This window comes from Herbaspirillum sp. YR522 (assembly GCF_000282575.1).
Classification (GTDB): domain Bacteria; phylum Pseudomonadota; class Gammaproteobacteria; order Burkholderiales; family Burkholderiaceae_D; genus Herbaspirillum.
This window is the reverse complement of the sequence record NZ_AKJA01000060.1, coordinates 1-85,481: the sequence shown is the minus strand read 5'-3', so window position 1 is coordinate 85,481 and position 85,481 is coordinate 1. Positions and strand designations below refer to the sequence as shown.

General features: G+C 65.3%; 81 protein-coding genes, 1 tRNA gene and 1 riboswitch. Of the genes, 18 read left to right on the top strand and 64 right to left on the bottom strand.

The window, feature by feature from the left end:
• From cobU to PMI40_RS10115, 22 genes are all read right to left on the bottom strand, one after another.
• The coding region (cobU, locus tag PMI40_RS10215) for a bifunctional adenosylcobinamide kinase/adenosylcobinamide-phosphate guanylyltransferase (protein ID WP_008114835.1) at window positions 1-564 on the bottom strand (564 nt) is incomplete at its 3' end.
• Window positions 561-1,220, bottom strand: coding sequence for a 5,6-dimethylbenzimidazole synthase (gene bluB, locus PMI40_RS10210; RefSeq protein WP_008114833.1), 660 nt, complete (start codon window positions 1,218-1,220; stop codon window positions 561-563). The genes cobU and bluB, both read right to left, overlap by 4 nt.
• Window positions 1,217-2,551, bottom strand: a complete 1,335-nt coding sequence (locus PMI40_RS10205) for a cobyrinate a,c-diamide synthase (RefSeq protein ID WP_008114831.1) — start codon at window positions 2,549-2,551, stop codon at window positions 1,217-1,219. The genes bluB and PMI40_RS10205 overlap by 4 nt, the downstream gene beginning before the upstream one ends.
• Window positions 2,551-3,153, bottom strand: coding sequence for a cob(I)yrinic acid a,c-diamide adenosyltransferase (gene cobO, locus PMI40_RS10200; RefSeq protein ID WP_008114829.1), 603 nt, complete (start codon window positions 3,151-3,153; stop codon window positions 2,551-2,553). The genes PMI40_RS10205 and cobO overlap by 1 nt, the downstream gene beginning before the upstream one ends.
• Window positions 3,150-4,280: a GTP-binding protein gene (locus PMI40_RS10195; RefSeq protein ID WP_008114827.1), complete on the bottom strand. Its 1,131-nt coding sequence runs from the start codon at window positions 4,278-4,280 to the stop codon at window positions 3,150-3,152. Before PMI40_RS10195 ends, cobO begins: the two co-directional genes overlap by 4 nt.
• Before the next feature lie 3 nt (window positions 4,281-4,283).
• Window positions 4,284-5,843, bottom strand: a complete 1,560-nt coding sequence (gene cobJ, locus PMI40_RS10190) for a precorrin-3B C(17)-methyltransferase (RefSeq protein WP_008114825.1) — start codon at window positions 5,841-5,843, stop codon at window positions 4,284-4,286.
• 76 nt (window positions 5,844-5,919) lie between these two features.
• Window positions 5,920-6,738 carry a cobalamin biosynthesis protein gene (locus PMI40_RS10185; protein ID WP_008114822.1) on the bottom strand — a complete coding sequence of 273 codons (819 nt, stop codon included), beginning with the start codon at window positions 6,736-6,738 and terminating at the stop codon, window positions 5,920-5,922.
• Window positions 6,735-7,532, bottom strand: a complete 798-nt coding sequence (gene cobM / locus PMI40_RS10180; RefSeq protein ID WP_008114820.1) for a precorrin-4 C(11)-methyltransferase — start codon at window positions 7,530-7,532, stop codon at window positions 6,735-6,737. Before cobM ends, PMI40_RS10185 begins: the two co-directional genes overlap by 4 nt.
• Complete coding sequence (gene cobI, locus PMI40_RS10175) at window positions 7,529-8,275, bottom strand: precorrin-2 C(20)-methyltransferase (protein ID WP_008114818.1); 747 nt, start codon at window positions 8,273-8,275, stop codon at window positions 7,529-7,531. Before cobI ends, cobM begins: the two co-directional genes overlap by 4 nt.
• On the bottom strand, window positions 8,272-9,474 hold the full coding sequence (gene cbiD / locus PMI40_RS10170; RefSeq protein WP_008114816.1) for a cobalt-precorrin-5B (C(1))-methyltransferase CbiD: 1,203 nt from the start codon (window positions 9,472-9,474) through the stop codon (window positions 8,272-8,274). Before cbiD ends, cobI begins: the two co-directional genes overlap by 4 nt.
• Entirely contained in the window at window positions 9,474-11,027 is a 1,554-nt protein-coding gene (locus tag PMI40_RS10165; protein ID WP_008114814.1) for a precorrin-8X methylmutase, read from the bottom strand. The genes cbiD and PMI40_RS10165 overlap by 1 nt, the downstream gene beginning before the upstream one ends.
• Entirely contained in the window at window positions 11,024-11,740 is a 717-nt protein-coding gene (locus tag PMI40_RS10160) for a cobalt-precorrin-7 (C(5))-methyltransferase (protein WP_008114813.1), read from the bottom strand. The genes PMI40_RS10165 and PMI40_RS10160 overlap by 4 nt, the downstream gene beginning before the upstream one ends.
• Before the next feature lie 19 nt (window positions 11,741-11,759).
• Window positions 11,760-13,721, bottom strand: a complete 1,962-nt coding sequence (locus tag PMI40_RS10155) for a putative cobaltochelatase (protein WP_008114810.1) — start codon at window positions 13,719-13,721, stop codon at window positions 11,760-11,762.
• The gene (locus PMI40_RS10150) at window positions 13,718-17,851 is read right to left on the bottom strand and encodes a cobaltochelatase subunit CobN (protein ID WP_008114807.1); all 4,134 of its coding nucleotides are present in this window, start codon (window positions 17,849-17,851) and stop codon (window positions 13,718-13,720) included. Before PMI40_RS10150 ends, PMI40_RS10155 begins: the two co-directional genes overlap by 4 nt.
• Window positions 17,844-18,185 (bottom strand): ferredoxin, encoded by a 342-nt coding sequence (locus PMI40_RS10145; RefSeq protein ID WP_040501875.1) that lies wholly within the window; start codon window positions 18,183-18,185, stop codon window positions 17,844-17,846. Before PMI40_RS10145 ends, PMI40_RS10150 begins: the two co-directional genes overlap by 8 nt.
• A gap of 80 nt (window positions 18,186-18,265) precedes the next feature.
• Entirely contained in the window at window positions 18,266-19,009 is a 744-nt protein-coding gene (locus tag PMI40_RS10140; RefSeq protein ID WP_008114804.1) for a CbtA family protein, read from the bottom strand.
• A gap of 13 nt (window positions 19,010-19,022) precedes the next feature.
• Window positions 19,023-19,226: a CbtB domain-containing protein gene (locus PMI40_RS10135; RefSeq protein WP_008114803.1), complete on the bottom strand. Its 204-nt coding sequence runs from the start codon at window positions 19,224-19,226 to the stop codon at window positions 19,023-19,025.
• 157 nt (window positions 19,227-19,383) lie between these two features.
• Window positions 19,384-19,607, bottom strand: a riboswitch (cobalamin riboswitch).
• 40 nt (window positions 19,608-19,647) lie between these two features.
• Window positions 19,648-19,947, bottom strand: a complete 300-nt coding sequence (locus PMI40_RS10130; RefSeq protein WP_008114802.1) for a hypothetical protein — start codon at window positions 19,945-19,947, stop codon at window positions 19,648-19,650.
• A 36-nt stretch (window positions 19,948-19,983) separates the two neighbouring features.
• Complete coding sequence (locus tag PMI40_RS24180) at window positions 19,984-20,127, bottom strand: hypothetical protein (protein ID WP_162130380.1); 144 nt, start codon at window positions 20,125-20,127, stop codon at window positions 19,984-19,986.
• Between the two features lie 140 nt (window positions 20,128-20,267).
• Entirely contained in the window at window positions 20,268-20,612 is a 345-nt protein-coding gene (locus PMI40_RS24265; RefSeq protein ID WP_008114799.1) for a hypothetical protein, read from the bottom strand.
• Between the two features lie 156 nt (window positions 20,613-20,768).
• Complete coding sequence (gene pgm / locus PMI40_RS10120; protein WP_008114798.1) at window positions 20,769-22,418, bottom strand: phosphoglucomutase (alpha-D-glucose-1,6-bisphosphate-dependent); 1,650 nt, start codon at window positions 22,416-22,418, stop codon at window positions 20,769-20,771.
• A 214-nt stretch (window positions 22,419-22,632) separates the two neighbouring features.
• A complete protein-coding gene (locus PMI40_RS10115) occupies window positions 22,633-22,887 on the bottom strand; it encodes a GlsB/YeaQ/YmgE family stress response membrane protein (protein WP_008114797.1) in 255 nt (84 codons plus the stop codon).
• Window positions 22,888-23,228: 341 nt separating this feature from the next.
• On the opposite strand from PMI40_RS10115, the gene PMI40_RS10110 reads away from it, so the two are divergent.
• The 3 genes from PMI40_RS10110 to PMI40_RS10100 all read left to right on the top strand — a co-directional run bounded on the left by PMI40_RS10110 (window position 23,229) and on the right by PMI40_RS10100 (window position 25,462).
• Window positions 23,229-23,612: a hypothetical protein gene (locus tag PMI40_RS10110; protein ID WP_008114795.1), complete on the top strand. Its 384-nt coding sequence runs from the start codon at window positions 23,229-23,231 to the stop codon at window positions 23,610-23,612.
• Between the two features lie 66 nt (window positions 23,613-23,678).
• Window positions 23,679-24,710 (top strand): UTP--glucose-1-phosphate uridylyltransferase GalU, encoded by a 1,032-nt coding sequence (gene galU, locus PMI40_RS10105; RefSeq protein WP_008114792.1) that lies wholly within the window; start codon window positions 23,679-23,681, stop codon window positions 24,708-24,710.
• A gap of 266 nt (window positions 24,711-24,976) precedes the next feature.
• Entirely contained in the window at window positions 24,977-25,462 is a 486-nt protein-coding gene (locus PMI40_RS10100) for a hypothetical protein (protein WP_008114791.1), read from the top strand.
• Between the two features lie 79 nt (window positions 25,463-25,541).
• On the opposite strand, the gene PMI40_RS10095 is transcribed toward PMI40_RS10100, so the two are convergent.
• The gene (locus PMI40_RS10095; protein WP_008114789.1) at window positions 25,542-26,696 is read right to left on the bottom strand and encodes a branched-chain amino acid ABC transporter substrate-binding protein; all 1,155 of its coding nucleotides are present in this window, start codon (window positions 26,694-26,696) and stop codon (window positions 25,542-25,544) included.
• 189 nt (window positions 26,697-26,885) lie between these two features.
• Here PMI40_RS10095 and PMI40_RS10090 point away from each other — a divergent pair, with 189 nt between their 5' ends.
• Both PMI40_RS10090 and PMI40_RS10085 read left to right on the top strand, forming a co-directional pair.
• Window positions 26,886-27,335 (top strand): CopD family protein, encoded by a 450-nt coding sequence (locus PMI40_RS10090; RefSeq protein WP_008114787.1) that lies wholly within the window; start codon window positions 26,886-26,888, stop codon window positions 27,333-27,335.
• Window positions 27,336-27,439: 104 nt separating this feature from the next.
• Window positions 27,440-28,228 carry a 2-keto-4-pentenoate hydratase gene (locus PMI40_RS10085; RefSeq protein WP_008114785.1) on the top strand — a complete coding sequence of 263 codons (789 nt, stop codon included), beginning with the start codon at window positions 27,440-27,442 and terminating at the stop codon, window positions 28,226-28,228.
• Between the two features lie 69 nt (window positions 28,229-28,297).
• Here PMI40_RS10085 and PMI40_RS10080 read toward each other — a convergent pair whose 3' ends face one another.
• The 15 genes from PMI40_RS10080 to dctP all read right to left on the bottom strand — a co-directional run bounded on the left by PMI40_RS10080 (window position 28,298) and on the right by dctP (window position 41,006).
• Entirely contained in the window at window positions 28,298-28,777 is a 480-nt protein-coding gene (locus tag PMI40_RS10080; protein ID WP_008114783.1) for an acyl-CoA thioesterase, read from the bottom strand.
• A 118-nt stretch (window positions 28,778-28,895) separates the two neighbouring features.
• Entirely contained in the window at window positions 28,896-29,828 is a 933-nt protein-coding gene (locus PMI40_RS10075; RefSeq protein WP_008114781.1) for a 2-hydroxyacid dehydrogenase, read from the bottom strand.
• A 70-nt stretch (window positions 29,829-29,898) separates the two neighbouring features.
• On the bottom strand, window positions 29,899-30,897 hold the full coding sequence (locus PMI40_RS22935) for a fimbrial protein (protein ID WP_008114779.1): 999 nt from the start codon (window positions 30,895-30,897) through the stop codon (window positions 29,899-29,901).
• 205 nt (window positions 30,898-31,102) lie between these two features.
• Window positions 31,103-31,354: a hypothetical protein gene (locus PMI40_RS10065; RefSeq protein ID WP_008114777.1), complete on the bottom strand. Its 252-nt coding sequence runs from the start codon at window positions 31,352-31,354 to the stop codon at window positions 31,103-31,105.
• A 77-nt stretch (window positions 31,355-31,431) separates the two neighbouring features.
• Window positions 31,432-31,680 carry a DUF6139 family protein gene (locus PMI40_RS10060; protein ID WP_008114775.1) on the bottom strand — a complete coding sequence of 83 codons (249 nt, stop codon included), beginning with the start codon at window positions 31,678-31,680 and terminating at the stop codon, window positions 31,432-31,434.
• Window positions 31,681-31,871: 191 nt separating this feature from the next.
• Complete coding sequence (locus PMI40_RS10055; protein WP_008114773.1) at window positions 31,872-32,810, bottom strand: acyltransferase domain-containing protein; 939 nt, start codon at window positions 32,808-32,810, stop codon at window positions 31,872-31,874.
• The gene (mdcB, locus tag PMI40_RS10050; RefSeq protein ID WP_008114772.1) at window positions 32,807-33,724 is read right to left on the bottom strand and encodes a triphosphoribosyl-dephospho-CoA synthase MdcB; all 918 of its coding nucleotides are present in this window, start codon (window positions 33,722-33,724) and stop codon (window positions 32,807-32,809) included. The genes PMI40_RS10055 and mdcB overlap by 4 nt, the downstream gene beginning before the upstream one ends.
• A complete protein-coding gene (gene mdcG, locus PMI40_RS10045) occupies window positions 33,712-34,410 on the bottom strand; it encodes a malonate decarboxylase holo-[acyl-carrier-protein] synthase (RefSeq protein ID WP_008114771.1) in 699 nt (232 codons plus the stop codon). The genes mdcB and mdcG overlap by 13 nt, the downstream gene beginning before the upstream one ends.
• Window positions 34,407-35,159, bottom strand: coding sequence for a biotin-independent malonate decarboxylase subunit gamma (gene mdcE / locus PMI40_RS10040; RefSeq protein ID WP_008114770.1), 753 nt, complete (start codon window positions 35,157-35,159; stop codon window positions 34,407-34,409). The genes mdcG and mdcE overlap by 4 nt, the downstream gene beginning before the upstream one ends.
• Complete coding sequence (locus tag PMI40_RS10035; protein ID WP_008114769.1) at window positions 35,156-36,058, bottom strand: biotin-independent malonate decarboxylase subunit beta; 903 nt, start codon at window positions 36,056-36,058, stop codon at window positions 35,156-35,158. The genes mdcE and PMI40_RS10035 overlap by 4 nt, the downstream gene beginning before the upstream one ends.
• Complete coding sequence (gene mdcC, locus PMI40_RS10030; RefSeq protein WP_008114768.1) at window positions 36,055-36,369, bottom strand: malonate decarboxylase acyl carrier protein; 315 nt, start codon at window positions 36,367-36,369, stop codon at window positions 36,055-36,057. The genes PMI40_RS10035 and mdcC overlap by 4 nt, the downstream gene beginning before the upstream one ends.
• A 20-nt stretch (window positions 36,370-36,389) precedes the next feature.
• The gene (gene mdcA / locus PMI40_RS10025; RefSeq protein ID WP_008114767.1) at window positions 36,390-38,057 is read right to left on the bottom strand and encodes a malonate decarboxylase subunit alpha; all 1,668 of its coding nucleotides are present in this window, start codon (window positions 38,055-38,057) and stop codon (window positions 36,390-36,392) included.
• A gap of 2 nt (window positions 38,058-38,059) precedes the next feature.
• Entirely contained in the window at window positions 38,060-39,409 is a 1,350-nt protein-coding gene (locus PMI40_RS10020; RefSeq protein ID WP_008114766.1) for a TRAP transporter large permease, read from the bottom strand.
• Window positions 39,406-39,981: a TRAP transporter small permease gene (locus PMI40_RS10015; protein WP_008114765.1), complete on the bottom strand. Its 576-nt coding sequence runs from the start codon at window positions 39,979-39,981 to the stop codon at window positions 39,406-39,408. Before PMI40_RS10015 ends, PMI40_RS10020 begins: the two co-directional genes overlap by 4 nt.
• Complete coding sequence (gene dctP, locus PMI40_RS10010) at window positions 39,978-41,006, bottom strand: TRAP transporter substrate-binding protein DctP (protein WP_008114764.1); 1,029 nt, start codon at window positions 41,004-41,006, stop codon at window positions 39,978-39,980. Before dctP ends, PMI40_RS10015 begins: the two co-directional genes overlap by 4 nt.
• 150 nt (window positions 41,007-41,156) lie before the next feature.
• On the opposite strand from dctP, the gene PMI40_RS10005 reads away from it, so the two are divergent.
• The gene (locus PMI40_RS10005) at window positions 41,157-41,825 is read left to right on the top strand and encodes a GntR family transcriptional regulator (RefSeq protein ID WP_008114762.1); all 669 of its coding nucleotides are present in this window, start codon (window positions 41,157-41,159) and stop codon (window positions 41,823-41,825) included.
• A gap of 124 nt (window positions 41,826-41,949) precedes the next feature.
• On the top strand, window positions 41,950-42,660 hold the full coding sequence (locus PMI40_RS10000) for a DUF1120 domain-containing protein (protein WP_008114760.1): 711 nt from the start codon (window positions 41,950-41,952) through the stop codon (window positions 42,658-42,660).
• Between the two features lie 17 nt (window positions 42,661-42,677).
• Here PMI40_RS10000 and PMI40_RS09995 read toward each other — a convergent pair whose 3' ends face one another.
• The 5 genes from PMI40_RS09995 to PMI40_RS09975 all read right to left on the bottom strand — a co-directional run bounded on the left by PMI40_RS09995 (window position 42,678) and on the right by PMI40_RS09975 (window position 46,084).
• Complete coding sequence (locus tag PMI40_RS09995) at window positions 42,678-43,577, bottom strand: pseudouridine synthase (protein ID WP_008114758.1); 900 nt, start codon at window positions 43,575-43,577, stop codon at window positions 42,678-42,680.
• Window positions 43,574-44,905, bottom strand: a complete 1,332-nt coding sequence (locus PMI40_RS09990) for a type II toxin-antitoxin system HipA family toxin (RefSeq protein ID WP_008114756.1) — start codon at window positions 44,903-44,905, stop codon at window positions 43,574-43,576. The genes PMI40_RS09995 and PMI40_RS09990 overlap by 4 nt, the downstream gene beginning before the upstream one ends.
• Complete coding sequence (locus tag PMI40_RS09985; RefSeq protein WP_008114755.1) at window positions 44,902-45,201, bottom strand: helix-turn-helix transcriptional regulator; 300 nt, start codon at window positions 45,199-45,201, stop codon at window positions 44,902-44,904. The genes PMI40_RS09990 and PMI40_RS09985 overlap by 4 nt, the downstream gene beginning before the upstream one ends.
• 192 nt (window positions 45,202-45,393) lie before the next feature.
• Window positions 45,394-45,585 carry a YjfB family protein gene (locus PMI40_RS09980; protein ID WP_008114754.1) on the bottom strand — a complete coding sequence of 64 codons (192 nt, stop codon included), beginning with the start codon at window positions 45,583-45,585 and terminating at the stop codon, window positions 45,394-45,396.
• Between the two features lie 310 nt (window positions 45,586-45,895).
• Window positions 45,896-46,084 (bottom strand): hypothetical protein, encoded by a 189-nt coding sequence (locus PMI40_RS09975; protein ID WP_008114753.1) that lies wholly within the window; start codon window positions 46,082-46,084, stop codon window positions 45,896-45,898.
• Window positions 46,085-46,281: 197 nt separating this feature from the next.
• On the opposite strand from PMI40_RS09975, the gene PMI40_RS09970 reads away from it, so the two are divergent.
• The gene (locus PMI40_RS09970; RefSeq protein WP_008114752.1) at window positions 46,282-48,306 is read left to right on the top strand and encodes a site-specific recombinase; all 2,025 of its coding nucleotides are present in this window, start codon (window positions 46,282-46,284) and stop codon (window positions 48,304-48,306) included.
• Window positions 48,307-48,314: 8 nt separating this feature from the next.
• Here the strand turns inward: PMI40_RS09970 and PMI40_RS09965 are convergent, their stop codons facing one another.
• From PMI40_RS09965 to PMI40_RS09945, 5 genes are all read right to left on the bottom strand, one after another.
• On the bottom strand, window positions 48,315-48,791 hold the full coding sequence (locus PMI40_RS09965; protein ID WP_008114751.1) for a group 1 truncated hemoglobin: 477 nt from the start codon (window positions 48,789-48,791) through the stop codon (window positions 48,315-48,317).
• A 10-nt stretch (window positions 48,792-48,801) separates the two neighbouring features.
• The gene (locus PMI40_RS09960; protein ID WP_008114750.1) at window positions 48,802-49,848 is read right to left on the bottom strand and encodes a DUF3034 family protein; all 1,047 of its coding nucleotides are present in this window, start codon (window positions 49,846-49,848) and stop codon (window positions 48,802-48,804) included.
• A 59-nt stretch (window positions 49,849-49,907) separates the two neighbouring features.
• Window positions 49,908-52,304 (bottom strand): bifunctional diguanylate cyclase/phosphodiesterase, encoded by a 2,397-nt coding sequence (locus tag PMI40_RS09955; protein WP_008114749.1) that lies wholly within the window; start codon window positions 52,302-52,304, stop codon window positions 49,908-49,910.
• Window positions 52,305-52,339: 35 nt separating this feature from the next.
• On the bottom strand, window positions 52,340-52,921 hold the full coding sequence (locus PMI40_RS09950) for a methylamine utilization protein (RefSeq protein WP_008114748.1): 582 nt from the start codon (window positions 52,919-52,921) through the stop codon (window positions 52,340-52,342).
• Between the two features lie 188 nt (window positions 52,922-53,109).
• Entirely contained in the window at window positions 53,110-53,727 is a 618-nt protein-coding gene (locus PMI40_RS09945; protein WP_008114747.1) for a TetR/AcrR family transcriptional regulator, read from the bottom strand.
• A 310-nt stretch (window positions 53,728-54,037) separates the two neighbouring features.
• Between PMI40_RS09945 and PMI40_RS09940 the strand changes: the two genes are divergently transcribed.
• The 3 genes from PMI40_RS09940 to PMI40_RS09930 all read left to right on the top strand — a co-directional run bounded on the left by PMI40_RS09940 (window position 54,038) and on the right by PMI40_RS09930 (window position 58,430).
• On the top strand, window positions 54,038-55,540 hold the full coding sequence (locus PMI40_RS09940) for an efflux transporter outer membrane subunit (RefSeq protein WP_008114746.1): 1,503 nt from the start codon (window positions 54,038-54,040) through the stop codon (window positions 55,538-55,540).
• A gap of 85 nt (window positions 55,541-55,625) precedes the next feature.
• Window positions 55,626-56,840: an HlyD family efflux transporter periplasmic adaptor subunit gene (locus PMI40_RS09935; RefSeq protein ID WP_008114745.1), complete on the top strand. Its 1,215-nt coding sequence runs from the start codon at window positions 55,626-55,628 to the stop codon at window positions 56,838-56,840.
• Window positions 56,841-56,864: 24 nt separating this feature from the next.
• A complete protein-coding gene (locus PMI40_RS09930) occupies window positions 56,865-58,430 on the top strand; it encodes a DHA2 family efflux MFS transporter permease subunit (protein ID WP_008114743.1) in 1,566 nt (521 codons plus the stop codon).
• Between the two features lie 69 nt (window positions 58,431-58,499).
• On the opposite strand, the gene fghA is transcribed toward PMI40_RS09930, so the two are convergent.
• Window positions 58,500-59,348 carry an S-formylglutathione hydrolase gene (fghA, locus tag PMI40_RS09925; protein WP_008114741.1) on the bottom strand — a complete coding sequence of 283 codons (849 nt, stop codon included), beginning with the start codon at window positions 59,346-59,348 and terminating at the stop codon, window positions 58,500-58,502.
• Between the two features lie 580 nt (window positions 59,349-59,928).
• On the opposite strand from fghA, the gene PMI40_RS09920 reads away from it, so the two are divergent.
• On the top strand, window positions 59,929-63,141 hold the full coding sequence (locus PMI40_RS09920; RefSeq protein ID WP_008114738.1) for an EAL domain-containing protein: 3,213 nt from the start codon (window positions 59,929-59,931) through the stop codon (window positions 63,139-63,141).
• A 17-nt stretch (window positions 63,142-63,158) separates the two neighbouring features.
• Here PMI40_RS09920 and PMI40_RS09915 read toward each other — a convergent pair whose 3' ends face one another.
• Window positions 63,159-64,403, bottom strand: coding sequence for an MFS transporter (locus tag PMI40_RS09915; RefSeq protein ID WP_008114736.1), 1,245 nt, complete (start codon window positions 64,401-64,403; stop codon window positions 63,159-63,161).
• Window positions 64,404-64,618: 215 nt separating this feature from the next.
• Between PMI40_RS09915 and PMI40_RS09910 the strand changes: the two genes are divergently transcribed.
• Window positions 64,619-65,668 carry an NADP(H)-dependent aldo-keto reductase gene (locus PMI40_RS09910; protein WP_008114735.1) on the top strand — a complete coding sequence of 350 codons (1,050 nt, stop codon included), beginning with the start codon at window positions 64,619-64,621 and terminating at the stop codon, window positions 65,666-65,668.
• Window positions 65,669-65,699: 31 nt separating this feature from the next.
• Here the strand turns inward: PMI40_RS09910 and PMI40_RS09905 are convergent, their stop codons facing one another.
• From PMI40_RS09905 to PMI40_RS09870, 8 genes are all read right to left on the bottom strand, one after another.
• Window positions 65,700-66,704, bottom strand: coding sequence for a bile acid:sodium symporter family protein (locus tag PMI40_RS09905; RefSeq protein WP_008114732.1), 1,005 nt, complete (start codon window positions 66,702-66,704; stop codon window positions 65,700-65,702).
• Between the two features lie 34 nt (window positions 66,705-66,738).
• Window positions 66,739-67,080, bottom strand: a complete 342-nt coding sequence (locus tag PMI40_RS09900; RefSeq protein ID WP_008114730.1) for a zinc ribbon domain-containing protein YjdM — start codon at window positions 67,078-67,080, stop codon at window positions 66,739-66,741.
• Between the two features lie 149 nt (window positions 67,081-67,229).
• A complete protein-coding gene (locus tag PMI40_RS09895) occupies window positions 67,230-68,618 on the bottom strand; it encodes a 4Fe-4S binding protein (protein ID WP_008114728.1) in 1,389 nt (462 codons plus the stop codon).
• Between the two features lie 7 nt (window positions 68,619-68,625).
• A complete protein-coding gene (locus tag PMI40_RS09890) occupies window positions 68,626-69,498 on the bottom strand; it encodes an FTR1 family protein (protein WP_008114726.1) in 873 nt (290 codons plus the stop codon).
• Window positions 69,499-69,661: 163 nt separating this feature from the next.
• Entirely contained in the window at window positions 69,662-70,009 is a 348-nt protein-coding gene (locus tag PMI40_RS09885; protein WP_008114724.1) for a cupredoxin domain-containing protein, read from the bottom strand.
• A gap of 142 nt (window positions 70,010-70,151) precedes the next feature.
• Window positions 70,152-70,697 carry an iron transporter gene (locus PMI40_RS09880; protein WP_008114723.1) on the bottom strand — a complete coding sequence of 182 codons (546 nt, stop codon included), beginning with the start codon at window positions 70,695-70,697 and terminating at the stop codon, window positions 70,152-70,154.
• Between the two features lie 242 nt (window positions 70,698-70,939).
• Window positions 70,940-72,619, bottom strand: coding sequence for a methyl-accepting chemotaxis protein (locus PMI40_RS09875; RefSeq protein ID WP_008114721.1), 1,680 nt, complete (start codon window positions 72,617-72,619; stop codon window positions 70,940-70,942).
• 133 nt (window positions 72,620-72,752) lie between these two features.
• Window positions 72,753-73,868 (bottom strand): patatin-like phospholipase family protein, encoded by a 1,116-nt coding sequence (locus tag PMI40_RS09870; protein WP_040501873.1) that lies wholly within the window; start codon window positions 73,866-73,868, stop codon window positions 72,753-72,755.
• Window positions 73,869-74,313: 445 nt separating this feature from the next.
• On the opposite strand from PMI40_RS09870, the gene PMI40_RS09865 reads away from it, so the two are divergent.
• Together PMI40_RS09865 and PMI40_RS09860 are read left to right on the top strand one after the other, a co-directional pair.
• Entirely contained in the window at window positions 74,314-74,721 is a 408-nt protein-coding gene (locus PMI40_RS09865) for a response regulator (RefSeq protein ID WP_238540927.1), read from the top strand.
• 214 nt (window positions 74,722-74,935) lie between these two features.
• Window positions 74,936-76,690 carry a methyl-accepting chemotaxis protein gene (locus tag PMI40_RS09860; RefSeq protein ID WP_008114713.1) on the top strand — a complete coding sequence of 585 codons (1,755 nt, stop codon included), beginning with the start codon at window positions 74,936-74,938 and terminating at the stop codon, window positions 76,688-76,690.
• 236 nt (window positions 76,691-76,926) lie between these two features.
• Here PMI40_RS09860 and PMI40_RS09855 read toward each other — a convergent pair.
• Window positions 76,927-77,003 (bottom strand) — tRNA-Arg (locus PMI40_RS09855).
• An 84-nt stretch (window positions 77,004-77,087) separates the two neighbouring features.
• Here PMI40_RS09855 and PMI40_RS09850 point away from each other — a divergent pair.
• From PMI40_RS09850 to PMI40_RS09840, 3 genes are all read left to right on the top strand, one after another.
• A complete protein-coding gene (locus PMI40_RS09850) occupies window positions 77,088-77,753 on the top strand; it encodes a sensor histidine kinase (protein ID WP_008114708.1) in 666 nt (221 codons plus the stop codon).
• A 53-nt stretch (window positions 77,754-77,806) separates the two neighbouring features.
• Entirely contained in the window at window positions 77,807-78,460 is a 654-nt protein-coding gene (locus tag PMI40_RS09845; protein ID WP_008114706.1) for a response regulator transcription factor, read from the top strand.
• 175 nt (window positions 78,461-78,635) lie between these two features.
• Complete coding sequence (locus PMI40_RS09840) at window positions 78,636-80,234, top strand: GGDEF domain-containing protein (protein WP_008114704.1); 1,599 nt, start codon at window positions 78,636-78,638, stop codon at window positions 80,232-80,234.
• A gap of 38 nt (window positions 80,235-80,272) precedes the next feature.
• On the opposite strand, the gene pnuC is transcribed toward PMI40_RS09840, so the two are convergent.
• From pnuC to PMI40_RS09815, 5 genes are all read right to left on the bottom strand, one after another.
• On the bottom strand, window positions 80,273-80,893 hold the full coding sequence (pnuC, locus tag PMI40_RS09835; RefSeq protein WP_008114702.1) for a nicotinamide riboside transporter PnuC: 621 nt from the start codon (window positions 80,891-80,893) through the stop codon (window positions 80,273-80,275).
• A 45-nt stretch (window positions 80,894-80,938) separates the two neighbouring features.
• The gene (gene ftsB / locus PMI40_RS09830; RefSeq protein ID WP_008114700.1) at window positions 80,939-81,325 is read right to left on the bottom strand and encodes a cell division protein FtsB; all 387 of its coding nucleotides are present in this window, start codon (window positions 81,323-81,325) and stop codon (window positions 80,939-80,941) included.
• Window positions 81,326-81,372: 47 nt separating this feature from the next.
• Entirely contained in the window at window positions 81,373-82,656 is a 1,284-nt protein-coding gene (gene eno / locus PMI40_RS09825; RefSeq protein ID WP_008114698.1) for a phosphopyruvate hydratase, read from the bottom strand.
• A gap of 115 nt (window positions 82,657-82,771) precedes the next feature.
• A complete protein-coding gene (gene kdsA / locus PMI40_RS09820; protein ID WP_008114696.1) occupies window positions 82,772-83,626 on the bottom strand; it encodes a 3-deoxy-8-phosphooctulonate synthase in 855 nt (284 codons plus the stop codon).
• A complete protein-coding gene (locus PMI40_RS09815) occupies window positions 83,623-85,278 on the bottom strand; it encodes a CTP synthase (protein ID WP_008114694.1) in 1,656 nt (551 codons plus the stop codon). The genes kdsA and PMI40_RS09815 overlap by 4 nt, the downstream gene beginning before the upstream one ends.
• Between the last annotated feature and the right edge of the window lie 203 nt (window positions 85,279-85,481).

Genomic DNA, 85,481 nt, shown 5'->3' with positions numbered 1-85,481 from the left:
CGGCAGGCCCGCCGCCACCCACTGTACCTGCTCGCAGATGGCGGCCACCGACTGGTTCAGCCGCCCTGCCTCGTCGACGAACCAGCGCGACACCGCGCCTTGCGGCACGATCCCCATGCCGACCTCGTTGGACACCAGGATCACCCGGCCCGGCGCCGCCTGCAGTGCGCGCAGCAAGTCCACCCGCTGCAGCGTGAACGCGGCGGGCGCAACGATCGGCCCCATCTCGGGAAACGCGATGCCATCGGCAAACAGCAGATTCGACAACCACACCGTAAGGCAATCGACCAGCACCACATTGTCGGCGCGGCCGTGCTCGCGCAACGCCCGGCCCAACGCCAGCGGCTCCTGCACGGTGCGCCATCGTCCGCCCAGCGCCTGGCGGCGGGCACGATGCTGTTCGATGCGCTGGCTCATCTCGGGATCGGTGCGTTCGGCGGCGGTCGCCAGGTAGACGATTTCGCGCTCGCCGGCCGCCGCCAGCGCCAGCCGTTCGGCGTGCGCGCTCTTGCCCGAACGGGCGCCGCCGAACACCAGCGTACGGGGCAAGGATGCTGCGTTCATGTCGTCTCTTTCGGCCATCGGTTATCGAACACCAGTTCCTGCAAGTCGCGCCGCCGCGCCCAGTGCTGCCGTTGCAGCATCGGCTCCGGATAGAACTCGGGCACATGGCCCAGGCAGACCACGGCCACCGGCTGCGCGCCCGCCGGCATGCCCAGCAGATCGGCCAGCGCCAGCGGATCGAACAGCGACACCCAGCCCATCCCCAGCCCTTCGGCGCGCGCTGCCAGCCACATGTTCTGCAAGGCGCAGGCCAGCGAGGCCAGGTCCATCGCCGGCAAGGTGCGGCGGCCGAACACATGGTCCTGGCGCCCGTCCATCAGCGCCGCCACGATCAGTTCGCCGCACTCCAGCACCGCTTCGACCTTGAGCTTCATGAATTCATCTTCGCGCTCGCCCAGCGCCTGCGCCGTCAGCAGGCGTTCCTGCTCGACCAGGCCGTGGATGGCGCGCCGCAGCTGGCCATCGCTGATGCGAATGAAGCGCCACGGCTGCATGAAGCCCACGCTGGGCCCGGCATGGGCCGCTTCGAGCAGGCGCGCCAGCAAGGCCGGCTCGACCGGCTGGTCATTGAAATGACGCATGTCGCGCCGTTCGCGAATGGCGCGGTAGACGGCATCGATCTCGCTTTGCGGGTAGCGATGCGTGGGCGCGCTCATGCCGCCGCCCCGCCCAGCAAGGCGGCCACGGTACGCGGCGCGGAACGGAAGTAACCGTGCAGGTAGCTGGCGGTGACCTGGCCGCGGCGGTACACCACCTCGCCTTCGGACGAGTCGAACAGCCGTTCGCCGCGCGCCAGGAACTGCGCCCCGACCACCGCCCGCGAATAATGGAAGGTATGGCATCGCATGTGCTCACCCACTGCCCCCGGCAGGTTCAGCGACAGCGTCTGGTAACCCAGTCCCTGCAGCCGTGGTTGCACCGTGGCCTGCCCGGGCAGGATGCCGCACATCGCGCCGGCGGCGCCGTCCTGGCCGATCACGGTATCGAGCAGGTAGAGCATGCCGCCACACTCCGCATACAGCGCGCGACCGGCCTGGGCATGCGCGCGCAGGCCGGCCTTGGTGACGCTGCCGGCCTGCAGCGTGGCCAGGTGCAGTTCGGGATAGCCGCCCGGCAGCCAGACCGCATCGCAGGCCGGCAGCGGATCGTCGGCCAACGGCGAAAAGAACGCCAGGCTCGCTCCCATGCCCTCGAGCACGGCCAGGTTGGCACCGTAGATGAACGAGAACGCCGCATCGCGCGCCACCGCGATGGTGCGTCCCTGCAGCAGGGGCGGCAACGCCTTGTCCGGCGGTGGCGTACCGAAGTCGACCGGCGCCGGCAGGTTGGCCAGCGAGGTGCTGGCCATGCGATCGGCCAGCGCATCCAGGCGGGCGTCGAGATCGGCGATCTCGGGCGCGGCCACCAGGCCCAGGTGGCGCTCGGGCAGCGAAAACTGCATGTCGCGCTGCAAGCCCGTCAACAGCGGCACCGCCGGCCGGGCGTTCTGCAAGCCCTGGCGCAGCATCTGGGCATGGCGCGGACTGGCCACGCCGTTGGCCAGCACGCCGGCAAAGCGCAGCTCGGGGCGATAGCTCACCAGGCCCTGCGCCAGCGCACCGGCGGTCTGCGCCATGCCGCGCGCATTGATCACGGCGATCACCGGAATGCCCAGCAGGTGGGCCAGGTCGGCGCTGCTGGGTTCGCCGTCGTACAGGCCCATGACACCCTCGACCAGGATCATGTCGGCCTCGGCGGCGGCCAGCGCGACCTGGCGCCGGCAGTGGTCTTCACCGCCCAGCCACAGGTCGAGGTTATGTACCGGATGGCCACTGGCCTGTTCCAGCACCATCGGGTCGAGAAAATCGGGGCCGGTCTTGAATACCCGGATCTTCTTGCCGTCGCGCCGGTACAGCCGCGCCAGCGCGGCGGTGATGGTGGTCTTGCCGTGACCCGAACCCGGCGCCGAGATAAACAGCGCCGGACAGCGATAGGGGCTCTGCTGCATCAGAATTCCACGCCTTTCTGGGCCTTGACGCCTTGTTCCTTGTAGGGGTGCTTGATGGGTCGCATCTCGCTGACCAGGTCGGCCAGCTCGACCAGCGCGTCCGGCGCATGACGCCCGGTCACCACGATGTGCAGCATCTCGCGCCGCTGGGCAAAGGTAGCCAGCACCTGGTCCAGATCGAGATACTGGTACTTCAGCACGATGTTGAGTTCGTCCAGGATCACCATGTCGTAGCTGGGGTCGGCGATCATCCGTTGGGCCTCGGCCCAGCCGCGCTGGGCGGTGCGGGTGTCGGCCTCGCGGTCCTGGGTGTCCCAGGTGTAGCCGGCGCCGACGACGTGGAAGTCGCAATTGGCGTGGCTGCCCAGGAAGTCGCGTTCGGCGCTGTACAACGCGCCCTTGATGAACTGCACCACGCCCAGCTTCATGCCATGCCCCAGGATGCGCATGCCCATGCCGAAGGCGGCGCTGGACTTGCCCTTGCCGTTGCCGGTATTGACCACCAGCAGGCCTTTCTCGCGCTGGGCGGCGGCCTTCTTCTTTTCGAAACCCTCTTTGTGACGTTGGGTCATGCGCTTGTGCGATTCGGGATCGGTTTTCATTTCCAGTCGGTTCCTGTGAATTCGGTCAACAGCTGCGCCACCTTCGCGCGGCTGGGATGGTAGCCGATGATGACCAGCTCGGAGCGCGCCTGCGCGGCCCGCCCGGGCTGGCTCTCGAGCAGCGCTACCCGCGCCCGCACGCCCTGCACCAGCACCGTCCTGGTGCCGCCGGCATGGACGAAACCCTTGGCGCGCAGGATCGGCTCGGCCAGGGCGGCGGCGGTCAGCGCCTGCTGCAGCCGCTGCGGGTCCTGGGGCGCCTCGCAGCGCAGCGTAAACGACAGCCACCCCGGGTCCTGTTCGTGAAAGTGACGGTGCGTGGACAAGCCATGGCTGTGCGCCGCCAGGCCCGAGTGGGCGTGGCCGTTGAGCCGGCCCTGGTCGGCCAGCACGGCGCTGCGTTCGCCCGGCATGCCCAGCGCCGTGTAGTGATGATGCACGGCCGAGCCCGCCTGGTGCAGCCGCAGTCCGAGCGCCAGCCGGATATCGAGCCGTGCGCCATAGGCCAATTCGAGAAAACGCACGTTCGGCGCCAGCGCCCGCACCTGCTGTTCGGCCTGCAGCAACTGCGGCTCGTCCATCGCATCGATCTTGTTGAGCACCACCACGTCGGCGCATTCGAGCTGCTGGCGAAACAGCAGCGCGCTGGCATCGAGGGCGGCGCCGTGGCCTGCCGGCTGGTCCAGCAGCAATGGCGTATCGACCACCGCCAGCGTGGCATCGAGCACGAAGTGCGGCGCCAGTTGCGGCGACTGCAGCACTTCCATCACGGCGCTGGGCAGCGCCAGTCCCGAGGTCTCGATCAAGACATGGTCGATCTGCGCCCGGCGCGCCGCCAGTGCCAGCATGGCCGGCACGAAATGATCATCGTCGCCGTAGGCGATGAGGCCATGGGCGAAGTCCTGCACCTGTACCGCGCTGCTGCCGTCGGGGCGCTCGCTGCGCAACAGGTCGCCATCGATGGCGACTTCACCGAATTCATTGATCAGCAGCGCCAGGCGCCGCGCCTGGCGACGTCGCACCAGGTCGCGCAGCAAGGTGGTCTTGCCGGCGCCGAGAAAGCCGGTGACCACGGTCACCGGTATCGGTGGCAGCGCGCTCGGCAGGCCCTGGTCGGAGGATCGCATCGGTCAGGCTCCCGGCCAGGCGGCCAGTTGCCGGTGGACCGACTCGAAGTCGCCCGCCACGGCCGGATAGTCCAGTGCCGGGCGGCGCACCGTGAGCACCGGAATACCCAGCGCCTGCGCCGCGTCGAGCTTGGCGCGATAGCCGCCGGCCTGGCCCGAGTCCTTGGTCACCACGCAATCGATCTGCCAATCGCGCCATAGCGCTTCGTTGAAGCTGCGCGAAAACGGCCCCTGCATGGCGCACAGGTTGGCGCGCGGCAAGCCCAGTTCGAGCGCGCGGGCGACGAATTGCGGATCGGCCGTGACCCGCGCGAACCACTGGTGCCGATCGGCGCCGTCGGCTTGCAAGAAGCTGGCCAGGTCCTTGGACCCGGTGGCCAGGAAGATGCGCCGTCCCATCTGCATGGCGCGCCGGGCCGCCTGCGCCATGTCGGCGCAGGCCAGCGGGTCGTCGGCTGCCAGCAGGCTGGGGCGCTCGTAGCGCAGGTAGGCGATGCCCAGCTCGTGGGCCAGGTCCATCAACTGCTGCGACATCTGCGTGGCAAACGGATGGGTGGCGTCGACCAGCACCCGTGCCTGGCTTTGCCGCAGCGCCTGGCGTCGTGCTTCCACCCCTTGGCGGCCGGCCCAGACGAAGGCGCCGGGGCAGTCCTGCCGGGCCAGTTCGCCGCCATAGCCGGTGGCCGCCGACACCACCACGCGCTGGCCGCTGGCGGCCAGTTGCGCGGCCAGCGCATTGCCGTCGCTGGTGCCGGCGAAGACCCACACCGCCTGCGCCGGCAAGGCGGGAGCCTCGAGCTCGAGCGGCTGGGCGCTGCCGTCCTGGGTCCAGTCGTTGTAGCCACGGGGGGTGAAGATCCAGTCGCGCTTGCGCTGGGTAAATCGATTGCCGATGACGATGCTGGTGAGCATGTCGAACTGCAGCGTCGGCAGTTGGTCGAGGCGATAGATCGCCACCTGCTGGCCAGGTCGGTAGGCATTGCGGACCACACCGCACAGCGTATGCGGGGCCTTGTGCTGGAGCATCAGTTGCAGGATGCGATAGACGCCTTCCTGGCGCCCGGCGCTCTGCACGTTGTACAGCACGCAGGCCAGGTCGGCCTGGGCGATATGGCTGGCGCGCTGTTCGATCCATTCCCACGGGCACAGCAGGTTCGACAGCGACAGCGTGGCGAAGTCGTGCGACAGGGGCGAGCCCAGCAGCGAGGCGCAGGCGTTGGCCGAGGTCACGCCAGGGATCACGTTGACCTCATAGGTATCGTCCTCGCGCATGTCGTCGAAGGCCAGCGCGGCCATGGCATAGATGCCGATGTCGCCGCTCGACACCAGCGACACGCGACGTCCGGCGCGTGCCTGCTCGATGGCCAGCAGCGCCCTTTCACGCTCCTGCGTCAGCGGCGGGCTGTGGATCTGCTTGCCCTCGATGTGGGGCGCGATCCAGCGCAGGTAAAGCTCGTAGGCCACGATGACCTCGCTGTCGCGCAAGGCCTCGATGGCGCGCGGCACGATCATCTGTTCGAAGCCCGGTCCCACCGAGACCAGGTTGAGTACACCTTTGTTCACTACTGTTCCTTTTACTGTTATCTGCTGGCTGGTCCCGGATGACCCGGGATTGCCCGCTACGCGTGCGATCGTGCCGTCATTCGGGTTGTGTGGGGCGCGTGGGTTGCCACCCGGCTGCATCCTCGACCACCGCCACGGTCACGCCGTCAAGCGCCGTCTTGCCCAGCGCCAGCCGCCCGCGCGGGCAGGCGATCAGGGCCGCCGGTTCGCATACCCCTTCCACGCCCACGTTCTGCATGACCCAGTCCGAACCCTTGCCGACCCAGGCGCGCTGTGCGATCTGCGCCGTCGAGATCACCCGCAGCGGCAGGTCGTGGGTAGCGCAGAAGGCCAGCAGGCCCGGCTCTTCGGCCTTGATATCGATGGTGGCCACTTCACGCACCTGCTGCAACGTGGCCTCGGGACATTGCGCCAGGGCCTGCGTCACCGCCGCCGTGATGCGCTCGGCCGACACGCCCTTGCGGCAGCCTATGCCCAGTACCAGTGGCTTGACGGCTTCGGTGGCGGTGGTCACCACCGGTAGCGCGCCGGTCAGTTGTGCCACCCGATAGGCCAACCGGTTGGCGCCACCCTCGTGGCCGGCCAGCAGCGAAATCGCAAAGCGCCCTGCTTCGTCCAGCACCACCACCGCCGGGTCGCTATGCTTGTCCTGGGGCAAGCCATCCAGGAAGCGCACCGCGATACCGGCCGCGCCCACCATGATCCATTGCCGGTGTCGCCGGTAGGCCAGCGCAAACTGCTGGCGCTGCGACAAGGCCACCGCACCGCCCACCACATGCAACCACGGCCGGTAGAGCATCCCGCCCAAGCCGGCCTGCAGATGCAGCGCCAGCGCCTCGGCCTCGCGCCGCACCGGCCACAGGCCCAGCTCATCGGACACCGGCGGCGGGGTCATGGCGCCACATCCTCGACCGGGGCCTGGGCGTTGCGCTTCCCGGGCACCCGGAACAGGTGCGTGAACTGCTTCGAATACAGGCTCGACTCGGCGATCTGTTGCCGGTCCAGCGCCGCGCCCACCAGCATCATGGTGGTCAGGTTCCACTCGCCGCGCCGGTTCTCGTCGAGCACCGTAGCCAGCGTGCCCTGGTAGATGCGCTGCTCCGGCCAGCTGGCCCGGTACACCAGCGTCACCGGCGTGGCCGGCGGATAATGCAGCAGCAGGTCGCGCACGATCTTGGCCAGGTGCGGCCCCGACAGGAAGATGCACATGGTGGCGCGGTGCGCCGCCAGCCGGGCAATCGATTCGGACTCGGGCACGGCCGAGGCGCGTCCCGACACGCGCGTGAGAATCACGCTTTGCGACACCTCCGGCTTGGTCAGCTCGGCCGCCACCGCCGCTGCCGCCGCCGTGAAGGACGACACGCCCGGCACCACTTCATAGGTGATGCCAAGCGCGTCGAGCCGGCGCATCTGCTCGGCAGTGGCGCCGTAGATGGCCGGGTCGCCCGAATGCAGGCGCACCACGTCGATGTCCATGTCGCGGGCGCGCTCGTAGCAGGCCTGCTGTTGTTCCAGGTCCAGCGCGGCGGTATCGATCAGCTCGGCGCCAGGCTGGCAGTGTTCGAGCATGGCCGTAGGCACCAGCGAACCGGCATACAGCACCATGCGCACCTGGCCCAGCAGGCGCGCCCCGCGCAATGTGATCAGGTCGGCCGCGCCCGGGCCGGCACCGATGAAATAGACTTTCATGACTGTCCTTTCGGTTCGTGTCGCTTCTGTTGTGGCGTCTTGCGAATCAGCAACACTGCCAGGTAACCGCTGGCGGCGCTGGCATCGAGGGCGCTGACATCGTCTGCCAGCACCTGGTCGGACAAGCCGATGCGGCGCGCAAAGGCGCAATGCCGGGCAATGCCCATCTGGTTCAGCAGCGCCAGCACCCACGGCAGCCGCGCGCCCACCTTCATCAGCACCACGATATCGTGGCTGTCGATCTCGGCGCGCAGGCTGTCGGCGTCATCCGGGCAAGGCAGGATCAGGGTGCGCTCCTTGCCCACGCCCAGTGGCCAGTGCAATGCCGCCGCCGCCGCCGCGTAGCTGGTGATGCCGGGGTAGGTGACGCAATCGGATTGCGGCAGTACATCGCGCACCGCCGCCAGTACATAGCCATAGGTAGAATAGGTCAGCGCGTCGCCGATGGTCAAATAGGCCACCTGCAGCCCGGCGCGCAATTGGGCCGCCAGCTCCTGGCCCAGTTGGGCGTAGTGCTGCTGCAGCACGTCGCGGTCGGGGTCCATGTTGAACTCGATCTCGCGCAGCCGGCTGCGATCGAACTCGATACCGTCGAGGCACTGCAACGCAACCGACATGTCGGCACCGCGCGCACGCGGCAGGTAGATCACGTCGGCCGCGCGCAGCGCCTGCAACGCGGCCAGCGGCAGGTAGCCGGTGGGGCCGGGGCCCACGCCGATGCCGATCAGGCGTCCGCCGCTCATGCCAGCACTCCCAGGGCGCCACCGTCGAGGTCGAACAGGCGCACCTCGACGCGATCCACATTGGGCATGCGGGCCGCCGCCAGGCGCGCGATGCGGCCCTCGATCTCGACCCACAACGCCTTCGACAGCGCGCTGTCGCGCTGCCGTACCAGTTCAATTATCGCTTCCACCGTATTGGCATCCTTCATCTGTTGCAACAGCGCCGGCGCAAACAGCGGGCGCGGCGCGTTCATCGTCTGCGCCACGCGGGTCACGCCCTGCATGGCCATGTCGCTCTTGCTCGAATGGGTGTCCCACACCCCGTCCAATACCTTGGCCAGCTTGCCCGGATGGCCGGCCAGCCACAGCACCGGCAAGCGCCGCCGCTGCTCGCTCAACGCCTGCTGGGTAAAATCCAGCGCATCGCCCAGGAAGTTGGCGATCTGCACCGAGCGCCGGTCCGGCAGTCCCAGCTGCGCCACGAAGGCGCGCCCGATCTTGCCCGGCAGGTAGGCAATGGCATCGTCGGCCGCGCTGCAGTCGGCCAGCGCGACCCGGATATAGACCTCGATGGAGGCAATCCACGACGCCATCGACATCGGCTCGACAATGCCCGAGGTGCCCAGGATCGAAATGCCGTCGACGATCCCCAGGCGCGGGTTGAAGGTCTTGGGCGCAATGCGTCGACCTTCGCGGCAGCCGATGGTCAGGTCGAACCCCTGCGCCATCCACGCGGTGCGTGCCGCCGCCGACGGACACAGCTCGGCCAGCACCTCGGCCACCGCGGTACGCATCATCTGGCGCGGCACCGGATTGATGGCCGGTTCGCCCACCGCCACCCGCAGCCCGGGCATGGTGGCCGTGCCCACGCCGTCGCCAGCGAAGAAACGGATCTCGCCGCTGGCATTGCGCCGCACCTGGGCCACGATGGTCGCGCCATGGGTGTTGTCGGGGTCGTCGCCGCCATCCTTCAATACCTCGGCCTGGGCCGCCTGCGCATCGACACTGCCCACCTGCTGCACCGGCACCGAGATGAAGTGGGCGCCATCGGGCAGGCTGACCTCGGTACGTTCGACCCGGATCGCCGCCAGCAGCCAGTACAGCGCCGCGCGCACCGCCGCGGTGGCGCAGCTGCCGGTACTACGTCCGCGCCGCAGGCCGTTGGGGGCCAGCAGCGCCAGGTCGTACTCGGCCCGCTGCCGCTCCACGGGAGGTGGCATCAGGCGCTTTCCCGTTCTTGCGCCACCAGCCAGGCGATGGCGTCGATCAACAGCGCATTGATCACGCTGGCGGCCCAGGGCGAGCCGCCGCGGGTACCGCTGTTGGTGATGCGCGGCACCTGCAGGCACCGCCGCAGCTCATCCTTGCTTTCACGCGTGCCCACGAAACCGACCGGCAGGCCGACCACCAGTTGCGGGCGCCAGCCGTGCTCGCGAATGAGCCGCGTGGCCTCGACGATGGCAGTGGGCGCGTCGCCGATGGCCAGCACCACGTCGTTGCCGAATTTCTGCCAGGCGCGCCGGATACCGGCCGCCGAGCGCGTGATGCCCTGGGTACTCGACATCAGGTGCGATTCAGGGTCGTGCACGCCACACCAGGTCTCGATGCCGAGTTGCTCCAGCAGCGCCCGCTTGAGGCCGGTCTGCACCATGGTCACGTCGGTGACCACGCGCTTGCAGCGCAGCAGCGCGCGCATGCCGGTCTCGGCCGCGCCGGGCGAAAAGAAGATCTCGTCGGCCACCGCGAAGTCGCCGCTGGTATGCACCAGCCGTTGCAGCACCGTCAGGTGCGCTGGCGCAAAGCCGCTCCAGTCGCGTCCCTGGTCGATGATCTGCATGCTTTCGGCTTCGATCGGATGTGGCACATAGGGCGCCGTGGCGGTGGCGGCGGCAGGTCCGGCCAGCAGGTTGCGCACCGGCAGGTGATGGGCCCGCTGCGGCTCGCCCACCTGCTGCTCGAAACCGACGATTTGCACCCGGTACTTGCACAGCGTGCAGTTCATTGCGGCGCGCCCTTCGATGGCTTGCCGGGCCCGCTCGAGCAGCACATCGGCCAGGTGGGCATGCACCCCCAGGTAGCCGGCCTTGAGCACTTCCAGTTGCGGTTCGCGCTGGGCCAGTTCGTCGGCCGCGGCGAAGATGCGCTTGACCAGCACGCCATCGAACAGGAAGAACGGCAACACCACCAGCCGGGTATGGCCCATGCGGGCCGCCGCGGCCAGGCCGTCGCGCACCAGCGGCGTGGCGGTGCCCGAGAAACACAGTTGCAGGGCGCCGAAACCCATGCCCTCCTGCAGCATGCGCGCGGCCTTGGCGACCTCGCCGTTGGCGTCGGGGTCGGTGGTGCCCCGCCCGACCATGACCAGGCAGCTCTGGCGCCGCTCGGCGATGTCGCCCGCCGCCGCCTCGGCCTCGACCACGCGTTGCTGCGCCAGTTGCAGCAACAGCGGATGCAGGTCCATCGGCGCGCCGAAATGGAAGTCGACGTGCGGGTACTGCCGCGCCAGTGCCAGCAGCTCGGCCGGCATGTCGTTCTTGGCGTGGCGCGCCGCCAGCAACACCGCAGGCACCACGCTGACCTCGCGCGCACCGTCGGCCACGCAGGCCGCGGCAGCCTCGGCGATGGTCGGCGCGGCAAACTCCAGGTAGCCGTGGCGTACCGTGCTGCCGCCGGCGCGCTCGCGCACCAGTTGCACCAGCGCCTCGAATTCGCGCAGCGCATCCGGGTCGCGGCTGCCGTGGCCGGCAATCACGATGGCGGCGGTCGCGCTCATGGCTGGTTCCCCGGTGTCGGTGGTGGTTCGATCTGGCTGGCCATGGGGCGCTGGGTGCGGATGAGCATGATGCTCATGTCACTGACCTCCAGGTCGACGCAGGCGGCCAGGTTGCCATGCCATTCGGCGTCGCCGCGGGTCAGGTTTTCCCACACTTCGGTCGGATGGGTCGGGTCCACGCCCTGCTGCAGCAGGTAGCTGGCGATGTGGCGCGGCATGAACGAGCGTGCCGCGTCCCACGGGCATGGAATGACGATGGCGTTGCGCCCGTCCTTGAGCACGTTGACCAGGTGTCGCTTGAACGGCTCGAGGTCGCCGCGCCGGTGGAAGGTGATGAAGGTGGTCTCATCGAAGCAGACCCGGGCCTTGGATGCCAGGATCTGCGCCGACGAGATGCCGGGCAGCGTCTCGACCCGATGGCCGCAGGCGCGCTCGACCCGCTCCAGGTACTGGAAACCGCTGAAATGGATGTCTCCCATGAACACCACCACGCAGCGCTTGCCGGCGTGGTGCAGGGCCGCCACCCGGTCGAGCTGGGCCACCTGGTCGCGATAGCCCATCAATACCACTTCGGCCGTGGGCGGGATCGATTCGCGCACCACGTCGACCACCGCATTGAAGCCGGCCACGACGTCGGCATTGCGGATCAGCTCGGCGCCGCGCAGGGTGAGATACGAATGGTCGCCGGGGCCGGCGCCGATGCAGATGATCATTTCTTCAATCCTCGATAAGTCACGCGCCCAGTTGCGCGCGTACCGTCAACGCCAGGGCGTCGCCGGTGAATTGTTCCAGGGTCAGGCAGGGTGCGCCCAGCGCATCGGCCAGTTGCCAGGCCCGGCCCAGGCGCAGGTAACCGGTCTCGGTGTCCAGCACCAGTGCCGGCGTGCCGCGCCGGGCCAGGTGGGCCGCCGCATCGAGCGTCTGGCGCCAGGGTTCTTGCGGATCACCCGGCAATCCGACGTTGGCCCGCCCGTCGGACAGGATCACCAGCAGCGGCGGCGCGTCCTGGGTGGCGCGCTCGAGCAGCTGCGCGGCCAGTTGCAGGGCATGCGGTAGCGGCGTGCGCCCGCCCGTGGGCAGTTCGCGCAGGCCCTGCTCGGCCAGGTCGACGCTGCGGGTAGGCTCCAGCAATACCTCGGCGCGCTCGCCGCGAAACGCGATCACCGCCAATTGGTCGCGCCGTTGGTAGGCGTCGGTCAGCAGCGAGAGCACCGCACCCTTGACTGCTTCCATGCGGCGCTGCGCGGCCATCGAACCGGAGGCGTCGACCACGAACACGATCAGGTTGGCGCCCTTGCCGCGGCGCTCCTGGCGATGCAGGTCGGCAGGAGTCAGGCGCAGGCGGCCATCGTCCCCCTGCCCGGCCAGGGCGCCACGCACGGCGGCGCTGCGCAGGGTCGCACCTACCGCCAGTTGATCGGGATGGGTATCGGGCACGGCGCGCAGCGCGCTACCCCGGCGCGCCTGCGGCAGCGTACTGCGCCGCCCGGCCGGCGCCTGGCCTGGCGCCTGCGGCGTGTCGACGCTGATGTGGGGTGGCGCTGCGGCGGCGGCCACGGCAAAGGTGCGGGTTTCACCGGCGCCCGGCGCATCCGGGCCCCCTTCATCCGTGCCCTGCCCGTCGCCGGCGGAGGGTTCCGGCGGCTGGCCATCGCTACCCTGCGGCTGCGTCTGTTGCTGCCCGGACCTGGCCTGCTCGACCAGGTCATCGAGCCGCTCATGGTCCATGCCGGCCTGGTCGAATGGCTTGCGCCGCCGCCGATGCGGCAACACCAGCCGGGCGGCACAGCCGATATCGTCGGGCGTGACCCGGCCCCGCCCTTGCAGCGCGGCGATGGCACGCGCGGTCTTGTGCATCACGATGTCGGCGCGCAGGCTGGCGACTTCGAATTCGCAGCACAGGTGGCTGATCAGTTCCAGCATGGCGTCGTCCAGCACGACCTGCGCCAGCAACCGCTGCGCCGCGGCGACCTGGTCGCGCAATGCATGCTGCTGCGCCTGCCACTGCGAGCCGAAGGCGGCCATATCTGCCTCGTAGCCGATGCGCCGGCGCACCACCTCGGCCCGTACCTGCTTGTCCTGGGGCGCCGCCACCTCGACCATCAGGCCGAACCGGTCCAGCAACTGCGGACGCAGGTCGCCCTCTTCCAGGTTCATGGTGCCGATCAGCGTGATGCGCGCCGGATGCGTCACCGACAAGCCTTCGCGCTGGACCGAGTTGACCCCCATGGCGGCCACGTCGAGCAGCACATCGACCAGGTGGTCGGCCAGCAGGTTGACCTCGTCGATATACAGCACGCCGCGATGGGCCGACGCCAGCAGCCCCGGCTGGAACGCGCGTTGCGCATCCTGCAATGCCTTGTGCAGGTCCAGCGTGCCCAGCACCCGGTCTTCGGTGGCGCCCAGCGGCAGCGTGACGAACGGGATCTCGGCCTCGATCACCTGGTCCTGCCCGGCATTGCAGACCTCGCAGGCGGCCGCCGGCTGTCCCGGCGCGCAATTGAAGGCGCAGCCGGCGATGCGGGCAATGGGTGGCACCACCTGTGTCAGGCCGCGCGCGGCGGTGCTCTTGGCGGTGCCCTTGTCGCCGCGTATGAGCACGCCGCCGATGCCGGGGTCGACCGCGCACAGCAACAGCGCCGTCTTCAATTGCGCCTGGCCGACGATGGCGGCAAAGGGATAACCGTGGTTCATGAAAGGTCCTTGGCGTGTTCGCTGCCGCGCGCGGTCTCGCCGCGTGCCTCGAGCAAGCTTTCGCTGTGCAGGTAGAGCTGGCGCAACTGCTCCAGGGTGGCTTCGTCGGGCTGCTCCCACATGCCGCGGCTGGCCGCTTCCAGCAGCCGCTCGGCAATCGCGTTCTGGGCCCAGGGATTGGCCTGCTCCAGGAAAGCGCGCATCTCCGGATCGAAACCATAGGTATCGGCCAGTTGCTGGTACATCCAGTCGTCCATCACCTGGGCCGTGGCGTCATAGCCGAACAGGTAGTCCACCGTGGCCGACAGCTCCAGCCCGCCCTTGTAGCCGTGGCGCTGGATGCTGGCCAGCCACTTGGGATTGACCACCCGCGAACGGTAGACGCGCAGGGTTTCTTCCTTCAGGTCGCGCACCGCGGCCCGCCCCGGGTCGTGGCTGTCGCCGAAATAGTGACGCGGCTGCTGGCCCGACAAGGCGCGGATGGTGGCGATCATGCCACCGTGGTACTGCAGGTAGTCGTCGCTGTCGAAGATGTCGTGTTCGCGGTTGTCCTGGTTATGCAGCGCCACCTGCACGCTGCCCAGGCGCTGGCGGAACGCATCGCGGCAGTCGGCGCCCTGCACCCGGCGCCCGTAGGCGTAGCCGCCCCAATTGACATAGGCCTGGGCGAAGTCGGCGGCGTCGGTCCAGTTGCGCTCCTGGATCAGGGGCAGGATGCCGGCGCCGTAGCTGCCCGGCTTGGCGCCGAAGACGCGGTAGCCGGCGCGGGCGGCGGCCTCGGCCTGGCCCAGGCCCTGTGCTACCGACTGCGCCGTTTCGCGCAGGTAGTTGCGGCGCACGAAATTGAGATGTTCCGGTTCGTCGGCGGCGATGGCGGCCTGCACCGCGTCGTCGATCAATTCGATCAGCTGCGGGAACGCATCGCGGAAGAAGCCGCTGATGCGGGTCGTGACATCGATACGAGGTCGCTGCAACTGCGCCAGCGGGATCAGTTCGATACCGGCCACCTGGCGGTTGCCGGGGCGCCAGATCGGGCGCGCGCCCAGCAATGCCAGGATCTGCGCCACATCGTCGCCGTGGGTGCGCATGGCACTGGTGCCCCAGATGCTGATGGCGACACTTTCGGGGTAGCTGCCGGTCTCGCGCTGGTGCCGTTCCAGCACTTCGCGCGCCAGTTGCTGGCCGACCCGCCAGGCCGATTGCGATGGCACGCTGCGTGGATCGACCGAGTAGAAATTGCGCCCGGTGGGCAGGATATGGGCCATGCCGCGCGTGGGCGAACCGCTGGGTCCGGCCGGCACGTAGCGACCCGACAGGCCCGCGAGCAGGTTGGCGATCTCGTCGTCGGTGCGGCGCAGGCGCGGCACCAGTTGGTCGCAGGTGAATTCGAGCACGCGCCGCAATGGCCCATGGTCGGGGGCGCCCTTGGCGCTGGCCTTGGGTGCGGCCTTGACCGCGGGTGCCCGGCTGGCTGCCCGCAAGCCGCCCAGCACGCTGGCGGCCGACCTGGCCATGGCCGGCTGCAGGCGCGGCCGCTGGTCCGGTTGCAGCGCCGACAACGGCGCAAATACCGACGCCAATACGCCCTCGATGGCGCCATTGGCATAGTCGGCCTGCTGCAACGCCTGCATCAGGCGCAGGCACAGCGCATCGATGGCCTCGAGCGCGTCGGCCCGGGTGACCACGGCACGACCGGCCGTGCGTGCCAGCGCATCGTCGATGTTCAGGCGCCGCCCCTTGTGTTCGAGCAGCATGTCCAGCGACAGTCCGAACAGGCCGGCGACTTCTTCCTGCAGGCCGGGCAGGTCCTGGTTCGGCAGCCGGGTCAGGGCCACCAGCATGGCGGGCATCTGCTGCGCATCCGGCATGCGGCCGAGGATGTGCAGGCCGTCACGGATCTGTGCCGCGCCCAGCTCGCACAGGTAGCCGTCGAGGTCCTCGATCAAATGCGCCACGCCGGCCCCATCGAGCTCGGCCAGGCCATGCGGCAACTGGCCGTCGTCATGGTCATGGTCGTGATGCGCGTGATCGTGCCCGTGGTGGTGATGGCCGTGGTCATGAGCGTGACCATGATCGTGACCATGATCGTGATGATCGTGATCGTGGCTATGGTTGACCAGCTTCCATTGCAGGTCGGTGTCGAGGTTGGTCTGGCGCACCAGCTCCCAGATCTGCTGTTGCAGCAACGGCAGCTTGGCCGGGTCCAGCACCTCGACCTGGTAATACTCGTCGACCAGTTGCGTCAACTGCGCCAGCGCGCCATAGCTGTCGGCGGTGGTCATCGGCGGGGTCAGGTGATCGACCACCACCGCATGGGCGCGGCGCTTGGCCTGGGCACCCTCGCCGGGATCGTTGATGATGAACGGATAGAACAGCGGCATGTCGCCCAGCAAGGCGTCGGGGAAGCATTCTTCGGACAGGCCCACGCCCTTGCCCGGCAACCATTCGAGCGTGCCATGCTTGCCCACGTGGACGATGGCGTCGGCGCCCCACTCTTCGTCCAGCCAGCGATACAGCGCCGTGTAATGGTGCGTCGGCGGCAGGTCGGGCTGGTGATAGATGGCGTCCGGGTCCATGCCGTAGCCGCGCGGCGGCTGCAGGGCGACGAAGGCGTTGCCCAGCGGCAGGCCGGCGATCACCAGGTGCTGGTCGTGTACATAGGCCTCGCCCGGCGCTGGCCCCCACTGTTGTTGCATGCGTTGCTGCAGGGACCGTGGCAGGGCCGCGAACCATTGGGCGTAGCGCGCCGCCGGCACGCGCCCGGCGGCGTGCCGCAGCTGTTCTTCCGAGACAATGATGTCGTCGTAGGAACAGCGGTCGACCAACGCGTGGATCAGGGCGGTGCCGTCCTCGGGCAGCGCACCGATCTGGTAACCCGCCGCCTCCAGCGCCTGCAATATCCGGTACAGCGAGGCCGGCGCGTCCAGGCCGACGGCGTTGCCGATCTGCGCGGCCTTTCTGCTGGAATTGGTGAAGATGAAGGCGATCCGCTTGTCGGCATTGGGCTTGCGCCGCAACCGCACCAGCCGCTGCGCCAGCCCGGCAATGCGTCGCACGCGATCGGGTAGCGGCTGGTAGCGCAGCGCGCCGCTGTCGTCGGCCGGCAGCTTGAACGACAGCGGCACCCCGATGATGCGCCCGTCGAACTCGGGCAATACCACGTTCATGGCCGCGTCCAGCGGATTCATGCCGCGCGTGGAATGCTGCCACTGGTCATGCGTCATGCCGCTGGTCATCGCCTGCAGCACCGGCAGCCCCAGTCGCTCCAGCACCGACACCGACCAGCCGGCCGGTGTGACGTTGCCGGCCGTGATCTCGCCCATCGCAAAGGAAGTGGTGTTGACCAGCAGGTCGACCTGGGGCCGGCCATCGGCGTGGAGGAAATACTGCAGCGCCGGTGGCACCTGGGTACCGCCGGCGACCCGCAGCGAGGAGGTGAAGATCGGCAGCACGTCCATGCCGCGCGACTCCAGCGCGGCGACCAGGGCATCGACGAAATCGGTATTGCCCGACAACCAGTGCGCCCGGTAGAACACGATACCGACCGCCGGGCGCGATGCCGCCGAGGGTGCGCGCAATGCCTGCCACTGGGCCGCCGTGGCACCCTGTTCGAGGTCGGGATGGTAGATGCCGTGCTCGGGCAACACCTGTACCGGCTCGTGGCCGAAACCGGTCAACAGCAGGCGATCCGACAGGCAACGCAGCAGTTGCGCCAGGTTGACGCTGCCACCGGCGTTGAAATAGGCCAGCGCCTGCTGCTGGACGTCGATGGGGGCGGTAGAGGCTGCCGCCAGTTCGGCATCGGGCTCGCCGGCGCCCGACAGCACGATCAGGTGACGTCCCTGGCTGCGCGCTACGCGCACCAGCTCGCCCACGCCGGCAATCGCGCCCAGCCGCCCCAGTACGCGCAGCACGATCACCTCGGCGCCGGCCAGCGGCCCGCGCAACAGCGCGGCCAGGCCCTGGCGTGCGGGTGCCCCATCGTCGGCAGATTGCAGCTGCTGCAGGTCATGGCCGGCCACCACCGGGAAGTCGGCCGGCAGCTGCAACCGGGCGCTGGCCAGCATGGACAGGTCGGTCGAGGCATGGGTCAGCAGGACGATACGCGCAGGCGCGCCGCTATCAGACATCGGGGTTCTCCATCTCGGGGGTGACATCGCCACTGCCCAGGCGGTGGAACACCAGGTCGGTGACTTCGCGCCCGCCTTCGAGGTGCTCGACCACCACCCTTTCGATGGCGGCGGCGTCCACGCAGCGGTACCACACCCCTTCCGGATAGACCACCACCACCGGCGCCTGCGCCTTGCAGGCCACCATGCAATGGGTGCGGGTGCGCTTGACGCGCAACGCGGGACGGGCGTCGATCTGCTCGCCCAGGACCCCGAACATGGCCTCGGCCAGCACCCCGTTGTCGGTGCAGCGGGGTCCCACGCACATCAGTACGTGGCGGGTATGTGTTCTCATTGCATCAGCTTTCAAATGCGTTGCGGCGGCAGGGAGCATCGCGCTCCTTGCCGCCGCAGCGGATGGACGGTCGGACCTGGTCAGCCGAACTTGCGGTAGAACAGGCCGCACAGGGCGCCGAGTGCCAGCCAGAATACGGCATTGGCCAGGGCCGTGGCGTGGATGAAGGCACGCGCCAGTTGTTCCGGCGCCAGCCCGCCATGCACCTCGGGTTGAGGGGCGCCGATGATATGCGGCACCACCAGCAGCAAGGCGCCCACCAGTTTCCAGGGCCAGGCCCGGGCATAGACGATCGTGGCCAGCCCGGCGGCGGTCATGCCAGCGGTCATCACCCACCACCCTTGACGCGCATGCAGCGGAGCGGCCAGCGTGCCGGGCACCTCGGGCGGCAAGCCCAGCGACGGCGCCACGAAAAACACCAGGTAACCAGCCGCGCCCCACAGCAAGCCGCTGCGCCAGCTGACCTGGCGCCCGCTGACGACGATGGCCCCCACCAGCATCAACGCAAAGCCGATGGCCATGCTGACATTGGCCGCGACGGTATAGGCGGTGCGCTCGAGGCCATCGGCCGGCTCCCATTCGTCACCATCGTGACCATGCTCATGCTCATGCACGGCGGTGGCGCCCGCCCCGGCCGCGTCGGCCGGCGCCGCGTGGCCATGGGGCGCCTCGGCATGGGCCGCTTCGCCAGCCTTCTCGTATTGCTCGGCCTGCAGGATGATGTTGCTCACCTGCACATGCTGCACGCCGGACAGCAGGATGCCCGACAGCACGCCGGCCATCACCACCGCCGACGCCATGCGCCGGAAAATCGTCCAGTTCATCGTTGGGTCCGGCTCAGTGGCAAGGAAAACCGGCCGAATGGCGGCCGTCGTGTGCAGCGTTGTGCAATTCGATTTTGGACGCAAAACCGGCGCCGTAGATCAGCGCCGCGCCCAGTGCGAATGCCAGCAACGAAGGCGCGATGCGGTCGCGCCAAACATTGGCGCCGACGGTGGCGTGGTCGACGGAATCGGGTGTGACGCCGGAGTGGATGGACATGTCTGTTCCTTGATTGGCCTGTGATCGGAAGGCAGGCGTAAGCGGCAGCCGACCCGACATCGTGCCATGCCACGCGCCATGCCGGCAAGACGCACGGGGCCGGGGTCGCAACGATGGAAATCGGGATGCTGTCCTAACGCTCGCCCTCCGCGATGCAATTTTAGAATTTGCTCCGGGCCGGTCTCCGGGCTGGCGAGGCGGGGGTTTCCCTGGACAGGCGCCTTCCCATGCGAAATGCACAGTGGCGTGATGCGTGCCCTTCTCGCTTACCGTTGCGGGGGCAGCGCTGGCATTGACTGTCCCGTGGGGACGATCGCACCAGCTTCCCGTTTAAACCCCCGGCGTGACGACCCCGGGGATACCAGAAGCAATGCTATGGCGCGCAGTATAAAGGGTGGTACGGGCTGGGGCAAGCCGGACCTCAGGTCGGCTCGTCCGGCCCAGGCTTGGCGGCAGCGCCCCGGCGCTGCGCCTGCTTGCGCACGCTGCGCTTTTGCACCGCCAGGCGGCGGGCATCATCGTCGACGATGTCGCGGCCGATCTCGTTGTCGGAAGCGACTTCGCGTACCGCAGGCTGGTGGGCGCTATCGATACGCCGGATCTCGCGGTCGATCGGACCCGCCGTCGGCACCGGCGGCATGACCGGGGTGGTGGTGACGGAGCCCACGGCCGCCTCGAAGACCTGGGCGAAATTGGGAATCATGGAATCGGAATGGTCCATCTCGGCCTCCCTGGACTAATCATTGCAACACGGCAACTACATGCGAATCGGCTTATCCGACGGCCTCGGGTTGAGCGGCGGGTCTTCGACCGGAATCGGGTCGTCGTCGGGCAACTCAGACGGCGGCAGGTGCGGCTCGGGCGTGGGTGGGGTTTCCTGTGGCGTATGCAGTCGGGTCATGGCCATCAATCACAGTGGGTTCTGGTGCGGAATCGGATCTTGCGGCGGGGTCGGGTCCAATGGCGGGACTTCGACCGGCGGGGTGTCCTGCGGCTTGTGTTCCAGAATGGACATGGCGCTCTCCAGTAGGGGCGGTGAAATTATGGTCGATCCGGCGGTGCCGGCTGCAAGTCGTCGTCGATGCTGGCCAGCGGGTCTTCGGTGCCGTCCGGTTCGACCACCCGGAACTGGTCGGTCTCCAGCACCGGCAGCCGATGTTGGTCGGTCAATGCCGAGGGCCGGCCGAAGCGCGCATCGTTTTCCGCCTGCGCGCGCCGTTCTCGCTCGCTGCGGATAGCCTGGTCGGTGCGGGCTGCGGTGGCCTCGCGGCTGGCGTCGCCCTGCTGCTCCTGGCGCCGCCGTTCCATGGTGTAGGTGTCAGGTTCGCCCTGGACGGTGTGGCGCAGCAATGCCGCAGCCTGTGTGCCCGATGCGCGGTTTTCCATGTCGATCTCCCCTTCAGGCGTGATGAAATGCAGACAATTCATCTTACGAACGCCCACCGGCCACATCAGCAGGACAGTGGAGCATTCGCTTGTAGGATGGTTGGAGATGCCGGACCGCGCCTGCCGGCGGCAAGCGCCGGGCAGGCCGGGGCGCGATCAGGCGCCCTCGAGGGCGCGGCTGACGATCTGCTGGGCTTCGCTGAAGATGCGGTCCAGGTGAGCCTGGTCGCGGAAGCTTTCGCCATAGATCTTGTAGATGCTCTCGGTGCCCGAGGGGCGCGCCGCGAACCAGCCGTTGTCGGTTTCGATCTTCAAGCCGCCGAACGGCTTGTCGTTGGCCGGCGCCGTGGTACGCACCTGGCGGATCGCCTCGCCCGCCAGTTCGGTGGAACTGACATCGGCCGGCGACAGCTTCGACAAGCGGGTCTTCTGGGCCGGCGTGGCGGCAGCCTCGATGCGGCCGTTGACCGGCGCCCCGAGGATGCCGGTCAATTCGGCATGGATCTCGCCAGGATCGCGGCCGGTGCGCGCGGTCATCTCGGCGGCCAGCAAGGCGGCGGTGATGCCGTCCTTGTCGGTGCTCCAGGGCTGGCCGTCGAAACGCACGAACGACGCGCCGGCGCTTTCTTCGCAACCGAACGCCAGGCTGCCGTCGTACAGGCCGTCGACGAACCACTTGAACCCGACCGGCATCTCGAGCAGCTTGCGTCCCAGGTGATCGGCCACCCGGTTGATCAGGTGGCTCGACACCAGGGTCTTGCCAATGGCGGCGTCGGCGCGCCAGGCCGGGCGATGGCGATACAGGTAGTACACCGCCGTGGCCAGGTAGCTGTTGGCCGACAGCAGGCCCACGCTCTTGGCGATGATGCCGTGGCGGTCGTGGTCGGTATCGCATGCCATGGCGACATCGAAGCGGTCCTTGAGCGCAATCAGTTCGGCCATCGCATGCGGTGACGACGGGTCCATGCGGATCTGGCCGTCCCAGTCCAGCGGCACGAAGCGGAAGGTGGCGTCGACATCGGTATTGACCACTTCCAGGTTGAGCTTGTAGCGCTCGGCAATCGCGCCCCAGTAATGCACCCCCGCCCCGCCCAGCGGATCGACGCCGATCTTGACGTTGGCGCCCGAGATGGCGGCCAGGTCGATGATGTTGGGCAAGTCGCTGACGTAGTTGTCGAGGTAATCGTAGCGGCGCGTGGTGTCGGCCTTGAGCGCCTTCTGGAACAGCATGCGCCGAACCCCGTCGAGGCCCGCCTCGAGGTAGCCGTTGGCGCGTTGCTCGATCCAGCCGGTGACATTGGAGTCGGCCGGGCCGCCGTTGGGCATGTTGTACTTGAAGCCGCCGTTGTCGGGCGGGTTGTGCGACGGGGTGATCACGATGCCGTCGGCGCGCGCCGCCGGATGCAGGCGGTTATGCGCCAGGATCGCGTGCGACACCGCCGGCGTGGGCGCATACGGACTACCCTCGGCCAGCATGGTCACCACCTCGTTGGCGGCCAGCACCTCCAGCGCGCTGTGCCATGACGGTTCCGACAAGGCATGGGTATCGATGCCCAGGAACAGCGGGCCGGTCAGCCCCTGCTGGCGCCGGTAGTCGCAAATGGCCTGGGTGATGGCCAGCACATGCCACTCGTTGAAGCTGCACGCATTGGCATTGCCGCGGTGGCCGGACGTGCCGAAGGCGACACGATGGGCGGCGTAGCCGGCGTCGGGCCGCAGGCTGGCGTAGTTGGACAGGAGCACTGGCAGGTCGGCCAGCGAAGAGGGTGCCGCACGCTTGCCGGCCAGTGGATTGACGCTACTCATGATGTTGGTTTTCTTGATAAATGGAAACGAAGTCAGCGTAGGACCCTGGAGTCACTGTTGCGTTGCACCAGAGGATGTAAATCAGGTCGCATTGTAACGGCATTGCCCAGCGGCGCAGTCGCCAGGCAATGGCGAGCGATGCTGGACGCACAACGCAGACATGCGCCACTGGGGCGCATGTCTGCTTCAGGTAGAACCGCCGACCGGGGTCGGATCAAGCCCGGCGGCGGAAGGCCCTGACGATCACCAGCAGCACCACCGCGCCGAGGGTGGCGGTGACGATGGAAGCCAGGATGCCGCCGCCCACTGCGATGCCCAGCAGTCCCGCCAGCCAGCCGCCGATGACGGCGCCGACGATACCGATGAGGATATCAGCGAGCACGCCGAAGCCGCCGCCCTTGACCAATACACCTGCCAGCCAGCCGGCAACGGCGCCGATGATCAGCCATACGATGATTCCGTGTTCCATGATGCTTCCTTTCGTGTTGTGTTTAAGGCCCGTCACGCAGGGTTGAAGTGCCCAACGGATGAGGCAATGGTAGGCAAGCGCCGCGACGCTCGATATCGGACAGCGGCCCATTCCCTTGTAGGACAAGCGCGCCCAGGGCCGCTGTCGGCGACGTTGCCCGACGACACGACGATTGCGCGACGGGCGTGGGCGTTTCCGTTTTTCCTACATTGCAAACAGTCGCTTTCTGATAGCTCGGCGCGCCCGCTCTGCCTAAGCTTGCGTCACCTTGGCAATGCAGTGCAGCAAATGGACCGCATGCCGTTGAACATGCGATAGCCCCATAAGAAAGACAACACGCCATGCTTACCCTGCCATCCCGCCTGCAAGCCTTCATCTCGCCGCGTGCCCCGTTTGCACCGGCGGCCCCCGCCCGTCACCAGGACCTCGAGATGGACGCCATCGACCAGATATCCGCCCACACGCAAGAATCCGTGCAATTGCTGCGCCAGATCTCGATCAAGGCGCCGCAACTGGCCGCCGTGCTGGACCAGCTCGAGCAAGGCGGTAGCACGCAGCGGATCGAATTTACCGCGGCACCCGCGGCGCCGCGCCTGGCGCGCAGCGGATCGATGCTGGACATCACCGCCGGCCTGCTGAGCAACGCTTTCCCTACTGCCGCGCCGCTGTTCTACAGCTGCCGCACCTACCTGCATTTGAAGCTATTGAAGAAAAAAACGGGCTGATTGCATCGAGCCTGTCACTCGCAAGGGTGAGGATGTTACGTCGACCAACTTTTACCTGGGCCTAATATGACCAAGATTACCAAAGCCGTTTTCCCTGTCGCCGGTCTGGGCAGCCGTTTCCTGCCTGCCACCAAGGCACAGCCGAAAGAAATGCTGCCTATCGTCGACAAGCCGTTGATCCAGTACGCAGTCGAAGAAGCGGTGGCCGCCGGCATCACGGAGATGATCTTCATCACCGGCCGCAACAAGCGCGCCATCGAAGACCATTTCGACAAGGCCTACGAGCTGGAAAGCGAACTGGAAGCAGCCGGCAAGACCAAGCTGCTGGAGATGGTGCAAACCGTCATCCCCAAGCATATCAATTGCGTCTACGTGCGCCAGGCCGAACCGCTGGGCCTGGGCCATGCGGTGCTGCTGGCCAAGCAACTGGTGGGCAACGAGCCCTTCGCCGTGCTGCTGGCCGACGATTTCATGGATGTCGAAGCCGGCCAGCCCAATGTAATGGCGCAGATGACGGCCGCCTTCGAGCGCGAAGGCAAGAGCCTGCTGGCAGTGCAGGATGTGCCACGCCTGGAAACCCGCCAATACGGCATCGTCAGCGGCAGCGCCTACCAGGACCGCCTGGAACTGGTCAGCGGCATCGTCGAGAAACCCGCACCCGAAGTGGCGCCGTCGACGCTGGCCGTGACCGGCCGCTATGTGCTGACCCCGGCCATCTTCGATCACCTCGAGAAGATCGGCACCGGTGCCGGTGGCGAACTGCAATTGACCGATGCCATCTCGGCCCTGCTCACGCAGGAAGACGTCCTGGCCTATCGCTATGAGGGCCAGCGCTTCGATTGCGGCTCCAAGCTGGGCTACCTCAAGGCCGCCGTGGCCATGGGCATCAAGCATCACGAAGTGGGCAGCAACTTCTCGCAGTTCCTGCGCGAGTTCAAGGAAGACAACGCCTTGCAGCAGGCCACCCAATCGAAGGCCACCGCCACCATGGGTGCCATGCGCGACGGCAGCGCCGAAGTCAAGGAATTCGATCCGGTGCAGCACGCGCGCCCGGTGGCCAACGAAACCAAGCCGGCCGCCAGCCGCAGCTTCATGTAATTCGCAGTAATCCAGCAGCATCCCAGTAGAGACCGACGTACCTTGCAGTCCCGCCGCTTGCGGCCGGACTGCATTTTTTATGCTGTCACAAAGCGTTCATCTGCCCTTGTTAGCATCCCTGCGATCCGATCGATATGCGGTATCGGTGCGATGCAAACGTTTTCAACCACGAATCCCAGGTGTGAAATCGTTGCCATCGCACTAGCACATTGCGCATGATTGTCAAACAATATATATTGTTTATATCAAATTTATGAGGAGGGTTCATGGTAACCAAGGCACCGACTGCAAAACCAGCTGTCAAGTCCACAACTGCTGCAAGCGCCGCCACCGCCGCGCGCAAGCCTGCCACCAAGGCGCCTGTCAAGCCGGCGACCAGACCGGCACCCAAGGCCGCACTCAAGCCCGCCCCCGCGACCAGCGCCAGGCCGGCAAGACCGGCTCCAAAGCCAGCGCCGAAGGCGGCCATCAAGCCGGTTGCACCCCAGCCCGCCGCGCCTGCCGGCAAGGCCGACAAGAAGGCCGCAAAGCCCAAGAAGGTCAAGCAGGTGCGCGACAGCTTCACCATGCCCGAGAACGAATACGCGGTGCTGGCGCAGGTCAAGAAGACCTGCCTGAAGGCCGGGGTCGAGATCAAGAAGAGCGACCTGCTGCGCATCGGCGTGTCGTTGATCAAGAACCTGAAGATCGCCGACATCAAGGATATCCTGGCCGGGCTCACGCCATTGAAGGTCGGCCGTCCCAAGAAGTAAGCACGGCAACCTGCCGGCATCACGCAAGACGCACCGCCATGGCGGTGCGTTTTTCGTTGGCGCCCGGCCTGTGGCGTGGCTAGCTGCGCTCGTCGATGGTCTTGATCACCTGCCACCGGCCTTGCTTGACGCCGTACAGCGTGAATACCGGGTCGCGCAGGTTGCCCTCGCGGTCGAAAGCGATAGGGCCGGTGACGCCGCGATAGCGGATCCGATGCAGCTCCCGGGCCAGCGGCGCGCCCCCGGTGGCATTGGCCTGGCGCATGGCCGCGGCGATCACGCGCACGGCATCATAGGCGAATGGCGCATAGAGGGTGATCGGCTCCTGGTAGCGGGCCTTCCAGGCGGCTTCGAAATGGGTCCATTGCGGGCCGCGATAAGAAGCCGGCCCCGGCTCCAGTACCACGGTGCCTTCGCCGGCACTGCCGGCCAGGCGCACGAAGGTGGGGCCGACCAGGCCGCCGATGCCGATCAGCGGCGCGCCGATCTGCAGCCGCCGCATCTCGCTGACCAGTTGCGCCGCCTGGGCGTCGAGGCCGGCAAACAGGACCGCGTCGGGCTTGAGCGAACGCACCGTGCGCAGGATGCCATTGAAATCGGAACTCTTGCTGCTCAGTGCGAAACGGGCACCGATCTTGCCGCCCAATGCCACTACGTTGCCGGCGAACTCGGCCGCGTAGCCGGCCCCGAAGGGCGTGCGGTCGTCGATCACCACCACATTGGCCGCCTTCATCTCGCGCACCACGTATTGCGCGATATGGCGCGCACCCTCGCCGTCGTGGGGCACGATGCGAAAGGCGCCGGCATAGCCCTGCTGGGTATAGGCCGGCGAGGTGACCGCCGGCGCTACCTGCACGATACCGGCGGCGGCATAGATGCGCGAAGCGGGAATGCCGACTCCGCTATTCCAGTGACCGACCACGGCCGCCACCCGGCTCTTGACGAAATAATCGGCCACCAGTTCGCCGGTGCGGGGGTCGGCGCGATCGTCCTGCGCCAACAGCGCAAAGCGCACCGGCTCGCCATCGATCACCGGACGGGCGGCATTGAGGTCATCGATGGCCAGCTGCGCGGCCTGCTCCAGGCTGGCGCCGGTGCTGCCCGATGGCCCGCTCAGGGGCACCGCCAGGCCGATGGTGACCACCCGCTCGGCGTGCACGCCCAGGCTGGCGGCCAGCAGCCCCGCCGCCAGCAGGTGTCGAATTACCCGGGGCACCGGAAATGGGGATTGCATGTCATTGTCCTCGTCGCTCGCACTGTGTCACACCGATTCGCTCTAGCAGGTTCCGGGCCTGCCGTGTCGGCGCCGCGCGGTCTCATGGGCCGTCACCCGAGCGTTCCGGACATTACTACAGAAACCGCCATCCTGTAGCCTGTCGTGCGACAATCCGTGCGATCCAATGAACAACACTTCGGAACAGCCATGTTGATTGCCACATTCCTGCATTTGTTGGGTGCCACCATCTGGGTTGGCGGCATGTTCTTTGCCCATATGGCGCTGCGGCCGGCGCTGGTCGAACTGCAGGCGCCGCAGCGGCTGCGCCTGATGGCAGCGGTGCTGGCCCGATTTTTCGTCTGGGTGTGGGTCGCCGTGGCGCTGGTGCTGGGCAGCGGCCTGCACATGATGTTCAAGATGGGCGCCGGCCATGTCCCGCCATACGTGCATGCGATGGCCGGCATCGGCCTGGCGATGATGCTGATCTTCGCCCATGTCTTCTTTGCGCCATTCGGCCGCCTGCGCCGCGCCAGCGCCCAACAGGACTGGGACCGCGCCGCCCGCGCCCTGCTGCAGATCCGCACCCTGGTGGGCCTGAACCTGGTATTGGGTCTGCTGACGCTGGCCATCGGCGCACTCGGCCCGCTGATGGCTTGAGCCGTATCGGGCCTTGAACATTGCGCGCGCCCAGGCCCGCCAAACCTGGCTATGATGAGGGCATTGCAAACCAAGATCGGCCAACCACAAGGGGGAAACACCACGTGCTGACAGAATCACAACGCCAGGAAGCGGCCGACCTGTTATGGGATTGCTGGGCCCACGGACGACGCATCGAACAACTGCCGCCGGCCCTGCAACCGACGGCGCGCGCCGACGCCTATGCCATCCAGGGCCGGCTGGAGGCGCGCAGTTTTGCGCCACTGGCCGGCTGGAAGATCGGCGCCACCGGTCCCGGCGGCCAGCAATTGCTCAACATCGACGCGCCACTGGCCGGGCGCCTGCTGGCCGAGCGGGTGCACCGCAGCGGTGCGCGCATTGCCCTGGGCAACAACCTCATGCGCGTCATCGAAGTCGAAGTCGCATTTCGCATGCGCCGCTCGCTGCCTCCACGTGCTAAGCCCTATACCCGCGACGAGGTGCTCGATGCAGTGGGTTCGCTGCACCCTGCCCTCGAAATCCCCGACACCCGCTACGATACATTCAGGACCGTGGGCGCCAACCAGCTCATTGCCGACAACAGCTGTGCCGACCAGTTCGTGCTGGGTGCGCCCTGCGCCGGCCCATGGCACAGCCTGGACCTGGCCACGCTGGCCACGTCCTGCCGCATCGACGGCGACCAGCAGCGCGAGGGCAGCGGCGCGCAGGTACTGGGCGACCCTGCGGCGGCGTTGACCTGGCTGGCCAACGAGTTGTCCCAGCACGGCTTGACGCTGGGTGAAGGCCAGATCGTGGCCAGCGGTTCGACCATCGTGCCCATGCCGATACGGGCCGGCCAGCATATCGTCGGCGATCTCGGCCCCCTGGGCCGGGTCGAGGTCACGCTGGACTGACGATTCGCCCATGAAAAAAGCCGGACCGCGCGTCATGCGTGGTCCGGCCTTTCGATCGCGCACAGTGCCTTAACTGGGCTTGACCTCTTCGTAGCGCCGGGCCAGTTCCTGGCGCAGCGACTTGCGGATGACCGCGGCTTCGAAGCGTCGTTTTTCTTCCTGCGAGAACGGGCGCAGGGGCGGCACCGCAATCGGCTTGCGCTTGTCGTCGACCGCCACCATGGTGAAGAAGCAGCTGTTGACGTGACGCGTGTCCTGGGTACGGATGTTTTCGGCGACCACCTTCACGCCGATTTCCATGGACGAGGTGCCGGTGTGATTGACGCTGGCCAGGAAAGTCACCAGTTCACCGACATGGATCGGCTGGCGGAACATCACCTGGTCCACCGACAGCGTCACCACGTATTGCGCGGCATAGCGGCTGGCGCAGGCGTAAGCCACCTGGTCGAGCAGCTTGAGGATGGTGCCCCCGTGTACATTGCCGGCAAAATTGGCCATGTCCGGGGTCATCAGGACCGTCATGGTGAGTTGGTGAGATGGCAGGTCCATGGTGCTAGGCTTTCTCTGTGCAGTCGAAATGTGGAGTGTGGTTGGCGGGCAACTGCGTCCCCACGCAGGGCCAGCCGGCCGCAGATATTACCAGTCTCGCGGCCGGGGTTCCAGGCTTTCAGGCGCGCACTGCTGGTTCTGCCGCCGCAAAATGCTCTTCGCAGTTGCGCAGGAACTGCTGCACCGAGGCTTCCACCGATTCGGGCGACCAGCCGGCCACATGCGGTGTCAAGACCACATTGGGCAAGCCGATCAGCTCGGCCGGTGGCTGCGGCTCGCTCTCGTAGACGTCCAGCCCGGCCCCGGCCAGGCGGCCCTCGCGCAACGCGGCGGCCACGGCAGCGGTGTCGACGATGCTGCCGCGCCCGATATTGACCAGATACCCCTTGGGGCCCAGTTCGTTGATGACCCGGCTTGAAATCAGGTGCCGGGTGTCGGCGCCGCCGGGGGCGGCCACGATCAGGAAATCGGCCCAGCCGGCAAGCTGGGCCACGTCAGGAAAATAGTGGTAATCGACATCGTCGCGCTTCTTGCGGTTGCTGTAGGCCACCTCGACGTCGAAGCCGGCTGCACGACGCGCGATCTTCTTGCCGATATTGCCCAGCCCGACGATGCCCAGGCGCTTGCCGGCCAGTTGCGGCTGCAGCGGCAGACCGTCGCGCCAGCCGCCGGCGCGGGTGGTCTGGTCGAGCACCGGGATGTGCCGCACCGTGGCCAGCAACAGGCCCATGGCATGGTCGGCCACGCAATCCTCGTTGGTGCCGGAACCGGTGGCGATGTCGATGCCATGGGCCCGGGCATGCGCCGAATCGATGTTTTCATGGCCGGCGCCGAAGGCGCATACCAGTTGCAGCCGGGGCATGGCCTGCATTTCTGCCGCGCTCAAGCCGGTCGAGCCGTTGGTGAGCACCACGGCCACGTTCCTGGCGGCGCCGGCGATCATGTCGGTGCGGCGCTGGCGGTCGGGGGCGTAGAGGATGTCGTAGTGCTGGCCGATGGTGGCGGCGCTGGCCTCGGAAAGATGGATCAGGACGAGCAGTGGCGGCTTCATGTGGAGGCAGTTCGTGGCTAGGGAATTGGAAGCATTCTAGTCCAAATCCCTGGTCACGGCCGAGCCGGCGCTAGTGGTAGCTGATCGAGACGGTCGCCTGCGTGCGCAAGGTGCCGGGCGTCATCTCCGCAGTACGCACATATTCGGCCACCAGCGGCAGATTGCCTTGTTGCTCAGCCAGCGCCACATCGATCACGTTACCGGGCGCCAGCGGGCTGATGACGGCGCCAGTATCGGTGCTCAGCCGTAAATCGACGCCATTGGCCGTGCCGATGTTGCCAAAATAACGCGCATCGCTGGTCGATGCCGTCCCCGCGAAGGAGAATCGTGCCAGGCGTAGCGACGCGTTGCAATTCTCGACCTTGAGCGCGAACGGCACCCGTCCGGCGGTGCTGCCGGTCTGCGCCATGGTGCTGCTTCTGACCACGGGCAGCATGATCGTCGTGGCACGGCTCCCGACCGAAAGCTGGCAGGTACCCGATGATGTTCTCACCGAGCCCCCGGTGACCAGGAATCGCACGCGCGGCGTGCCGGGCATGTTGTTGAGGGCGTCGTAGGTATCCAGCTGGATCAGGGGCAGATGCACCCAGGCGCCGTGCGCCGGGATGTCGGTTCGCTTGATCAGGACGTAGGTGAAGCTGATGCTGAAAGGATGAAATCCGCGGCCACCAAAGGTCACATTGGTCTCCAATGGCGTACCGCGCCGGTATTCGTTATAGGTCACGAGTCGCCCGCCATAGCGCACCCCCAGGCTCAGATGGGGACCGGCGCTGCTGGCGTCCGGATTGATCCACAAGGTCAGCCGTTCGTGGCCGCGGGCGTTCCAGCATACCCCGGAGATGGTGATGGGCGGGGACTCCCAGATGATCCGGTTATTGGGCGTGGTGGCGGGAATAACCAGGTCGGCAGGAGGACTGCTCTCGAACCACGAGAAACCGGTCGATGCGTTCGTGCCACCGCAATACAGTGCAGCCTGGGCCTGCACGGAGAACAGCGCGATTGATAGGGCAAGCGCAGCATGACGATAGCGCAGGAACGCGCCGGAAATGGCGGTGCAGTTGGCATGCATGATGGGATCCGATCGATAGAAGAATATGCGCTGCACATCTAGACTCCATCACTGCGAGACAGACGAACTGCAGCATCTTCGCCCAGCGCCCATCGCTGAACTATCAGAAAAGTCTCAAAGATTATTGGCCACGCTGCCAACATCTCGATTGCCACTGTGCCGTCACCCGGCCACCCTGCCACCCTCTACATCGATGCCAGCAGATTCAGTGCCCGGCCGGGGCATGTGCATGCGCCTGCAGCATCTCATGCGCGACCTTCAGGGCCGCCTGTTGCGCCGCCTGCTCATCATCGAAGGTCTGGTCGACCAGGACCCGCTGTGCGGGAAATATCGCATTGCGGTGCATCGGATTGGTTGAATGGCCAAAAATGGCGACATTGGCAACCCACCCTTCTGCACCAATGACGCGCTGGCCGGAATACTCGATCTCGTAATCGCCTATCAGTTCGTGTGCCATGGTGCCCTGCCTTATTGATGAGTCCATGAACGATACGGCGCCCGCAGGCGCCATATCGGTGCGCATGCCAGTGTGTGTCAGGCAGCGCCATCGCCGGCACGTTCGCTCAGATGGCTGATGGCATAGCCCTTTTCGCCGATCTGCCGGTAGGCATCTTCTGACTGCAAGGTGAAATGCCTGCGACCGTCGCGCTCGAAATTGACATCCTGCTCATGCAATTGCCAGTCGGTATTGGTGACCTCTTGCGGCATCGGCTTCTGGTGCGGGACGACCAGATAAGAAAACAATCCATCACTGTCCGGGCGTTTATACACGTCGACTTTCATCGTCAGCCTCCTTGGTGGCGTTGGGGTTGAACAAAGCGGCGAACGGTGTGCACGGTAAGGCTGAGCTTGCCCGGCACCCGCGATGCGCCGCTTGTGTCTGTCCGACTAAAGGGGGCGCACTTGGTTCAGGCGATCCCCCTGGTTCCACCATAGCAGCCGAAAAGGCCCGATGCCAGAAAGCTGCAACCGCGTCAGTCGGCCTGCCGTTGCAGCCAGGCCAGGACGCCGTCGACACTGCGAAAGTCGGCCAGCGAACGGCAGGCAATCGCCGGATGGCGTTCGCGCAACATGCGCGACAGTGCGTTGCCCGGCCCCAGTTCCAGCACGACATTGACGCCATGCTCGGCACAGGCATCCATGCAGGCTGCCCACTGGATCGGCTCACACAGTTGTCGCACCAGCTGGGCGCGCGCCTGGGCCGGATCGGACACCGCCTGGCCGCTGACGCCGGCCAGCAAGGTGCGCTCAAGTGCGGCCGGCGCCATGCCGTCCAGCAGCGCCGCAAAAGCCGGCTGCGCGGGTTGCATCAACGGCGTATGCGAGGCCAGCGCCACCGGCAATTCGCCACAGTGCGCGCCGTATCCGGCAAGCTCGGCCGCCAGTGCCGTCAAGGCCTGCTGCCGGCCGCCGATGATCACGGTGTCGTCGCCGGTGACGATGGCCAGGTGGGCGTCATGGCGCGGCAGGCAAGCCATGATGCGCGCCAACGGCAAGCCGCCGACCGACATCAAGCCCTGCGGCTGGCGCACGGCGGCGTCCATCAGGCCAGCACGCCGGGCCGCCAGCGCGACCGTGGCCGCGGGCGCGAACAAGCCGGCCAGCGCATAGGCCGACAACTCGCCCACGCTATAGCCGGCCACCAGCGCCGGCGCGCCGACGGTCGCGCGCAGTGGCGCGGCCAGGGCATGCCACGCCGCCAACTGCGCCGCCACCACCAGCGGTTGGGCGTTGCGATTGGCAAACAGGGCCTGACGCTCGGACAGCACCTCCTGCAGCGGTGCGCCTAGCAGCAGTTCAAGCTGGCACCGGGCCAGAAAGTCGGCAGCGCGGGCGTCGCTGCGAAGCAAGTCGAACATGCCCGGATGCTGGCCGCCTTGTCCGGGGCACAGAATGGCCAGGCGCAGGCTCATGGCGCGGTCTCATCCAGCAGGCAGGCCTGGCGAACCAGGCAGGCCGCCGCCAGCAGATCGGCTGCGCCACCCGGCGACAGGCGGTGCTGCACGAACTCGCGATGACAGCGCTGCGCCGTGGCCTGCCAGTGCGGGTGCGCGGTGCCGCCTGCGGCCAGGAAGTCGGCGCTGCGCTGGCGCACCCACTGCGCGAGCGCCGCGCCGCCACGGTGATAGACATTGGTATCGCTGAGCTGGGCCATCAGGGCGAACAGCGCATCGATGCGGGCGTCATGCTCGCTACGCCCCTGCGCCAGCGTGGCCTCGAGACGCGGCAAGGCCACCTCGAACACCGACGGAAAACCGAGCGCGCCCTCTTCGCGCGCGCCCCCAACGGCATGCCGGCTGGCTACCTGCAGGCCATGGCTGTGCTGCCCCGCATCGGGCAGCGTGTGCCGCGCCAGCGCATCGCCCCATCGAATCAACAGCGCGGCCCGCATCGCCGCCGCCGACAAGCCGATATGCTGGCCACGACAGTAAGCGCCGGCCGCGCACAGCATGCCCAGCGCGAAGATCGCGCCGCGATGGGTATTGATGCCGCCGGTGGCGGCCAGCATGCGCGCTTCGGCCTGCACGCCCAGTTGCTGCAGCTGGGCGAACGGGGCGCCGCCCATGCCGGCCCGGGCAATCAGATAGAAGTAATGGCGCAGCGCAAACAGGCTGCGCATGAAGGTGGCGGCGTTCATGTCGGCGTGACTGCCGTTATCCACCAGCGAGACCAGACCGGGCTTGGGATAGAGCGTCAGTTCCTGGTACAGGCTGCGCACCGCCAGGCGCGCTAGTTGGCGGCAGAAGCGTTTTCCCTGCGCCGGCGCCGTCGCCAGCAGTGGCGCCGGTGCCGCTCGCACCTGGGATGAGCGACTCAGCTGGTGCATGGCTGCTCCTGGTCGGATGCACAATGCAGCGCGTCGATACGTTCCAGCCTGACGCCGCCAGCGCCCTTGACCAGCACCCGTGCGCCGGGCTGGTCGGCCTGCGCCCATTCCTTCCAGGCCACCGCGTCGCCGCCGGCAAACAGTATTTCGCCGTCCAGCGGCAAGTCTCTTGCATGGCGCTGCAATAACCGTGTGCCCTGCTCCAGCGCGCTGCTATTCGACGGCTGCCATAGCAGATCAATGTCGGACTGCGCCCGCAGATAAGCCTGGCCGGTCAGTACTTGCCACGACAGCGAACCAAACACCCGCAATGGCAGCCCGGCCTGCTGCAGCGCGAGTAGCGGCAGATGCCATGGTCCGGGCAATGCTGGCTGGGCTGCCATCACTTCGGCCAGCGTCAGCGGCGCGCGCACCTTCCGCACATGCGCCTGCGGCACCCGCAGCGCAATGCGCAGCTTGTCGCCGTCGCTGTCGGGCGGCAGCGCCAGGCCGGCGCAGACCTCATCGGCACCAGCATCGGGGTCGGCACGCCGCAGCACCAGCGGCCACCGTTGGTGCTGCCAGCGCTGCAGCGCCTGCAGCTCACGCGGATCGGCGGCGAGCGATTGCAGGTGCGCCCAGCCGGCGTCGTCGAGCCAGGCCAGGTGGTGACGTCGGCGCAGTGCGGCCGGCACGCGAGACATCATTTGAATGGCACGTCGTCGGCCACGGCGTCGATCACGTGCTGGGCCAGGCGACGCCCGCCGCGCTCCAGGCCGGCGACCGCGCGACGGTCGGCCGAGCGGTCCACGGCCAGGGCGTCGCGCAGGGACTGCGCCAGGTCGCCGCTCCAGATATCGGCCACGCCCCCCATGCGCAGGTAGTTTTCGGGGCCGGGGGCGAACACCGGATTGCTCCGGGCCAGTTCAGTCAGCCGCTCTTCGGGCACCTTGGTAATGCGCGCCATGGCCGGCAAGCCCATCACGCGAATGGTCGCCGCTGGCAACGCATAGCAGGCGTCGGCGATCAGGCCGCTGGTGATGAAGCCACCCGACAGCGCCTGGTCGTAGACCAGGCCGATGACCCGATGGCCGCTGCGCCGCGCCAGTTCCACGCACTTGCCCAGGTGCGCCATGTAGCTGTTGATACCCAGCATCTCGTCGCGGTGACGCAGCCGTTGGCCTTGCGTATCGACCAGGATCACGATGGCGCGGCCCGGATGGTCGCGTACCGTGGCCAGGATCGCCTGGGCCTGGGCCAGTGCGATCTCGATGCCGATCGGCGTATGACCGGTGGTGCCGACCACGGTCACGGTGGCGCCGTCGACCTGGGCGCTGCCAGACAGGAAATTGTCTTTCTCGGCGATGTCATGCCCCTGCGGGAACAGCCGGCCGGCCAGCGCGCGCCAGTCGACCTGGTCCGGCGCGGTGCCGGCGATGTCCGGGGATGGGATCATATCGTTCCTTTCAGGCGCACGCGGTGCGGGTCGACGGTGTTGACGAATTGCTCGGCTTCCAGCATGGCCAGGTCCTGCGGCGCGGCCACGCCCTGCGCCCGCCAGATATCCTGGGGGTCGATGGCGTCGCCGAACCGTTCGAGCCGCTGCTGCAGCATCGCCTGCTCGGCCTGCAGGCCCTGCAGCGTCAAGCCGCTGGGGCCGGCCTGGCGCAGGGCCTGGATCGCCGCGCCACGAAACGCGGCGATGCTGTCGGCCACCAGCGCCTGGGCATCGCCCATCAAATAGCGGTGCTTGCCGCCAGTGGTGCGCCACACCAGCGCCCGGTCGCGCGAATCGAATTCCTCGACGCCGTTGGCGGTCTCGATCACCTCCGGCCCCGACATCGCCAGCCGCCCCTGCTCGGACATGATCACCGCATCGGCGCAGCGCGCCACGATCCCCATCCCGCCAAAACAGCCGTTGGCGCCGCCCACCAGCACCACCACCGGGATACCGGCGGCGCGCACTTCGAGCACCGCGCGCATGACCTCGGACACGGCGATCAGGCCGGCATTGGCTTCGTGCAGCCGCACGCCGCCGCTCTCCACCAGCAGCACCACGCCGTCGACCTTCTTGCCAATGGCACGATGCAGCAGCCCCACCAGCTTGGCGCCATGGACCTCGCCCACGGCGCCGCCCATGAAGCCGCCCTCCTGGGCCGCCGCCATCACCGCCATGCCGTCCAGGCGCGCCTGCCCGACCACCACGCCATCGTCGAACGAGACCGGCGCATCCAGTTGCGCCAGGTGCGGGCTGACCACGCGCTGCGTCGGCGGCAGCAATTCGGTGAAGCTGCCCGGATCGAACAGTTGCACGATGCGCTCGCGGGCATTGGCCTCGAGATAGCTGGCGCTCATGGCTGCTCCTCCAGCATGGCTTGCACCGCCTGGTCCAGGCGCAGGCTGACCACCGCCGGCGTGGCGCCCATGTCATTGATGGCGATGCGGGTATCGGCCAGTTGCCAGCGCGCGAAGAAGTCGCCGATCACGGCTTGCCAGATGGCGCCAAAACCGCGCGCGGCGGTGTTGATCTCGACACTGCAGCCGCCGGCCAGCGGCGCCTGCTCGATGAGCACCTCGAGGTTGCCCGAGCTGACCACGCCGAGCAGTTGCGGCGTCGGCTTGAGACGGCGGGTACCGCCGTCGAAACGATAGTTCAAGGTTTCCATTGCGTCTGTCCCGGGTCGCGTTACCAGTTGCGAAAGCGCTTGGGTGGCTGGTACAGGCCATGCGAGGCGCGTACCAGGTCTTTCATGTTCTTGGCCGCCAGCAGGTCGCGGGTGGCCAGGCGCTTGTCCACGCCGAGGTCTTCGGCGCGCCGGATCACGCCCCGGTCGCGCAGGTTTTCCACCATGCGCCGATCGCGCGCCATGCCCACCGGCGTATAACCGGCCACGCCCCGTATGGCCTGCTCGCGCTCCTGTTCGGTGCGGCACAGCAGCAGGTTGGCGATGCCTTCTTCGGTCAGGATATGGGTCACGTCGTCGCCATAGATCATCACCGGCGGAATCGGCATGTTGGCCTGCTCGGCCAGCTGCCAGGCATCGAGCCTGTCGACGAAGGCCGGCTGCATGTGTTCGCGGAAGGTTTCCACCGTCTGTACCACCAGCTTCTGGCCGCGCGGGATGGTGTTCTTGCCGGCGCGCGCCTGGGCGCCGGCCTTGAGCCAGGCCGGGCTGGCGTGGCGCCGGCCGCGCGCGTCGCCCCCCATGTTGGGCGCGCCGCCGAAGCCGGCGATGCGCCCCAGCGTGGCGGTCGACGAATTGCCCTGCAGGTCGATCTGCAGCGTGGAGCCGATGAACATGTCGCAGCCGTAATGACCGGCGGTCTGCGAAAAGGCCCGGTTGCTGCGCATGGAGCCATCGGGGCCGACGAAGAAGATATCGGGACGGGCGCGGATATAGTCTTCCATCCCCAGCTCGGAGCCGAACGAATGGATCGATTCGACGAACCCGGCCTCGATGGCCGGGATCAGCGCCGGGTGTGGATTGAGCGCCCAATGCTGGCAGATCTTGCCACGCAGGCCGAGCGACTCGCCATAGGTCGGCAGGATCAGCTCGATGGCGGCGGTGTCGAACCCGATGCCGTGGTTCAGCCGCTGCACGCCATATTCGGCATAGATGCCCTTGATGGCCATCATCGCCATGAGCACCTGGATCTCGGAGATCTGCGCCGGATCGCGCGTAAATAACGGTTCGATGTAATGCGGCGTGGGGGCTTGCACCGCGAAGCTGACCCAGTCGGCCGGAATGTCGATGCGCGGCAGGGTGTCGACGATCTCGTTGACCTGCGCGATGACGATCCCGCCCGAGAACGCGGTGGCCTCGACGATGGCCGGCGTATCCTCGGTATTGGGCCCGGTGTAGAGGTTGCCGTGGCGATCGGCTGCCTGCGCGGCCACCAGGGCCACGCGCGGGGTCAGGTCGATGAAGTAGCGCCCGAACAGCTCCAGGTAGGTATGGATGGCGCCGATATTGAGCCTGCCGCTGGCGGCCAGCTTGGCCAGGCGCCCCGCCTGCGGCCCCGAGAACGAGAAGTCCAGCTTGGAGGCGATGCCCTTTTCGAACACGTCCAGGTGCTCGGGCAGGGCCAGCACCGAAAACAGCATGTGCAGGTCATGCACGCGGGCCGGATCGAGCGCGGCCAGGCTGCGGGCCAGGAAATCGGCCTGCTTCTGGTTGTTGCCCTCGACGCAGACCCGGTCGCCCGGCTCGATCACCGCATACAGCAGATCGGTCAGTTGCGCGGCGGCCACCAGCTTGCCGCGCAACTGGCCGCCCAACGCATTCGCAGCGCGCTGCAGGCGGGCGTCGCGATCCTGCCCGCGCGCATTCCAGACGCGTTCGTTACCACTCATGGTCACTTCGCTCCCATCAACAGGTCAGGCAGGCCGGTCGCAATGCCGGGGAAAAGACACAACAGCACCACCGCCAAGAACATCAACGCCAGGAACGGTATGGTGCCCTTGATCACGTCACCCAGTGCGATATCGGGTGCGATGTTCTTGATCACGAACAGGTTCAGGCCCACCGGCGGGTGGATCAGGCCCATTTCCATGACCACCGTCATGACGATGCCGAACCAGATCAGGTCGAAGCCGGCCGCCTTGAGCGGTGGCAGGATGATCGGCGCGGTCATCAGGATGATCGACACCGGCGGCAGGAAGAAGCCCAGCACGATCACCATGAACAGGATCACGGCCAGCAGCAGCCATTTGGACAGGTGCAGGTCGACCACCCATTGCGCCGCCGACTGGCTGATGTGCAGGTAGCTCATCACATAGGAATACAGCAGCGACATGCCGATGATCAGCAGCAGCATGCCGGATTCCTTGATGGTGGCCGACAGGAACGGTGCGATCTCGCGCGGCTTGTAGATGCGGTAGACCAGGGCGATGAGCAGCAGCGCCAGCAATGCACCCAGCCCGGCGGTCTCGGAGGGCGTGGCCAGCCCGCCGTACAGGGCCACCATCACGCCGATCAGCAGCACCACGAAAGGCAGCACCCGGGGCAGCATCTCGACCTTTTGCGCCAGCGTGAAGTGCTCGTCGTCGAGGTAGGCCGACTTGGCACCGCCGGCGCTGTAGACGGCGTGCGCCAGCTTGTACTCGTGGTGGGCGCGATACATCGCATAGGCCGCGAACAGCAGCACCAGCAGCAGGCCCGGGCCGATGCCGGCCAGGAACAGCCGGCCCAGCGACTGCTCGGCCGCTACCGCATACAGGATCATGGTGATCGACGGCGGCAGCAGGATGCCCAGGGTACCGCCTGCGGCAATGATGCCGGCCGCGAAGCCGGGTGAATAGCCGCGCCGGCGCATCTCGGGAATGCCGGCCGAACCGATCGCCGAGCAGGTCGCCGGCGACGAACCCGCCATCGCCGCGAACAGCGCGCAGGCGAACACGTTGGCAATGCCCAGGCCGCCCGGCACCCGGTTGAGCCAGGCATGGATCGCCGAATACAGGTCGCGCCCGGCCGGCGAGCGACCGATGGCGGCGCCCTTGAGGATGAACAACGGGATCGACAGCAAGGTGATCGAGGCGATTTCTTCATAGACGTTCTGGGTCACCGTGTCGAGCGACGAGGCCGGCATGAAGAAATACATGAAACCGGTCGCCACCACCCCCAGCGCGAAGGCTATCGGCATGCCGGAACACATCACCACGATGGTGACGATGCCATACAGGGCGCCCAGGGCCAGCGGACTCATGCGCCCTCCTGGCGGGTGGCGGGGACGGTCCCGGTCAGGCGCACCAGCACCTGCACCAGCAATTGCAGCGTCAGCACGCTCATGCCCAGCGCCATCATCGCGTACGGAATCCACAAGGGCGGGGCAAAGGTCGACGAGGTCGTCTGGCCATCGACCCAGGCTTCATGCCAGAGCGTCCACGATTTCCACGAGAAGAAGACGCAGAAGGCCAGCGACAGCAGGTCGCACAGCAACAGGCGCGCCCGGTTCACCGCCGCCGGCAGGATTCCGGCCAGCGCCTCGATGCCGATGTGACCGCGCAGCGATTGCACGTACCCGGCGCACAGGAAGATCACGCCCACCAGCATGAATACCGAGGCCTCGTCCTGCCAGTCGGTGGGTTGGTGGAAGAAATAGCGCACCACCACCGAATAGGTCAGGATGGACGAGGTCACCACCAGCGCGATCATGGCCAGCAGCACCGCGGCGCGATGGAATACGCCCAGCGCCGCGGCCAGCCAGGCCACCGGTGCGCTGGCCGGTACCGTGGACGCGGCCGGTGCCGCGCCGGGCATCTCGAAGCCGTGGCTCATAGTGTCTTCTCCGCCAGCTTGAGCAGGTTGGCGCAATTGGCATTGCGCGCCGCGAAGTCCTTCCAGGCGGTATTGCGGGCGATGTCCTGCCACTTCCTGACCACCTCGGCATTCAGGTCGACCACCTTCGCTCCGGCCTTCTGGTAGACCTGGGCCACGGCCACGTCGTCGGCCTGGGCGGCCTTCATGGCGAACTGCTCCATCTCGGCACCGACGGCCATGATGGCAGCCTGCTGGTCCTTGGGCAGGCGCTCGAACACCGCCTTGGAGATCATCAGCGGCTCGAACATGTACCAATAGGCCTTGTCGCGCCCGGTCGTGAGCGCCTTTGCCACCTCTTCCAGGCGGAACGACATGAACGAGGTCGACGAAGTCATCGCCGCATCCATCGCGCCGGTCTGCATGGCGGCATAGATTTCGTTGGACGGCAGGGTCACCACGGCAGCCCCGGCTTCCTTGAGGATCAGGTCCATCTCGCGCGAGCCGCCGCGTACCTTCATGCCGCGGGCGTCGGCCGGGTCCACGATGGGCTTGCCGCGCGAGGCCACGCCGCCGGCCTGCCAGATCCAGCTGACGATGACGATGCCCTTCTCGCCCAGGATGCGCGCCAGTTCGCGGCCGACCTCGGCGTTCTTCCACGATGCGCCCTGCTGGTAGGACGTGACCAATCCCGGCATCAGGCCAATATTGGTCTCGGGGACTTCGCCGCCGGCATAGTTCAGCGGCACCAGCGACATGTCCAGCGCGCCCTTGCGCAACGCCGAGAACTGGGCATTGGTCTTCATCAGCGACGAACCCGGATAGATCTCGAACTTGAGCGCGCCATTGGTGCGTTCGCCCACCTGCTTGGCAAAGGTGCGCACCAGGCGGTCCCGGAAGTCACCCTCGTTGATGGTGCCGCCGGGAAACTGGTGCGAAATCTTCAGGCTGGTGCCCTGGGCCTGAGCCCGGGCCAGGGGCCATTGGACCGCCAGCGAAGTGGCCGCCAGCGTGCCCAGGAAATGTCTGCGCGTGATGCTGTTCATCTTGGTGTCTCCTCCAAATGGGAATGATGATGCGCCGTCGTGTGTTTTTATGGTCGCATCGTGTATACAATTTCTTCCCAAAAGAATACATTGTCAAGCAGAATGCGGCATTCGATGCCAGTCCTCGCAAGACATTGAAGAAAGTGCAAGATGGAAAATGCCAAGACCCGCGCCGAAAGCCTGCGCGAATCGATCGAGGAATTGATCGCCATGGGCAAGCTATCACCTGGCCAGCACCTCGACGAGACCTCGCTGGCCGAGCAGTTCGGGGTATCGCGTACGCCCATTCGCGAGGCGTTGATCCAGCTCGCATCGATGGGCATCATCGAGATGCGTCCGCGACGCGGCGCCATCGTGGCCGAAGTGGGGCCGGACAAGCTCATCGAGATGTTCGAGGTGATGGCCGAGTTCGAGGCCATGTGCGGACGACTGGCGGCGCGCCGCATGACGGCCGATGAGCATGCCGGCCTGCGGGCGGCGCACCTGGCTTGCCAGGCGGCCCGCGACGGCGCCGATCCGGACGCCTACTTCTATCTCAACGAAGCCTTCCACGACTGCATCTATGCGGGCAGCCACAACAGTTTCCTGGCCGAGCAGGCGCGTGCATTGCATCGACGCCTGCGCCCGTACCGGCGACTGCAGCTGCGGGTGCGCGACCGGCTCAGGATGTCATTCGACGAACATGCCGCGGCGGTCGATGCGATCATCGCCGGCGACGAGGAAAAGACCATGGAAGTGCTGCGCCAGCACATCATGATCCAGGGTCAGCGCTTCGCCGACCTGGTGGCGTCGCTGCACCAGTTGAAGTCTGCGGCGTAACGCGCAACAGGGGGCGAACCACAATTTCTTCGCTCGACTTCGAGTGTTTTATCGGACATCTTTGATGCAATAATTCTGGCACGACCTCGACAATACGGGCTTCCCCAACTTTTCCAGGAATCCCATGACCACCTCGAGCCCGTTGCTGCGTCGCGTCGCAGTCCAATTGAGCAGTTGCCTGTTCGCCTTGCTTGCCACCGCCCCTGCCACGGCCGCCGCCGACGGCACCGGCAACAGTATCCAGATCAAGGTGGTGGGTTCGCTGGTGCCGCCCGCCTGCAATCTCACGATGCCTGCCGGCAGCACCGTCGACTACGGCCGCATGCTGCATTCCCAGCTGTCGACCGACAGTCACACGCTGCTGCCCGAGCAGAAACTCACCTTTTCCATCAATTGCGATGCTCCCGCCAAGGTGGCATTGCTGTTGCAGGACGAGCACCCTGCCACCATCGTGCAGGACCTGATCAAGGCAGTACGTGACGAACCCGATGCCAATTTCATGGCCAATGGACTGGGTTCGGTCAACGGCGTGAACATCGGCATCTTCTATGTGCGGGTGTCCACCGGCTCGGGCCGCAACGTGCCCGGCACGCTGCGCACGCTGCGCAGCGACGGCATGCGGGGCTGGTCCGAAACCCCGGTCGATGCGCCGCTCTATGCCAACGGCATCTATGCCGTCGGGTTTTCCGAAGGCCAGGCCGCGCTGCCCACGGCGTTCAATACCGTCAGCGGCGAGCTGGCGATCCAGACCTTGATCAGGCCCAGCGCCGAGCTTCCCTCGGTCGATGAAATCGTCCTCGCCGGCTCCAGCACCCTCACCTTGTACTATCAATGACCAGCGCGGGCGCCTTGCTATAGCGCCCGCCTGCTCTCGAAGTGGCGTGGCGACTGGTCAAGCGGATCGATGAACGACAGCGAACGCGCCAGCAGCTTCAACGGCCGATCGAGATCGTCGGCCACCCCCACCGGCACCGGCTGCGGATAGAACAGGTCGTTGACGATCGGCATCCCCAGTCCCGCCATGTGCACCCGCAATTGATGGCGACGGCCGGTGACCGGTTCGAGCCGATACAAACCCCACTGGCCGCGCGGCTCGATGAGCGAGATACGGGTCTCGGCATTGGGCTCCCCGTCCACCTCATGCATCCTGAAGAATTGCCCCGGGATTTCCTCCATCCGGCTGCGGTGCAGCAGCGGCAAGGCCAGGCCAGGCCTGAGCGGGGCGATCGCCTCGTACACCTTTTGCATGGTGCGCTGCTGGAACATCGACTGGTACTTGCCGCGGGTCTCGGGGCGATGCGAAAACACGATCACCCCGGCCGTCTCGCGATCGAGCCGATGGATAGGCACCAGGTGCTTGAGTCCGGTGGTCTTCTTGAGCCTGACCAGGAGCGTCTGCTGCACGAAACGCCCGGTCGGGATCACAGGCAGGAAATGCGGCTTGTCGGCCACCAGCACATGCTCGTCGAGGTGCAGGATGTGCTCTTGCACCGGGATCACCGCTTCCGGTTGCGCCAGCTCCCGATAATAGAAGATGCAATCACCGACCCGATAGGGCGAGTCCGGCTGCAGGCACTCGCCGTGCTGGTTACGCACCTCGCCCCGCTGCATGCGGCTGCGCCAGGCCTCGGCCGACACGGCGTCATAACGCTGGCACAGGAAATCGAGCATGCAGGTCCACGGTCCCGGTTGCAGCCAGAAGTAGCTGGGTGCCAGGCCATCACGGTCCGGCAGGGTCGGTATCGGTTTCATGCCGGGGCTTTCCTGGTCGGCCTGGCAGCCCTGCGCCGCCAGGCGACGACGCTGGGGTTGGCGTCGATGTGCGCCCACAGCCGCAGGCGCTGGTCGTGCGTCAGGGGCAGTTCGGCGATCAGCGCCGGCCATTGCGACATGGCACGCTCGACCGTATCGATCAATACCGTACGCAGCCGGGTCTCGGCCACGCCCCATATGTTGGCCAGCTGGCGCAGCACCGCGGGGCTGAGCAATTGGCGCGCGCCCTGCCCCGGCACCAATGCCAGCGCATGTCCGTTGCCGCCCACATAGGCGGCATAGGCGACGATATCGTAGGCCGGCGACAACGCTGCCTGCTGCGGCGTGTGATAGAGCAGGCTGAAGTTCTTCAGGTGGGCGTCGAAGTTGCCCAGCAATTCGTTGACCTTGATCCGGCGCAGCAGCTCGAACACGTCTTCCACCCCGCGTGTGCTGCGCTCCATCAGGATGGCGCCGATCGCCGCATAGGTACCGGCATATTTCGCGGACGGCGCGGTGCCGGTGACCTGGGCGAAATCCTCCATGTGCAGGCGGCCGGTGGCGGTGGGTGCGTCGCGATCGAAACGCTGCACCAGCAAGAAGCGGCTGGCGTCGTTGCGCAGGCCGAACGGCAGGTGATCGGCGATCACGCTCAATGGCTCCAGCGCAAACCCGCACACCGTCACGCCGGCGGCGGCGGCCAGCGTCAGCGACGAGAACTCGACCTGCGGCATGTTGGGATAGTCGGTCGCCGGCAGCTTGGCGATGAAATGGCTGCCCTGGCGGTCGCGCGAGCGCATCACGTACCGCCCTCCCGCCTGGCGCACCAGTGCCAGCTTGGGCTGCACACCCGACAGCGATTCGCCACCCGGCACCGGTAACTGGCCCGAGCTCATCTCGTAGCTGTCATGCCCCTGCCCCAGCAAGCGACCCAGGCCGGGTTCGTCGAGTTGCTCGGCCAGCGCCGAGACATCGCCGGGAAGATCGCGGCCGCAATAGGCGAGCAGGCCGAATTCGTCATCCGGGGACAAGCCGGCGCGCTGCACCAGGTGCTTGCGCAACTGTCCTTCGGGCAACAGGTTCTGGAAGAACGGCGGCAAGCCGCCACGACCGTCACCACGGTTGGCCGCCAGCGTCGGGTCGAGCAGTTGGGCGCGGGTGCGCTGCTCGCTGGAGGCGCAATACAGTTGCGACAGCACCGGGTGTTGTGCCCCGCTCATGGCGTAATCGTCGTCGAAACGGAAATAGCAGCGACCATCGTCGAGGGCGAACAGCGAGCCCAGCTCGACCGTTCCCAGGCGAATGCGCAACGAACGCAGCATGCTCATCGGTGTCTCCCTGCGTCCATCAACCAGCCTACCCGCTCGGTCAGCTCGGTGGCGGCGCCCTCGGGGGCATCGGCACGACGCAGCGCCGCCACGGCGCGCGGCACCAGCTCCAGCTCGAGCGCCAGCGCCTCGCACAGCGCCAGCAAGCGTACCAGTTCGAGGTTGCCGCGGCCGGTCTCGAACGCCAGCAAGGTATTGCGATGCATGCCGGTCAGCGCGGCCAGTGCCTGGGCACTGAGCTTGCGTTGCTTGCGGGCGCGCCGTATCGCGGCGCCTATCTCGGGAAGACTGACCATACAATGACCATTTAAATTAGCTTTTTTAACTATAGCCTAATTTACTAGTCACATTGAAATACCATTTAAATTGGTCATTTAATATTTTGAACAATATATTGTTCAAACAAGCTTGAAACTCTGCGTACGGGCTGGCACGCATCCCAAAAAAATCGCGCCAACTTCGGCGCGATCCCGATGCCAGCCTGGCAATCAGGCCGTGGTATTGACGTTACGGCCAATATTGGGATTGGCCGGAAGCGTCGGCGGCAATGCCGACAGCAAGCCTTGCATCGTCGACGATTGTATGTCGAGGGCTTTCTTGAGCATGGTCACATTGACCGCGTCCGCCGTCTTGGCGGCAGCCATGTCGGTGGCCAGTGCTGCAATTTGCGAAACTTCCATGTACACCTCCTTAGCAGGGAGAAAACACCGCCGGCCAGGAACGACCAGCGATATCCCTGTAACGACATTGGAACCCGAATCTTTATCTCCGCCAACAAAACAAATGAAATATCACACATAGTTTGCATAGCAAACTAATATTTCCTCACGGAAATCTCCGGAAGCGCCCGCAGCGCCTGGCCTTGCCCCGGATCAGCTTGCCTGGCCTGGCCGCCGACCGAACCGCAGTGGTCAAAAAAAATCGCGCCTCAACGAGACGCGATCAAGTAAAGATTGCCTATAAAATAATTTTCGCGTGTCGTTGCTCGACCTAGGCGATGGTGTTGATGATGCGGCCGATGCTGCTATTGGCCGGCAACTTCAACGCCGACTTGACAGCCCCTGCCACCTCGTCCACCGCAGTCGTCGCGACCTTGGTCAGGTCGATCCCGACCGACTGCGCAGCCTTGTTGGCCAGCCAGGCGGTTGCGGCTCCGCCGGCAATTGTTGCCAGTTCCATGATGACTCCCTATACAAGTGGCAAACATCCCCGCCAAACGCATTACCTCGGGGATACACTGTTGACGGTGCGGCAAGCTCGCTTCTTTACGGTTCCACGGCCGTTCTTACCTGATCTTTCAAGTGTAAATTTTGGTGCCACGCCCCCCGCTTGCGGTTTCAACGCTACACTTCTGCCCCTTTTCATGGAAACGGCCCATGCTCGACGCCCTCGCCATCATCGCCTCCGACCCGCTCGCCACCGACCTGGGGCCCCTCACGGCACTGGCCGACAGCATCCGCCCCGATGATCCGGCCGATAGCGCACCGGCACTGGCCAGGCTGCGCGTACTCGATCAGCTCCTGCGCGACCATCCCGAGCATGCCGTGGCCCTGCGCGGGCATCTGCTGCACCAGCTTTCGGTGCGGCGCCAGGTCGGCCTGTATGCCGACACCGGGATCCTGTCCAACGATGGCTTCCTGCATGAACTGCTCAAGCGGCTGGCGTATCGGCTGCTGCCGCCGGCGCTGGATCACCGCAAGCTCGAGGATTGCCTGGACGTGGTCTTTCGCGATCCGCACGACAGCCAGTGGCTCAGTGCGGTGCCGCTGGCGCAATGGCAGGCGCTGTGGCAGACCCTGCGCGATGCCGAGCCCGCCATGGCCGCCACGGCTCCCACCCCGGTCGGCGCCGAACTGCTGCAGGCGATCCAGGTGCTGTCGTATCGTATCAGCGCCATCGGCATGGAACCGGAACTGCTGCGCATCTATGACGATGTGCGGGCCTTCGAATCGCCCTTCCTGATGCAGAACGTCGAATTGCACGGCTGGCTGCAATCGCGCCGCCTGGCGCTGGAAGACCCGCTGTCGCCGGTCGAGGACGCGCGCCACCTGCTGGTGCTGCTCGACCAGTGCCAGCACGTCATCGACCGCATCCGGCGCCAGGCGCAACGCCTGGGCACCAGCATCTCGCTGACCTACCGGCTGCTGCGCCTGGAGCAGAACCTGCAGCGACTGAACCAGTTGCTGGCCATCGTCGAGCCGCAAGCGCCCGGCCAGCGCGCGCCGCTGGCGCTGGCCCTGGTGCACGAGCTGGCGGCGGCGCGCATGCGGCAATACAGCGTGCGCCAGCTGCTGGCTGGCAACATCAACCTGCTGGCACGCAACGTCACCGAAAACGCCAGCCGTACCGGCGAACACTATATCGCCGAGACGCGCGGAGAATACGCCGCCATGTACCGCTCGGCGGCAGGCGCGGGCTTCATCATCGGCTTCATGGCGCTGATCAAGATCATGATGTCATGGCTGCGCGCCGCGCCGCTGGTCGAGGCGTTCCTGTACAGCCTCAACTATTCGCTGGGGTTCATGCTGATCCACGTGCTGCATTTCACGGTCGCCACCAAGCAGCCGGCCATGACCGCCTCGCGCATCGCCGCCGACATCCATCGCATCGGCAACAGCCGTGACGTCGACCTCGACAGCCTGTGCGAACTGATCGCCCGGGTCTGGCGCACCCAGTTCATCGCCGTGCTGGGCAACCTGTCGCTGGCGTTTCCGGTGGCGTTGCTGCTGGCCATGGCCTATCGCTGGCTGTCGGGTCACCACTTCGTCGACGCCGACAAGGCCGCCCACCTGCTGCACGACCTCGACCCGGTGGGCAGCCTGGCCCTGCTGCATGCCGCCATCGCTGGCGTGTGCCTGTTCCTGGCCGGGCTGGTCTCGGGCTACTACGACAACAAGGCGCTCTATACGCGCATGTCGCAACGGCTGGTGCGGGCGCGCTGGCTGGTGTCGCTGCTGGGCATGCCGCGCACGCAACGGCTGGGCGATTATGTCGAAACCGGGCTGGGCGGCCTGATGGGCAACTTCACCTTCGGCATCATGCTGGGCAGCATCGGCACCATCGGTTTCATGCTGGGGCTTCCGATCGATATCCGCCACATCACCTTCTCGGCGGCCAACCTGGCCATTGCCCTGGAGGCGCTCGACTGGGCAGTGGCACCGCGCCTGTTGCTGCTGTCGGCAGCCGGCGTGCTGGCGGTGGGCCTGGTCAACCTGTGGGTCAGTTTTTCGCTGGCGCTGTGGGTGGCGCTGCGCTCGCGCCAGGTGCGCTTTGCGCAGACCGGCAAGCTACTGCGCGCCTTGCTGGGCAGGTTGCTGGCGCATCCGACCCAGTTCTTCTGGCCCCCGGCCGACGCCGTGGCCAATCCACCTGCGGATGCATCTTCCGAGGCGCCGCGATAGAGGTCGCATCAGCGCGTGACGGTGTCGCGCTGCATCGGCGCCAGCAGCGCCAACAGGCGGTTCTGGGTGCGCGATGCAATGCCCGAGCGGTCCATGGCCAGCTGCAGGTCTTCGACCAGCGCATTGAAGTGGGCGTTGGTGAGCTTGAGACCCTGGTGGACTTCCTTCATCGGATCGCCCGTATAGATACATCCGCCGCCACTGAGCAGGCAGAACTGCTCCACCAGTTTTTCATGCAGGCGCGGCAGGTTGGTGTCCTTGAAGGTGAAGCCGATACGCTCATCGGCCAGCATGATGGCAACAAAATCGTTCACCACCTGCCGGATCACCGGCAGCCCGCCCAGGTCGCCGAACAGGCTGGGGTCGGCCGCCCGGGTTGCGGCCGGCGCGGATGCTGCCGGTGGCAGGGGTGGCGCGGACTGGGCCGGCGCCACCAGCGGCAGGCAAGCCATCAGGATGCACAGGCTGAAGTTGCGTGAAATCATGTCGACTTCCTCAGAATCCGGCTTGCAGCGACAGGTAGACGCCGTTCTGCCGCTTCGGGTTATAGATGGTGATATCGCCCAGCGATACATAGGCCAGCGTCAAGGACAGGTTCTTGCCGGGGAACCAGGCGATGAAGGTATCGTAGTAATCCTTCTCGCTGTCGGCCGACAGGTTGCGTGGCTTCATGCGGTATTCGGCGCCGATGGCCAACTGCCGGTTCACCAGGTAGGCGGCCGAGAATTCGCCCATGGCCTGGTAGCGGTTGCCGAGGTCGCCACCAAACCCGAGGATCCCCATCTGGTTGGCACGGGTCAGGCGCAAGGTGCCGTTGAGCAGCAGGCTCTGTTGCAGCAGCAGCTTGGTGGCCGCCAGGTAGTAATCGACGCCGCTGTCGCTGGCCGCGCCCAGTTGCTTCACGTTGCTGACCGCGCCCAGGCCACCGATGCCATTGTTGCGCTTGAACATGACACCGGCGGCGATCTGCGGCAACCACAGGTCCTGGTCGTAGACAGCGTCGCCGGCCAGCTTGACCTTGATGCCGAAGATATCCTGGCTGATGCGCAGCTTGTCCAGCGGTGCGGCACTGCCGTAGAACTCCTGCTTGGCCGCCGACAGTTCGACCCGGTCCATGATGCCCACCGCCACCCCGTATGACTTGAGCGTGTAGTCCTGGGTGCGCACGGTGGTGTAATGCGCATTGGCCCCATAGCTGTCGCGGGTGCCATAGCCGGTGATCAGTGCCCAGGGCGCCAGGCCGCCGCCGCCGGCGCCTTCGGCCTGGATCACGCCGGCGGTGGCAAGCAACTTGCCCGTGTCCGCCACCCAGCGATCGCGTTGCTCGGGCGGCATCGGCGTCGGATGGCGCGCGCCGGCGCCCGGCACAGCGGCCGCGCGCTCCTGGCCGGCGCCGCGCATCAATTGTTCGGCCTTGCGTTCCTGGGCAGCCGCCCAGGCCCGTTGCGCCTCGGGCGACAGCTGCGCCATCGCCGGCAATGCCGCGCTGCCCAGCAACAGCCCCATGACCAGCCTGCCGGCCAGCGTATCGATTCGTATCATTCTTCCCCCGCCATCCCCATGACCCGCTACGGGCCTTGCGCCACCGTTGGCACCACCGCTCACACGGCCACGTTTTCCGACTGGTCCAGCGCCATCGGCGCACGCCAGGTATTGAACCATTCGATGAAGCGCTCGACCGGCATCGGCTTGCCCATGAAATAACCCTGCCCCTGGTCGCAGCCCATCTGGCGCAGCAAGAACCACACCGCTTCGCTCTCGACGCCTTCGGCCACCACCCGCAAGCCCAGGTTATGGCCCAGGTCGACCGTGGAGCGCACGATCTTGGCGTCATCCTGATCCTGCTCCATCTTCATGACGAACGACTTGTCGATCTTGAGTTCGTCCACCGGCAGCCGCTTGAGGTAGGCCAAGGACGAATAACCGGTGCCGAAATCGTCGATACCCAGCGCAAAACCCATGGCCGACAAGCGTTCCAGCGTGTGCTGCGCGCGCGCCGGGTCGTCCATGATGGCGCTCTCGGTGATCTCCAAACAGAACGCCGCGGGCGTGAGGCCATAACGCCCCAGGATGCCAAGGAAGGTGGCCGGCAGTTCCAGGTCCATCAAGTCGCGGGTCGACAGGTTGACCGAGAACTTGAGGTCGATGCCATGCATCTTCAGCTCGCCGCACACCCGGCCCACCTTATCCATCATCCAGGTGGTGAGCTGGCGGATGAACCCGGTGGTCTCGGCAAACGGAATGAAATTGTCCGGCCCGATGAAGCCTTTCTCGGGATGGACCCAGCGCACCAGTGCCTCGGCCCCGACCACCTCGCCGGTGGCCAGGTTCAGCTTGGGCTGCAGGTACAGCATGAATTCGTCGCGTTCCAGGGCGCGTCGCAGTTCGGACAGCAGTGACAGGCTTTCCTGGCTGGTCTGGTCGATCGAATGGTCGTACACCATCACCCCGGCGCCATTGCGCTTGGCCGTGTACATCGCCACTTCGGCGCGCGAGAGCAATTCTTCGCTGGTGTGACCATGCAACGGGAAACCGGCGATGCCGATACCGGCGCCGAGGTCGACCGTCTGCTCCTGCAGCGACAGCGGATGGTCCAGCGCCCGCAGTATCTGGGTTGCCTGTTCCAATGCCTCGTCGAGGTCGGTATCGGGCAGCAGGATGGCGAACTCGTCGCCGCCCAGTCGCGCCACGCGGTCCATCGGCCGCTGCAATTGCGCCTCGAGGCGATGTGCCACCTGCCGCAGCAGGTCATCGCCGAAGCTGTGACCGAGCACATCGTTGACCTGCTGGAAGCGGTCCAGGTCCATCATCAGCACGTGGCACGAGCCGCGCGCGCTCTGCGGCGTGGCTGCGATGGCATCGTTGAGCAGGCTGGCGAATTGCACCCGGTTGGGCAGGTCGGTCAACTGGTCCTGGTAGGCCAGCCGCAGTATCTTCAGTTCTCGCGAAGCGACCTCGGCACGCATGGTCTCGAAGGCATCGGCCAGGCGACCGATCTCGTCGTGGCGCCGGATATGCACACCCTCGCTATAGTCACCCGCGCCGAGCCGCTTGGCCACTGCCGCCAGGTCGCGCAGCGGGCTGGTAATGCGGCGCGCCATCACGGCGCTGGCCAAGGCCGCGATGATCATGCCCAGCACGCTGATGCTCAACAGGATCAGTTGCAAGCGATGATAAGGCGCGACCGCCTCGCTCACCGAGCGCTGCAGCACCGCCACCGCTCTCTGGCCGCTGGAAGAGCGCGCCAACGGCAAGAGCCGGGTGCGGTATTCGTTGTCATCCAGGCGCAAGTCCGAGATGCGGGCATGGTGCAACTCGGGCCGCCCCATCTGCGCGGTCAACATGGCGTTGGCCTGCGGCAGCAGGGTCGACACATCCGACACCCAGCCGGTGGCGCCGCGGTTGCTGACCATGATCGACACCTGCAGCGACGACAGCGCGCGCATGTCCGATACCAGTTGCTGGTCGACCGGAAAGCCCATCACCACCCAGGCGATGGTCACCGGCGCCTTGACCGGCACGGCCACGATCTGGAACAGGCTATCGCCGACGATGACGTTATTGGCCGCGCCGTTCTCGGACTCGGGCTTGGCGACCAACTCCAGGCTGCTGCGCTGCAGGTCGGTATCGGGATAGTCCATGGTCGAGGCGCGGATGCGGCCGTCGGTGCCGATCAGCATTGCCATGGAGGCACCGATGCGGGCGCCGTGGTTGGAGAGCACCGAGGTGATGGTGTCGCGATCGTCGGTGCCGATGGCCTGGCGAAAGCCGAAATCGGACGCCAGCAGGCGCGCACCCTGGGTCAGCTTCTGCGCATTCTGGTCCAGCAGGCGGGCAAACACACGTTCGCCGATGGCCAGTTCGTCCACGATGGCGGTGCGCGCATTGCTATCGATGGCGGTGCGAATGGCGGTGAACCCGGCCAGTTGCACTACCACGATCAAGGCAATGAAGAGCGCCACGATCTTGCTTTCCAGACGATACAGACGCACCGACATCCCCCTTGTTGTATTGATGGTTGGTCGGGGGTCGCCTACAACGGCACGCCCTTGACGCCCAGCTTGATCGATGCCCGCCCCTCTCCCTGCACCTGCAACGGCTGCTCGACCGCCGGCTCGCCCTGCGGCATGCGGAAGTACCAGGCCTTGAGCGCGTAGCCGCCGTTGGCCAGTCCATCCAGGCGTACCGTACCGCTGCGGTCGGTCACCCCGAAATACGGCGTATTGACCACCTGCACGAAGGCCACCATCTGGTCGTGGATATTGCAACCCAGCACCACGGTACCCGGCTTGTCGAACACCACGGGGCTACCGGGCGTGCCGGAATACAGCTTCAGTTCGAAGGTCTTGGCGGGAGAAAAGGAATAGACGTGGTGACGCACCGAATCGTTGTTGGGAAACACGATCGCCGTGCCGGCCTGCACCACCGACACCAGGGGAAAGAAGGTCTTGTCCTTCTGTTCGATCACGGCCTGGCGGGCCGGCTTGGCGTTGCTGCCCACCAGAGGTTCGGCATACACCACCGCATTGGGCAACGGCTGCCCGGCCGCGTCCAGCACCTGTACCGTTACCGCTGCCTGGAGCGGCCCGGCCAGGATCGCCCCTGCCACCAGCATGCCTGCCCGCCATCGGGCGCTTGTCGTGTGCCGCATCATTGAATGAAAGTGAATGGAATCAGGGCCGGCCCCACGCACCATGCGGTACGCCCGGCAATCAATTTCACTCACTATACGGCAGCGCTGCGGAAAAGAAATAAGGACTTTTCTGAGTTGCCAAACGGCAGTATTACCCCATCGATGCCGGCTCAGGCGGCACGGGGCGAAGTCAGGTAGCCCATCACCGCCGGCAGGATCTCGGGCCGCACGCTGCCGGCCGACAACCCGCCGGGGCCGGTCAGCACCACCGCATTGATCAGCGCCTTCAACATGCGCTGGATGACGAAGGTGGCCACGTCCAGGTCGGGCGGGGTGACCACGCCCCGGTGCTTTTGCAGCACACCGCGGATGGCGTCGAAGAAACGCTGTCGCACCTCGCCCGACACCGGCAGGTTATAGGCCGGGAATTCTTCTTCGAGGATGCGGTTCAGTTCGGGCTCCAGCAGATGGGCGGCCACCAGCGCGTCGATGAGGGCCTCGAAGTCGTCGCGCAGCGAGCCGGCGCCGTCGATATGGGCCGCCACATCCTCGAACAGGGCCAGCATGCGCGAGACATGACGCTCGCGCAGCGCGAAGATCAACGCATCCTTGTTGGGAAAATACTGGTACAGCGAACCGACGCTGATGCCAGCCGACTCGGCCACCAGGTTGGTGTTGGTCTTGGCATAGCCACGTTCGACCAGTACCCGCGACATGGCATCGAGAATGGTGTCGACCATTGCGCGCGAACGGGCCTGGCGGGGTTCCTTGCGGGGTTGCAGTTTCATTGTTCAGTTCAGCTTACCGTAATGAATTCGCCGATTTCGATGCGAATTCGCAACATGAGTTATTGTTCGCGTTGAACAACATGAGTTATTGTTCGTATCCCCGAGTATAATACAAAAATGAGTTTTTACTCGTCAGAATTCTATGCGTCGTCGCGTAAAGATTTGCAGGGGGGGCCGTGGTCGGGCTTCTCCCCTGCGAGCGCTACAGGCAAGCACGAGGCTGGCCAGAGTAACAACCATCGGACAACACTGAAACGCGAAAGCAACAACAAACTCGCATCGCCAAAAATAATTCAACGTGAAAAATTCCATGCACTGTAATAAACCGCCCGCCCATCGGCTTCGGGCGATTGCCGTCGTCACCGCCCTCATCGGTATGGTCGGCCTGTCGGGCTGTGCCAGTTTCGAGGGCATCGGCAGCGACCGCAAGATGGCCCGACCGACCGATTTCGCCACCGAACGCAGCCTGGCCGACCCGAGCCAGGCCGGTACCGGCCAATGGCCCGGCAGCGACTGGGTACGCCTGTTCGGCGACGACCAGCTGGTGCGCCTGATCGACGAAGCCTTGACCGCCAACCCGGGCCTGCAACAGGCCCGCGCACGAATTGCCGCCGCCGGCGCCATCGCCGAATCGCGTGGCGCGCCGCTGCTGCCCAGTGTCACCGCCGACGCCTCATTTACCCGCAACCAGTTCTCGGCCACCACCATCTACCCCGAGCCCTATGGCGGCAACTGGTACAACGAGAAGAAGGCGATGCTCAACATCGGCTACGAACTCGACCTGTGGAACAAGAACCATACGGCCCTGGCACAAGCCATTTCCAATGAAAAGGCCAGCCAGGCCAGCGAGCAGGAAGCGCGCCTGGTGCTGACGGCGGCCATCGTTTCGGCCTATAGCCAGCTGGCCACGCAATATGCATTGCATGACATCCTGCAACGCACCGCCGACCAGCGTGCCTCGTTGCAGAACATTACCGGCGAGCGCGTGCGCAACGGCCTGGACACCCAGATCGAGCGCGACCAGTCGCGCAGCAGCAGCGCCGACGCCCGCGCGCAACTGGAGCAGAGCGAAGGCCAGATCCTGCTCACGCGCCAGCAACTGGGCGCCTTGAGCGGTCGCGGCCCGGATCGCGGCCTGCAACTGGCGCCGCCGCAAGTCACACGCCTGGTGACGCCGCCGCTGCCGGCCGAGCTGCCACTGAACCTGCTGGGCCGCCGCCCCGACATCGTCGCTGCGCGTTGGCAGGTGGAGGCCGCCAGCAGCGGCATCGAGGTGGCACGGGCGCGTTTCTATCCCGACATCAACCTGTCGGCGATGATCGGCTTCGACACCCTGCTCAACAACAATCCCTTCACCGCTGCCAGCAAGAGCATCGCCTTCGGCCCGGCGATCTCGCTACCGATCTTCGAAGGTGGCGCACTGCGTGCCGGGCTCAAGGGCGAGTACGCCAACTACGAGCTGGCGGTGGCGACCTATAACCGCACGCTCGACGACGCCTATGCCGATGTCGCGCGCCAGATTGCGCAGATCCATTCCAGCGAGCGCCAGTTGCCGATCCGGCGTGAAGCGCTGGAGGCGGCCGAACGGGCCTTCCAGCTGGCGCGCGAGCGCTATCGCCTGGGACTGGTGTCGCAGCTGACATTGCTCAGTGCCGAGAGCGCGGTGCTGGCCCAGCGCCAGGCCATGGTGACGCTGGAAGCGGCGCGCCGCGACCAGCAGATCGCCCTGTTCAAGGCGCTCGGCGGTGGCTTCGAGGCGGCCCAGGCCGGGCTGGCCCTGAACGCACCATCGGCGCTGCCGCACACCCCTTGAGTTCCTGCCGGGACCTGTCGCGCGCCGTGCCTGCCCGGCCGGCTGCGCCATCGACTTATTACGCCAAACGTTACGGAAAAAAAACATGAGTGAAACCACCGCCCCCGGCGCACCCGCTGCGCCCAACAAGAAACCCAACGGCCGCCGCAAGTTGCAGTTGCTGCTGTTGACGCTGGTGCTGCTGATCATCGCAGTGGCCTGCTTCCTCTACTGGTTCCTGCATTCGCGCTTCTTCGAAGAAACCGATGACGCCTACGTGGGCGGCAACGTGGTGCAGATCTCGGCCCAGGTCGGCGGCACCGTGACCTCGGTCAAGACCGACGACACCCAGGTGGTGCAGGCCGGGCAGCAACTGGTGACGCTGGACGCGGCCGATAGCCGCGTGGCACTGTCGCAGGCCGAAGCCGCACTGGCCCAGGCGGTGCGCCAGACGCGCCAGCTGTTCCTCAACAACGATACGCTGGCGGCCAATGTGGCGGCGGCCGAATCGAACCTGAACCGGGCCCGCGACGACCTGCAACGGCGCCAGGCCGGCCTGGCCTCGGGCGCGGTGTCGCAGGAAGACGTGTCGCATGCCCGTGACGCCCACAAGAGCGCCAGCGCCGCGCTGGACCAGGCGCGTGCGGCCGCTGCCGCCAACCGCGCCCTGACCGACCACACCAGCGTCACCGAGCACCCCAATGTGCTGCAGGCGGCCGCTGCCGTACGCAACGCCTACCTGGCCTATGCGCGCGTCAACGTGGTCGCCCCGGTCGCCGGCTTTGTCTCCAAGCGCTCGGTGCAGGTCGGCCAGCGCATCGCCGCCGGCGCGCCCTTGATGGCGATCGTGCCGCTGGAGCAGATCTGGATCGACGCCAACTTCAAGGAAGGCCAGCTCAGGCACATCCGCATCGGCCAACCGGTGGAAGTGATCGCCGATGTCTACGGCAGCGACGTCAAGTACAAGGGCACCGTGGTCGGCTTCTCGGCCGGCACCGGTGGCGCCTTCTCGCTGCTGCCGGCGCAGAATGCCACCGGCAACTGGATCAAGGTGGTGCAGCGGGTGCCGGTACGCATCGCACTGGACCCCGAACAGGTGCGCGCCCATCCGTTGCGGGTCGGCCTGTCGACCACTGCCACGGTAGACATCCACGGTGACGGCCGGGCCCTGGAAAACGTTGCCACCAACTACCAGACCAGCGTCTACAACGACCTCGGTCGCCAGGCCGACGATATCGTCGAGCGCATCATCGGCGACAACGCCAGTGGCCTGGCCGCACCCAGGAAGAGCCGGGCCGCGCTGGTCGTGCCGCATACCTGATCCGTCCCAGTCCAATTAGATTCTATGGCCAACAGCCCTACTCCTTATAGCCCGCCGCCGCCCCTGACGGGCGGCGCGCTGGTGCTCGGTACCTTGTCGGTATCGCTGGCCGTGTTCATGAACGTGCTCGATTCATCGATCGCCAACGTGGCCATTCCCACCATCTCGGGCAACCTGGGGGTGTCGATCGACGAGGGCACCTGGGTGATCACCTCGTTTGCCGCCGCCAATGCCATCTCGATCCCGCTCACCGGATGGTTGACCCAGCGCGTGGGCGCGGTGCGCCTGTTCGTGTCGTCGGTACTGCTGTTCGTGATCGCATCGTGGTTGTGCGGCCTGGCGCCGACGCTGCCCATCCTGCTCGCCGCACGGGTACTGCAAGGTCTGGTGGCCGGCCCGATGGTGCCGCTGTCGCAATCGCTGTTATTGGGGGCCTACCCGAAATCCAAGGCGTCCTTTGCGCTGGCCCTATGGGGCATGACGGCGGTGGTGGCGCCGGTGGCCGGGCCGGCGCTGGGCGGCTGGATCACCGACAGCTATACCTGGCCCTGGATCTTCTATATCAACATCCCGGTCGGGCTGGTGGCAGCCGGTATCACGCTGGCCATCTATCGCTCCCGCGAGACCCCCAAGCGCCAGCTGCCGATCGACAAGATCGGGCTGGCCTTGCTGGTGACCTGGGTCGCGGCATTCCAGATCATGCTCGACAAGGGCAAGGACCTGGACTGGTTCGCCTCGCCCGTGATCATCACGCTGGGGGTGATTGCCGCCGTCGCGTTCGCCTACTTCATCATCTGGGAACTCAACAACGATCATCCGGTGGTGGACCTGCGCCTGTTCGGACGGCGCAATTTCGCCGGCGGCACGATTGCCATCTCGATCGGCTACGGGGTGTTCTTCGGCAACCTGGTGATCCTGCCGCAATGGCTGCAGCAATACCTCGGCTACCGCTCCATCGACTCGGGGCTGTCGACCGCGCCCATCGGCATCTTCGCGGTAATCCTGATGCCCTTGATCGGCCGCTTCCTGCCCTTGGTCGACGCGCGCAAGGTGGCCACCGTGTCGTTCGTCTGCTTTGCCGGCGTGTTCTGGCTGCGCTCGCGCTACAACCTCGAAGTCGACCAGTGGACCGTGATCATGCCCACGCTGCTGCAGGGCATTCCGACGGCGATGTTCTTCGTGCCGTTGACGGTGCTGTTGCTGTCGGGATTGCCGCCGGAGCGGATCCCGGCCGCCGCCGGGCTGTCTTCGTTCGTACGGGTATTCTGCGGCGCCATCGGCACCTCGATCTCGACCACCGCCTGGAACAACCGCACCATCACCCACCATGCGCAGCTGACCGAGCATGCCACGCCCTACAGCCCCTGGCTGCAGCAAAGCCTGGACAACATCACCTCGTTGCTGGGGCTCAATACGGAACAGGCGGCGGGCATGATCGAGCGCACCGTTACGTTCCAGGCAGCGATGCTGGGCATCAACGATATCTTCTTCGTGTCGGCCATCATCTTCCTGGCCATCATCCCGCTGATCTGGATCATCAAGCCATCCAAGGGCGGCGCCGGCGCTGCCGAGGCCTCGGCGGCGCACTGAGGCAGCACGCGAAAAGAAGCGCCGGCCCTGCACTGCAGGGACCGGCGCTTTTTTTTGGGAGGGCCGCAGTCAAGCCGTGAGGATGCGGTGATGAAAGCGCAGGTGATCTTCCATGAAGCTGGCGATGAAGTAGTACCCATGGTCGTAGCCGGCGTGGCGACGCAAGGTGAGCGGCTGGCCGGCGGCCCGGCAGGCGGCTTCGAAGTGTTCCGGCATCAATTGCTCGGCCAGGAATTTGTCACCCAGCCCCTGGTCCACCAGGATGCCCTGCGGGAACGGCGAGCTCAGCGTGCGCATCAGTTCGCTGGCATCGTATTGGCGCCAGGCCTGCTGGTCGGCCCCCAGGTAGTTGCCCAGCGCCTTGTGTCCCCAAGGGCATTTCGAGGGCGCGGCGATGGGCGCGAACGCCGAGACCGAGCGATACAGGTCGCGATTCTTCAGCGCCAGCGTCAAGGCGCCATGGCCACCCATCGAGTGACCGAAAATACCGATACGCTGCGGATCGGCAGGAAATTCGCGCAGGATCGTCTGGCGCAGGCCGTGCACCACGTACGAATACATGCGGTAGTTCTTTTCCCACGGTGCCTCGGTGGCGTCGACGTAGAAACCGGCACCCACGCCGAAGTCCCAGCTGTCGCTTTCGCCTTCGATGCCGGCGCCGCGCGGACTGGTGTCGGGCGCTACCAGGATCAGGCCCAGCTCGGCGGCGAAACGCTGCGCCCCGCCCTTGATCATGAAGGTTTCCTCGGTACAGGTCAGGCCCGCCAGGTAGAACAGCACCGGCAGCCTGGCGCCGGCCTTGGCCTGCGGTGGCGTGTACACCGAAAACCGCATCGGCAGGCCGATCTCGGCCGACTCGTGCCGGTAGAAGCCCTGCACGCCGCCGAAGCAGGCATGTTCGCTCAGGGTTTCGATCATGGCGCCGATACCAGTGTTGGCTGGCCCTGTTGCTGAGGTGCTTGTATTCATTAGAGATTGGATCCGAGGTTGAAGTCGCTGAACGGTAATGTGTGCATTATCGCATTGCAAACCGGGCATTGCCGAGCGCTGGCGGCGTGCCCGATGGCAAACTGACAATTCGCCGGCCAGGTGTTGCGGCATGCCGCGGCGCTGGTGACAAAGGTCGGCGCATGCGGTAATGTTCGACCAGACAATGTCAAAACGCGCCGCATCAAAACAAGACAGGTGTGAACAGAAAACCGACAGACCGTGCGCTAACCACCACCTCGACACTAACAAAAATAATCTGATGGAACGGATAGTGGCATACTGCCAATGCAGTTAATCCGATTGACAGGGACCACGTAATTTGCACGTACGCCGGCAGTGCCTGGCATCGCATGCAGGGGCTTGATCGCCAGGCAGGTAATGGACCGATGTGGTCTGTCGAAAAAACGTAGGTCCGGCAATGGCCGGACATCAAAAGGGGTTGCAGCAGAACGCTGCATAATTCGCATATAGCGACACGTATACGACAGTTGGTTTCGATATTCGTCTAATGGGAAATCAGAAAAAAACGGCCGGGCGGACGGGTAACACCTTGCGAACGCTCCTGCTTTTCGTGGCGTTCGTCGGATCCTGCATCGTGGTGCAGACCTGGTGGGAGATCCGCCAGGACCGGCAATTGACCATCGATGCCGAGAAGAATGGTTCGCTGGTGGCGGTACGCAGCGTGCAGGAGCACGCCGACAGCGCCTTTCGCAACGTCGACGCGATGCTCACCACGACTGCCGAGCGGCTCGCCAATGGCGAAGGCCTGCTCCAGGACAACCAGGCCCTCTACCAATTGCTCAGCCAGCAGAAGCAGCGCATGCAGTCTGTGCTGGCGCTGCGCCTGGTCGACGCCAATGGCGCCAACCGCGCCAGTTCGTTGCGCCCGCTTGACCAGGAACTCAATCCGGACGATCTCAAGCTGCGCTTCATCGATACCGACCCGGCCCGGCCGCGCCTGTTCGTCGGTCCCCTCACCCGTAGCCGCTACAACCAGGAACTGGTACTGCCGATTGCCATGAATTTGTACGATAACCGTACCGGTCACCTGGGCATGCTGGTGGCCGAGCTGCGTGCGTCCTACTTCTTCGACTTCTACAAGCGCATCACCAACTTCGAGGCGATCGTCTCGCTGCGTGGCGACGATGGCCTGATGCTGATCCGCTCGCCCTTCGAGCCGCGCTGGCTCAACACCAACCTGCGCGATGCCAGGAGCATGACGCGTATTCGCAGCGGCCCGGAAGAAGGCGGGTTCGAGGACGTTTCCCACCTTACCGGCGAGCAGTTGCTGTTTACCTACAAGCGGCTACAGGACTGGCCGGTGCTGGTGGTCTATGCGCGCCGCATGGACGACGTGCTGGCGCCCTGGCGCAGCCGCACCGAGAACCGTATCCTGCTGGCCTCGGGCATACTCGGCTTCATCCTGATCGCGCTCATCTCGTTCCTGGTGTATTACCGCTACCAGCGGCGCATCGACAACGCGCTCACGGTCAGCGAATACCGCTACCGCAAGCTCTACGAGGAAGGTGCCGATCCGATCGTGCTGATCTCGTCGGATCTGCGCTATCTCGATTGCAACGTGGCCGCCGTGCGTTTCTTCGGGGTGCCCGACAAGGACCGCATCGTCGGCCGCAAGGTCGGGCTGTTCTCGCGCCAGAAATCGATCCATATCGAACAGCCCGATATCGACGACCTGGTGGGCCGCGCCCTGTCGGGCCAGCCGCAGCAGTTCGAGTGGGTCACGGTAAGGCGCAACAAGATCATCTATACCGATGTCACGCTCAACCGCGCCGAGCTCGATCGCGGCTATGCGATCTTCGCCATCCTGCGCGACATCAGTGCACGCAAGCGCGCCGAATTGCTCCAGAGCCAGCAGAACCGGGTGTTGCACATGGTGATGGCCGACCAGGACCTGGACGCGATCCTGTCCGAGATCGTCAGCTTCGCCGATTCGCAGATTCCCTATGCCGCCTGCTGCGTGCTGCTGGTCAACGAGCAGGCCACCCACTTCACCTCGGTGCTGAGCCATCGCCACCCCGAGAGCCTGATGCGGCTGTTGCAGGGCATGGCCATCCGCCACGGCAATGGGGTCGGCGCCGAGGCGGCGCTGCGCCGTGCGCCCTGTATCGTCACCGATATCGCACGCGACCCGATGATCGAGAACCTGCGCCCGTTGATCGACGCCGAGATGTACCCCTCGTGCGCCGCCTGGCCGATCATCGGCAAGGAAGGGCAATTGCTGGGCGTGTTCTCGGCCTTGCTCAAGGAAAACCAGGCGCCCAGTTCCGAATACCTGCAACTGGCCAACATCGCCGCCGACCTGGCCAGCGTGGCCATCGAAAGCCGGCGCGCCGACGAACGGATCCGCCACCTGGCGCACTACGATGAACTGACCGGCCTGCCCAATCGATTCCTGTGCACCCAGCATGTCAGCAACGCCATCACCCATGCCGAGCACCGCGACGGCATGGTGGCGGTGCTGCTGATGGACCTGGACCGCTTCAAGAACATCAACGACACCTTCGGCCACGAGACGGGCGAGGCGGTGCTCAAGGAGATCGCCCTGCGGTTCCGCGGTTGCCTGCGCGAGCTCGATATCCTGGCGCGCGTGGGCGGCGACGAGTTCATCGTGCTGGTCGACGATTTCGACGATCCGCTGCAACTGGGCGAGATCGCCCAGAAGTTGCTGGAAGAAGCGCGCAAGCCCTTCATCATCGACGGCCAGGAGGCGCAACTGTCGGCCAGTATCGGTATCGCCACCTACCCCGGCGATGGCAACAATGCGCAGGCGCTGATCAAGAACGCCGATATCGCCATGTACCGCGCCAAGCATCATGGCAAGGACGACTACCGGTTCTTCTCGGACGAGGTCAACACCAATACGGTCGAGCGCATCGCCCTGGAAGCCGAACTGCGGCGCGCCATCGAGCGTGGCGAGTTCGTGGTGTACTACCAGCCCAAGGTCAACCTGGCCACCGGCCTGATCGTGGGCGCCGAGGCGCTGGTACGCTGGCAGCATCCGGCGCGCGGTATGCTGCCGCCCGGCGAATTCATCACGCTGGCCGAAGAGACCCGCCTGATCGACCAGATCGGGCTGGCCGTGCTCGATACCACTTGCCGTGACAGCGCCCAGTTGCTGGCTCGCGGCATGCAATTCGGGCGCATCTCGATCAACCTCACCGGCAGCCAGTTCGGCGACGCCAACCTGCTCGACGACATCAAGCGAGTGGTGGCCGCGCACGGCACGCCCGCGTCCTGCCTGGAGTTCGAGATCACCGAGAGCATGGTGATGCACAACCGCGACCAGGCCATCGCCATCATGGACGGCATCCGCGCCGAAGGCTTCACGATCTCGATCGACGACTTCGGTACCGGTTACTCGTCGCTGGCCTACCTCAAGCGCTTCCCGGTCAACACGCTCAAGATCGACAAGTCGTTCATCAACGATATTCCCGACGATCCCAACGGCAGCGCCATCGTCCAGGCCATCATCGCCATGGGCCATGCGCTGAACCTGAAGGTGGTCACCGAGGGGGTGGAAACGGCCAAGCAGCTGCATGCGCTGCGCGAATTCGGATCGGACGAATACCAGGGTTACTACTTCAGCAAACCGGTGCCGCTGGATAAATTCCTGCAACTGCTGCAGCACCAGCAGCAGCAGATGGGCTCGCTGACGATGCACCATGACAAACCACTGCTGCAGCGCGCGCCGCGCGCCTGAACGCCGGCGGCGGGACCTTACTTGCCGACCAGCCGATCGACCCGGTAGAGCGCCGGAAACAGGCGAATCCACAGCAACACGATCAGCAGCGTGCCGATACCGCCGATCATCACCGCCGGCACCGCGCCAAACCAGGCCGCCGTCAGGCCCGATTCGAACTCGCCCAGCTGGTTGGACGTGCCGATGAAGACCGAGTTGACGGCCGACACCCGGCCGCGCATCTCGTCGGGCGTTTCCAGCTGCACGAACGAAGAGCGCACCACCACGCTGATCATGTCGGACGCGCCCAGCACCGCCAGCGCCACCAGCGACAACGCAAACGAGCGTGACAGGCCGAACACGATGGTGGCCAGGCCGAACACACCGACGGCGATGAACATGGTGCGCCCCACCCGCCCGCGCAACGGGCGCCGGGCCAGCAGTAGCGCCACCGCCAGCGCGCCTACCGCCGGCGCCGAACGCAACAGGCCCAGCCCGGAAGAATCGGTATGCAGGATATCCTGCGCATAGACCGGCAGCAGCGCGGTCGCGCCGCCCAGCAGCACGGCAAACATGTCCAGCGAGATGGCGCCCATGATGGCGGGCTTGCTGCGGATGAAGGCCAGGCCGGCGAACACCGACGACAGGCTGGCGCCGGGGCTGCGGCCGGCGTCGCGCGGCACCGCCGGGGGGCGCTTGATGAGCGTGAGCATCAGGCTGCACAGGGCAAACAGCACGCAACTGCTGGCATACACCACCGCCGGCCCGGCCACGTACAGGAAACCGCCCACGGCGGGCCCGATGATGATGGCGAACTGGGTGGCCGAGGCCGAGCCGGCCACTGCGCGGGGCAGCAGCGCAGGCGGCATCAGGCTGGGCAGCAAGGCGCTCATGGTCGGCTTGGAAAAGGCCCGGCCGGCGCCGATGACGAAGACCACCGCAAAGATGATCTCGCGATTGAGCCAGCCCTCGATGCTGCCCAGTGCCAGGCAAGCCGCCGCCAGTGCCTCGACCAGGGCGCTCACGCGCGCCACGTTGCGCCGGTCGTAGCGGTCGGCCACGTGTCCCACCACGAATACCAGGAACAGTGACGGAATGAACTGCACCAGCCCGACCAGGCCCAGGTCGAAGGCGCTATGGGTGAGCTGGTAGACCTGCCAGCCGACGGCGACGATCTGCATCTGCAGCGCGATGGTGGAGGCCACGCTGGCCCCCCAGAAGAGCTTGAAGGGAGCGTGATGACGCAATAGCGAGCCGGTGTCGGCGGAAGCGGAAGATGACATGGATGATGGTCGGGATGGCGGCGCGACGCCGGCCGTGGTCATGGTTGGGCGAAATCGTTATAAATAGTATGCGTTTCATGGGCGGGCATCGGTCATGGCGCCGAGGTCGACCGCCCTGCACTGCCGTAACGGCCCGGCTATACTACCCGATCCTGCGCCAACCGGCCTGCCGCATCCCTGCATCACGCCGCGCACAATGAACAAGGAGAACCCGTATGCAGTATCGCCAACTGGGCCGCACCGACCGCAAGGTCAGCCTGATCACCCTGGGCACCATGACCTGGGGCCAGCAGAATACCGAAGCCGAAGCCCATTCGCAGCTCGACCTGGCGGTCGAACGCGGCATCAACCTGATCGACGTAGCCGAGATGTACCCGGTGCCGCCGATGCCCGAGACCCAAGGCCTGTCGGAGCGCTACCTGGGCACCTGGCTGAAGAAATCGGGCTGGCGCGGGCGCCTGCTCATTGCCACCAAGTGCACCGGTCCGGCGCGCAAGCCGCACAATCCGCGTCACATCCGCGGCGGCGTCAACAACCTCGACCGGCGCGGCCTGACCGATGCCCTGCATGGCAGCCTGGAACGACTGCAACTGGATCACGTCGACCTGTACCAGCTGCACTGGCCGGACCGCAGCGTCAACAGCTTCGGCCAGCTGGGCTACCAGCATGTGGCCGACGAAGAGACGGTGGCCATCGACGAAACCCTGACGGTGCTGTCGGAGTTCGTGCGGGCCGGCAAGATCGGTCACATCGGCCTGTCCAATGAAACCGCGTGGGGCGTGGGGCAGTTCCTGCGCGCGGCCGAACGCCATGGCCTGGAACGGGTGGTCAGCATCCAGAACCCGTACAACCTGCTCAATCGCAGTTTCGAGATCAACCTGGCCGAATTCGCGCACCGCGAACAGGTCGGCCTGCTGGCCTATTCACCGCTGGCCTTCGGCATGCTGAGTGGCAAGTACCTCAACGGCGCGCGCCCGGCCGCCGGTCGCCTGACGCTGTTCGAACGCTTCCAGCGCTACAACAGCCCGGAGGCCTTCAGCGCTACCGCCGACTATGTGGCGCTGGCCACCGAGCACGGGCTGGACCCGGCACAGATGGCGCTGGCCTTCGTCAACAGCCGCCCGTTCGTGAGCTCCAACATCATCGGCGCGACCACGCTGGACCAGCTGCGCTCCAATATCGACAGCACCCAGCTGCAATTGAGCGAGGCGGTGATTGCCGGCATCGAGGCCATTCACAAGCGCCAGCCGAACCCGGCGCCGTAACGTCGCCTGCGGCGCACCCGGGGCGCGCTATTCAGTCGCCGCCACTTTCCGTGGCGGCGGCCCTCGCCACTTCGTCCTGGCGTGCGCCGTAGCGTGCCGCCAGCACCGCGCACACCATCAGCTGCAACTGGTGAAACAGCATCACCGGCAGCAGCACCATGCCGATACTACCGCTGGAAAAAAGGACCTTGGCCATCGGCACCCCACTGGCCAGGCTTTTCTTCGATCCGCAAAAGACGATGGTGATCTCGTCTTCCTTGTCGAAGCCGAGACGGCGACTGCCCAGCGTGGTGACCAGCATGATCAGCGCCAGCAGCACCGCATTGACCACCAGCACCGTGACCAGCATGGTCGGCGGCACCTGGTGCCACAGCCCTTGCACCACCGCTTCGCTGAAGGCCACATAGACCACCAGCAGGATCGAACTCTGGTCGACGAACTTGAGCCAGGACTTGTTGCGGGCGATCCAGTCGCCGATCCAGCCACGCAGTACCTGGCCGGCCACGAACGGCAACAGCAACTGGTACACGATCTTGAGAATGGAATCGAGCGAGACCTGCTGCCCGCCGTGGGCCGTGACCAGCAAGCCCACCAGCAAGGGGGTCAGGAAGATGCCCAGCAGGTTCGAGGCGGAGGCGGCGCAGATGGCGGCCGGCACATTGCCGCGCGCCACCGAGGTGAAGGCGATCGACGACTGCACCGTGGACGGCAGCACGCACAGGTACAGCAAGCCGATATAGAGCTCCGGCGCCAGTAGCCGGGTAAGCAGCGGGCCGGCCAGCAGGCCCACCAGCGGAAACAGCGCAAAGGTACACAACAGCACCGTCAGGTGCAGCCGCCAGTGCGTCAGCCCCGCTACCACCGCTTCACGCGGCAGCTTGGCACCGTGCATGAAGAACAGCAGGCCGATCATGAAGGTGGTGAGCCAGTCGAAACCGACGGCGACCGTGCCGGTACAAGGCAGGATCGAGGCCGTGATCACCACCGCCACCAGCAGCAGGGTCATGTTGTCGGGAAGAAAACGGGGGCGTGCCATGATGGGGTCGGTCCTTTGCTTGGTCGTACTGCGCTTATGACTTGCGCACGAATTCGGTCTTGAGGCTCATGCTGCCGAAGCCATCGATCTTGCAATCGATATCGTGGTCGCTGTCGACCAGCCGGATGTTCTTGACCTTGGTGCCCATCTTGACCACGCCACCGCCGCCCTTGAGCTTGAGGTCCTTGATGACGGTCACCGCGTCGCCATCCTGCAGCACATTGCCGGCGCTGTCGCGGTAGACCCGGGCCACCTCGCCGGCGGGGACCGCGGCCTGGGCGCTCCATTCGTGGGCGCATTCGGGGCAGACCAGCATCTGCCCATCTTCATAGGTGTACTCGGAACTGCATTGGGGGCATGCGGGCAAGGCACTCATCGACAATCCTGGCATAGAAAAATAGGGACGCAAGTATAGCGCGTGGCAGCGACGACTACCTTGACCCGGCGCAGCTCATTGCCATGCAAACAAAAACGGCAAGGCCCGGTACGGGACTTGCCGTGGATGATCCGGCCGGACCGGCGCGACTACCACAGCCAGAACATCAGCAGCCACGCATAATCGACCAGCGCCAGCGCGGCCAGCACCGGCACCAGCGCCAGCAAGCGCTGCGGCCAGCCGGTGGCGTAGCGACCGATCACCTTCCACGCCAGCAGCAGGCTCCACAGGGTCATCGCCGACAGCAATGCGGCGCGCACGTCGTTGGCCCAGTCGACCGGCCAGTGCTCGGCGCGCAGCAGGCTGATGGTGGTCGCCGACAAGCCCACGAACACGCCGCAGCCCGCCAGCGGGATAAGGGTCTGCACCAGGTGGTTGAAGCGGCCCAGCTCCCATTTGCCCAGCAGCCGGTTGGCCAGCACGAACATCAGCGTCACGCCGGTGCCCAGCACCAGGGCCGTGGCCGAGATATAGCCCACCACCATGGCGCCGTCGAGCCAGGTGAAGACGTCGCTTTGCTGCGGGTAGTTGGTCAGCAGCCACCATGGCGCCTGGGTACCGAAGGGCCACATGATGTCGCGCTCGATCAGCCAGCCGGCGATCTCCTGCTTGATGGTCACGAACCAGGGGCTGGCCGACCAGTGGAAGGCGCCGATGGCGATACCCAGCAGGCCGTACAGCACCAGTGCGCTTTCCCACAGGTTGTTGTTGGTCTTGCCGAAGGTCACCACCTCCACCGTAGGCGCCCGGAAAGTCAGGGCGATGGCGTCGCGGTGCCCGGCGCAGCGACCGCACATGTGGCAATCGGAGGCGCCCTTCATGTTGCGCAACGGCACCAGCGGCGCGCAATTGATGGGGATGATCTTGTGCTCGGGATGATACGAGGCGCGCCAGGCGTCTTCGTCGACCTTGTAGTGCATCGGCGCCAGCTTGGCCAGCAGGCCGAACACGCCATTGACCGGGCACAAATACTTGCACCAGACCCGCTTGTCGCGTCCGTACAGGTAGCCGACGATCATGGCGCCGACGGTGGAGCCGCCCAGCACCAGCAGCACTGCCTTGGGATATTGGTAGACGCTGACCATCTGGCCGTACACGGTGGTCAGGGCAAAGGCGACGAACGGCCAGCCGCCCCAGCGTATCCACTTGGGAATGGCGCGACCGCGGCCGTGCTTGCTGGCAAATTCGGTCAACGCTCCCTCGGGGCACAGCACGCCGCACCAGACGCGCCCCATCAGCACCATGCTCACCAGCACGAACGGCCACCAGATACCCCAGAACGCAAACTGGGCGATCAGGGTCAGGTTGGACCAGAGGTGGGCGGTCTCGTCGGGCAGCGGCATGAACACCGGCACCAGGATCAGTAGCGCATACACCGCCACCACGATCCATTGGATGCCGCGGATCAATGCGCCGTTGCGGCGCATCCAGTCGCCCGTACGCGAGAGCAGGGTCGGCGATTGCGTACAGGTATTCATGGGCGGCTCAAACTGCAGGTTGCCTCTTGGCTTGAGGCTTGGGTTTGCGGTAAAGGGCCGAGCATATCACAACCCAGTAAGCCGCATAGACGAGCACCGACAACAACGCCGGACGCGCGCGATAACCGGTCAGCGTCGAGACCAGGCTGCCGGCCGTGCTCGAATCGTCGAGCAGCCAGGCGGTGTCCCAGACCGGCGCCGTCAGGGTCATGGTCCAGTCGGCCGAGGCCAGCGCATCGGAACTCTCGAGCAGCACGTCGAACAGCTTTTCCACGCCGGTCACCAACAGGCCCGCGGCCAGCAGCAGCAGGATCACCTCGGTGACCTGGAAGAAGCGGCGCCACGAAAACACCTTGCCGCCCAGCTGCAGGATGTAGAAGGTCAGGAAGGCCAGGCCGAAACCGATCACGCCGGCCAGCACCAGCGATGCGGTACTGGCTTGCTGCTGACCCAGGCCGATGCCATAGAGGAATACCGCGGTTTCGCTGCCCTCACGCGCGATCGCCAGTGCCACCAGCACGAACACGCCCCACCAGTTGCCGCTCTGGACGTTGCCCTGCATCGAGCTTTCCATGTCCTTCTTGAGGGTGCGGCCATGCTTGCGCATCCAGAACACCATCTGCACGATCAGCACGGCCGCGATCAGCACGATGGCAATCTGGAAATAGGTCTGGGCATCGCCCGACAGCAGCTCGGAAAAGCCCAGCAGCGCGCCACCCAGGGCCGCCGCCAGCACCACCCCGGCCACCACGCCGCCCCACAGGTAAGGCAGGCCGCGACGTGCCGCGATATCACCGTTTTTCAGCCAGGCATACAAGATACCGACCACCAGAAGCGCCTCGACGCTTTCGCGCCAGACGATGAACATGACCTGTCCCATTGATAAGCTTCCCTTTTAAGCCAACTACCATTCGAACCATTCCGGCCGCACCGCGGACCCGGATGACGCTGTCTCTGCTCGCGTCCCGCTTGCGGGCCTTGGCGGCCCTTCTTGTGCCACTGCCGCAGGCGCGGACCGGCGGCAGTCGTGCTGCTGCGACGACCTACTTGGCCACGATCACGCCTTGCGGCATGTTCAGGTGGAAGTCATCGAAGAACTTGTATTCGCCCGCACGCAGCGGCGCGATCACGACGAACGACTGCGCGCCCGGCGCCAGTACTTTTTCCTTGCGCAGCTCGATGCTTTCGAACTCGGCGGCCGACTTGCCGATGTTGTGGATCTCGATCTTGATGCGCTGGCCGGTCGGCACTTCGATACGCGGCGGAATCAACTTGCCATCCTGCATCTCGAGCTTGAAGGTCGGCAGGTCGGCAGCCAACGCCATGCTGGAAGCGGCCAGCAACGCTGCGCTCAATATCAGGCGGACTTTGCGGACTTTGGATAAGGACATGAACGCTCCGGTACTTTCAAATGGAAGCGGCTGCACTGAAGATCGATGAGGCCAGGTCGCATCCTGTCATCACAGCTTCAGGCAGCCGAATGTCGAACTGCTGAACTTGCCTAGCGCCAATCCGGCCGGCGCCAGCCTCGAATCAGTAACCGCCCTTCTTGCCCACGCCGGCGAACGGGAAGTCGTAATTCAGTTCGAAGGTCTTGAACCATGGACCGACGCCGGTTTCCTTGTCGACGTGGCGACCGAAGTGGGCGTGCTCATTGGCCGCCGGCGACGAGATGGTCAGCTTCAGCTTGTACTTGCCGGGACCGTCGAGCTTGACGTTGTCGCCGTAGTGCGGGCCATCGTTGGCAACCATCGGCATCATGTCGCCCTTGATCGATTTGTTCGAACCTGCCTTGGTCAGTTCGTACTTGATCACCAGGTAAGGCATCCAGTCGCCTTCGGCAAAGCCGTTGGGGTTCTTGGCCACGGCCCGGATATCGGCCTCGAGGTGGATATCGGACTCTTCCGCCTTGCGCATCATGCCGTCCGGTTCCATCTTGACCGGCTGCAGATAGACGGCATTGACTTCAAAACCATTCTGGATCTGCGGCTTGCCGATCGGATATTCGGCGGCGCTGGCCACCCCTGCGGTGCAGGCCAGCATGACTGCGGCGGCGGCGAGTTTCTTGATACCAATCATCTTTGTGTTCTCCTGGTCGATCAAATGATAATGATTAGCATTAATTGTAACACCATTTTTGATGCCGATCGGCATGCCGGCCGGCCAGGATGGGCACGCGGCCCGCAAAGGCACGCCACACAAGAAAAAACGCCCGGCGCCCTGGCCTCCGGCTCGACATTTGGCATGTCGACGCAGGGCCCGGGCACCGGGCGTTCCTAAATTTCACGCCGTTACTGCAGGTGCATCACGGACGATGCAGGTCAGAACTCTTCCATCTCCACGCTCAACTTCTTGACCTGCGGATGGCTGGCCTTGAGGCGCGCATTGGCCGGTGTGATGTCGATCGCGGCGCGGCTCGGCATTTGCTGGGGTTGGGCTTGGGGCGAGGCCAGGCGCGCGGCGTCGAGCTTGAACACGCTGACCACCTGCTCCAGTGTCTCGGCCTGTTGCTGCAGGGCCTGGGCGGCGGCAGCGGCTTCCTCGACCAGTGCAGCGTTCTGCTGGGTGCTCTGATCCATCTGCGACACCGCCAGGTTGACCTGGGTGATGCCGGAGCTCTGCTCTTCGCTGGCGCTGGCGATGTCGCCCACGATCTGGGTCACGCGCTGGACGCTATCGACGATTTCGCTCATGGTGGCGCCGGCCTGCTCGACCAGCTTGCTGCCGGTGCCGACCTTGTCGACCGAATCATCGATGAGCGACTTGATTTCCTTGGCGGCGGCGGCCGAGCGCTGGGCCAGCGAGCGCACCTCGGAGGCCACCACGGCGAACCCACGCCCCTGCTCGCCGGCACGCGCGGCTTCCACGGCGGCGTTGAGCGCCAGGATATTGGTCTGGAACGCGATACCGTCGATGACTGCGATGATATCGACGATCTTGCGCGAGGAATCGTTGATCGAGTTCATGGTGTCGACCACCTGGCGCACCACATCGCCACCCTGCGATGCGATGTTGGAGGCCGACAGTGCCAGCTTGTTGGCAGCGCGGGCGTTCTCGGTGTTCTGCTGCACCACCGACGTCAATTGCTCCAGGCTCGATGCGCTTTCTTCCAGGGCCGCTGCCTGCTGTTCGGTACGGGCCGACAGGTCGGCATTGCCGGCAGCGATCTGGCGCGCGGCCACGCTCACCGAGTCGGTCGACACGCGGGTGGTGGCGATGACGTCGACGATACGCGCCAGCAACTTGTTGAAGGCCGTGGCGGTACGACCGATCTCGTCCATGCGCTCGACCGGGACCGGGCGCGACAGGTCGAGGGTCTGGCTCACATGCTCGAAGTTCTCCTGGATCTTGCCCAGGCTGCGGCTCAGGTGGCGCAGCAGCTGGATGCCCAGCAATGCCGTCACCAGCACCGCCACCACGATCACCGCGACCATCGCGCGAAAGGCGAAGGCATAGGCTTCGTCGCTCTCGGCGCGTACGGCGGCGATCAGCTTGCCGTTATAGGCGATGTGCTCGTCGAAACCCTTGGCCGCGGCGCCAGCCGTGACGGCCAGCGGGGTGCCGGCTTCCAGCGTGGCGCGCACGCCGTCCATGTTGTTTTCGTAGGCGGCGGCGAAGAATGGGATCAGCGCCTTGCGATAGGCTTCAACGTTCGCCTTGTCGGCCACGATCATGGCGCGGTCGGTGTCGTCGTAGACACGTTCCTTCTCGTAACGGGCCAGCTCGTCGTCGAGGGTCTTGTTGGTCACGTCGAGGGTCTTCTGCAAGGCGCTCTTGTCGGGCAGGTTGCCGAATACCGCCAGGCGATAACCGGCCAGCCGGGTATTGACCAGCGCGCTCTTGGCAGCGTTGAGTCCCTCGATGCTGGGGATGATGCGATTCTGGATGGTGTCCAGGCGCTGCTGCGCGCGATGCAATTGCAGCAGTCCGTCGCCGCCGACGAACAGCAGGGCGAGCAAGGCGGTCGCCAGGGTAATGATCAGGCGGTTGGTGATCGTCATAATGTGCGAATCCATGAGTGATATTGATTGAATCCCGGGATCATGCTTCCGGTGCCGGCGGTGTTTCGTCCTGGCATGGCGTTACGTGGGCGTGTCGCCTCTAGGTCTGGGCGGCCGGCTGGCCACCGATGCTTCAGGCTGCCAGGGCAGCGTCGAGCGGCGCGCTGGCCAGCAGCGCGCGGTGCTGCGCACAGAATTGCAGGCCGGCGCGATAGCCGACGTCAAACAGGCGCTGCATGTTCGACGACGACCAGTCCAGCACCTCCGGCCAGTGCTGCTCGGGCACATCGCGCATCAGGTCGACCTTGAGCATGCGTCGACGCTGGGCGCCGGTGACCGGGTCGGTGTTGTGCTCGAGCTCGAACAGTCGCTGCTCGGACTTGGAAATCTTGACCAGCGGCGTGATGATGGAACGCACCCACGCATCGTAGAGATTGCGGGGCTTGCGAATGAGGCGGTCGTCGCCCAGGATGTCGAGCACCACCAGCGTGTCGACCTCGGGATGACGCGCGGGCTGGCCGTGGCTGCCGGCGATGAAGGGCTCGAAGTTGAGCGTATCCAGGGCGGCGCCCTCGATGTAGTTTTCGCCGTCGATCTCGGTGGGCGCATACAGGAACGGAAACGACAGCGAAGCCCGTACATGGGCCGCGCCGATCTCGTGCTTGCCCCACACCCGCATCTCGTGCCGGTCGACGTTATAGGCGTTGATATAGAACTCGGGCGCCATGCGTGGCACCGCATCGAAGTCGATCGACTGTTCCAGGAACGGCAGGGGGGCGCACAGGCCCAGGCTGCCGGAATTGAGGTCGGAGGGCGACAGCGCCGACATCATCAGGTGCATCCAGTCGTTCCACTTGGACTGGGCGTCGGCGAACTGCTGGGTGAACATCTGCGCGAAGGGGTTGCCGCTCATGGCCGGCATGCCCTGCATCTGGTGCATGAACGAATCGCGATAGCTTTCGGCCTGCGATCCCGGTTTCTTGAATACCTTGTAGTTCACCGGAAACAGCTTGTAGATACTGTCGGCCACGCCCACCTCGGCCCAGCGCATCAGCGCCTCGCGTGGCGACACGTCGCGCGGCGCGGTGTAGAGCAACCCCATCAATACCCCGGCACCCGAGGCCGAGATGACGTCGAATTCGATGCCTTCGGCAAGAAATGCCGCCAGCGCACCCGCGATCAATGTCGAATTGGGCGCCCCGCCGCCGATGACCAGGCCAAGCTTGCCCCGCCGCTGTAAATCGTCCATCCCAACCCCCGTAATGGTCATGCACCGCAACAATATATCGATGACTTGCCAACGCGTCCCTGTTAGTCGACATCATTGAACTGTTGATGTAACTATCGCGCACGTTGGGAATATAGCCGCAAAGCAATTTGCCAGCGGTTCTTTGCGTAATTTTATTCGCGTATATCTGCCATTCATGAATTTGATAAGTCGCGCCCAGCTTGATGTTGCAATGCAAAACCCGGGCTGGAGGAGGGCTGGATCTGTTGCTGTAATGATGCTGTAAGGAAAATAGGCATGCATTGTCTCGATGACAAGATGAACGCGCGTTGGTGTACCTGCCGACATAACAAATGATCGTGCGGCAATGGCATTATGTAATTGCCTGTGTCAAACTGTTCGGCGCTTTGTGCAAGCTCGGCCTCAACACTGTCACCCATTCGCAATGACCCGTTCCAGCATATTGATGGTCGATCCAAGCCCAGAGTCGGTCGAACTGGCGCGTTTCAGCCTCTGGCGCAGCAAGCTCGACTGCGCCTTCGGCTGGTTCGAAGACGCCGAACAGGCTGTCGAATCGCTGTTTTCGCCCAGCGCGATGACGGCGCCCGAGGACACCCTCCCCTATCTCGTGCTGCTCGAACCCAAACTGCCCCGCATGGATGGGCTCGAATTGCTACGCCAGCTGCGCCAGCACCCGCACACCCGCGACTTGCCGGTGGTGATCTTCTGCAACAGTGGCGATGCCGCCGACCAGGCCGCCGCCCTTGCCGCAGGCGCCAACGACTTCCTGGTCAAGCCGGTGGATGCCAAGGAATTCATGCACCTGGTGGTCGACACCGTGACCCATTGGCGCAATGTTGCCAACGGCAAATAATCCCCGATCGTCTTTTTTGCCCCACCCCGGGAAAATCCCGATTACGCCGCTTCCCGTAAGAAATTAAGATTTCAACAACGCCCGATGCCGTAGCACAATACCAATGTGCGCGGCCCGGCATCACGTTGTCTTTCTTGATTTTTGTTATTTCTTTCACAATAATCAATCACAGCAGTTCGGTCATCCAGCAGATGTCCATTACGGGGAGAAGCACATGAAATGGTTTTACGATCTCAAGATTTCCAGGAAGCTGATCACTGCCTTCCTGGTGGTGGTCATGATGGTGGCGGGCCTCGGGGTGTTCGCGGTACGCCAGCTGGACAAGGTCAATTCCGCTTCCACCGAAATTGCTACCAACTGGTTGCCCAGCATCCGCACCTTGTCGGTGATCCAGTTGACGCTGGCCCGGGTGCGCAGCTTCGAGATGCAGCACATCCTGGCCAACGACGCCAAGGAATTTGCCGAGATCGAACAAGGCAGCCTGAAGCAGATCGACACCCTCAGGAAGCAACTGGCGCTGTATGAAGGCCAGATCTCCGAACCCGAGGAAAAGGCGCTCTATCCCGAAGTGCAGAAGCTGGTCGCGATCTTCCTCACCGAGCACGACAAGATCATCGCCCTGTCCAGGCAGGAAAAGAACGAAGAAGCACGCGCCGTGCAACGGGGCGAAGCCACGCGTGCCTATCGCACCCTGTTGCAGAACCTGGAAAAACTGATCAACGTCAACGACACCGGCGCCGATGGCTCCAACAAACTGGCCGACACCGTCTACGCCCAATCGCGGCTGTGGATCATCGTGCTGGTGACCAGCTGTATCGCGCTGGCGATGCTGCTGGCCATGTGGGTATCGCGCCTGATCGCCCGCCCTATCGAAGAAGCGGTCGCGGTCGCCCAGCGTGTCGCAGGCGGCGACCTGACCGCCCACATCCAGTCCACCAGCAAGGATGAGGCCGGCCAGTTGCTCGATGCACTCAAGACCATGAACGGCAGCCTGTTGACCATCGTCGCCGAAGTGCGCCAGGGCACCAGCACCATTACCACCGCCTCGACCGAAATCGCCGCCGGCAACCTCGACCTGTCCTCGCGCACGGAACAACAGGCCAGTTCGCTCGAAGAGACCGCTTCGGCCATGGAAGAACTGACCTCGACGGTCAAGCAGAACGCCGACAACGCCAAGCAGGCCAACCAGTTGGCCGTGTCGGCCTCGGAAGTAGCCTCGGCCGGCGGTGACGTGGTCGGCAAGGTGGTCGATACGATGGGGTCGATCAATGAATCGTCGCGCAAGATCGCCGATATCATCAGCGTCATCGATGGCATCGCCTTCCAGACCAATATCCTGGCATTGAATGCTGCGGTGGAGGCAGCGCGAGCCGGTGAACAGGGACGTGGCTTCGCCGTGGTGGCCTCTGAAGTGCGCTCGCTGGCACAGCGCTCGGCAGCCGCCGCCAAGGAAATCAAGGGGCTCATCGAAGGCTCGGTGGCGCAGGTCGACCTGGGCAGCAAGCTGGTCGAGGAAGCCGGCACCACCATGACCGAAGTGGTCAACAGCGTGCGCCGGGTGACCGATATCGTGGCCGAGATCACCTCGGCCAGCCAGGAACAGAGCGAAGGCATCGAGCAGATCAACCTGGCCATCACGCAGATGGACGAAGTCACGCAGCAGAACGCCGCACTGGTCGAGCAGGCCGCGGCCGCCGCCCAGTCCTTGCAGGAGCAGGCCGAGAAACTGACCGATACCGTCAGCGTGTTCAAGCTCGACAGCAACGCGGTGACGGCGCCATCCCGCTCCACCTTCACCAAGGCCGCCGCCAGTGCGCCCAAGGCCAGCACATTCGCCCCGCGCAACCCGCCACCACGCCAGCGCACGCAAGATGTCACGCCGCCCAAGCCGGCATTGAAGGCGGCGCCGTCGGCCGGCAAGGTGGCACCGCCGTCCAGCGACGATAGCGGATCGTGGGAAACATTCTGAGCCCGACCACCGCCGGGGCGCCATGATCAGCAACTGATCGGCGCCCGGCGCAAATGCAGAACGACACCAGCTCGCCCACCGGCGAGCTGGTGTTTTTTTATGCAGGCGAATACGGGATGACCTGGCGCCTACCGGCAAGCGGTGCCGGCGATCAAGCAGCCAGGACGAGAAGAGGAAGGCAAAAAGACAAGAGCAGAAAGACAAAAGGGCCCATCTTGCGATGGACCCTTTATATCTGGTGCGGCTGGCAGGAATCGAACCCACGACCCCTTGGTTCGTAGCCAAGTACTCTATCCAGCTGAGCTACAGCCGCGAAAGAAAAGATTATAACCGGGTTTCCCGCATTGTGGAAGCCCCTTTTTCAACGGCGGTGACCAATCGCTAACAGGCGGCTATCATGGCCGCCATGCCAGACGACACCCCCACCCCACCCTGCGATCCCCGCCTGCGGGAAGAATGCATCCGCGAACAGGAACGTGCGCGCATCGCACGCGACCTGCACGACGACCTCGGCGCGCACCTGACCGGTATCGGCATGGCGCTGGGCCAGTTGCGCGAAAGCCTGGGCGCCCACGAGGGCGTGCGCCATGCCGAGTATGCCCAGGCGCTGCTGGAGCAGGCGCACGAGGGCTTGCATGCGATCATCGATGAGCTGCGCCCGCCCATTGTCGAGTTCGGGCTGCTCGACACCCTGCAATGGGTCGCACGCGACTTTACCCGCCACAGCGGCCTGCCCTGCCGTGTGGATGCACCGACCCGGCTCGATGGTATCGATGAATTTGCAGTGCTGGTGGTGCTGCGCATCGTGCGCGAGGCCTTGTCCAACATCGCGCGCCACGCCCGGGCGCGCCAGGTGAGCCTGGTCGTGCGCCGCGATGGCCGTGGGATTCGGCTGCAGGTGGCCGACGACGGCTGCGGCTTCGATGGCGCCGCCCCGCCGCGCCTGGGCCACGGGCTGGGCAACATGCGCCATCGGGCGCAGGCCGTGGGCGGCACGCTGCTTACGCTGAGCACACCGGGCCAGGGAACGGTCATCGTGCTCACCTTGCCTGTTGCTGGCTGAGCGAACGCTATAGAATACGGGCTCATCGACTCGAGGGTCTGCACCCTGCCCCCATGAGCAAGAAAGCCATTGCCACCATCAAGGTCCTGATTGCCGACGACCACGCCATCGTGCGCGAGGGTCTGCGCCAGATCTGCGCCGGCACCAAGGACATCGCCGTCAGCGGCAATGCCGCCAATGGCTCGGAGGCGATCAAGCTGGCCCGGGAAGCCAACGGCGACGTCATGCTGCTCGACATCGTGCTGCCCGACCGCAGCGGCATCGAGATCCTCAAGCAGATCCGCAAGGAGCACCCGCAACTGCCGGTGCTGATGCTGTCGATCCACCGTGAAGACCAATATGCCATTCGCGCCCTCAAGGCAGGCGCCGCCGGCTTCCTCAACAAGCAGGTAGCGCCGTCGGAGCTGCTGGCGGCGATCCGGCAGGCTGCCAGCGGGCGCAAGTACATCAGCCCGTCACTGGCCCAGGAACTGGCCAACCAGATCGGCTTCGACCACGATACGCCGCTGCACGAGACCCTGTCGGACCGCGAATACCAGACCATGGTGATGATCGCCTCCGGCAAGACCGTGAGCGATATCGCCGCCGAGCTGTCGCTGTCGGTCAAGACCATCAGCATGTACCGATCGCGGGTGCTGGTGAAGATGAAGATGCGACACAATGCCGAGCTGACGCACTACGCCCTGAAGAACAAACTGGTGGAATAAAAGCCACACTTGCCGCGCCCGTGCATGCGGCAAGCCCAAGTCCCGGCAAAAAGCGCCCCCGCCCTATGGCAACTCGGTAAAATGAACCGTCATTTTTCGAGCGCCTGGCGACCGAATCGATGCCGTCTCCCGGGGAGGTGCGGCCTGGCACGAAACCAACAAGATCATCAGCCGCATGTCCAAGAAACCGTCCACGCTCACGCCCGTCGAAATCGCACGCGAAGCATTCCAGCGCCTCGGCACTCGCCGTATCGCCCCCACGCCCGAGGCGTATCGGATTGCCTACGAAGAGATCATGGGCAACCAGCCCGAGGTGCGTCCCGAGACGGTATTGATCAACTTTGCCGCGGCGCTGGCCAAGCAGCCGGGCGAGAACGGCATGTTGGGCACGCGCCTGGTGCGCGCCCAGGAAATCGACGACTGGCAGGAATATCAACGCCAGCTCACCGAATTCGCCGAGCAGAACTGGAGCGGCCGGCCCTCCGTGGCGCATGGCGAACTGATGCCGGTCGACCTGGAACGCCAGTTCATCCGTGACAGCAAGAAAGAAAAGATGCTGCGCGAATTGCTGGCACGGGTGCTGGTGTTCAACCTGCCTTCGCTGCTCGACAACGCCCCGGAACTGGCCAATGAGGCCCGCGACAGCGGCCAGGACCTGAAGATGGCCTTCTCCGAGCAGGCCATGAACGAGGTCTCCAGCCGCATCAAGCAGTTGAGCTTCCAGATCGAGCTCAAGACCGACGACATGGCGCAGCAGCAAGAGCTGTTGATGCGGCTGTTCCTGCTGCTGCTGGAAAACATCAATGGCTTGCTGGAGTCGGGCTCATGGCTGTCGAGCCAGATCGAGGCGGTACAGGCCCTGATCACCGGTCCGATCAGCAAGACCTCGCTGGCCGACGCCACCAAGAACCTCAAGGAAGTGATCTACAAGCAGGGCCTGCTCAAGAACACCCTGTCCGAGGAAAAGGTGGTGGTCAAGAACATGATGCTGACCTTCGTCGACCGGCTCTCGGCAATGGTCTCGACCACCAGCAACTACCAGAAGACCATCAGCGGCTTTTCGCAGCAGATCAGCCAGTCCGGCAATATCAGCGACCTCAATTCGGTGCTCACCGATATCATGCGCGAAACCCAGAATGCCCAGGTCGAGGCCGAGCGCTCGCGCGACGCCATGCAGGATGCGCAACAGGAAGTCGAACGTGCCGAAGCGCGCATCCAGACGCTGGAATCGCAATTGCTGCAGATGGGTGAGCTGGTGCGCGAAGACCAACTGACCGGCAGCCTGAACCGGCGCGGCATGGACGAGTCGCTGGAGCGCGAGATCAGCAATGCCCAGCGCCACGACGCGCCGCTGTGCATCGCGCTGCTGGACCTGGACGATTTCAAGCGCATCAACGACACCCACGGCCACGCCACCGGCGACGAAGTGCTGGTGCACATGGTCAAGGTCATCAAGGAAACCCTGCGCAAGCTGGATGTGATCGCCCGCTTCGGCGGCGAGGAGTTCCTGGTGGTGATGCCCGAGACCGAGCCCCAGGACGCGGTGCAGATCATCACCCGTGTCCAGCGCGAACTGACCAAGCGCATCTTCATGCACGAGAGCCAGCGCCTGTTGATCACCTTCAGCGCCGGCGTGGCGCTGCACGAGAACGGCGAAACCCAGGCCGACCTGTTGAAGCGCGCCGACATGGCCCTGTATCGTGCCAAGGATGCCGGCAAGAACCGCATCGTGTTCGCCGACCCGGCGGGCTCGGGAAGTTCGGTGGCGCAGTAGCCGAGGCCGCAAAGGTCACGAAAGCGGCGCGGATGTCGTCACGCTGGCGGCACGCGCGAAGCCGCTGGGCGGGCGTCGAGCCGCCAGCGCCGCCACCCTGCCGCCGCCATCAGCACGAACAGGCCATACAGGATGGCCGTGAGCGTCAGCTGCTTGTACAGGTACAGGCCGACGTAGAGCACATCGACCACGATCCAGACCAGCCAGTTCTCGATCTTCTTGCGCGACAGCAGGAACTGCCCGACCAGGCTGCCGGCGGTCAGGAAACCATCCATGTGAGGCACATCGGTATCGGTGAAGCGTCGCAGGAACATCGACAGCAACCCGAAGCCGGCCAGCCACGCCAAGGCCATCGACAGCCATCCGGTGCGCGACAGCGGCGACACCTCGAGCCGGCGCTGCGCCGTGCCACCGTGCAGCCATTGATGCCAGCCCCATACCGATACCGCCACGAACACGAACTGCAATCCGCAGTCGCCGTAGAGACGCGCGTTGGCGAAGACGGCCGCATACAGCAAGGACGAGAGGATGGAGAACAGCCAGGCCCAGTGGTTCTGGCCGATATTGAGCAGTACCGTCAGCGCCGCCAGCAGGAACGAAATCAGCTCCAGCGGCGTGGTCGCAAGGCCCAACAGCGACAGCGATGTATCAAGGCGCATCGGGAGCGGAGCAGGACAAGGGAAGGAAAGGACCAGGGAAGCAAACTAGCGCGGCGGATTGGCCGGCTCGGGTGCCGCAGCCGGCACCGAGACACTGTTGGGTTGCCCTGAACCAGGCATGTAGGGATTGGGATTGGGCGACGCCATGGGCTTGCCGGAGGCACCATCGAGCACCTGCACGAAGACCTCGTTCTGCTTGATCATGCCCAGCTCGAAGCGCGCACGCTCTTCGACGGCGCCGCGACTCTGCTTCAAGTCGTCCACCTCGGAGGCCAGCTTGGCATTGCGTTGCTTGAGTTCGTCGTTCTTCTTGCGCGCCTGCTGCGCCTGGCGGTCCAGCTCCCAGACCTTGAGCCATCCGCCCTTGCCGAGCCAAAGCGGATACTGGATCAGTACCAAGAGCAACGACAGGAAGAGGATGATCAGGCGCATGGCCGGGAGCTTTCGTGGAGCGCGGCGTGGGCCGCGCCCCTGACTGCTTACTTCAGGTTGTAGAACGCAGCGCGGCCAGGATAGGTGGCGATATCGCCCAGGTCCTCTTCGATGCGCAGCAGCTGGTTGTACTTGGCCATGCGGTCCGAACGCGACATCGAGCCGGTCTTGATCTGCAGGGCATTGGTACCGACGGCGATGTCGGCAATGGTCGAGTCCTCGGTTTCACCGGAACGGTGCGAGATGACGGCGGTATAGCCGGCACGCTTGGCCATTTCGATGGCCGCGAAGGTCTCGGTGAGGGTGCCGATCTGGTTGATCTTGATGAGGATCGAGTTGGCGATACCCTTGTCGATACCTTCCTGCAGGATCTTGGTGTTGGTCACGAACAAGTCGTCACCCACCAGTTGCACCTTCTTGCCCAGCGTCTCGGTGAGCAGCTTCCAGCCGGCCCAGTCGTTCTCGGCCATGCCGTCCTCGATGCTGATGATCGGATACTTGTCGCACCACGACGCCAACAGGCCGGTCTTCTGCGCCGGCGTGAGCACCATGTTTTCACCGGCCAGGTGATAGTTGCCGTCCTTGTAGTATTCGCTGGCGGCGCAATCCAGGCCCAGGGCGATCTGGGTGCCGGGCTCGTAGCCGGCCTTCTCGATGGCTTCGATGATCAGCTGGATGGCTGCTTCGTGGCTGGTCACGTTGGGGGCGAAACCGCCTTCGTCGCCCACCGATGTGGCCAGGCCCTTGTCGTGCAGGATCTTCTTGAGGGTATGGAACACCTCGGCGCCATAGCGCAGCGCTTCACGGAAGCTCGGTGCGCCCACCGGGATGATCATGAATTCCTGGATATCCAGGTTGTTGTCGGCGTGTGCGCCACCGTTGATGACGTTCATCATCGGCACCGGCATCTGCATCGAACCGCTGCCACCGAAATAGCGATACAGCGGCAGACCCGATTCTTCGGCGGCGGCCTTGGCCACGGCCATCGACACGGCCAGCATGGCGTTGGCGCCCAGGCGGCTCTTGTTCTCGGTGCCGTCCAAATCGATCAGGGTGCGGTCCAGGAACGCCTGTTCATTGGCGTCCAGGCCCATGATGGCTTCCGAGATCTCGGTATTGATGTTTTCGCAGGCCTGCAGCACGCCCTTGCCGAAGTAACGGCTCTTGTCGCCGTCGCGCAGTTCGATCGCTTCGCGCGAACCGGTGGATGCGCCCGAAGGGACCGCAGCGCGACCCAGCACGCCCGACTCCAGCAGCACGTCGCATTCGACCGTGGGATTGCCGCGCGAGTCGATCACTTCGCGGCCGATGATGTCAACGATTGCACTCATTCCAAATCTCCATCAAGGTTTTAAAAATTGTTGGCGGTGCATCCGGTGCCAGGCGGGCCTGGGCCCGCGCCGCGCACACGATGAAACGGCCGCCAGCGGCAGCCGTTTGTTGCGATCAGGCGAAATTGGTTTCCAGGAAACCGGCTTTCTTGACCACGCGATCCAGTTCGACCATCGTCGCCAGCAGTTGCTTCATGCGCGCCAGCGGCACCGCGTTGGGGCCATCCGACTTGGCCTGGGCCGGATCGGGGTGGGTTTCCATGAATACGCCGGAGATGCCGGTGGCGATCGCCGCGCGTGCCAATACCGGCACGAACTCGCGCTGGCCGCCCGAGGAAGTACCCTGGCCGCCCGGCAATTGCACCGAGTGGGTGGCGTCGAACACCACCGGGGCGCCTGTCTCGCGCATGATGGCCAGGCTGCGCATGTCGGACACCAGGTTGTTGTAGCCGAACGAGACACCGCGTTCGCAGGCCATGAAGTTGTCGACCGGCAGGCCCGCTTCGCCAGCGGCGGCGCGCGCCTTGTCGATCACGTTGACCATGTCGTGCGGCGCCAGGAACTGGCCCTTCTTGATGTTGACCGGCTTGCCCGATTGCGCGCAGGCACGGATGAAGTCGGTCTGGCGGCACAGGAAGGCAGGCGTCTGCAACACATCGACCACCGCCGCGACCGGCTTGATCTCTTCGATGTCGTGGATGTCGGTCAGGACCGGCACGCCGATCTGCTGGCGCACCTTGGCCAGGATTTCAAGGCCACGGTCCATGCCCAGGCCGCGGAACGATGTGCCCGACGAACGGTTGGCCTTGTCGAAGGACGACTTGTAGATGAACGGGATACCCAGTTCGCCGGTGATTTCCTTGAGGGTGCCGGCGGTATCGATGGCCATCTGCTCCGACTCGATGACGCAGGTACCGGCGATCAGGAAGAACGGCTGATCGAGTCCGATCTCGAATCCGCACAGTTTCATGCTTTGCCCTTTGCGCTTGCTTCGTGGTGCGACAGCGCCGCACGGATGAACGAAATGAACAGCGGATGGCCGTCACGCGGGGTCGACTTGAACTCGGGGTGATACTGCACGCCCAGGTACCAGGGGTGCGCATTGTCGCCGCTGCGTGGCAATTCCATGATTTCGCACAGGTCTTCGGTCGGGGTACGGGCCGACACCACCATGCCGGCTTCTTCGACCCGAGTCAGGTAGAAGTTGTTGGCTTCGTAGCGGTGACGATGGCGCTCGGTCACGGTATTGCCGTAGATCTCGGCGGCCAGCGTGCCAGGCTTGACCTCACAGGTCTGCGCGCCCAGGCGCATGGTACCGCCCAGGTCTGAATTGGCATCGCGACGCTCGACCTTGCCGTCGTGGTTTTGCCATTCGTCGATCAGCGCCACCACCGGTTGCGCCGTGTCGGGGTCGAACTCGGTCGAGTTCGCCTGCGCCAGGCCAGCCTTGTTGCGCGCGTATTCGAGCAGCGCCACCTGCATGCCCAGGCAGATGCCCAGGTAGGGCACCTGGTTTTCGCGCGCATAGCGGGCGGCGGCGATCTTGCCTTCCACGCCACGCTTGCCGAAGCCGCCCGGCACCAGGATGGCGTCGTACTTGGCCAGCGAGCCGGTGCCGGTGGCTTCGATCTCTTCCGAGTCGAGGTATTCGATATTGACGCGGCTGCCGGTGTGGATGCCGGCGTGGCGCAGGGCCTCGGTGAGCGACTTGTAGGATTCGGTCAGGTCGACATACTTGCCTACCATGCCGATGGTGACTTCGTGCGACGGATTGTTCTGTGCATCGATCAGCTTGTCCCACATCGACAGGTCGGCCGGCTTGGGCGACAGGCCCAGCTTTTCACAGATGATGGTGTCCAGGCCCTGGTCGTGCAACATCTGCGGGATCTTGTAGATGCTGTCTGCATCCCACACCGAGATGACGGCATCGGTGGCGATATTGGAGAACAGCGAGATCTTGTCGCGTTCGTCGTCGGGAATGCGGCGGTCGGCGCGGCACAGCAGCGCGTCCGGCAGGATACCGATCTCGCGCAGCTTCTGTACGCTGTGCTGGGTGGGCTTGGTCTTGAGTTCACCGGCCGAGGCCAGGTACGGCACCAGCGTCAGGTGCACGAAGGCCGCCGCATTACGGCCCGAGCGCAAGCTCAGCTGGCGTGCCGCCTCGAGAAACGGCAAGGACTCGATATCGCCCACGGTGCCGCCGATTTCGACCAGCGCCACTTCGAAGCCTTCGGCGCCGCGATGGATGAAATCCTGGATCTCGTTGGTCACGTGCGGAATCACCTGCACGGTCTTGCCCAGGTATTCGCCGCGACGTTCCTTGCGGATCACCGATTCGTAGATCTGGCCGGTTGTGAAATTATTGACCTTCTTCATCTTGGCCGAGATGAAGCGCTCGTAGTGGCCCAGGTCGAGATCGGTCTCGGCGCCGTCGTCGGTGACGAACACTTCGCCGTGCTGCATGGGGCTCATCGTGCCGGGATCGACGTTGATGTACGGATCGAGCTTGAGGAGGGTGACTTTGAGGCCACGCGATTCGAGGATCGCAGCCAGGGACGCGGCGGCGATCCCTTTACCCAGGGAAGACACGACGCCGCCAGTGACAAATACAAACTTGGTCATTACAGATGAGTGCCGAACGGCACATGCGGGAAATTGAAATTATACCCCAAAGCGCTCGCTTTTTTAATCCCCCCTGCGCTGATAATTGGCGTCGCGGCCGCATCCGCTATTGCCGCACAAGAACATCAGGGCGCCGGCATGGACGGTGCGCCAGCCAGCAATTGGCCGATCATGGCATGGGTGGCGGCGGCCGCCGCCAGCGG

What these genes read in the sequence shown, in the direction of transcription:
- PMI40_RS24265 (WP_008114799.1), bottom strand. Translation starts at nt 20,612, where the DNA reads ATGGAAAACCGCGCATCGGGCACACAGGCTGCGGCATTGCTGCGCCAC.
- PMI40_RS10115 (WP_008114797.1), bottom strand. Translation starts at nt 22,887, where the DNA reads ATGGAACACGGAATCATCGTATGGCTGATCATCGGCGCCGTTGCCGGC.
- pgm (WP_008114798.1), bottom strand. Translation starts at nt 22,418, where the DNA reads ATGAGTAGCGTCAATCCACTGGCCGGCAAGCGTGCGGCACCCTCTTCG.
- dctP (WP_008114764.1), bottom strand. Translation starts at nt 41,006, where the DNA reads ATGAACAGCATCACGCGCAGACATTTCCTGGGCACGCTGGCGGCCACT.
- PMI40_RS10150 (WP_008114807.1), bottom strand. Translation starts at nt 17,851, where the DNA reads ATGTCTGATAGCGGCGCGCCTGCGCGTATCGTCCTGCTGACCCATGCC.
- PMI40_RS10160 (WP_008114813.1), bottom strand. Translation starts at nt 11,740, where the DNA reads ATGATCATCTGCATCGGCGCCGGCCCCGGCGACCATTCGTATCTCACC.
- kdsA (WP_008114696.1), bottom strand. Translation starts at nt 83,626, where the DNA reads ATGAAACTGTGCGGATTCGAGATCGGACTCGATCAGCCGTTCTTCCTG.
- PMI40_RS22935 (WP_008114779.1), bottom strand. Translation starts at nt 30,897, where the DNA reads ATGCATGCCAACTGCACCGCCATTTCCGGCGCGTTCCTGCGCTATCGT.
- PMI40_RS09915 (WP_008114736.1), bottom strand. Translation starts at nt 64,403, where the DNA reads ATGTCATCTTCCGCTTCCGCCGACACCGGCTCGCTATTGCGTCATCAC.
- PMI40_RS09840 (WP_008114704.1), top strand. Translation starts at nt 78,636, where the DNA reads ATGTCCAAGAAACCGTCCACGCTCACGCCCGTCGAAATCGCACGCGAA.
- PMI40_RS24180 (WP_162130380.1), bottom strand. Translation starts at nt 20,127, where the DNA reads ATGACCCGACTGCATACGCCACAGGAAACCCCACCCACGCCCGAGCCG.
- PMI40_RS10090 (WP_008114787.1), top strand. Translation starts at nt 26,886, where the DNA reads ATGTTGATTGCCACATTCCTGCATTTGTTGGGTGCCACCATCTGGGTT.
- PMI40_RS10020 (WP_008114766.1), bottom strand. Translation starts at nt 39,409, where the DNA reads ATGAGTCCGCTGGCCCTGGGCGCCCTGTATGGCATCGTCACCATCGTG.
- PMI40_RS09935 (WP_008114745.1), top strand. Translation starts at nt 55,626, where the DNA reads ATGAGTGAAACCACCGCCCCCGGCGCACCCGCTGCGCCCAACAAGAAA.
- PMI40_RS09930 (WP_008114743.1), top strand. Translation starts at nt 56,865, where the DNA reads ATGGCCAACAGCCCTACTCCTTATAGCCCGCCGCCGCCCCTGACGGGC.
- PMI40_RS10095 (WP_008114789.1), bottom strand. Translation starts at nt 26,696, where the DNA reads ATGCAATCCCCATTTCCGGTGCCCCGGGTAATTCGACACCTGCTGGCG.
- PMI40_RS10055 (WP_008114773.1), bottom strand. Translation starts at nt 32,810, where the DNA reads ATGAGCCTGCGCCTGGCCATTCTGTGCCCCGGACAAGGCGGCCAGCAT.
- PMI40_RS10145 (WP_040501875.1), bottom strand. Translation starts at nt 18,185, where the DNA reads ATGAGAACACATACCCGCCACGTACTGATGTGCGTGGGACCCCGCTGC.
- PMI40_RS09945 (WP_008114747.1), bottom strand. Translation starts at nt 53,727, where the DNA reads ATGAAACTGCAACCCCGCAAGGAACCCCGCCAGGCCCGTTCGCGCGCA.
- PMI40_RS09880 (WP_008114723.1), bottom strand. Translation starts at nt 70,697, where the DNA reads ATGATTGGTATCAAGAAACTCGCCGCCGCCGCAGTCATGCTGGCCTGC.
- PMI40_RS09970 (WP_008114752.1), top strand. Translation starts at nt 46,282, where the DNA reads ATGCTCGACGCCCTCGCCATCATCGCCTCCGACCCGCTCGCCACCGAC.
- mdcA (WP_008114767.1), bottom strand. Translation starts at nt 38,057, where the DNA reads ATGAGTGGTAACGAACGCGTCTGGAATGCGCGCGGGCAGGATCGCGAC.
- eno (WP_008114698.1), bottom strand. Translation starts at nt 82,656, where the DNA reads ATGAGTGCAATCGTTGACATCATCGGCCGCGAAGTGATCGACTCGCGC.
- PMI40_RS10015 (WP_008114765.1), bottom strand. Translation starts at nt 39,981, where the DNA reads ATGAGCCACGGCTTCGAGATGCCCGGCGCGGCACCGGCCGCGTCCACG.
- PMI40_RS10135 (WP_008114803.1), bottom strand. Translation starts at nt 19,226, where the DNA reads ATGTCCATCCACTCCGGCGTCACACCCGATTCCGTCGACCACGCCACC.
- mdcE (WP_008114770.1), bottom strand. Translation starts at nt 35,159, where the DNA reads ATGATCCCATCCCCGGACATCGCCGGCACCGCGCCGGACCAGGTCGAC.
- PMI40_RS10000 (WP_008114760.1), top strand. Translation starts at nt 41,950, where the DNA reads ATGACCACCTCGAGCCCGTTGCTGCGTCGCGTCGCAGTCCAATTGAGC.
- galU (WP_008114792.1), top strand. Translation starts at nt 23,679, where the DNA reads ATGACCAAGATTACCAAAGCCGTTTTCCCTGTCGCCGGTCTGGGCAGC.
- PMI40_RS09865 (WP_238540927.1), top strand. Translation starts at nt 74,314, where the DNA reads ATGGTCGATCCAAGCCCAGAGTCGGTCGAACTGGCGCGTTTCAGCCTC.
- PMI40_RS10165 (WP_008114814.1), bottom strand. Translation starts at nt 11,027, where the DNA reads ATGAGCGCGACCGCCGCCATCGTGATTGCCGGCCACGGCAGCCGCGAC.
- PMI40_RS10065 (WP_008114777.1), bottom strand. Translation starts at nt 31,354, where the DNA reads ATGGCACACGAACTGATAGGCGATTACGAGATCGAGTATTCCGGCCAG.
- PMI40_RS09850 (WP_008114708.1), top strand. Translation starts at nt 77,088, where the DNA reads ATGGCCGCCATGCCAGACGACACCCCCACCCCACCCTGCGATCCCCGC.
- PMI40_RS09960 (WP_008114750.1), bottom strand. Translation starts at nt 49,848, where the DNA reads ATGATACGAATCGATACGCTGGCCGGCAGGCTGGTCATGGGGCTGTTG.
- fghA (WP_008114741.1), bottom strand. Translation starts at nt 59,348, where the DNA reads ATGATCGAAACCCTGAGCGAACATGCCTGCTTCGGCGGCGTGCAGGGC.
- PMI40_RS09975 (WP_008114753.1), bottom strand. Translation starts at nt 46,084, where the DNA reads ATGGAACTGGCAACAATTGCCGGCGGAGCCGCAACCGCCTGGCTGGCC.
- PMI40_RS10185 (WP_008114822.1), bottom strand. Translation starts at nt 6,738, where the DNA reads ATGACCCCGCCGCCGGTGTCCGATGAGCTGGGCCTGTGGCCGGTGCGG.
- bluB (WP_008114833.1), bottom strand. Translation starts at nt 1,220, where the DNA reads ATGAGCGCGCCCACGCATCGCTACCCGCAAAGCGAGATCGATGCCGTC.
- PMI40_RS10110 (WP_008114795.1), top strand. Translation starts at nt 23,229, where the DNA reads ATGCTTACCCTGCCATCCCGCCTGCAAGCCTTCATCTCGCCGCGTGCC.
- cobI (WP_008114818.1), bottom strand. Translation starts at nt 8,275, where the DNA reads ATGAGCGGCGGACGCCTGATCGGCATCGGCGTGGGCCCCGGCCCCACC.
- PMI40_RS10035 (WP_008114769.1), bottom strand. Translation starts at nt 36,058, where the DNA reads ATGAGCGCCAGCTATCTCGAGGCCAATGCCCGCGAGCGCATCGTGCAA.
- cobO (WP_008114829.1), bottom strand. Translation starts at nt 3,153, where the DNA reads ATGAAAACCGATCCCGAATCGCACAAGCGCATGACCCAACGTCACAAA.
- PMI40_RS09910 (WP_008114735.1), top strand. Translation starts at nt 64,619, where the DNA reads ATGCAGTATCGCCAACTGGGCCGCACCGACCGCAAGGTCAGCCTGATC.
- cobM (WP_008114820.1), bottom strand. Translation starts at nt 7,532, where the DNA reads ATGAAAGTCTATTTCATCGGTGCCGGCCCGGGCGCGGCCGACCTGATC.
- PMI40_RS10130 (WP_008114802.1), bottom strand. Translation starts at nt 19,947, where the DNA reads ATGGACCATTCCGATTCCATGATTCCCAATTTCGCCCAGGTCTTCGAG.
- PMI40_RS10100 (WP_008114791.1), top strand. Translation starts at nt 24,977, where the DNA reads ATGGTAACCAAGGCACCGACTGCAAAACCAGCTGTCAAGTCCACAACT.
- PMI40_RS09900 (WP_008114730.1), bottom strand. Translation starts at nt 67,080, where the DNA reads ATGAGTGCCTTGCCCGCATGCCCCCAATGCAGTTCCGAGTACACCTAT.
- PMI40_RS10075 (WP_008114781.1), bottom strand. Translation starts at nt 29,828, where the DNA reads ATGAAGCCGCCACTGCTCGTCCTGATCCATCTTTCCGAGGCCAGCGCC.
- PMI40_RS09985 (WP_008114755.1), bottom strand. Translation starts at nt 45,201, where the DNA reads ATGGTCAGTCTTCCCGAGATAGGCGCCGCGATACGGCGCGCCCGCAAG.
- PMI40_RS10195 (WP_008114827.1), bottom strand. Translation starts at nt 4,280, where the DNA reads ATGCGATCCTCCGACCAGGGCCTGCCGAGCGCGCTGCCACCGATACCG.
- PMI40_RS10155 (WP_008114810.1), bottom strand. Translation starts at nt 13,721, where the DNA reads ATGAACCACGGTTATCCCTTTGCCGCCATCGTCGGCCAGGCGCAATTG.
- PMI40_RS10140 (WP_008114804.1), bottom strand. Translation starts at nt 19,009, where the DNA reads ATGAACTGGACGATTTTCCGGCGCATGGCGTCGGCGGTGGTGATGGCC.
- PMI40_RS09905 (WP_008114732.1), bottom strand. Translation starts at nt 66,704, where the DNA reads ATGGCACGCCCCCGTTTTCTTCCCGACAACATGACCCTGCTGCTGGTG.
- PMI40_RS09890 (WP_008114726.1), bottom strand. Translation starts at nt 69,498, where the DNA reads ATGGGACAGGTCATGTTCATCGTCTGGCGCGAAAGCGTCGAGGCGCTT.
- PMI40_RS09875 (WP_008114721.1), bottom strand. Translation starts at nt 72,619, where the DNA reads ATGACGATCACCAACCGCCTGATCATTACCCTGGCGACCGCCTTGCTC.
- PMI40_RS09980 (WP_008114754.1), bottom strand. Translation starts at nt 45,585, where the DNA reads ATGGAAGTTTCGCAAATTGCAGCACTGGCCACCGACATGGCTGCCGCC.
- pnuC (WP_008114702.1), bottom strand. Translation starts at nt 80,893, where the DNA reads ATGCGCCTTGATACATCGCTGTCGCTGTTGGGCCTTGCGACCACGCCG.
- PMI40_RS09940 (WP_008114746.1), top strand. Translation starts at nt 54,038, where the DNA reads ATGCACTGTAATAAACCGCCCGCCCATCGGCTTCGGGCGATTGCCGTC.
- PMI40_RS09965 (WP_008114751.1), bottom strand. Translation starts at nt 48,791, where the DNA reads ATGATTTCACGCAACTTCAGCCTGTGCATCCTGATGGCTTGCCTGCCG.
- PMI40_RS09990 (WP_008114756.1), bottom strand. Translation starts at nt 44,905, where the DNA reads ATGAGCATGCTGCGTTCGTTGCGCATTCGCCTGGGAACGGTCGAGCTG.
- ftsB (WP_008114700.1), bottom strand. Translation starts at nt 81,325, where the DNA reads ATGCGCCTGATCATCCTCTTCCTGTCGTTGCTCTTGGTACTGATCCAG.
- PMI40_RS09895 (WP_008114728.1), bottom strand. Translation starts at nt 68,618, where the DNA reads ATGAATACCTGTACGCAATCGCCGACCCTGCTCTCGCGTACGGGCGAC.
- PMI40_RS09845 (WP_008114706.1), top strand. Translation starts at nt 77,807, where the DNA reads ATGAGCAAGAAAGCCATTGCCACCATCAAGGTCCTGATTGCCGACGAC.
- PMI40_RS09870 (WP_040501873.1), bottom strand. Translation starts at nt 73,868, where the DNA reads ATGGACGATTTACAGCGGCGGGGCAAGCTTGGCCTGGTCATCGGCGGC.
- PMI40_RS09995 (WP_008114758.1), bottom strand. Translation starts at nt 43,577, where the DNA reads ATGAAACCGATACCGACCCTGCCGGACCGTGATGGCCTGGCACCCAGC.
- mdcB (WP_008114772.1), bottom strand. Translation starts at nt 33,724, where the DNA reads ATGCACCAGCTGAGTCGCTCATCCCAGGTGCGAGCGGCACCGGCGCCA.
- PMI40_RS10080 (WP_008114783.1), bottom strand. Translation starts at nt 28,777, where the DNA reads ATGGACCTGCCATCTCACCAACTCACCATGACGGTCCTGATGACCCCG.
- PMI40_RS10005 (WP_008114762.1), top strand. Translation starts at nt 41,157, where the DNA reads ATGGAAAATGCCAAGACCCGCGCCGAAAGCCTGCGCGAATCGATCGAG.
- PMI40_RS09950 (WP_008114748.1), bottom strand. Translation starts at nt 52,921, where the DNA reads ATGCTGGTGGCAGGGGCGATCCTGGCCGGGCCGCTCCAGGCAGCGGTA.
- PMI40_RS09860 (WP_008114713.1), top strand. Translation starts at nt 74,936, where the DNA reads ATGAAATGGTTTTACGATCTCAAGATTTCCAGGAAGCTGATCACTGCC.
- PMI40_RS09815 (WP_008114694.1), bottom strand. Translation starts at nt 85,278, where the DNA reads ATGACCAAGTTTGTATTTGTCACTGGCGGCGTCGTGTCTTCCCTGGGT.
- PMI40_RS09920 (WP_008114738.1), top strand. Translation starts at nt 59,929, where the DNA reads ATGGGAAATCAGAAAAAAACGGCCGGGCGGACGGGTAACACCTTGCGA.
- mdcG (WP_008114771.1), bottom strand. Translation starts at nt 34,410, where the DNA reads ATGATGTCTCGCGTGCCGGCCGCACTGCGCCGACGTCACCACCTGGCC.
- PMI40_RS09885 (WP_008114724.1), bottom strand. Translation starts at nt 70,009, where the DNA reads ATGTCCTTATCCAAAGTCCGCAAAGTCCGCCTGATATTGAGCGCAGCG.
- cbiD (WP_008114816.1), bottom strand. Translation starts at nt 9,474, where the DNA reads ATGCCACCTCCCGTGGAGCGGCAGCGGGCCGAGTACGACCTGGCGCTG.
- PMI40_RS09955 (WP_008114749.1), bottom strand. Translation starts at nt 52,304, where the DNA reads ATGTCGGTGCGTCTGTATCGTCTGGAAAGCAAGATCGTGGCGCTCTTC.
- PMI40_RS10205 (WP_008114831.1), bottom strand. Translation starts at nt 2,551, where the DNA reads ATGCAGCAGAGCCCCTATCGCTGTCCGGCGCTGTTTATCTCGGCGCCG.
- mdcC (WP_008114768.1), bottom strand. Translation starts at nt 36,369, where the DNA reads ATGGAAACCTTGAACTATCGTTTCGACGGCGGTACCCGCCGTCTCAAG.
- PMI40_RS10060 (WP_008114775.1), bottom strand. Translation starts at nt 31,680, where the DNA reads ATGAAAGTCGACGTGTATAAACGCCCGGACAGTGATGGATTGTTTTCT.